Raw genomic sequence first — 115,343 nt, forward strand, 5'->3', positions numbered from 1 at the left:
AAAAGGGAACCCTGTGATTAATGACAAATTCGTCATCGTCTGCATTTTTAAGTTTTTGTTCAAGGTTCCAGGCTACAAACACAAATATCTCTTCATCGGCGTATCCAATCGCCGGGAAAAATGAGCCGGCGTTTTCAATGGATCCGCATTCAAACCCCGTTTCTTCTACCAGCTCCCGCTTTGCTGTTGTCATAGGAGGCTCTCCCTCATCGAGTTTACCGGCAGGTACTTCAATAAATATACGTCGTGGCGGATACCGGAATTGCTTGAGCAGCATAATAGTGCCGTCATTAAACACGGGTACAATAGCACTTGCCCCGGGATGTTTAATCCAGTCTCGTGTAGATTGTGAGTCATCGGGAAGCTGAACGTCGTCAACGTAGACCTGGAGAAGAGGTCCGTCATAAACGTGTCGGGACGATAACTTCTTTTCGGTTAGCTGGTTAGACTCTTTCTCTGAGGAGTTTAATTGATTATTCTTCATCTGCACATTACTCTGATAAAAAGTGTATTTTTTAAAAAAAACGGAAACAAACTTTCATTACATGAAGGACGTAGTACATGTTGATGGGAAAAAGGTTATGGTTCGTAATGACGTCTTTACTTGGTCGAACCTTATTTCTTTAACCCGGGTACTTGTAACTGTTCCTATAATCTACATCCATTATCAGAATAACAAGGAAGTTTCTCAGCTAGTAACACTTTTAATAGTTTACGGTGCAATTTCTGACTATCTGGATGGCCTGGTGGCCCGGTTGCGGAATGAAATTTCTGAATTGGGCAAAATGCTGGATCCTGTTGCTGATAAGTTCATGGCGTTTTTGCTGTTTTTTTATACGGTATGGCTGGGCTGGATTCCGCTGTGGTTTTTTCTGATTGGGGTGGTTCGGGATCTGCTGATAATGCTTGGATCTTGGTATATTAAGAAGGAACGCGGAAAAGTGGCAATGTCCACCATGTCGGGGAAAATTTCAGTTAACGTTCTGGCACTTTACTGGATGTCGGTCTTTTTCTTCCCCGAGGCAGCGAATGCCCATGTGATCCTGATGGTAAGTTCGCTGATCATTATGGCTATCTCTTTTGTTGATTATTTTTATAGGTACAAGAAAATTTTAGACGGCGCTGAATTTAATTAAAAACCCATGGGAATATTTGAAAAATTAGGACTCAAAAAAGAGGAGAAGCTCGATAAAGGTGTAGAGAAGAGCCGAGATGGACTTTTAGGTAAACTTGGAAAAGCATTTGTCGGGAAAGATAAAGTTGATGCGGCCACGCTGGATGAACTTGAGGATATTTTAATTACCTCTGATGTGGGCGTTAAAACAACGATTGAGATCATCAACCGGATTGAAGATCGTGTTGCCAGGGATAAGTTCATCACCCAGTCTGATCTTCAAAAGATACTACGCGAAGAGATTGCCGCACTGCTGATGGAATCCGGAGATGACCGCCCCGTAGAATTTGATGCCGAGTTCAAACAAAAACCCCACATTGTAATGGTGGTTGGCGTGAACGGGGTTGGAAAAACGACAAGTATTGGTAAACTGGCTTACATGTACAAAAAAGCAGGAAAAGACGTGATGTTGGGCGCAGCCGATACCTTCAGGGCAGCGGCTGTAGAACAGCTTGAAATCTGGAGTGAACGGGCGGGCGTTCCGCTTATTCAGCAAGGCCAGAATGCCGATCCGGCCGCAGTTGCTTATGATACAGTTTCATCAGCGAAGTCCAAGTCGGCAGATATCGCATTTGTAGATACGGCAGGACGATTACACAATAAGAAGTCCCTGATGAACGAACTTGGTAAAATCAAACGGGTAATGGGTAAGGTTGTAGACGATGCCCCTCACGAAATTTTGCTTGTTCTGGATGCTTCTACCGGCCAAAACGCTATGCAGCAGGCTCGGGCATTTACAGATGTGGTTGACGTGACCGGCCTAATCCTCACCAAACTCGATGGTACGGCAAAGGGCGGAATCGTCATTGGTATCTCCAATGAACTGAAGGTGCCGGTGAAATATATAGGTGTTGGAGAGAGTATAGAAGACCTCCAAGTATTTGATAAAAAAGCCTTTGTGGACGCACTTTTCGGAAAATCGCATACTTAGACTTTGTAAAGTCTTTTTGGTTGATTAACATAGGAATTCATCAAAAGGAATGGCCTGTGCTAACAAAAACCTGTCTTTCATATCATCATTTTGTCATTGTTCTGCTATTGGGAGCAGCACTCTGTTTCTGTGTTGTAAATAAGAGCTATTCTCAGGCGATATCCCATAATAAAGGAAGCTTAGAGCAGGCAAAAGACTATTATAATTCCGATCAGTTAGAAAAAGCAGAGACGCTATTCAGATTACTTGAAAAAGAGTTTTGCACAGAAGTTACCAAAGAGACCGCAGGTAACTGCGCCGATGCGAAAAGAGGCTTAATAGGCATTGAGAGGCGCGCCGGATCAAGAGAGAAAGCCATTTCGCTGGCCATGAGCATATTAGATCTTTTGGATCACTATGACATCCAAAATGAAGCCTATGAGAGAATGAGATTATACAGATACCTCACATTGGACAATCTCGGTCTTAGCCGATTAGAAAGGGCCGGGCACTGGGCTTCAACAATACGTGAGGAGGCAAAACATGCGAAAAACTGGCGTGTGCTTTTAACATCTAAACTTACATTAGGTGATTATGAAGATGCAATGGGCAACTATGATGAGGCAATTAACCTTTATAGTGCAGGTGTAGAATTAGCTGAAAATGCAGATTCTATAGAAATAGTTGGGTCGCAGCTCATCGATTTGCATAACAACCTGGGCGTTTCCTATAAGAAAAATGGCGAGCTGGATAAAGCGAAAGCCGAACTTGAAACGTCGCTTGATCTGATCCACAAGCTCTATGGTTATGAAAATTATAAAGAAGGGTCAGCCTATATAAACCTTGGAGGTAATGCTTATGCAAGGGGTGATTTAGGCCTGGCGGCGGAGTATTTTAAGCGCGCAGTAGAAATTTACAGATCCTTAATGGGGGATAACAGTGAATCACTTGGTGCTTCACTTAATAATCTGGCAGCTACCCAGTATATGCTTGGTAATTACGAGTTAGCAGCAGAATATTTTGAAGAAGCGCAGCGGCTGAAGGAGAAATCGCTGGGTATGGATCATCCCGACACAGCCATAGGTTATTCCAATCTTGCAGCAATCCATATAATTAACAAGGAGTATGAGTCTGCCCGTACAAACTATGAAAGGTCTATTGCTGTCAGAGAAAATGTTTATGGACCCAATCACCCCAATTTAATTGAACCAATCTTCAGTTTGGGGAATCTGTACAGCCAGCAGCTGAAACAGAATAAGCAGGCTCTTATGTATTACGAGTTGGCTTTGGCAATAGCTCTCAACCGGCTTGGTCCAACTCATCCGGTCGTCACAGATCTATATTTACAAATGGGATTTATATACCTGGAAGATGGTAATTACTCTAAAGCGGACGGTAATATAGATCGTGCTTTAAAAAACCTGTATGGCCCGTATTCTTTTGATGAGCCTTTAGATCCGGAGCGATCTCTTAACGACCCGGTTGCACTAATCAGAGCACTGGCTTTTAAATCGATCATATTGAGTAACAGGGCGGAAAAGGTATTTATAGAAGATAATAAACAGTCACTTATGGCGCTAAAGTGGGCTGCAGATCTTGTTGACCTGGTGCAGAGATCGTTTAAAAATGAAGCATCCAAGCTGCAGTTAATCGAGGACAACTATTCAATTTATACGGGGGCGGTGGAAATTCTTTCACTATTGTATCGTGAGACGGGTAATGAAAAGTATATGGATCAGATTTTTGAAACGATTGAGGAGAGCCGGTCACGGATTGCACTTGAGCAAATTCAAAAAGTAAACGCCAGTAAATATGCAGGTGTCCCTGCCCGCATTATCCATCAAGAAGAAAACCTTAAGAATAAGATTACGAAAATGCAGCAGGAGCTCCATCGAGAAGAAAACAAGGGCCTCGAAAAAGACACCCTGAGAATCAGCGCTTTGCGAGATTCTATTTTCTACTATAAACGCGACCACGATGATTTTACAGATCATCTGGAGGAGACGTACCCATCGTACTATCAGCTGAAATATGATCAGTCAGTAATAAGCCGTGCTGATGCCCAGTCTTTACTCCAGCAAGATGAAGTGGTGCTGAGCTACATCCTCGGGGAGGTGAGTGCGTATGTGATGGTGGTCACAAAAGAGAACGTGAATTTCGTTAGACTCGGATCATCAACGGTCATTACAGATCTTGTCATTAAACTGAAAGAATATGTGCTATCAGAAAAGTCTGAAGCTTACAGGCAAGCTGCTTATGAGCTGTATACATTACTTATTCAGCCTGCCGGACAGTATATCACCGGGGATAAAATTATCGTGATGGCCGATCAGGCGCTTCACTATCTTCCGTTTGAACTGCTGTTGACAGAGGTGCCGGATCACGTGAAGTTCAGCAGGTATCCGTATCTCGTTCACGATTATGTGTTCAGCTATGCTCCATCTCTTACCCTGCTGGACAAAATGCTCTCCGGCAAAGAAGACAACCCAAGGAATCTGCTTGCACTGGCACCGTTCAGCAGCGAAATCAGTCGGGAAGATAAAGTATTGATGGACCACCAGTATTCGGCCAGTGCAAACCCTTTGTACCTAACAACGTACGAAACGACATCTATTTCCTCGCAATTTCGCAGCCAGACATCACTGGGTGACTACCTTAACCCCCGAAAAGCAGAACTTCTGATGGGTGAAAATGCTACGTTCAGCGGTTTTTTTGAAAAGGATCTCAGGGAATATGACTTTATTCATTTTGCCACACATGCTTTCATAAACGAAGAACAACCGGAGTTTTCTGCAATTCTGCTTTACCCCGAAGAAGGCAACTCAGGAGCAGCATATGTGGGAGACATCTACAATCTGGAGCTCGATGCTAACCTTGTGGTTCTTGGTGCTTGCCAGACGGGATTAGGCTCAATTTACAAAGGAGAAGGGCTTATTGGGTTTACAAGGGCTTTTATTTATGCAGGCGCATCAAACCTTGCCGTTTCGATGTGGAGGGTCAGCGACCAGCCAACGGCCTATTTGATGATCGATTTTTACGATTTGATACGGCAGGGTTATGACTATAATGAGGCTCTGCGCCAAGCTAAACTTAACCTAATTTCAAAGCCTCAATTCGCTAACCCTGTCAACTGGGCAGCGTTTACGCTAACCGGGCGGTAATTTCCAAGTTACCTCGGCAGCTGTCGCGTGATGTCAATAAACTCTTCGTTATCAACCTGCGGGCGCCCATCAAAATTGGCCACTTTTACGGTAGATGCATAGATCATGCGTACGAGTCGTGAATATTTTTCAAACTCAATTTTATCTACTTCGTCACTTGGCCGGTGATAATCTTCATGAACACCAGTGAAGAAAAAGACAAACGGAACATTTAATCGCCCGAAATTCCAGTGGTCGCTGCGGCGGTAAAACTGGTTTGAGTCTGTAAGGTCGTTATATTTTCTGTCGATCCGCATTTGCACGGTTTCATCATTCGCGGCAGTTACGAGGCTATCCAGGCCGGAAGAAATGATTTCACCGCCAATCAGGTAAAAGTAATCGGTTGTACCTGCTTCAACATTTTCAGTATCACTGCGGCCGATCATATCCGTGTTAAACGCGGTTACTGTTTGTTCGATGGGGATAACAGGATGATCGGAGTAATAGCGTGACCCGAGTAAACCTTTTTCTTCAGCACTAACATGAAGAATGAGGACACTCCGATCGAGTCCCACGCCGTCGTTTTTTGCGTTCTGAAGAGCTTCAGCTATTGTCAGAAGCGCCATGCTGCCGCTTCCGTTATCGTCGGCTCCGTTGTTAATCATGTCGCCTGACTCATCCGGCATCGACAGGCCAATGTGGTCGTAATGACCCATCAACACAACAACTTCGTTCTTGAGAATTGGATCGCTGCCCTCAATGTAAGAGATCACGTTTTCTCCCTGAACTTCAACCGTACCGGAATAAGGAGTGTAGTTGAGATGATACCCTGTAGCTTCCGGTGTGAAATTGGAAATGTTATCTGCCAGATCTTTTCTGAGTGTAAAAAGATCGCGGGTAGAGTTAAGGCCCAGAATATCGGCAGCAAGTTTCGGACTCACTTGTGTATACGATTTCGGAAATCCGCCTTGGGATTCAGAGTTGTCAAGATACTTCAGCCGCATGTTTGAGGGCTGATCTATCAGCTGAGCGTTAACTTCGGCTGCACGGGTAAACTGGCTGTTTTCATCGGCCGATACAACAAGGACACCGCCGACATCAGCTATTCCGAAGAGATTCCCGATGCGGGCATTGTTGGTTATTTCGGGACTGATGAGCGTATCGCCATTCACAACTGTGGGAAAGTCAGCAAACAATAGCACCCATTTGCCTTTCATTTGCTCCGGATTTACATGATTGACACCGCGTTGTGGATCGTTCACTCCAAAGCCACCAAAGATTATTTCACTGTTGACCGGTGCTGTACCTCCAAAGAGACGAATAAATTCTCCGGGCGAACCATTGGCTACAAGCGACTTATGATGAGATAGGGTGTCGCTGTTTTCAACTGTGTACATATTGAAGACAAGACTGTCGGTTTGTTCAGCATTCAAAACAAAGGGCTGCAGGTATCCATCCGTGCCCATGGGTTCGATTCCCATTTCCCGGTAATGGCTGATTAGATACTGCGCGGCCATGGTTTCTCCCTCGGTGCCGGTGTTACGGCCCATGAGTGAATCGCTTGCAAAAATTTCAAGATGAGATCGCAGGTAATCAGGCGTGATTTGTTCGCTGTATGGCATATAATTGTCAAAAGACGGGGTTTCGCGATCAGCAAGTTCACCTGATCCGGCGCAACCGGTGACAATAAGAATAGCAGCAGTGCTTAGCAGGGATAGAAATCGAGTCATGTTAAGGTATTTTCTTCTTTTGCAGTTTCAGTTCCGAGGATCTCTTCCACGGGTTTCAAATCTATATAAAAATCGGTAGGATCGTCATTTTCAATAAACAGGTTAATTTCCTGCTCTTTCAGCATTTCGAGGACAGCCAGGAATGTGACCACGATAATAATCCGGGTTCCAATTTCTCGCCCGAGCTCCCTGAATGAGACCCGGCCTCGTTGCTGAAGGGTCGTTCTCACAAAGTCGGACTGATCCTCAATCGTTGTTTCAACCTTTTCAACACGGTGATATATATTCTGTTTTTTGATATCGGCCAGTACTTTCCGAAACGCCCCCATCAGGTCGAATATTGTTACGTCCTGGAGTGCTTCGCCCGTCGCCTGTTTTTCAACATCATCAGCTTCGTGATACCCTCGGAAGTATTTCTGCCGTGTCTCCTCATCAATAATGGTGAGCTTGCCGGCCATCTCCTTATAGCGTTTGTATTCGAGCAGTTTTTGGATGAGTTCATACCGGGGGTCGAATTCATCGAGCTCTTCGTCGTCTTCATCATCCGTGGGAAGCATCATCCGCGCCTTTATCGACATTAGCATGCTGGCCATGTAAATAAATTCACTGGCTACATCAAGGTCGAGCTGCTCCATGAGCTGTATATACTCTAAGAACTCGCGGGTGATGTGAGAGATAGGAATGTCATAGATATCAAGCTCATCCCTTTTGATGAAGAAGAGCAGGAGATCAAGTGGTCCTTCAAAATTTTTAAGCTGTACTTTATACATAGTTGCAAACAGGTTGTACAAAGATCGCAATTTGGCCATCCAATTGGAAACCGGAATTGATTTATTGAGAATTGTTTTGCTTATTTAAATTGCATGTACAAAATAAATCCTGTCTTCCATGAACAACTTTCACAGCTCTGTAAACTCTTTCTCGCGTACCCTTTCTTCTTATTTTGATGAGAAGCTCAGCCGGTTTAATCTCGCTACTTCATACATCGAACTGATGATCCTGATGAAGGAGAATAATGAGGTTTCTCAAAAAGAGATCGCGGAACAGCTCTCGCTGGCTCCGTCGACGATTACCCGTTTTGTCGATAAACTCAAAAAAGAAGGCTATCTCACAAAAAAGCGGGACGGCCGCAATATGACCATCGAGCTGACTCAAAATGGCCGGCAAGTCTCATCGGAAATGGAGCGCGAATATCAGGCTGCGGTTCAAGAGATCCGGGGGCTTATGGGCGATAAATATCTTGAAACAGTAGGTAAGTTGCTTGAATACGGTAATGAAGAGCTTGAAAAGGCAGCTGTGGATTCCTGAGGCTGTTTACAGTTGATGCCATCCCGCACCTGTTGCGGGATCTCCCGTCTGAGCCATGAAGAAAGGTTGTCAATCGATATAGTTTTCCAAACCGATCAAGAATGGGAGATCCCGGTTCGGAGACCGGGTTGACGCTCTTTCTGGATAGAATTTTCGAGAAAATGAATCACCGTCAGCTCAAATCTTCTTCACGACAAACCAAATGCCCGCAATTCCTACACCGAACGCCCCAAATCCAAAGAGCGCAGATTCAAAAAAGATCTGGCCCATTCCATACAGGAAGGCGATAATTGAAACCGCGCTGATGGCAGCGTAGCCCAGGCCGGGCAGCAATGAATATGTAATTTCTCCGCCCCTCATAAATCGTTTCCAGCCTGGGCCGCCGGGTTTCACGCGGTCGAAGAATGTTTGGAGAACTTCTTCATCATCCGGTTTTGTAATGAATGTAACAGCAACCCAGATGATCGTAGCAAAGATGGTTGTGAAGATCATTTTTGATGCGAAATCGTCAAACCCGATGGCCGGCGCAAGAAAGCTTCCTATTGCCGCAGCTGTCATGGCCGAAATTTCGCTCCACGCGTTGATTCGCCACCAGAACCATCGCAGCATGTATACCAGGCCCGTTCCGGCGCCAATGGACAGGATGGCTTCCCATCCCCCGCGAACCGTATCAAACAGAAGTGAGACGATGACCGCGGCGACCATCATCAGTAACGTGGTCCATCGCGATACCATGACGTAATGTTTCTGAGCCGCCGCTTTTGATTCAAAGTCAGACTCCGGTTTCAAAAACGGCTTATAGAAATCGTTCACAACATAGGAGGCGCCCCAGTTAAGATGGGTAGACACTGTAGATACAAATGCCGCGAGAAACGCCACGGCAAGAAGGCCCAGCAATCCAGCAGGTAGTAGTTTAAGCATCAAGAGCGGGTAGCCGGTTTCGGGATCGTCGAGGCCGGGATAGACCACGAGGGCAACAAGCGCTACCAGGATCCACGGCCAGGGGCGAAGAGCAAAGTGAGCCACGTTGAATAGCAACGTACCGCCTACGGCGTTGGTTTCATCCTTTGCAGAAAACATTCGCTGTGCTATATAACCGCCGCCGCCGGGTTCCGAACCGGGATACCATGAGGCCCACCACATCATGCCAACCCAAACAAGCGCTGTGGCAATGGCAATTTCAGGGCTGTTCAGCGGGTTGATGGAGAGCATGGTGTGCCCCTCGCCATACAATGCAGTTAGTTCCGCCTGAAGACCATCAAGTCCGCCAACAAAATCAACCGCATACCACGCCAGCATGATTGTGCCGAACATCGCTAAAATAAACTGGATAAAGTCGGTAACGATAACGCCCCAGAGTCCGGAAAAAGCAATGTAAACCCCAATCATCACGTACATAATTATAATAACTTCCCACTGGCCGGCGCCGGTGAGCACCGTCAGAATTTTTGCCATTCCCACTGTGACCCAGCCAAGAATAATACAGTTGATAGGGAATGCAAGGTAGAGCGAACGAAAGCCACGGAGTATCCTCGCTGGTTTGCCCGTATACCGGATTGAGATAAATTCCACATCTGTGATGACATCAGCCCGTTTCCAGAGTTTGGCATATAAAAAGACGGTGATGAGGCCGGAAAACATAAAATTCCACCAGATCCAGTTTCCCGCAATTCCTTCGGTTGCAATAATTCCGGTGACAGCTAGCGGTGTATCAGCGGCAAAGGTAGTGGCAACCATAGAGACTCCAATCAGCCACCAGGGCAGATTTTTGCCACCTGTGAAATAATCTTCGAGATCTTCCTGTCCGCGCTTTTGAGAGTAATAGCCCACAATCACCATAATGGCGACGTAGGCGGCAATAACGGTATAATCGAGCCAGTTAAACGGCATATATGAGTGAGGCGTTTAAGGTGGAAGCCCGAAATGGGCGATTGTATTTGCTAGATTGTATATTAAAAGATCCGACGCACGGAATATAGACGTAGATTTCATGAATGCAAATATGGAACCGCTTCCGTTTCGTAGATTAGTCGCCTGAGGTGAGTAATGGAAACGAACGGTGGTAGCACCACTTTTGATTGAATGTGCAATATTGAACTGATGTAAGAAGCTATGCCAATTAAAAAGTACAATATAGGGTTAACCCAATGGGGACTGAAAGAATGGAAAGGCAAGTTTTATACTGATGATGCTGCCCAGCATCAGTTTTTAAAGCAATATGCCACTGTCTTTAACAGCGTTGAGGGTAACACAACATTTTATCGCGCGCCATCACCTGAAACTGTACTCAAATGGGGGGCAGATGTGCCGGATGGATTTAAATTCTGTTTCAAGTTTCCGCAAGGCATTACGCATTATAAGCGGCTAAAAGATGTGGAGCGAGATGTGATGGATTTCCTTGATCTGTTCGAACCCATACGCGACAAACTTGGTCCATTTCATATTCAGCTCAGCTCCCAATTTTCGTATAATGAATTTCCAAAACTTGAAGAGATGCTGGAGTATTTGCCGCCTCATTATCATTACGCTGTGGAAGTTCGCCACCCTGATTTTTACGATCGCGGCCGGCAAGAGCGCCGATATTTTGAATTGCTGAAAGCGCACTCAGTCGACCGTGTGACGTTTGATACACGTAAACTACACTCAATAAAAGGCGGAAATGAAAGTATCCGGGCTGCACAAAAGAAAAAACCAAAAACGCCTGTGCGGTTTGATGCCACAGCTTCTCGGCCGTTTGTAAGGTTTGTGGGCGGGAACGATATTGTGCAGAATGAAGCCTACCTGAAAGAGTGGGCCATCATTACAGCAGACTGGATAAAAGAGGGGCATCATCCCTACATTTTTATGCATGCGCCAGATACTTTGTATGCGCCGCCACTTGCCAGGCATTTTCACAGGCTGCTGTCTGAATTTATTGAACTGGATTCTATGCCGGCATCACCAAAAGAGAGGCAAAACGAACAGCTTGGTCTTTTCTAAAGGGTTGAAAATTAAACATCATCGAAAGTGAAAGGCTCTACCCAGACCGCTATATTTTGACCTAATGTTCACCTTAAAATTTATACCAGCTATGCTGACCTGCCAGAAACATCTTTTCTTAATGCCAGACAACCATCACTACTTGAACTGCTCGTACCTCTCTCCACTTTTGAAACGTGTTGAACAGGCTGGAATTGAAGGAGTTCGGGGGAAATCGCGGCCTTGGGAAACAACGCCGGATAAATTTTTCCAAGACAGTGAGGCAGTTCGGTCTCTATTTGCAGGTCTCATCCATGCCGAAAACCCGGAACAGATCGCTATCATGCCGGCTGTATCATATGGGATGGGAACGGTGGTTAATAATCTGCCTAAAACCCCGGGTAGAGAAATTGTCATTGCCGGTGAACAGTTCCCGAGCAATGTGTATCCGTGGGAGGCGTTTGCACGAAGAACCGGGATGTCAATCAAACAAATTGACGCACCTGAAGGTGAGAATCGCGGAGAAAAGTGGAATGAGGCAATTTTAAACTCCATCAACAATAATACACTGCTGGTTGCACTTGGCAATGTGCATTGGACGGATGGGACCGTCTTCAGAATTCGTGAAATATCGGAAAAAGTACATTCAGTAGATGGTTTCTTTGTGATTGATGGCACGCAATCAGTGGGTGCGTTGCCTCTGAACGTACAGGACGTAAAGCCGGATGCTCTGATTTGTGCCGGTTACAAATGGCTGATGGGTCCGTACGGCATTGCCCTGGGCTATTTCGGACCGCGCCTCACAGGGGGCATTCCGCTCGAGGAAGGATGGATTGTGCGAAAAAACAGTGAAGATTTCACATCGTTGATTGATTATGAAGAGGATTATCAGCCCGGCGCAAAACGATACGATGTGGGGCAGCGCAGCAATTTCATCACGCTGCCAATGATGCGAGAAGCGCTCGCACAGGTCGAAGAATGGGGCATCGAAAATATTCAAGCCTACATCAGAAAATTAACAGATCAGATACTACCCGATTTGATTCAAGCCGGCTATAAAATTGAGGATGAAGCATTCAGGCCAGCACATATGTTTGGGGCAAGGGTTCCCGATGGAGCGGATATGAACAACGTGAAAGAAGAACTTCAAAGCAAGAATATCCATGTGTCAGTTCGGGGATCAGCCATTCGGATTTCACCTCATCTTTACAATGATGAAACAGATATTGAAGCGTTGAAGGAGTGCTTGTTGTCATCAGTTGAGGTGTAGAAATGATACATGAAAAGCTGTTTCTTGTAAACAGAGCAGCTTTATTTGTGAGATGTTCATATCTATTGATTGCCTTAAGTCATTTCGGTTATGATATTCACAAGGCTGTTTGACACTACACTGTCAACTTGGGTTATTTCAATATCAAGAACCAGTTCTGCTTCAGCACCTTGAATTTCATCCTGAAATAGATGGCCAATGAGTACCGTATATAGTTTATCTGAGTTTTGACTTAGTTCGTCAAGGTCTGTTCGTAGATTCAAATGTTTCGCCTTACGAGGTAATGAGAGGATTTGGTGAAGCTTTTTATGACGCATTTATTGGTTACAGACAGGGAATGGAAGTGAAAACCTCCACAAAAAATCGTATATTTAAAGGCTAAACTCAATTCTTAAGAAGTTATGTCTAAAGTAGAAACCGCCGCATCTCCGGCAGAGATTATAAAGGAAGCTCAGTCTCGCAGAACATTCGCAATTATTTCTCACCCCGATGCCGGGAAAACCACCCTCACTGAAAAGCTGCTGCTTTATGGGGGCGCTATTCATGAGGCAGGATCTATACGTCAGCGCAAGGCAAGCCGCCATGCCGCATCAGACTGGATGTCGATTGAAAAAGAGCGTGGAATATCGGTCACATCATCCGTTCTAAGGTTTGAAAAAGACGGCATACGCTACAACCTGCTCGACACACCTGGTCACAAAGATTTCTCTGAAGATACGCTTCGCACACTTGTAGCGGCTGATTCCGGCCTGATGGTGATTGACGTTGCAAAAGGGGTTGAGGAACAGACTGAAAAGTTGTTTGAAGTCTGTAAGATGCGCCGGGTTCCGGTCATCACGTTTGTTAACAAGTGCGACCGGCCGGGTATGGATCCGCTTGAGATTTTGAGCAACATCGAAAGTAAACTGGGAATCGAAGCTATTCCGGCTAGCTGGCCCATTGGATACGGTCAAAAGTTTCAGGGAATCTATGACCTGATCGGCAAAGAGATGCATCTCTATATAAAAGAGAAACACGGCGCCAAAAAAGCAACGACAGAGGTGTACGGCCTGGAAGAAGGTCTGGAAAAATGCAGGCTCTCTGATGCTGAAAAAGCAGATCTTGAAGAAGAGATTCTTTTAATTGAAGACATGTTTGATAACATGGATCAGGATGCCTTTAAAGTGGGTGAAGCCTCACCGGTGTTTTTTGGCTCTGCACTGCACAGTTTCGGCCTTGATGTGTTTCTGAACTATTTCGAGAATCTTGCACCAACTCCCCAGGAATACCAGGATGAAAACGGAAATAACCGAAAGCTGGAAGAACCATTCAGCGGGTTTATTTTCAAATTACAGGCCAATATGAATCCCGATCATCGCGACTGTGCTGCCTTTATCCGCATCACGTCAGGTAAATTCGAACGCGGCCTTGAAGTCACGCATGCCGGAACAGGAAAGAAAGTGAAGATGTCGACGCCCCACACGCTGATGGGTGACGAACGACACATTATGGAGGAGGCCTATCCGGGAGATATTGTGTCTCTGTTCAGCCCCGGCTTTTTTAGAATTGGCTCAACCATTCACGCTGAAGATCCCGTTACATTTAATGTGATACCGCTGTTTACGCCTGAGCATTTCATGAAAGTATCCACTAAGGATCCATTCAAACGGAAGCAGCTGAGAGAAGGATTGAAGCAGCTGTCTGAAGAGGGTGTGGTTCACGTGTTTGAGGTGCCAAAAGGTGTGGGTAACGAGCTGTTACTCGGTACCGTGGGCGCTCTTCAGTTTGAGGTTGTTGAGCACCGGATGAACGCCGAATATGGTGTAGAACTTCATCAGCAGGGCGTGACGTATCACTCGGCTCGATGGTTGTCGAGTAAAAATGCCGATGAGGTGATTAAGAAACTTGAGTCAAGTTACTCTACGCATATCACCAAGGATATGGAAGAAAATCCCATTGTATTGTTCGACAGTGCCTATGCACTTTCTCAGGCCGAAGAAAAGGTTGGGGCTGATAACCTGTTTAAATACAAACAGGATTAAGAACTTGAGACATAGCATGTCTCGTGGTAGAAACGGCGAGTTGCCTCATGATGGATTTAGATTTGGTAGCTTAGCTGTGGTATCGTTGTTCAGACATACCATGTCTCGGGTCTGACACGTCGTTTTGATTCGAAAAGACATAGCATGTCTCGTGGTGGAAACGGTGGCCAACTGAATAATTGGCTTATGGTTTAGATCTTCTTTATGCCTCCGCTGTTCAGACATGCCATGTCTGGTGCTGGGTTCTGGTGACCAAACTCGTAAAAAAATCGTGGATTCAATCATGTAGAGTGGTGGCTGGCCAAAGCCAAAGCTGATTCAGTTAATCTTATTGTTACCCGGACTGTCAGATGCTGAACTTTCAGTGCACTGCATAATCAGAACAGGGAATAACATCAAGAAGAGGAAGTGTTTCGGTAAACTTCTATTCGTTCTCACAACCCAGTAAACCGGATGCGGACCACAAGGTTCCGTATCATTACTATTGCAATCTTCGCAGATTTTATAGATAGTGATGAACCATTTTAATTTTCGGCAGAATAGCAGAAAGCTTTACCCGCTAACACCATTACACTGAATCCAATGAAAAAACTTGAAATCATAAGGGCTGATCTCTCAAACGTTAGTCACCAACAGGCAGTACTCGATATTACTGATATGTACGCCCGGGATCCGATGGGCATGAACAGGCCGCTGTCTGAAGAAACCAAGGCGAAACTGATTGACGAATTACGAAAATTTCCGTGCAATATGCACCTGATTGGATTTATGGATGATAAACCCGCCGGGATAGCAAACTGTGTTTTTAGCTTCTCTACCTTTTACGCCCAAAAAGTGCTGAACGTGCACGATCTTGCCGTCAACCCGGCGTATCGCGGTGAAGGACTGGGGCAGGCGTTGCTGGCGGCGGTAGAAAAAGAGGCTGTAAAAGAGGATTGCTGTAAAGTGACCCTTGAAGTTCGTGAAGATAACAGGGCCCGCAGCTTATACGAACGGTTCGGTTTTTCCGGAGGTGATCCTCGCATGTTTTTTATGGAGAAGAAGCTTGTGGAGTGAGTGGGGCGGGAAACTGATTTATTTGATTGTGAAGCCCTCTAACTAAGAATCAGGTTGTCCTATCCACAATTTCATTTGAAATATCCCACAACCGTTTACAGTCTTCATCAGATCGGGCAGAATTCGGCTTTTTTACAGGTTGTTTATCCCTGAAGTAACTTCCGGATAAATGCTCAATATCGGGTTCGAGACACAGGTAAACAGAAGTCTCCGCACCTTTTTCCGGCGATCGCATGAACAGCCGGCCAAGATTAAAGAACTTAGCAAACCAGGAATCAGAATCAGCCGCAAAATTAGTGTTCACTACGCCGGGGTGAAGGCTGAATGCCGATATATCTTTTCCCTCGATTTCTTTCGCCAGCTGTGAGGTGAACATTATATTGAACAGCTTCGAGTTTCCGTAAGCCTTGGAGGTACTGTAGCCGCGTTCAAGCTGAAGGTTATCCGGGTTGAACTCGCCATAGCGATGTGCATCGGACGCTACATTTACTACTCGGGCTGATGGGGTTTCTTCAAGGATCGGCATTAGCTCTTTTGTCAGTAAAAAATAGGCCATGTGGTTGACAGCAAACGTCAGTTCAAGTCCTTCCTCAGTTTCTTTTCGTTGTCCATCTGGTAAAATGCCGGCGTTATTCACCAAGCGATCGATCTGTGAATATGATTCGCGTACGGTATCCGCCGTTTTTTCAATTTGGTGCATCAGGCTGAGGTCACAGATCAAAATATCGATTTGGTCATTACCGGTTTCGGCAATGATTTCCCGGCGTGCACTATCTGCCTTTTCCCGGTTTCGGCAGATCATGACCACCCGGTACCCATTCTCTGCAAGTGATTTCGAAGTCTGTTTACCAATACCGGAATTTGCGCCGGTTACAATGGCTGTTTTCATAATGTGTTGCCCACTTTTTTATTGTTGTTGTATACACGCTTAATTGAAGCCGGTGAATAAGAGTTTCATTTTCAGTCGTTATGATTCAATTACCATCGAAAATCAAAGGCCAATTATTTAATAAGCGTCATTTTTTTCGTAATGGTTTTACTGTCTGTTTGAAGCCTGTAGAGATAAATACCACTTGATAAGCCGCCGCCGTCAAATGTAACATGATGAAAACCGGAAGGGACGGTTTTATCCATGAGTTTAGCAACCATCCGGCCGGTCATATCATAAACCGTGAGTGTAATGCGCCCCGTCTGTGAAACATCGAAGGAAATTTGAGTGGTAGGATTGAAAGGGTTGGGGTAGTTCTGATGCAGTTCAATACGATCAGCTAATTCAGGTGCAATTTCTTCGTTTGTGATAATTAGAGTTTGTTCAAAAGGTGCACTTTCAATGTAGTTCCGATTAAGAGAGGTGACTTCAATTGAAGCTCGTTCACCATCAGGCCATAATGTTATCGGTAGTTTTAAGGTTGTGGTTCCCGTAACGCTGAGACGTTGTCTTGTACGATCAGGGCCGCAGGCAGAACAATACACGGCAAATTTATTACGTGTAACAGGTTCATTTTGAATACCATCAGCTTCCCAGGAAATAGACAAACTGTCTTGTTGAATACTTAGTTCTACATTTTGAACCATTGGAGGCGGCGTTTGAGATTTACCTGCCATTGGAGAAATCAGTGAAATGTGATCGTACCGGCCTGAGTAATGATCAGATATCTCCGAAACGTGTGAATATCGATAGTGAACCTGCCCTGCAATATCGTGCGTCCGCGTCACATCAATTTGTAGGTGGAGTTCTTTAAAGACACTTTGCTTGTAGGGAGCGGCTCCCATATACACGGCGTAGTTTCCATTGGAGTGAGCGGCCCAGTCTTCGGCAATAAAATCAAACCGCGGGGGTGAAGAAATGTCCCAGTAGTTCATGGGCGAAAGGTAATCTACATATCCGCGTTCAGCCCATAGGCGGCTGTCTGCAAAGACCTCGCCGTATCCATAACGGGCGGGCCATCCATCGGATGAATCTTTGTTATAATGGCCGCTGACAGCCGCTCCAATTTTCACCCATGGTTTTAAATCTTGTATCCGTACTGATGCCTCCCGTACCAACTCAGTGACATTATGTCGCCGCCAGTCATCGATATCGGTGAGACCTTCGGGGTTGTACTGCTCAAACAGCTCGGAATCATTATCGTAACCCCCGGAAAAGTACCGGATCCGATCGAAGTGGACGGCGTCTACATCGTAATTTTCAACCATCTCCATTACGTTTTGGACCTGCCACTCCCTGGCTTCGGGAATTCCTGGGTTCAGCCACAGGTGTTCCACATCTTCATTAATCACGACTGAAGAGACCCACTCAGGGTGAGCATATCGAATGTTGGGTTGATTAGCATCGGGGGGGCTATCGGAATCGGTATTGTAGGCAATTGAAAACACATTAAACCAGGCGTGAAGTTCGAGCCCGCGTTTGTGTGATTCCCGAATGGCAAATGCCAGGGGATCCCAACCCGGGTCAACACCGGGCCGACCTGTGAGCACATAGGCCCAGGGAAGGGTTTTGCTTTTATAGAGAGCATCGCCTCGGGCTGAAACCTGGAAAATTACGGCGTTTAGTCCCTGTTCAACATGGCGGTCGAGAATTTCGAGCAGGGCCAGCTGCTGTTGTTTAGGCAAGTGTGAAGAGTTGGGCCAGTCAAGACCCCAGGTGGTGGTCAGCCATGTAGCGCGAAACTCACGGTCAGGAGCCAGTATTTGGGCAAAACTCTCCTCAGCAAGAATGGTGGTACAGGTTAGTAAAAGGAATAAAAGAAGATATTTTTTTAGCTTGGGATAGATCAAATCAGAAGAGTCATCTGTTGAAGAGGAATTTTTAAATGTATCTAAAGCAGAGCGTTATAAGCAATGTGAATAATATATCAGGAGAAATAATGTGAGAGCGTCCGTTATGGTCTATATCGATAAGCTTTTCATAAACTGAGCGGTGCCTTGTTCATCCATCCCGCTTAATATTATGGATAGCGTGCTTTGATTCGCATTTTTAAACCAGCTGGAGAGTGTCTTTGTCACGCCGGGTTAGTGGACATTTGCTGATAAAAAAGCCCACAATTCCCCAAAAGATAGAGCGGGCTTTTCATAAGCATCAAATAACGCTATTCCTCCATCCACGCATTATTATCGCGATTTATATCCGCCATTCTGCGCGACGGATCAATTTCAATCCGGGCGATGTCTTCCATCGGGCGATCGATAGTGAGCTCATATTCAGGAAAAACCCACGGCCAGTCTTCGGCCACGTGACGTTCTATATCCGGGTTTTCATTCTGTTTTTGGCCCCACATAATGCGCATCGGTATGTAATAGTGTTCAATACTGCCATCGGAATACTCCACTTCCAGGTCAATTGGCATCGGCATCAAATCAACCCGCTCAAGGGTAATGTTAGTCTGCCCGACAGTTTCACCCGTTTCTACAGCTGATATTCCGTAATCAATTGTTTTTGTGGTGGTGACCCAATATTCGTAGTACCAGTCGAGCACCATGCCGGACTCCTCTTCCATTGTTCGAATGAAATCCAGCCCTCTTGGGTGTTTGAATTTCCAATCTTCGTAAAAGCGATTCAGTCCGCTTTTCAATACATCGTCCCCTACAATATAGCCGAGCTGGTGAAGGAAAATGGCGCCTTTGGTGTAGGATGCCATGCCATAGGCGGCGTTTCTTTCATAATGATCTGCGTGGATATGCATCGGCTCTTCAATGCCAGCCTCAACAGTTCTGAAATACCCCTGGTGCCGGCCCACCATCGGGTCACCTTCTCCATCGTTGTAAAGCTCATTCATCGTCAGTGCCGACAGGTAAACAGTAAAGCCCTCATCTATCCACTGGTCGGTGGTTTCATCATTGGCGATGACTCCCTCATACCACGCGTGAATGAATTCATGGACGGTTACGCCAATCAGGCTCCCAAGTGACCGGTTGCCCGTAATCAATGTTCCCATAGAATACTCCATTCCTCCGTCACCGCCCTGAATGACGATATATTCGTCGTGAGGATACTCGCCATAATTATCATTCATAAATTGGAAAGCCTGTGAGGTTAACTCAGGTAGCTGCTCCCAGTAATCGATTAGATCATCTTGTCTTTCAGCATCAGCATTTTCAGCAACGGGATCTGTTTGATAGAAAAACCGGAGAAGTGGCCCGTCAGGTACCTGAAAGGTAGACTGGGTATAATCCGGATCGGCTGCCCACATCACATCGTGAACATCAAAAGCAGTAAAGTGCCAGGTTAACTTGTCGCCGTCAGGGCGGTTTACTTCAGTTCCGTCTTCTTCGTACCCGTACCCAACTTCCCGGGGATTCTGGAGATACGCTCCGGCGCCCACCACGTAATCGCGATCGATATGAATCGTGATATCAAATGTGCCAAACGGTGCAAAAAACTCCCGGCCAATATATGGATTGGGATGCCAGCCTCTTTCGCTGTAGGCTGCAATTTTAGGATACCATTGCGACATAGAATACCGAACCCCTTCGGCACTGTCGCGGCCCGACCGGCGGGTTTGAAGTGGTACCTGGGCTTCATATTCCATTTCAAATTCAACCACTTCCCCCGGCTCAATCGGCTCTGCAAGGTGGACTTCCATGATGGTTCCATCCACTGTATATTCAACCTCAGTACCATTTTGTTTGATCCAGTCGATCCGCTGATAGCCGATTTCAGTTTCATCATACCCTAAAATTTTATCTCCAATTCGGCTGTCGGGATCAGCAATTGTACGGGATCGCTTATCCATCATGCTTTCCGGCTGGAACGCGTTAAAAAAGAGATGGTAGAATACGCGGTTCAGGGTATCCGGAGAATTGTTTGTATAAGACAGTAGCTGATGACCATCGTAGCGGTTTGTCTCTACATTCATGTCAACTTCCATTTGGTAATCCACAGCTTGCTGCCAATAGCCGGGGCCGGGCTGTGCGGTCAGTGTGTTGTGAAAGGACATAGAGATGACAATGAGGAATAGTCCGTATAGGATGTGTTTAATGGGTTGCATAAAATGGTAATTATGGAGTAAATAGTTGAAAAGATCAGCCTTCAAGTTAACCAAAAAACGTCAATAGGAAAATGAGTCGATCTCAGACATGGTATTTCTGATCAGCGATTACAGTGCTCAGTTCAATTTTTTAGTAGATTGGTGAGAAGAAATGAGGTTCGACAAAGAGAAATGCAATGTCCTGATCGGGGCGTTGCGTGAAAAAGACATAGCATTTCTGGACAAACTCTGCAATGTTCAAATCAAACCCTCAGTTAATTGGCGAGTAGAAAAAGGTTTATAATCGAGAGAAATGCAATGTCTAACGCCATGTCTACAGTCTCCTCATTCCAATAATAGATTTCTGATCGCTTTGAATTCAGAGATATTTCTCTCATGAAAAGAAATAAACTCTTTTTTCCCAGAAAAGAGATCAAGGGTTTCATCCCTTTTTAGATCTGTGTTTTTATTGGATACAAGGCTTTGGTATGTGCTCCAGGGTTATGTTCTGAAATCATTTGAGTAACGGTGATGTACCGGGTTTCTGTGGAGGTAAAAAATAAGCCAGACCAAATACTCATCTGTGGTAACATGAACTCTCTTCAGGTGTCTTTCAAAAAGAGTTCCTCTTCTTGCGAAAAATTTATTGAATGCTTTGGAATAAGAGATAAGAAACTTTCGAAACTGTTCCGAAACCTCTTCAGCACTGAACTGATTTGATACCTTGATCAACAGGTGAAAATGATTTGGAAGCAGACAGTAAGAATATAAGCTGACATATGGATCCAGGAATCGAGAGAATTTTTCTAAGAAAAACAGGTAGTTTTCTCCTTCTCTAAAAAGTAACTCGGATCCAATGGCATGATTATAGACATGGGAAAAATTCCCCGGTTCAAATGGGGCATTATATTTTTTAACCTCTGAGTTAGTCAGCTTGTGGTATTATCTCTTGTTATTTTTCTATCAAAATCTCGATAATTAGGGAGTGATAATCAATCTCAGACATGGCGTTTCTGATCAGCGGCTGCATTGCCCAGTTTAATTCTTCAGTAGATTGGCGAGAAGAAATGAGGTTCGACAAAGAGAAATGCAATGTCTTGGTCTGGACGTTGAGTTAAAAAGACATAGCATTTCTGATGAATGGTATTTGTCAATGTTCAATCCCTCAGTTGATTGATGAGCAGAGAAAGGGTTGTAGTCGAGAGAAATGCCATGTCACTTGATCCCATCTAAAAACTCGCACGGCTGGCAAATGCGCGGCTAAGGGTGGCTTCGTCTATGAACTCAAGCTCGGTTCCCATCGGGATGCCGTATGCAATACGCGTGACATCCACATCGTAATTCAACAGGAGCTTGTTGATGTAGTACGATGTCGCTTCACCCTCCGCATCAGGGTTCAACGCTAAAATGACTTCCTCAATTTGCTCATCGCCGCTGCCGATTCGTTCAAGCAACTGCTTGATGCGGATGTCATCGGGGCCAATATTCTCAAGCGGAGAAATCACGCCGCCCAGCACGTGGTACCGGCCGCGGAATTCGTTTGTTTTCTCGATAATAAACACATCCTGGAACTCTTCAACGACGCAGACAACACCCGTCTGACGTTTTGCGTTGCTGCAGATAGCGCATGGGTCACGGTCGGTTATGGTGCCACAGACAGAACATCGCTGAACGGACTTTTTGAGCTGAACGAGGGCGTCTGCAAGTTTTAGAACGCGCTCATCAGATTGCTTTAGAAGATGGATTGCCATTCTCTGGGCCGACTTGCGTCCCGTTCCGGGGAGTCTCGCCAGCTCCTCAATGGCCCGCTCGAGCGCTTCAGAGGTTATTTGCATGAATTATAAAGAGTTGATATAAGATTTTTAAGTCGACTGGTGTGTAATACCAGTGACAGTTTAGAAAATACTGTTTTGGGTCATAATCATCGGTTTTTGCCATCACGAACAAACCCTGAATCCCCTCTCGAGAGGAGCCTTTTTACTGTTTCCTCTCAAATGGTGTTGTCCTAATTATTGCAAGATTAGGAGTTATCAATGACTCGAGACCGGTATTCTGCCAATTGGACTTATCGAAAAAAACTGCTACAATCCCAGTTTTCCAAGGTCCATACCACCGGGCATTCCACCTGGCATCATACCCTTGTAAACATCCTGCATTTTATCTTTCGCTGCATTTTCCGCTTTATCAAGAGCTTTGTTAACACCGGCCACAACAAGATCTTCGAGCATCTCTTTGTCATTTGGGTCAATCACATCGTCATCCAGATCGATGGATACAATTTTTCGGTTTCCGTTGGCTGTCACTTTTACCATGCCGCCGCCAGCCTCGGCATCTACATGTAGGTCGTCCAGCTGATCCTGAACTTCTTTCATCTTCGCTTGCATATCCTGAAATTTGCCGAACATGTCGGCCATGTTAAACTGACTCATAAGTTTTAAATATTAAATTAACGGTAAAATAAATTGAATGTCGCTGCAGGCAAAACTAGTCATTAGTAATCCAGTTCAGCACCAAACAGTTCTACAACGGTTTTTAAGTGGGGATCTTTCTTTTGTAGTTCTTTAAATCGTTCGTAGGGGCTCTTCGTTTCTTTTTTCTTTTCATTCCGCTCCACGATGCATTTTATCCTGATTCGAACCCCCACGGTGCGTTTCATCAGCTCGGATAGCAATGGCTGATTTGCATCAAACAGGTTGGTGGCAAATTCGGTATCTGCCGCAACAACAAGTTCTGTACCCCGAAGCTGCTTCAGTGTTACTCGCAGAACCTGCATATAAAGCATTCGGGGCGCATTGTTTTTTACTTTATCAACAAAAGAGCGCCAATACTGGTCAAGGTCGTCAACTGAGTTGAGGGTCACAGGTTCAGGATATTCCTGTTCAACGGCTGTTTCTGTATCGGCTTTTTGCTCGATCACTCCCTGTGGCGAACTAATTCCCTCAGCATATCCAAGGGTCGGTTTTATCATCAGGAAATCGTCGTCATCTTCTTCATCCTCGACCGCTTCCGAAACTTGTGACTCAGTAGCTTCTTTATTAGAGGCTTCGTCAGCGGGCTGCTCCGGTTCAGGCTCTTCAGAAAGTTGGTCCTCGGTCTTGTCGCGGTTGGATGGGGTTGATGGGGCCTCTTCACCCGGTTCTTCCCGCATCATAGACATCTGGTTTAGAGACCCATTTCCGGTATGAGGTGGTTCAGACTCAGGTTGATTGATTGAGGCAGTTTCCGAGTGATCAGCGCTATTTGGTGAGCCGGATTCTGATTCTGGCTCAGGTTCTGTTTCCCTCTGAGGTTCAGCTGATACTGAGGCTTCCGGTTCTTTTTCGACGCTGCCGGAAGATTCAGAAGACTTGTCAGTTAGCTGAATCCTGCCGTTTTTTTTTAACTGATTCAAATCCTCAATCAGGCTGTTCAGCTCACGGCTACGGTTCATGTGAATCAGCTTGAGGAGGAGAATTTCAAAATGGACGCGCGGCTGCTGAACATCACGGATTTTTAGCTGCGCATCGCTGACCAGGTGAAGCATTCTCATCAGGTCCTCTTCCTCAAATGCTTTCGCTGCTTCTTTGTAGCGTGCTTTTGTGTCTGGCGTAGCATCAACCAGATGCATTCGGCCTGAATTTAGGGCCACGTATAGATTACGCAGGTGCTCGGTCAGGGCTGACAGGAATTCCTGAATATCCACACCGGCTTTCATCATGTCGTCAACAAGCTGAAGCCCGGTACCTGAATCTTTATTTTCTACGGAGGAGATAAATGAGAAGAGCTGATCGACGCCTACAACGTTCAACGCCTCAATAAGTTCATTGTGGTGAATATCATCACCGCAAAACGCAATGGCTTGGTCCATCAGGCCAAGGGCATCGCGAAGAGCACCATCGGCTTTCTTGGCAATAACGTGCAGCGACTCATCGTCAATCGTAATTCCCTCTTTTTGGCAGATCGCTTTGAGGCGATCTACAATCTCGTCAACACTAATCCGCTTAAAATCGAATCGCTGTACACGAGATAAAATAGTAGGCAGAACTTTGTGCGGCTCCGTCGTGGCAAAGATAAAAATAGCGTGAGCGGGCGGTTCCTCAAGCGTTTTCAGCAGCGCGTTGAACGCGGCCTTACTGAGCATATGAACCTCATCAACAATAAATACCTTGTAGCGGCCATTTTGAGGAGGAATGCGAACGCTTTCCCGCAGATGGTGAATGTCATCAACTTTGTTATTGGAAGCCGCATCAATCTCAACCACGTTCAGGGTCTGGTTCAGTGATTCCGCATCTACATCAGCATCAATAGAATTGATAGTGCGTGCCAAAACCCGGGCCATCGTGGTTTTTCCCACGCCACGCGGACCGCAAAACATATAGGCGTGAGATAAGCGATCCTGCTTGATTGCGTTTATTAGTGTATTGCTCACATGCTCTTGTGAAACAATATCATCAAACGTTTGCGGGCGGTATGTACGGGTTAAGGCTCTGTAGTTTTGTGGCATAAATCTGATCTGTTTATTGCATAAAAGGTACTAAAATTAAACGTTCTTGTTGAGGTGAATTCTGTAAAAAACTACATCGATTTGTGGTTTCACTGTTCGTTTTAACTGGAAGATTGTATTTTGGAATGAATTAAAATCTGATGAGTTGCCATGTTATTATTTCGCTACTCTTTTTTAGTGGGTTTTGTCGTCGCCTGTTGGTTATCCGGTGCAGTAATGCTGCAGGCTCAGCAGCCATCTGCTTACCAACAGGGGTTGGAACAGCTGTACCGGGGTAATGTGGATGAAGCCCTGGCATATTGGGAAACCAATTATACTGAACAATCCCGCGTAGATGCTCGCATAGGATTTGAATATCTGCGAATTGTGACCGAGCAGAATTTTACAGAGAGGTTCGAAGAGGCAACCGAAATGTATTACCGTGCGCTCTTGAAAGGCGCGGGTGCGAACAGCAGGATTGCTGTCCGTCAGGAAATAGAGCGTTTGAAGCCTATTGTGGGTGATGGAATTTTTCGGCAGTGGACTGAATGGTGGGACGATGAAAAGGATAAGCTCGGTTCAGATATCAGGGGATACTGGATACAGCTCGACCCCACACCTGCTCATGTGGTCAACGAACGGCTTATTGAGCACTGGCAACGGATTGCAGAAGCTCGTGATCGCTTCACTAAGAACAGTTCAACAATTTATGGTACAGATGAACGGGCGCTCATATTTGTAAGGTACGGGGAGCCCGATCGTGTACAAAGCGGCCTGTTAACATTGCAGGACATGAATATAAAGCCCTGGCTGGAGCAGCAGATAATACGCCGGCAGCCCAGGAATCCAGACGAAGCCGACAACCTCGAATATGACGATGTGAGATTGCCGCAGCTTCGGGAACAGGCGCTAGAGTTTATACTTTATGAAAACCATCGGTACCCGGAATATGAGATTTGGTTTTACGATGATATTACCGTGAATTCCGAGAGCTCCGTTCCTTTTATTTTTGGTACAAACATCCGGAACGATCAGTTTGAAAAGCTGAGAACCATTGAAGAATTTATACCCGAGCGCGCCTACAGTTCCCAGCCATTCGAAGAGCGAGACATGCTGCAGTTTACGAGGTCTGGTATTACGCCCGCACTTATGCTTCAAATGCTCTACTATGAACAGCTGAGCAGCATCGACCCGTTTTTTGAACAGCGGTTAAACAGTCTGCGTGACAGGGTGCTGGAGCAAGAGCGGGAAGTATATAGTGGACTGGATACAGAGTTCAGAAAGGAATCGGCAGAGCTTATTCAGCAGCAGGTGCTTCATGCACCTCGCCAGCTTTCAACGATAGAGTCTAAAATTCCTTCCGTGCCGATTAATGTTTATCAATATCGTCTACTGGATGAAAGCCAGACACCGATATTGGTGACGTTTGTTGAGAGCGATCCCCGGGAGGCGTTTATGATTGACTTTACGAGAAACCGGATCGATACCGTATCTCTAACTATGATTCAGCAGGCTGAAGATATTTCTAATACCCTGCCGCAGTATCAGCTTCAGCACAGTCTTCAAACCTACAACGCGAACTGGGAACTTACGGGCCGAAAGACGGCGGAGCCAGGGTTCACTATTCAACGAAATCCATTCCGGGCAGGTGCGTCAACGGTCTTTTGGTCCGAACATACCCACAGGGCTCAGCGGTCGGCCTCGGCAGAACTTAAAAACACCGACGAATCGACCCAGGCACCGGCATTCGACACGCCGTATCCCGAAGCCATTCGCGGACTTGGAAGTGTTCATTACAGGGAGCCTGAGCCTTTATCGACCAACCCCGATTCACTGCAGGTGGCAGATCTTGTGCTTGGGTACGGCATTGACACAAATGAAATGTCCGAAGAGAAAATGTTTCCTTTTTTCGTGGCCAACAGCCAAACGATTCCATGGCAGGAAACACTTGCGCTCCATTTTGAAGTCTATAATCTAAGAGTTCAGCCCAACGGGTTTTCGAGGTTCGAGCTTACCTATCAAATACTTCCGGTTGATGAGAGTGGCAAAGTGCTAACGGATCAGACAGAATTTGTGCTCACACTGAATTTTACCAGTGAGGAGAACCGCCTCGTGGAAAATCTTGAAATTGAAACCGCCGATTTAATGCCGGGGCTCTACGAATTGCGTGTACAGATTACGGATGTAAACAGTGATCAGCAGGTTGATCGCCACACTCGTTTCGAAGTGCTGGATTAAGAAATCAGATAACCTCAGCCTCAACCTAAACCTGTTTTTCTAAATCCCTTCCCACTCAACCGGTCGTTTCTCTCCTGCGGGAATAGCAACATCAAGCCGGTTTTGTGATGGCGGTAGCTGGCACGTCGTAAAGGGATTGTATGCGCATGGAGGATTATAGGCTTTGTTGAAGTCCAGGATCAAAAATCCATCGTCTCCTGGTGGAGGCACAATCATATATCGGCCAGCCTGGTAGGTTTCAGTTTTACTGGTTGCATCAGAAAACATCAGGAAAAGTCCGCTTGATGATTCGAAAGCATCAAGCGAATAACGCTCCCCATTTATTTGAAACTCAACCCGTCCCGGGGAGTATCGATCCACAACTTCGCCCAGAACATTTACGATTTCAATGTTTGTCTCTTCCTCGTGTGGAACAAACAGCGCATTGTGATACCACTCCTGCTGGATCGGGTACATTGGAAACCCATCAAACCGGTCAGCTTTTGGCGTGTCCATACTGAAAACTTTTACGCCCCGCTGATCTCCGCGTTTATCTATAAACCACGTTAGCGGACCGTGTGTGGCATGAATTCGCTCTTCGATGTCGTCTCCCACCATTTTAAGGGTATCCACTGATTCGCCTTCGTGCCGGACATTGATACCATTATTTACCACCATAGTTACGCTGCCGTCATCAAGAATAAAAGTGCCTGCGTTTTCAGCAATTGACCCTTCAGGAAACTGTATATCCTGATTTTCTCCGCTCCCAAAACTATTTGGGCCTTCATCAAACCAGATGAGATTCTGCAGCCGCAGCCAGCCTGTGGTGTCTGTGAGAACACTGATTCGGTAATCGAGCCATTCCTGGTGTAGCTGTTCGTAATTATCCGGAAGTGGTTTTGGGCCGATATCAGAATCGTTGCAGCTTATAAACAGAAATAGAATTAAAAATGGGAGTAAATAAAAATGACGATTTATATACATATGATGATGATCTTAGTAAAGAGGTGTGAACCGTTTTAATATAGTAAAAACAAAAGAGTCCCTAACATTCTAATGGCGCCTTTCGCATTCAGAATACAATACATGCACAGGTAGGATTGTAACTTTATCGGAATAAATTGTTGTCCGGCCTGAATTATCAGGCATGTCGATGTTCAAATATCTGCTTGCTCATTACGTGAGCTGAAAACGGATGCGGGCTCCGGCTTTCCTCTCGAATTATCGCGTAAAGTGATGAGCAATTTAATTGACGTGAGCCAAAGTAACCATTCTGTAATATGTTACCCAGCCAGATCTATAACGGTTTGATAACAATTAGAATAATGATTAATCCGATAGTGTTTTGTCATTGATAAAATGTAGTGTAGTCATCCGTTGGGTTTTTCGAAAAATCGAGTGATTATGAATGAAATTATCATTCATGGTTTACCCATAAAGATGACTCTTAATGAGAGTTAACCATTGCCAAGACAGTAGTTGATCTTGGGTATGTAAGGGAAAGAGCTTAAAAAACTGCAAAAAGGATAGGGTATCGGCGTGCGGTAACTCTGTCAATAGCCACCTAACACAGCTTATTTACAGATAGAGAATTAAAAATTCGCGTGATTTGTATTTGTAGAAGATGGCCAGTTTTAGCACTGATTAAATAAGAGCACTGTTCAAAAGAGCGTTGAATTTGAAATTCATCCTAAATCCCATCACCGGTATCTTAACTCCTGCCGATACTAAAGCCTGGAAGTCACGCACCTTTCCCATCTGAGATGTAGAACGACGCTCTTTTTGAACAGCTTCAAATGAAATTGCTTGCAATTACGTGAATATGATTTCTGCACCGGCTGATTTTTCATAAAACTCGCCAACAGTTATGATGGAATCTACCTGCTCACAAAAATCACTCTCATCTATATGAAACATGTCAACGGTTGCTTTACATGCGTAGATTTCAGCGCCTGTATCGTGTATCATTTCAATGAATTCGCGAACCGGCGGAATATCCAGTTTCTCCATTTCATTTTTCATTTTTTTAGTAGCAAAAGCAGACATACCCGGCAAACTGCCAATCATTGTGGGAATATGCATAGCAGGGTTTCCTACCGTTGCCACTTTCAGTTTATCCATCCGTTTGTTTATGATAGCATCCAGGCCAAAAAAGGTAAAGAAGATCGTGGCTTCTATTCCTTCCATGCGGGCCCCGTTAGCCATAATTAATCCCGGGTAAACTTCTTCAAGTGAACCTTTGGAGATTACAATGGATACTTTTTTAATTGGCTCCGGAGCGGATTCCTTTCGTTCTTCGCCGTTTTTCTTATCCTGTGTTACAAACTTGGTCATAATAACCTCTTTAGTTTAAATACATCCTTTAGGTTTAGGTAAACCGGCTACTTTAGCAGCTTTCTTGGCCGGCCCTTTAGGGAATAATTTGTAAAGCTCTTTGGTTGATACACCGCTCTCCTTGGTAAGCTTACGTATTGACGGGGCATCGCCTTTTTTTTCATACTCATCTCGAATGTAATTAATTACATCCCAGTGGCGGTCTGTAAGTTCGCCAACACCTTCGTGGTCAGCAAGGTCCTGAGCTAACTCTTCGGTCCAGTCTTCACGGTTAGCCAGATGTCCATCCTGGTCTAATACAATGGTTTTTTCATTTGTTGTTTCTGTACTCATATCGAACCTCAATTTTAGTTTAAATTCAGTGTTTTAGTTTCTTGTTTTTCAGTTTCGGGAATTTCTTTACCTGCCATCGACATTTGGGGCTCAAGAGGTAATTCCCTTCCTTTAATTAGTGCATTCCAGTAAAGCCATTTGAATCCCATTTTGCCAAAGTGATTCATACGTGTTTCTTTCAGCAAGGTGAATGGACCAATACCGGGAATCGGAAATTTGCCCGGCAGTGGCTCAACATCATAATTGAAATCAATGAGTAAACCTTTTCCGCCGCCGGATTCAATAAAGCAGTTCGCATGGCCGTCGAAGCTGGCTTCCAGAGGTTCTCCTTTGATAGCAGACATCAGATTTTCGAACAAAATGTCCGACTCAAAATGGGCCACCGATCCGGCTTTTGAAGAGGGTAGGTTGGTCGCATCGCCGATTACAAAAATATTTTCATGAGCTTCTGATCGTAGGGTATGCTTATCGGTGGGTACGAAATTCAATTCGTCTCCCAGCCTGCTTCGTTCAATTGCCTTGCTGCCCATGTTCGTGGGAATGGAAACAAGGAGATCAAAATCTACTTCTCTCTCATCCCATGACACAATTTTCTTCTGCTCATTATCAACCCGGCCGATGTTAAACTCTGTGACCAGGTTAATATCTTTTTCATCCAGAAATCCTCCAAGTGATTTTGCTGCCACCGGCTTGGTAAAAGCAGCATCCAGAGGTGTTACCAGGGTAATGTCTACTTTGTCTCTCATGCCTTTCTTTTTAAAGTAATCATCGGCCAGGAAAACAAACTCTAGCGGCGCTACCGGACATTTAATAGGCATCTCTGCAATATTCAGCACCATCTTACCGCCCTCCCAATCTTTTAGATATTCCGCCAGGGCAACAGCACCTTCCACGGTGTAAAAATCAAAAATAGATGTATGCCACAACTCCTCTTTCATTCCCTCAATTTCTTCAGGAATAATCTCTGTTCCGGTCGCAATAATCAGATAGTCATAGTTGAGCGTCTGATCATTTTGGAGATAAACAGTGCTTTGGTCGGCATCTATTCTATCAATGGGTGAATAAATGACTTCTGCTCCTTTAGGGAAGAAATTACTTTTAGGCTTAATAACATCTTCTTTTTTATATAGACCAAAGGGAATAAATAGAAAACCCGGCTGGTAATAGTGGTCTTCTTCTTTATCAACAATGGTAAGCTTCCACTCTTTTGGGTCAAGAGCTTTGCTCAGTTTATTAAGCATCATGGTTCCCGCTGTTCCCGCTCCTAATATCACAATCCGTTTCATGGCTTCCTCTTTGATTTAAATAATATCAATCAATAAATCTCTTGAATGATATTACTACATAATTATGAAGGCGATATGAACGAGATTTGCTTAAGTTAAACTAAATGTGCCAATTAGCTTATACGTACGATAGGATAAAGGCCTATCGAATAGTGTGTAATCAATCCGACCCATTATTTTTATACTCCGAATTACTGACCAAAAATCCGTACTCCAGCCGTAAACCCAATCCAAACCCGAACGTCGCGGCTAGCCCGGGTAGCCTCAGAAATGGAGTACCAGGTGTAGTCGCTGTTTCCCGGTTGTTTGGAGACCTGAAGGTTGGCGGTCGGTCCAATGTAAAGCGCGGTTTTTGGTGTGATGTTTTTTCCCAGCAGGTATTTATAGCTTAGGATTGCGTTGGGCGTGCTGCTCCACGACCCATCAAAAATTCGCTGAAACGTAAAGTCATGGGTCGAGAAGTAATCTCTTAGTTTTGGCTGGTTCCATGCATCATCGAGTGTTCGGTAGGATCCGATCGACCAGCTTAAAGACCAAACGTCACGATTACCAATGAGCGGGTTAAACCCGATGGATACTTTATTGTATACCGGGTTTGTACCCAGAGTGAGACCCAAATGTGTAAAACCGCCATCTGAAAACCAAAGGTCCAGGTTCTTACGTCCGTTGCCATAATAGCTGACAATCCCTACAGGAACACCTTCAAATTCGCGGGCAAGATTAACTAACCCAATTTGAATACCCTGCCCTTGGTCAGCTACGTTTGCAATGCCAGCAAACTGAATGCCCTGGAAGTCCCGGCTTATGTTAATGATTCCCGCCCCGCCGATTCCCTGGAACTCACTTGATATGTTAGTGATTCCACTCATGACAATTCCCTGGGTTGACCTGCCGGAGATATTTGTAATCCCGGAAAAGAGGAGACCCTGTGCATCATCAGCAGTTGCATTGAAAATCCCGGCAAACTGTATGCCTTGCATATCGCTGCCAGACAAGTTTCCGATTCCCGCAAATTGAAGCCCCTGCATGTCGCGGGCAATGTTCATCAAGCCGGCCGCCTGCATGCCCTGCATGTCAGCGGAGCTGATGTTTCCAAACCCGGCAAACTGCATTCCCTGCATACCGCTGCCGGAAACATTTCCCATGCCGGAGATTTGAATTCCTTGCTGATGACCTGAGGAAAGATTGCCAGCACCCGCCAGCTGGATGCCGTTCATTTCGCCGCCTGATGCATTTAAAAGCCCGATCTGCAGACCTCGTGAAAAATACCTGTTGATGTTGACAAGGCCAAGCTCGTAGCCGTCGAGTCCGCCATGGTAACCGGCCAGCAAATTCAGTGAATATTTTGCATTGTATCGAGGCGCATCAATGCCATTCGTGCTTAGGCCGGGCACGAGTGTAATCCGAACTTTTCTGTACATAAGGTCATCTTCTGCATTTGTACCCGATTGCGATTGAGCAAAGCTGACAGAAGATGTAAAGATGAGGAGGAGGACTAAAACGCTGAGAGATTTATTGAACATCAGGATGGAATTGAGGTTAAAATTCTCGACTGATATACGGTATGACCAGCGAAAGGTTATTGGGACTACATGAAAGTTCGTAAGAACATGTAACAATCCATTGAACAGTCTCATCAACCCAGATGATTCATTCAGAAAGTAATACCAGTCATTAAATAGAACAAAACATGTTGCTTTTTCAGATTCTTTGCCCTGGGCATCCCTCACGGGGCGTAAAACGGAAAACCACCGTTTGATTTCCCCAGGGACTGGCAGAATGACAATGATTCAGCTGGGGCGCAGAGAGGGATCTGCAAAAGCAATGCACAATATTTTAGAAAATTTTGAATATGTTCTATGTGCTTATCCACATATTTTTCCATCCATCTACAAACTTCGGGTAGAGTCGGTTCTATAAAGATAGACTGGTAATTTGATAATTAATAAACACAAAAAAAGCGGAGCCGGCATTCCGCCAGCTCCGCTTTTAATTTAATTGAAAACGTCAGTTACCTGCGTTTACGATTTTTCTTGCCCTTGCCTTTTTTCTGCTTGAAATGCGAATAAAAAGGCTGGTCTTCCTCGTTTTTGCGCTGTTTCTTTGGCCTGCCACGATCTGTTCCTGATACCGGTCGCGACGGTTGTGCGGCTTGCCCGTTATCGCTGTTCGAATTTACCAATGGCTTTTTCGTCATCTTCAGCAGAGCGGCTGCAACTTCGATAGGTGTGAATTTGTCGGAAGCAAGAGATTCGACCTGCTCTATGTAGGGTCGCAAGCCTCCTGCTTCAAGTGTTTGTAAGACTTCATCGCGGAATGCATCCATCAATGAATCTTCCACATCTTTAATAGACGGAAGTGCAATTGTTTTAAGCTTGATCTTGAGGTTGTTCTCGATATATCGCAGATTTTTGTTTTTTCTGCCTGATGAGAATGTGTAAGCAACACCATCACGGCCGGCACGACCGGTTCGGCCAATCCGGTGAACGTAGTACTCGGGATCCTGCGGAACATCGTAGTTAAATACAACATCCACATCGTCTACATCCAGTCCGCGGGCAGCCACATCTGTAGCGATCAGCACTTCAATTTTACCGGTCCGGAATTTATCCATCACTTTATCACGGACATTCTGGCTCATATCGCCATGAAGCGCGTCACTTGAGTAGCCTCGGGACTGCATCTCGCCGACCAGTGAATCACATTTGCGTTTCGTGTTGCAAAATATGAGAGCGAGTTTATAATCGTTGATGTCGAGCAGGCGGCAGATACCTTCTGTTCGCATCGAGTCGCGGGCTTCAACAATAAACTGTTCAATCCCATCAGCGGCCGGCGCTTTGCCTTCTACCTTAATCATCTCAGGATTGGTAAAGAACTTGTTCATAATCCGCTTAATATCTTTCGACATCGTTGCGGAGAACATGATGGTTTGTTTGGGAGCATCTTCTGAAGAAAATCCCAGGATCGTTTCAATATCGTCCCGAAATCCCATATTCAGCATTTCATCGGCCTCATCAAGAATAACCATCTTGAGATGCTTCAGCTGCAACGTGCCCCGTTTCAGGTGGTCAATCACACGTCCGGGAGTTCCAACCACAATTTGAGTTCCTGATTTAATCTGTTTGATCTGCCGTGAAATCGGCTGACCGCCATATACAGGTGTAATTTTAACGCCGTTCATATGCTCGGCGAGTTTAATAAATTCGCCGGTGACCTGTACGGCAAGCTCCCGGGTCGGGCACATAACAATGGCCTGTACAGTTTTCGATTGAGGGTCAATCCGCTCCAGGACCGGAATGGCGAAAGCGGCTGTTTTCCCGGTTCCTGTTTGTGCTTGTCCGGCAACATCGCGGCCTGACATAATAATGGGTATTGCAGCTGCCTGAATTTTAGTGGCGGCTTCAAATCCCATGCCTGAGATTGCATTTAAAATAGGTGCACTGATTCCAAGATCAGTAAATGGTGTAGTGTTCACGTTCTGTAAATTTTTTGAGAATTAATTAACTGCTCGGCATTAACTGCAGGCAGGAAGACCATTCGATTTTCGGGTATGGTCGTTTCCCTTATATGGTTGCCTGAACTATACTCTCTTACTATTTAGCAGGGAAAGGATGCGAGCAATAATCATCTGAAGGGAATGTCCGTTGGATTTCAACGGGTAAATAACGAATTAATTTTTTAAGATACGGATTAAATCCGGATAGTTTAATCATGTTGAAAATAAATGAATGAGAATCATTCCATTGGCTGAACTTCTAAACAACATTAAAAAAGCGTTTTTTTGAGAAGTGCTGTAAGTAATTTTGAATTATATCAGGACAGTTATCAGGGCTGGGTTAATTTTAGTAAATATTAGAATTAAAATGTTGTGCGTGGATTTTGGTTTTTGATAATTCGGTTTAGTGAATAAATTATCTCGTAAGACATTGATTTATAATAGTATTGCAGATGATAAATTTCATTCTGAGTCAGCTACGGCCGCGTGTGCTGAAGATGAGTTAAAAATTTATAATTACATTGAGGGATGATTAATATGGAACCATATCTAAATATTAATCCATTGCATAACAATGCATTAGTTGCGCTCTCCAATAATTATTCCAGTGTAAATAAGGGTTTTACCAGTTTTGACAATTTAGTTTAGAATTCCTTAATTACCCGAAGCTAATAGTGGGAGCGGTTCCAAATTAAATTCAGGCATCACAGCTGCTTCTATTTAGCAAAAAAATGGCTTTTAGGTTCGTTATAAAAGAGAAAAAATAAATGAGTGACTATATGCGCACGCTGGCAGTTTTTAAACTGCCCGCCTTATTGGGAGGTATATTTTTACTGGTTACCGGCTCTTCTCTGAATAATTTTTCAGGGGACATTGCTGATTGTGATGAGGCATACCCTGTTTACACAATACAGCCGGGCGATAAGCTCTACGAAATCGGCATCCGGTACGGAGACTTTCGATTCTGGGAGGCTATCTATATTCTCAATGCAGACCTTATTGACGATCCGGATCTCATTTATGCCGGCCAGCAACTCGAGATTCCCCGAAGAGTTCACTCCTTTAAACATTCCGCCGAAACGCCCGAAGCAGTTCTTAGCAATCCTTTCTGTGATATAGAAAAGCTGCCTGTGGCATCCGTTGATGAGTCGAAGATAAGTCTTTACAGTCTGGAATATCTTAAAACAGAAGAGTACAAATCTATGGTCAATAACTTCGCAGCACAAAATGCACGAGCTGACTCAATGGAAAACGAGGATGATAAGCTAGCTGAATTTCGCAAAGTATTTAATGCGGTAATGGAAAGGCAGGATGATACGGCAACTACCGGGAATGATGAAATAGGTGATACGCTCAGCAACAGGGATGCCATTCAGCGACAGTCAGAACGCCGGATCATGATAGAAATCGACGGGATGGTACTGGATGAAACCCGGTCAAAGATAGGGCGTGATTTTTACGATGTATTTTACTCCGGGTGGCAATCGCCTGAAGGTGCCAGTAATTTTTCCATACGAATTGCAGAACAGCCGAGCCCATCGCTGGGAACTATTATTTACGTAGAGGTGAATGACACGGAAACATTCCGGATGAGACTGCAGCCGCGATACGATTTTATTCAGCAGGCCGGCCGATATGCGGTGAGGCAAACATACAGCTACCTGCAAAACAACGATCACCAATTGCAGATTTATTGAATGGACGAAATAGTCTCCCCTAAAAAGGGGAGAAACAGAGGGGTGTGTATGAAGTTTTAAACGTGTTGTTTAAACATCCCCCTGAATCCCACTTTGATAAGGGGGACTTTTCAAATTGAAATTTTTAAGAATAAGTCAAAAAGACATGTAAACAAGAACTTACAGATGAGATAAAAAAGCGCAAAGCAACGATGCGGGGCCTTACGATAAATCGTAAGGAGGCGGACAACCTAATCCACAACGCTGCTTTGCTAACCCGCAAAATAAACAATTGAGAGTTAGCAATCTACACCTGCGCTTTTTTCATCTCCTGTTATCAATCTCACACACAAGCGTGAGTCAATTCACTGCTGAATCATTCAGCTTGGGAATTGTTCATAAACCATAAATAAAACATAGGATACAACGATGAAAAAGCTAACAACACTACTCGTCATGCTGCTCTTTACGGCAGGAATGGCGATTGGGCAGAGTAATACATCTACTGTTACACAAAATGATGGCAGTAATAGTGCGACTGTAAATCAGGTTGGGGCTAACAATACCAATGATTTATTACAATCCACTGGTAACTCTTATACCCTTAATCAAACTGGTAATTCAAACCTTTCAAATTTACGCCAGGTTGCGAATGGTGGTAATACTGCCACTGTAGATCAGGTTGGTAACAGAAATACAATGAGTCGTTCAGGTGGAGCTCTTCAGGGAACAGACAATTACCTGGATGTATTACAAAACGGGAATGATAATTATATCTCATTGTATCAGGATTTTAAAGATCACATCGCAAATATTGTTCAGATGAGCAATCAAAATGACGCATTCGTAAAGCAGGATGCTGGTGGAGGATCAACAGCGGATCTATATCAAAATGGTGTAAATAACAGCGTAGATATTAATCAGGATGGGTCAGGCTACCACTATGTTTATTTTGATCAAATTGGTAATAATAACATTGGTGAAACGAGACAGGTTGGTGTAGATAATTACATTGAAGTTGAGCAAAATGGCAACTCTAACGTAGCTACAGTTGATCAAACGGTTGATGATAATACCTTCTGGTTAACTCAAAATGGAAGTGGAAACGCTGTTGGCGAAGCCGGAAATGCTTTTCAACAAGATGGAAGCAACAACCGTTTTGTAGGTGTTCGTGGAAATAATAATAATATAGTATTACGTACAGATCTTTCAGCTCTTCAAACAGGTGGAGCAACGTTAGATCCCCTGAGTGAGCAAATTGGTAACGACCATACTATTGGACTTTATCAGGGAGCTAATGATGTTGCTCTGATTCAGCAGTTTGGCGGTGATAATAATACTGCACTTCTCTTTCAAGATGGTGGTGGTCACTCATCGGATATCGTTCAGAATGGAAGTAATAACACAACTCATATTAACCAGAGACAGTAAAGGTTAATACTGAAGTATAAATTTTAGTTCACTTCGCATCAGTTTATTAATTACTGTAAGGCGAAGTGAACACTTTTATTTCCGATTGGCAATACGGAAAAAGCAATTTCCAAATTAATACAGTCTGTCTGATTATGTAGCCCATGGTAGGGTTGTATGATTTACTACTAAAAGCTAACAATCAAATTATTTAAATAATGAAGAATATATTCACGTTAATCGCTGCGATGATTCTCACTATGGGGATAGCACATGCCCAAAACAGTGTAGAAAACATTCAAAATGGTAACCAAAATGATGTTATTATCAACCAAATAGGTAATAATGACGCATTCATTTGGCAAGGTGATGGATTTACTTTCTACCCGGCTGCTGATGAGGAAGGAACTGCGACAAATAATTCAGTAATTATTGATCAAACAGGTAGCTCCTTGCTTTATGTGGGGCAGGGAATAAACGAAGGGGCATCTGTTAATTCCGAGATAATTGTCTCTCAAAACGGAAATAGTTATGCAGACATATTCCAGGGTGTTTTGAGAGATGCTGAAAATGCTTATGCAAATGTATCACAAGACGGTTCAAATAATACTGCCTCTGTGAGACAAGCTCAGGCAGGTTTTGTGTATGACGTAGATGCAGCAATTTCCCAAAATGGATCCGGAAATTATGTTTCTATTTTACAGGGATTTGGTGGAAATTCAACCTCTGAAGATAATTCGGCAAGTGTAACTCAGGAAGGAAATAACAATGCATCGACAACGATACTGCAAGGTTCCAATGTTGCCGCGGCTGGACCGGGCTCAGGTGCAGGAACAGCAGAAGGCAATACGTCAAATATTCTCATAATTGGAAATAGTAATGGTACTAATGGCGGAGTACGGATTAATCAGGGGATTAACGGGGGAACTGCGCTAAATAACATAGGATATATTCTGCAGGAAGGTAACTTTAATAATTCTATTATAAACCAAGGTGTAGGCAATGGCATGCAGTCTATTGGAAGTGAAGCCAATACATTTCAATACTCAAACAATAATATGTCTACTGTAAATCAAAATGGGGAGAATAATCTGGCAAATGTAACTCAAGACTAAATTAGTATTAATAGTCCGGGATAATAGCCCGGGCTATAAATATTGTTGTAAAAATATTGTAGGTTACCAATAATGTGATTGAAGAGGTTACTTTTTTTATGAAAAAATTAATTACAGCAACACTATTACTATTGTCTGGATTGGGTAATCTATCCGCCCAAAACCCATCCGAAGTCTTCATTCAACAGGCAAACGTAGAGCATAACGAGGCAGTACTACAGTTTACCGGTGATTTTACCACGGCTTTTTCTAATCAAACGGGTCTGGAGTCGTTTGACCAATACGACAGCGACACCAACGTGGCCATTGTGAACCAGTTTGGCGATAATAATATCTCCACGCTGATTCAGAACGGCATCGGTAATATGGCGCGGTTTAATATTTTCGGAAATAGCAACACAACAGGTCTGGAGCAGGATGGATCGGGCAACCAGTTTATTCTGAATCTTGAGGGGAGCAACAACCTGATCGAGGGAGCCCAGGTTGGGACAGAAAACCAGGTGCGTATAGATTTAACCGGCAGCGGCTTTCCAAATCAAACGTTTTCCCAAACAGGTAGCAACCTGTCGCTCCAGTTTTTCGATAACGGCACCGGCGTCGGAGTTCCTTTGCAGATCGAACAGACCGGAAACGGCGGGTCAGTCATCATTGAAAACTACTAGCCTGTATTGATTCGCTTTCTCCGCAGGTCATATGAAGCGGGGCAGATTCTCTATCTTTCTCTCTCTTTCTTTTCTTTTATCTATCTTCAGATTCCATCTTTGCTGTCACTTTAGACAATCTCATCTCTGTAGCAGCACGGTCCGTTGCTATTCCACTGTTTTGTATTTACAGCCTATCCACCTCCTTTAACTTTTAAATTTCAATCAGTTAGGAAAGCCTAACCGATGCAATTGACGGTCATCACTCATCGGGTTTTAATGTTTTTAATTCAATGGTAGTCAATGGTTTAAAGGTATTATAAAATATTTAAGAGTCCTACCATAAAGAATCCCTAATTTTGAGGTATGAGGAAATCTCCATTACTTCTAAGCGAATCAAATGAACACGGTTCAACTGGTAATATAAAGTTGGACTGTACAGTAAATATGATGTTCGGGTTAAAAGAGAAAAGAATATGCAGATGTCAATTAATAAAATAGTACATATAGCACTTTTTACAATACTGCTGGGAAGCTCTGTCGCAACTACTGCAGATCCTGATGAGGCGATCTCCCACTGCAGTGATCAGGACATTATACATACCGTCAAGGATGGAGACAGCCTGTACGACATCAGCAAGCGGTTTGGAAGTACGCTTTTCTGGGAGTCGCTTTACGTTGCAAATGCAGATATTGTTAATAACCCGGACATGATATACCCTGGCCAAAAGATTAAGGTGCCGTTCAATGTGGCTAATTACCGGGGAAGTGAGATTGAGCTGGACCAGGTCGTTCAAAATCCGTTTTGCAGAATTTCAGAATTGCCCTATCGAGAGGTTGAAGAGAAATATTTATCTCAATACACGGTTCCCTTTTTAGAGTCCGTAGCAAACACAGAGAGAAGCAGAGACAGAAAAGACCTGGAGAGAAAAGCACAGAGAGAAAGTGTGGCAGATGCAGTCGGTGAAAAAACCGGCGCAGAGACAAATCAAGCAGAGCAAAATAACAGAGGAACGATTCAGAGAGAATCAGAGAGACAACTTATGATCGAGATAGACGGTATGGTACACGATGATACACGCTCCAAAGTGGGCCGTGATTTCTATAACGTGTTCTATAGCTACTGGCAGTCGCCGGAAAATGCCCATAACTTCAACATCCGCGTATCTGAGCAGCCGAGCCCAAACCTTGGCACAACCATTTACGTGACGGTGAATTATACCGAGACATTTAGAATGCGGCTGCAACCGCGCTATGAAATGATCGAGGAGGCGGGCAAATATGCGGTGCGCCAGACGTTCGCATACTTACAAAATAACTATCAAGAGACCATCATCTACTAATATGAGAGAGATGAATAAAACAGATAAAATCAACACTGAAGCAAATGTGCGTGGGGACTCTCTTGGCAGGTGTGTCATCCATTTTGAAGCAAATGAATTAAAAACAGAATTTAAACTAAGACCTTACATGAGGTAAGAAAGGAGCTATAAAAGCGCAAAGCAACGCTGCGGAACCTTATCGAGAAACCGGTAAGGGGTGACCACCACAACGCTGCCTTGCAGTCAGAAATATACACTTTTCTGTCTGGCAAGCAAATCGGCGCTTTTTCACTCCTGTAACAATAGATCCGGACTTGGGTTTACCCGAGCCGGAACGCAATGTACAATCAAAAACAAACACAGGATAAACCAATGAAAAAGTTAAGTACACTCACATTAGGACTGCTCTTCGCGGCAGGTTCAGCTTTCGCACAAAGCAACGATGCAACGGTTGATCAATCTGGAGACTATAATACATCGACAGTTGATCAGTCTGGTAATGGTAATGAAACACTTATTAATCAAGTAGTTGATGCAGGTGTTTCAGACCCAGTTAAATTCAATGAAGCTACTGTTGAACAGACAGGCAGTGAAAATTTTGCTGACATTGATCAGCGAAACAGAGGCCAGCATTCATCACGTGGTCTTTTTAATGATGCCGATTTAATACAGGATGGAACTTTGAACTATGCAATTATTGATCAGGCCGGAATAGGGCGTGGAAACGATGTGAAACTGTCTCAGCTTGGCATTGAAAACCGTGCTGAAGTGTCACAAAGACAAGGTGGAAGACTCTCTGGGTATGGCTCTGAGTCAAGAGCGGTTCAAAGTGGAGAACGTAATGAACTGTATTTAACTATGGGCAATTTTAATGATGCAGGAATTACTCAGGATGGCAACGATAACTATGCTGATATTTCTCAATTAAGCTTTAGCAACGATTATGTGGAGCTTAAGCAAACAGGAGACGAGAACGAAGTTCTTCTGAATCAAAGTGGTGGAACCGCTGACGTGCAGCAGATTGGAGTTGGCGGAAATATTCTGAATGGTTTGGCCGGTATCGGAAGCTATGCAAGTCAGTCAGGCGGCGCCAGCATGACTATCGTGCAAAATGGACTGAGCAATGAACTGTTTGTTGGCCAAAACGGGGCAAGTACAGTTACTGTAACACAGTCAGGCGATATGAACACAGGTTCTGTGGATCAGTCAGGCGCCCATAGCGGTACTTTGACTCAAACAGGAAGCCTAAACTCCGGTTCAATCACACAAAGTAATTAATTTTTAAAACTAACGATTCCTGTGCGGCCTGACCGCCGCCAGGTTTTTCTTTCGAATACAGTGATAAACCGAATCAATAGTAAAACAATGAAGACTTTAATATCAGCAATTAGCCTAATGTTACTTTCAGCGGGATTGGCAGTAGCACAGGATAACAGTGCAGCGTCTGTCCAGAAAGGGACGGGAAACGAGGTGATTGTTTCTCAAACTGGATCTGACAATGAGGCCGCTTCGGACCAGGACGGAACTGACAACTATGTGATCATGAACCAGAAAGGGGCAGGAAATCTCGCAGATATCACACAAATCAATTTTGCCGGCTTTCAACGGGATCATGAAGCAATTATTAATCAGCAAGGCTCAGGGAATGAAGTTGATTCACGGCAGCAGGGAGGATTTCAGGATCTGTTGATTTCACAGACAGGTGAGGATAACTATGCAGTTACGGTTCAAATCTCATCATCAAATAGTTACGAGATTTCTCAGGAAGGAAATAGAAACAACGCAGATGTCCGCAACCACAATCTGCGAAATGATGATGAAGTGACGGTCAATCAGCTTGGCGATGAAAACTCCATAACCGTTCGCCAGCGTGGCAATGGGTCGGATTACAGCGCATCTGCTCGTCAGGGTGGAAACGGAAACAGCGGCACCATCACACAAGAAGACGGCAGCAGTAATTCAGCCGGATTTTGGATTTCGGGAGATGATAATTCGACTGCCCAGGAGCAGGTTGGATCAGGAAACCGGCAGCGTGCTGAAATCACGGGAGAAAGTAATACATATTCAGTGAACCAGACAGGTGAGAGTAACAGGCTTTACATCAACTCGCGCGGAACAGGGGCCGGTGGAAACAGCAGCCGGTCGAATAGTTCAGAGTTTACCGCAGAACAGGTTGGCTCAGGGAACCTTGCATCAGGGTCGATGGGCGGTTTTGGAAATGATTTCTCGCTGTTTCAGGTAGGAGATGATAACCTTGTATCTGGCGGAGCGGGTCTTTGGGATGCATCCGGATTTACAATTGAAGGTGATGGAAACACCGTCACAATTTCGCAAATGAGCGACGGCAATTCGGCCACGCTGAGTATTTCAGGGAATAGCAACAGTTCTGTTATCTCGCAAGATTAGGTTTAAGGAAAAAGACATAGATAACATGAGCTTAAGTTTGAATAAAATACGCTTGATAGGTGAGAGGATAAACCAACAGACTGCATCTTAAGACAGTAATGATAGAAAGTTAATAGGAGTGAACAGGTGACGGTGACCGAGAGCAGATAAATCACCTGAACGTTAGAGAATAAATTAACAATAGGAGTGACAATGAAACGATTACTTTTACTATTAATAATAGCGCTGGCCGGATTTTACCGAGTTGATGCCCAAACCTCTAAAAATCCGGGAGAGGTATTTATTCAGCAGGCATCATTTGATCATAATGACGCTGTTAAACAGTTTACAGGTGATTTTGTCACAATGTTTGAAATGGATTTTGATGCATTTGCCGAAAGCGGCGAGAATTCAAACACGGCAATTGTTAACCAATACGGAAATAATAACACGACCGGTATCACACAAAATGGCTGGGGAAATAAGGCACTCGTCAATCTGTTGGGAGACAATAATACGACCGGTCTTCTGCAGCAGGGATCAGATAACCAGTTTATTCTTAACCTTGAGGGGAATGATAACACGCTGACCGGTACGCAGCAGGGATCGCAAAATAAGCTGCGGATGGATCTTATTGGGTCGGGCACCAATCAAACCTTTACTCAGATGGGTAATAATCTCACGATCGAGCTGATTGATAACGGTACCGGTGGTGTACCCCTTCAGATTGAACAAAGGGGAGATGGCGCTTCTGTTACGGTTGAAAATTACTGATTCGTTTATGAGATTAGTCAACTTGATTCGCCAAACAAAGAAACTATAAGCCATAGTTTGGTTATTAATACTTAGTCATCCCGGCCCTCGAGCCGCTCATTTTTTGAACGCGTCAGCGAAATCACCCATTCTTGCTCGATTTTTGAATTTTACTGATGGCAATCTTTTGGTCATGACGTAGGATGACGCCCTTTTACTTATAGGTTATCAGACTACAAATAGTCTTCGACGGCATCATAGAGCGTGTCATATGGCGTGATTCCGTGATTACTTAACCACTCCTTATCCTGATTCGGCTCGTGTCGTGACTTGATAAAGATTGGTGTCATGCCCAGTTCAATAGCAGGTTTCAGGTCTGATATTTTATCACCCGCCATAAATGACTCACTAAAGTTAATGCCGAGTTTCTTGTCTGATTTTCGAAACATTCCAAGACCCGGTTTTCTGTCCTCGGGCAGATAGTCGCCGGACGCTTCAACAAACTCGGGGTGGAAGGGCGCAATATTCCACATATCAACAGAGATGCCTTCCTTTTTTAACTGCACGTCTACCCAGTTGTGAAGCTCCTCCACCTGTTGTTCTGTATATCGCCCCTTCACAATTCCGGATTGATTCGTGACGACCACGATCTTAAACCCCTGTGATTGAATGACCTTCAGCGCCTCAATAGCACCATCACACCATGTCCACTCCTCTTTGGTGTGAACGTAATTATAGTCCACATTCAGTGTGCCGTCGCGATCAAGAAAAAAAGCCTTTTGGTTCATGGGGTGTTGGTAAAAGTTGTTGATCTGTTTGAAAATGCAAAGATACAAAAAATGCGAGGATCTGAGTTAACTTCAGTATTACGTTCAGGAGCTTCGATTTACGCAGGCCGAACGTCCCCGTTCGACATGGCATGATGCGATTTGAAGTTTTTTTGTAAAATTGGAGCAAAAAGGCTGTATCGATGAATGATGCTGAGACTGGGATATGGCTGGTAGCATAATAATCGAAGCGGGAGCTTCGATTTACGTAAAATCACACAACACCTCTTGAACCCGCTTTCCATCCCGACCAAAGCTTCAAACCGCTAAAAACAAGCAGAAGACCAAGTGGGATTGTCCAGATCTGTGTGAGGTCGAACACAGCTCCGAAAAGGGCCGGGCCTGTTGCGGCCATCGTGTAGCCAACGGACTGGGATATACCGGAAAGTTCATTGGCGGAATCGGAATTAGCGGTTCGCAATACGATAAACAGAAGCGCCATTCCAAAACTGCCGCCCATGCTAAAACCAAGCATTGAAACAATCACGCCGGTGAATGCTGTTCCGGGAATCATCAGGAATAAAAGGCTCACGACTTCAAGAATGATTAACAGCATGACCGGGATTTTCTGATTTTCAAGACGTTCTGCCAGGGCTGGAATAAGAAACGTCCCAAAAACGCCTACACCCTGGCAAAGTGATAGCAGCCACCCGGCTTCGACGGCCCCGATTCCGCGATCCTGTAAAATTTCCGGCAGCCACGTGATTATGATGTAAAACGTGAAAGATTGAAATCCCATAAAAAAAGCAACGTTCCACGCCAGTCCGGACTTACTGAGCTGTTTAAGCGAACTCCCGAGAGACCGGCGGGCTACAACCTGGAAGTTTTGTTTAAGCTGAGGAAGCCATATTAAAAGAGCTATGAATGAAAAGATAGCCCAGAATCCAAGAGCCCATCGCCAGCCCAGGCCCAGGTTCTCGCTGAGGGGGACACTCAATCCTGATGAGAGAGCCGCTCCCGTTCCAAGCATACCGGAGTAAATTCCTGTAACCAGCCCGGTTTTGGTTGGAAACTGTTTTTTGACGATACCAGGCAGTATAACGTTGCCAAATGCAATCCCAGCGCCCGCAATGATAGTGCCGGCAAAAAGAGGAAAAACTCCCGGCACAACCCGGAGAAGTGTTCCGGCTGTCAAAATACTAAGTGCCATAGCCATGGTACCTTCAGTACCGAGTCGTTTTGTAAACAGAGGAGTAAACACGGAAAGCAGGCCGAACGATAAAATTGGCAGGGTGGTCAACATGCCAAGAAGCGTATTGGATAGCCCTGTGTCCGAGCGAATTTCTGAGATCAGCGGCCCCACAGAGGAAATGGGCGGGCGCAGGTTAAATGCGATTGCCGCAATGGCAATCATCAGAAATAGTTTTCGGCTTTTTTCAGGTGACATTGGGCTTATTATGTTGAGGTCACATAAGATACGAATACTGTCGTCGCCTGATGAAGAATGTTCAATAGAGTTTATCGATGAGTAATGTAGATTTGATAGAGTCTGATCGGGCGTCTAGTGAAGCACCCATACCGTTTATGTAGAAACATCACTCATTTGACGAGTCATCACGGACCCCCGATCTGCGATCTTCCATTCTCGTTGAAAAAGGAATTTGTTTTTGGCGGAGTGTCACGCTCGAGCATAGACAGGAGACCCCGTATCAGGTGGGGTGAGTTACATGCCAATTCATATTTTTCCTTGGTAAAATGGTGTAGGTAATGATGCTTTTTTGGGTTCTACAAGACAGTTTAATCATTCAGTGAGAATCACTAATCATTTGTGTCACTCAAATGGACAAAATGTGTTGCTTTTACAGATTCTTCATAAACCGGAAAATCACCGTTTTATTTCCCAAAGGGACAGGCAGAATGACAATGATTCTGCTTGGGAGTAGGGCGGCGTTAAGACAAGGCGAAATTGTAAAACGACTACAGCACATACGCCGCCCATGTGTCAACCAATGTGGGCGTCATCCTGATCAAGCCATTGTAGTTAATGGCGCAGAGAAGGATCTGCAAAAGCAATCGGCCTATATTTTGAACATGTTCTAAGCGTTTCTTGACAAATTATTCCTGAATAAGCCTTTTTTCAAAGCTCCCCTCCCTATCAAGTCCCGTTAGGGCGCGATAGGGAGGGGACGGGGGAGGGTAAAACTCTTTCAGAATCTCAATTGTAAACCACTCCATCTATCCCTAATTTTGTAGCCAAAAACAGGACGCGAGGTGTTTCATTGAAACAGACCAAAATCATGACAGCCGAGGATCTGAACCGCACCTACATGCGGTTCGCTCACCAGTTTCTTGAGCCTTATGATGACCCATCCACACTTGCGATCATCGGAATGCAAACGCGCGGTGTCCATATGGGACGGCGGATCATGGAGATCATACGTGATCAGTTTAGTACTGAGCCCGACTTTGGGGTTTTGGACGTGACGTTTTACAGGGATGATTTCCGGTCAAAATTAAAGATGCCCCAGGTTAAAGTGACAGAAATTCCCTTCGATCTCTATAATCGTGATGTTGTCCTGGTTGATGATGTGCTTTACACCGGCCGTACAGTTCGGTCTGCCCTGGACGCCCTGATGGCATACGGCCGGCCGCATAGCATCAAATTTTGTTGCATGATTGATCGCGGACACCGTGAACTGCCCGTTGCTGCAGACTATGTGGGAAATACAGTACCTACATTTGCCAATGAAGAGGTAATGGTAAAAGTAAATGAGCTGGATGGCGAAGATGCTGTTTATCTTGTGGAAAAAGATAGAGAGGAACCCACAAAATGAGTCCTCAGCAGCCCGATCTTTTTACTTTCAACCAGAAACATCTGCTGGGCCTTGCCGATTATTCGGCAGATGAAATTCGCTATGTACTTGAACAGGCAAAAACGTTTCGCGAAGTCCTTGACCGGCCGGTGCCCAAAGTGCCGACACTGCGGGATAAAACCATTGTAAATCTCTTCTACGAAAGCAGCACGCGCACCCGCCTCTCATTTGAGCTGGCACAAAAGCGTATGGGAGCCGATGTTGTAAACTTTTCGGCCAGCACATCGAGTACCAAAAAAGGGGAGTCGCTGAAAGATACCATTCGCAACATCAGCTCAATGAAAATTGATATGGTGGTGTCGCGTCACGAAAGCCCGGGCGTGCCCCACTTTTTGACTCGCTGTGTGGATGCAGCGATCATCAACGCGGGTGATGGCGCTCATGAACATCCCACACAGGCACTGCTCGACATGTTTACCATGCAGCAAATTTACCCGGACCTGAAGGGCAAAAAAATTGCGATTATCGGCGATATTTCCCACAGCCGCGTGGTTCGGTCGAACCTGATTGGCCTGAAAAAGCTTGGGGCCGATATTGTTGTTTGCGGACCCAAATCGCTGATGCCTATCTTTGTTGAAAATCTTGGCGTATCGGTGTCGCATAACCTGGAGGAGACACTTGCGTGGTGTGATATTGCCATGGCGCTGCGGATCCAGATGGAGCGGATTGGTGGTGGAACGGATCTTTTTCCAAGCCTTAGAGAGTACCATGAAACATTTGGTATCAAGATGAGCCATCTCGAGAAATACCCCGATTTTACCATTATGCACCCCGGGCCCATCAACCGCGGCGTAGAGATGGAGAGTGATGTGGCCGACAGTGACCGCGCGGTGATCCTCGACCAGGTGACCAACGGCGTGGCTGTTCGGATGGCTGTTCTATATTTGCTTAGTGGTGGCGCGAGGGTTTAGGACCCTCGTCTGACGATTGTTTTATGGAAATAATTTCGACACCTTGTTACAAGCCTGTATGATTAGTTCTGATTATGCCATGCCGTATACTGATCTTTCAAAAAATACCTATTCAAAAACCTGCCCTCCCTGTCCCTGTCTACAATAAAAAAGTTTGACTCGTTAATTGGATCAGCGATGATGTAAACAAAATTCTGTGACCCATATTTCATGTCATCACTAAAGTGGTATGAGCCATTCTAGATTGATTTAGATACAGGCCAAAAATTTGACTATGACAGCTATTACTTGGACCCAGCTGATGGTATATCCTGTATTACAGTTGATAGTCGCATTTTACTTTCTGGTTTGGATAAATAATTGCCACGATGATTTTTTCTTTATTGCCATGAGCTGAAAATGGAATTAAATGAAAATCAAAATGTACCCATTTGCAATCTGCATTTCCTCACTTTACTGTTCACAAATTATTCTTACCTTTTTAGACTTTAGATCCATTGCAAAATAGCACATAAATGAATAGACTCGATCGGGAAAAAGAATTTCATAACGAAGCATTTGCTACGGACAAACGCAAAAAAGTGAAGAAATATTACAAAACTACCGACCGGAGCAAAAAATTCTATCGGGATAAAATCCATGAAAATATTGCCGGGCTATCTGTCCTCGAATATGGCTGTGGTCCGGGAAGCCAGGCCTTCTCCCTGGCAAAAGCCGGCGCAAAGGTAACGGCAATTGATATTTCGGATGTGGCGATTGAACAGACCAAAGAAGAGGCAGTTCGGCAGGGCGTTGAGGTTGCATGCCATGTGATGGACGCGGAAGACCTCACATTTGATGATAGTAGCTTTGACAGAGTATGTGGCAGCGGCATCCTTCATCATCTGGATCTTGAAAGGTGCTACAAGGAGCTCTCCCGCGTGTTGAAGCCGGGTGGTTTGGGAATCTTTTTTGAGCCGCTGGGATACAACCCGGTGATTAACCTCTACCGACAAATGACACCCGACTTGCGTACGGATGATGAACACCCGCTGCTGAATGAGGATTTTGAGCTGGCCAAAACCTACTTTGATGAAGTAACTCCCCACTTTTTCCATCTTACCTCGATCGCTGCATCGTTCATCCCAGCTGCCTCGGCACAGTCTGCTCTCGCACGGCCGCTGAACGGATTAGACTCGATTCTTTTTGAAACTTTGCCTTTTATGAAGAAGTATGCCTGGATTACTGTATTGGAGCTTCGGTCGTTATAGTCTTACTCTGCATCTCATCAAAATATCATATAGTAGGATGAATATGCCACTTCTTGCCAATTTACTATATAAAGCCAGTTCTCTTCATTGCTGAGATTGTTTTCATCGGCAAAATCAGTTAACAACTGGCCAGCTTGACGAAAATCTTCACTGGAATCATAAAGATAATATCGTATAGGTGCACTATACTCAAAGTTCATTCCTTTTTCAGTTTCAGGGTATGGAATCTTTCCATCATCAGGGAACTGAAACTCTTGTAAATTTGCCTCGTCTTTCATAAGCTCGTGCAACTCCTGGCACATATGTTTTTTAGTATCTAAAGTACTACATGAATAATAGATTGAATTGGGAGGTCTGCGATAATATCGATTATACGGAACATCAGTGAAGTTTGTTTGGAGAGAGATTATATCAACTTTTTCTTCTGTTATATTAACCTTTAAAGAGTCGGTAGAAGATCCATCTGTTATTAAAAGATTCAGTTCTCCTTCTATTCTTGTAAAAGAAATATGAGCACTTGCTACATCTGGTGTTGACGAAGGTAATTCCGGCCGCGTAAGAATTCCTTTTATAACTACTTCTCTTGTGAATTCTGAGTCAATATTCCGGTCAAAAACTTCAAAGTCAATTGAGTAATGGTTAAATTCACCATTGGTTCTCATCATTAACCTAAGGTCGGGGGTATTTGAAATCTCAAAAAAATAGATAGTCAAACCATCTTCAAAAATTTCAGATGGTTCTAATAAATCATCATCACTTTTCGACTCAAAAATATTACACCCTGAAAAAAAAATTAACGAAACTATAGTAATGCTAATAACTAATTTAATAGGAAAGTGATGTAGCATTATGTGCCTGTATAATTATTAAAGTTTATCCGTCACCTTATTATTGACACTACACTGATACCGACTTGCATAATTAACATACATATTCAACTACTTTGATTCGAGGAGTAATTTTAAAGTTTGAGAAATATAATTCTGTTCAACTACAGTAATTGGGTACTATTTTTTTAAAATGAATCGAAAAAGGCCACTTGTCAGCATCATCATTCCAACATACAACAGGCCCGAGTTGCTTCGTCGGGCTATTAAATCAGCGTTGGATCAGACCTATCCGAATATCGAGGTGATCGTTGTTGATGACCATTCTGATAACGACTTGGAGCAATTGCAGAAGGAGTTTCCAACAGTCAGTTTTTTTCGCAACAGTGAGAACCGGGGAGGGTGCTTCTCCAGAAACAGGGGAATTGAAAAGTCGACCGGTGAATTCATCAACTTACTGGATGATGACGATGAGCTCATGTCTGAAAAAATCGAACTGCAGGTGATGAAGTTTGATGATAGTTCAGTAGCTAACCTAGGCTTCGTCACGGCACACGTAGATGATGTCAGATCCGGAAAGAAGTTAATCAAGAGGAATGAGGTCAAAGGAGATATCCACAGGCAGCTTCTCGCAGGTTATGCAGTATCTGGCATTGAATCGCTTCTGATAAAAAAAGACGCATTGCTTGAGATCGAGGGATTCGATAACAAGCTGCAATCGAGTCAGGAGTATGATCTTATGATTCGGCTATCGGAAAAGTATAATGTTGACTACGTCGACCAAATACTAAGTCGTGAAAATAGATCCACAGATCAAATTAGCCTCAATTTTGACAAGAAAATTCAGGGAGCCAAATACCTCTTTAAGAAGCACGATAAACGATACCGCGAAATCGGGCCCTTATTTAGGGCAAAAATGCGATTGAAGTTATACGGGCTCATCTGCCGGTTTCTGGTTGGGAAAGTATTAGGTGAAAAAGCATACCGATATACAATTAAGTACTGAATTGAAATAAATGGAATGAACGTAAACTACATTATCCTTTTGAAAAATGTAGTTTGTAGGCCAATACAGCAGTTATAGCGGTAAATTTACCTCTTGATTTAAAATTAGTAAACACATTGGAAGCGTTTGTTTTAAGCCAAGGTTCTGAAACGTATTCCAGATTGTATCTGAAAACGTTATTTATCTCTAGAGTGAATTGATCGTTCGACTCCATCCAGAAATCAAATGGGTTCATGGGGCTGGAATCTTTGCCCAAAATCAACCGGGAGAAATGTTTATTTAGCCTTGATACCTGTATTGCAATTTTTGTTAGTATTCTGTTTCGGGGAACAATTCCCGCACTGTCCCATCGATACTCAAACATTTTGGGATGTTTTCGGCGAATCCATTCCATATAAAGCTTTTTATTAAGCTTAAATTCCATGGGCAGGGATAAACAAAAACTGATCAACTCCTTATTGTAAAAAGGTGACTGCAGATCAATTAAATGAGAGCACATTCGATCTCCATTAATGGTCCCATTTACCTGTCTCTGTTCGTATGAAAACAATTCGGTAGAGTCTTTATACTTATCAATAATATTGGGAAGCACCGAGATTTGAGAAAGTATGTCAGGGGCATTCACAGAACCCATTTTTCCAATATTATTTCTCATATTAAAGGCCGGCCGGGTGTAGGAACCAAACAAGACATCACCTATCTGACCCGAATGGATAGCGCCATACTTTTCTAGAGGCAGACTTTTCAAAGCTTGGTACATGTGGGAGGCACCACTGACAGTCACCATGCCATCGTTGGCAGCAACTAATTCTTCAAACGAATTTATAAAATATTGTCCGCCATCCAGGGGAAAAAACTGGTAGTCTAATGATTCACCATCTGCGATCTCTTTAGCTATAAGGTGATCAGGGGCACCGGTTTGAGAAAAATTCAAAGCACTAATGTCGGTGAAACCCAATTCTTTTGCAATAAACAGGTTTACTCTGGCATCTAAACCGCCACTAATAAAACTCAAAAATAATTGAGTCTCTGAACGATCTTTTTCCCACTCCCTGGCAATGGATTGGGTTATGAGTGAATCCAATCGAGAAATTGCAACATCGAGAGATATTTGTTCCTCAGTTGTATCGAAGTCAAAATACTTCTGTTGCGAAATTTTACCATCATTCAAGTCGCAGGTTAAGATCGTTGCCTGGCTGAGTCTTTTTACATCTTCAATAAGAGTAATGTCATCAAGCATATACCCAAAGCTAAGCAGGCAATTAAATCCGTCACGATCCGGTGTGTAGGTTATATTCAGATCGTTGAGCAGGCTGGACAACACTTTTAATTCGGAGGAAAAAAAGAATGCACCGAGATCTGGGTTAGAGTAGTAAAAGATAGAACGTGTAGCCATGACGTCCGTAAACAGATGTATTTTATTTTCTGACTTGTCAAAAATAAAACCGGAATAATTCCCGTCTAAATCTTTAATAAACGACAGTCCCGATTTTTTATAGGCAGAAACGATCTCTTCCTGAGGGTTTTGATAAGAGTAAACGATTCCCTCGATACCGATAATTAAATCCTCCTCTTCGTAAAGAAATCGGTCTTTGGCAAACTTTTTAAGAACACTTCTACCGTAAATAAAATTATTGGATATGAACTCTTCATTTTGAGTTTGTGAAAGATCGGCGCTGAAAAATCTGTTGTAATTATGTCTGTAGTCAAGGGGAGAAGTGCTGTAAAATCCGTAAATACCAGACATTATCGTGTTGATTTAGTGAGAGAAAGAATCCAAAAAAGTAAATAGATCTGAACAAGAACGCCAACGGCACTAAATGCAATGATAGCTATGATTACACTACCGAGCCAGAGTCCTGCCCCAAGAGCAAGAACTCGCAATACGAGATAAATAATATCTATTAAAAAAGCTTTTCTCTGGCGGTTTAAAAGCAGCGGTACATATGTGAGTGGAGAAATCACGAATACAAGAAAGAGGAAAGGAGTAAGAATTTGTGAGTATACGCCTGCTTCTCTCCAGTTCTCACCAAAAATAAGTTCAAACAGATCCGGAGCGAATATCAGTAATATTCCAAAAGGGATGATGCCGATTATGGCCAATTGTTTAAAAACTGAAACAGTAAATGTGTGTATGTTTTTTTCATCGTTGTGTTTCTCGGTCAGAGATCGGCTGTATACCTGCTGCACTGAACTTGAAATCAACGTGATGGGGGCAAAACAGACCCGATGGCTTAAACTATAGAAACCTGCAATTGCGGGGGAGAAAAAAGCAGCTAACAAAATATTCGGAAGATTGCTCGATGAGGTATTAGTTAATGCGTGCGGTGCATTAACTTTTGGAAACTCACGATACATCCAGGACTCTTTTTTCATATCCAGCCAAATTAACGGAATACGTTTTAGACGTTCAGCCTTTTGAGTTAACCACCATCCATAGATTGTACTGAGTACATCACCGATCAGTTTGCCAATAATGAGTCCATAGGTCGTTAAACCAGTGTAGCCAAACAAAAGCTGAAAACCAGACCCACCAAAAGAACGGGTGATTTTTGCAGTCGCAATTCCTTTGTAATTTTTGATTCGGTTTAATAAATAGATGAAAACCTGGAAGGATGCGATAAGCAGAATCCCTGCCGGGATTAAAAATGACAAGAGAGTAAATTCACCAAAGCCGAGGAAATCCAATATTATATTTCCAAATAGTGCTAATATAATGAAGCTGAGTGCAGCAACGACACCAACAATTAGAAAGGAAAAGGCGGCCAGATTTTTGGCTTTTCTGAGGCTGTCTGGTATTAAAATGGCCATCTCATAACGGCCGGTAGCAACCACCCCAATGATAGCGACAAACGAAGCGTAAAAGGCAAGTAAACCAAATTCATCCGGCGAATAAATGCGAGTCAAAACAGGGGAAATAGCGATAGGTATAATTTGAGCCACACCTGTTCCCCCAATGAGAGTAACTACATTTTTATAGAAATCTGATTTTATAAATTCAGGTATCATTTATAAGTAAAGGGTGACGCGTGGACGATTTGAGTAAAGTGCTCAAGAATTTTTCCTCATCAATACATTTTTACATGCAACAATTTTCAACATTGGCTTTAGGTCGGTTTCATAACACTCCGATAAATATTATCCAGGGCTTTACTTTTTGATTCGAGGCTAAAGTTCGTATTTATATGGTTTTGAAGAGTTTCAGGCCTGTATTTTGAAAGTCTAGAAACCATCTCTTGAATTCCCATATTTATGGCTTCAATATTATCTGATTGCACAATTTTTCCGGTTTCTTCTGTTACAATTTCCTCTGGTCCACCTGACTTTGTTGCCAGTACAGGGGTACCGCATGCAATAGCTTCTGCTACAACCAGCCCGAAGCCTTCTTTTCGACTGGGTGAAACCAATAAATCTGCAGATCTGTAAAAACCTGCAAGTTGTTCATGAGGTTGAGATCTATAAAAAGTGACCAAGCCTTGTAAGGAGAGATTGTTTATTAGAATATCCAGTTCAGATTTAATTCTGGGATTACCCCCTGCTGAAACTATGTGAAGGTGATAGTGCTCTTTATCCGGTATTTCGGAAAATGCCTTAATTAATAAATCAATTCCTTTTTCCCGGTAGAAATTGGCCACGCAAAGTAAGTTTGTTTTTTCAAAATTCCAGCCGGGGGCAGGTGGCTCATATTTGTTTTGCAGGGATGGTTGAAATCGATTGGAATCGATGCCGTGCGGAATGTGGATAAGTTTATTTTTTATCATTGGTGCAAAGCAGGAGATGTCTTCTTTAAGCTGTTTTCCGACGCAAATTATTTTATCACAAGCATATAGACATTTTTCAAGTAGACGGATCATACGATTGTTGCCCACATTTGAGTACCAATCACCTCCGTGTATAGTTAACAGAACTGGATAGCCACTTTTCTTTATTGAAGGAGCTGCTAATCCTGAGGGATAAAGCCAGTTAAGGTGAACGAGGTCGGGTTTTTGTATTTCGAGTGACCGTAGTAGGTTTTTTGAGAGAGATAATTGTGTGATTGAGGCAAGCCGTCTGCGTGGAAATGAGAGGTATGAAAAATGATGTATAGGCAGATTTTCTTCAAGAGGATTTCGAGATCGAAAGTATTGCTTTTGAAAAGGAAGAGCGAAAACAGAAGGAAGATGAATTTCTACGGAATGAGACTGGGAAATTAAATGCGCTTCCCTTTTTATAAAAGATGCTTGTGCCGGAGATTGTAGAGTTGGATATGAATGGCTAACAAAGGCAATATTACTCATTCTTTCCGTATATGTTATATGCATGAGGGTTCATGGCAAAAAATATTCCCAGCAAAATCATCCAGTAATCTATAAACTGAATTTCGTGAAACAATGGATTGGTTATATTACCGACTAAAAATACAATTATAGAAACCAAAATTATCTGACCCATAACTCCAGCTATGCCTTCTTTGGCTTGAAAAAGATAAGCTCTGTAAAGAGGTATAAGGTATATAAACAGGTAAATCGTAAAACCAACAATACCATAGCGTCTAAGGGTTAAGAAATATTCGCTGTCCACAATTGTCGTGTGAATCATTTTAGCCGGTCCCCATCCGAAAAGCATCGACTCAGAGAAAATCGAGAGGTTTAGGTACCAAGCGAATAATCGCATTTGCCAGCTCTTGTCCTCACTTATGTTCGAAAGAGTTGATAACCTTGTTAGCACGTCCTCTGACAGTAAGTCTAAAAACATAAATACAGTTAATGATATGCCAGTAAAAATTAGAGCGACTTTTTTAAAAGAGAGTTTGCCAGTGTATCCATTTAATCCAATAACTGAGATAAGTGCAAGAGTAAGAACTATAATAGCAGTTCTGGATTGGGTTAAAGCAATTATGAAAGAAAAGAAGACAACAAGGAAAACGAGAGATATTTTCCGGGCAAAATCTTTTTCATAAAATGCCAAGACGCATGTTACTACCGCTCCAAGGGTAATGACAGTTCCATATGTATTAGGGTTCAAAAACGTACCCATCATGCGGTGATGAACATCATGCAGGCGATTGGCGAAGTAGTATGGAGCCGTTATTTGCTCGAACCCGAGGATACCGTAGTACTGCATCAGACCAATTATCGATGAAACGAAAAAAGAAAATACAATTACATATAAAAGTTTATAGATGTCACTCTCCTTTAAATTGAAACGGCTGATGGCAACTACGACAATTAGGATCTTAAAAACTTTAAGCAACTCGAAAAAATCCCGTCCTGCAACCGGTACACCAAGTATGTAGCGTCCATAAAACGTTGAAAACAGAATGGCGGTACCAAATAAGATTACCGCTAAAACAAAATAATTGTACAGCCGGTCTTTTTTGACAGGCTCTCTTTTTAGTATCAGCAAGGGGAAAATTAATAAAAAAAGTAGCTCTTCAAATCTTATGGAAGGAAGTCCGGGCAGAGATGATAAAGGTGGGAGGACGATCGCTGAAAATATTGCAGCGCTTAATATTTGAACGTCACTTATATTCAGTTCAGTTCTTGCAATTACCCATACTGAGATGGAAACGACGAGTACTACCGGAAGAAGAAGAGGTTGTTGAATTACAAATATTGCAACTACCAAAAGAGCGAAGGCTGCAGACATCCAGAGATGACTGAATGGCGAGGTGTTTAAATTTTTTGCATCCGGATTCAAAAGATTAGTCTGATTTTGCTTCGCTCAATGAGTCCTCAATTATTCGCTTATACTTGGTCTGATATAGCTCGTAAGAAATTAAATAGGCTATACCGGCAACCGCACCAATTACACAAAGGAAAATGACGAGAATTGATCTCGTAGGGCTGCTTCTTTTAGTTGGCACAGCTGGTTTATCGATATATTGAAGAGTAGGAGTTTGTCTGGCTTCCTGTAGCTTTAGCTGTTCATATTGACGAACAAGAAATCCATATAGTGTGCTTTGAACTTCCCTTTCCCTCTCAAGTTCTACAAATTCCATCAAAAGGTCAGGCGCAGCCTGAAATGATGGGAATAAGCGAAGGGAATCTTCTGTAGATCCAAACAGCTTAATCTCTTCTAATCGTTTTTTGGCCTGCTCAATCGTGATTTGTTTCTGTTTTACTTCGGGTCGCTCACTGCCGAATGTCTGCCTCAGGGATGCTAATTCTATCTGATTGGTAATGATCTGAGCTTCAAGATTGGCTGCTGTTTCGACAGCTGCTTCAATTTGCCTTGGTAACGCAATGAGTGAATTTTTAAGAGAAAAATCCCTTAGAGCCTCTTCTGCATCCTCTAAATCTTCTTTGTTTTGTTCAAATCGTTCTTCGACAAGCTGCCTTTCAAAACTTGCTTTCTCAACAGATAAGTCGGTGTAACGCTCATCGAGCCGATCAGCAATATAGGTTGCCACGTCGTGAGCAAATTCACTCGCTTCTTGATCTTCTTCATCAGAACTAAAAAATCCTGTCTTCGCATTTACATTGATGCGGATCATTAATTCATCATCAATTGTAACAAATACCATCTCTCGAAATCCCGAAATTGCATCCTCAATAGTAACGGCGTCGAATCTCTCCATCAATTCAAATTCTTCCACTGCATCTGTTGCCAGCTCACGACTTTTTAAAAGTGACATAATCTTATTGGTTTCATCGCCCCCACTTCCGGTAAGCGAACCAATTGCACTGCCCAAGCCTTCAGTCATTTCAGCTGGTAAAATCGCACTTGCTATACTACCACCACCCTCTGGTAGTATGGTAGCTGAGGAGCTGAATGTCTTAGGTATAATAAGTGCAATTACTACAGCAACTATAGCAACTATAAGAAAGTGGAGAAATAAAAATTTTCTCCATCTGTACACGAGCTTAACGTAATAAGATGTGGTACTGCTTTTCTTACTTGTATCTTCCATTGAATTTTAAATAACCTATTAGGTAAACTGACTTTTCAATTCAGATGATAAATATGTTGCCAGTCTTTTCCTTGAGTACTGACTATTTACAAATTGTCGTCCGGAGCCCGATAGATCATCGTGTTTTTCGGGATTGGTTTTCAACATCTGAACAATTTCCGCCAGCTTTTCCGGATTTTTCGGTTCAACTGTTATGGCTGCACCGCTCAGGTCCCCGATCTCTTTCATCAATCCTTTCCCGCACGTTATAACGGGTACTTCACAGGCCAGGTATTCATAAAATTTAACCGTGACGATTGACTCGAACGCTTTGGATGGATTAATTGGGTTTACAGCCACATCAAAACTGGAGATATAATAAGGAACCTGGTCGTGTTTTTTCAGCCCAACCCAATCAAGATTTTTAGGCTTGAATTCATCCAGAATATCTTTTAACTGGTTGTTTCGGCCGCCATCCCCTACAATCACAAACTGTATATCGGGATCTTCTTCGCAGATCTTAGCGGCTTCAACGAATGTTCTCAGGTCGTGAATCACTCCAAGCGACCCCACGTAACCCACGCGGAATTTAGAGGCATCGTAGGGCTCATCCATGCCTTCCTCTGGGTTTGATTTCTTCTCAAACAGGTCTACATCTACTCCGTTTGGTATAACAGACGTAGGTGTACCGTTACTGCGTCCGCGTATGATGGCTTCAGCCGCGTCAGTTACAGGCACAATCAGGTCTGCACTGTGGTAGAGCCAGTTTTCAAGCTTCTTACCAAGTCGGAGAAAGACCGGCTCGCCGTCGAGCTCCGTTTGATTAACGGCAGAATCGGGCCAGATATCGCGCACCTCAAATACAAACTTTGCCCCAAATATTTTACTGAGCAGGTAGCCGGAAACACCTGTAAAAATGGGAGGAGACGTTACGTACACAATGTCGTATCGTTTGGGGTTGCTAAGCATGTATATAAAGCTGGAAGCCATGAAGGATAGAAAGAATAGGAGCTGCTGTATAACATTTTTCCGCTCATTGGCAACCGACCAAATTCGATGTACGGTTAAATTATCACCAACAATCTCTTTATAGACCCATCTGTCCCGATAGTTTTCATCAATCACTCCTGTAGGATAGTTGGGTTTTTCGCAGACTACATCAACATCCCAGCCGTCTTGTGCAAGGTGCCGGCTCATGATGTTACTGCGAACCGCTCCTGCCCCAACTTCCGGTGGATAGTACTGTGTGATGTAAAGTAATTTTGAATCTGCTGCCATCAAATCATCGGGTTATAGCCACATACGTTGTTATAGCTGCAGCGACTGTAGAAATAGCTGTAAGAACAAGCTGAGCATTATTTCTTCTCGCGTTTCGCAGCTGAATCTCGTACTGTCGCTGGGCGTTCAGCTCATCAAATGGGGTTCGGTCTACAAAAATCATATCCCCTGATTCAAGATCGGTTTCCCCCGGCTGCTTCCAGGCACGGCTTCCGGCTTTAATAACAAAAATACGGTCGGGGTTTGCGGCTAAACTCAAGCCCCCAGCCTGACTGATGTAGTCGCGGACAGTGTAGGACGTGTTAAACGGATAGTTGCCCGGGTTGTTTAATTGGCCGTATAAAACAATATTCTGATAGTCGGTTGGGATGTAGACCCGGTCCCCATCTGTGATCCGAATTCGGCTGAGTTGTTGCTCGTCTTCCAGATCAATAAACATTCGCTGGTCCGAATTGAGATCCCTCTCCATTTCGAGATATTCAAAACCCTGCAGAACCTGGTCGGATGTGCGCATCAGCTGTGCCGTATTTAGTGTTGTAGCAGACTGTACGCCGCGGTTACTCATATTAGCACGTATCAAATAAGCACCATTCGTGAGCGCCCGGTCAGATAGACCGCCCGCAAGCTTTATGAGTTCACCCAGAGTTGTATCATCATTATCAATCGGAAAATTACCGGGAATTTCAGCTTCTCCGTAAACCCATGCAGAGGAGTTTTGACGGGAGCCATCGCTATAAGGAACCACGAGCCGGTCGTTTTCCTGAAGAGGTTGTCGAACTGCGGTTTGGTTGTTTAGAGACAGAGTCTCAGAAGAGAGTTCACCATCACGGTATCTGTATAAAATAATGTGAGTGGTGTCGGCGCCGTCTGTATAGCCACCGGCAATTTTAAGTAAGCTTTGGATCGTGTCGTCGGACCTGTATTCGTACTCATTGGGTGAGTCAACCGCCCCCGAAATACTGATCCGCGGTGAGCGTTCATTGAGTTTACGGAGATAAATTTGATCTCCATCATATAGAAATGGATTCGATTCGCGTGATCCGGTTTTGTAATAAGTGGTCAAGTCCGCATCGGTTGAATAACTCTTCCACCGGTGATCAATTTGTATATTTCGAAGTGAATATCGGGTATTCTCATCCAAACCGGGATTTACTACTGTGCTGTCGCGCGAGATGAGCTCAGAGTTTGCCCGAAATGAATAGTTGAAGGAGGGGCTGATATTTTCGGTTGATGTATTATCCATCATCTTCAACGCGTTCCCGTTGCGCGGTTGTGCAGATAGCGCTCTGGTAATGGCAGCATCAAGTCGGGTTCCTGCGGGTAGCAGATAACGCCCGGGGTTAGGAACGTCCCCAATAACCTGAATTTGAACCGGGCGGGGTTTTTGAATGTGAAACGTTAGCTCAAAATCCACAAGTTCTTTTGCTACAGCATTTTCAACAGACCGGGTTGCCTCATCAATTGTTAAGCCTGCAACATCAACATTACCTCCGTACGGGATATAAAGGTAGCCGCTGGAGTTTACTACGAGAGCCTGTGCATAGAGTGAAACAGGACCTGTGATGTTTATATTTATGACATCCTGGGGGCCTATCACGTAGCTTTCGCGGTCGAAGTATTCGGCATCGGGCACAGTTTCACCTAAAAACTCTAATCCTACCTGATCAATAAAGTAAAGAGTCTGACCAATTAGGCTCGGGGTTTCGAACGACCCGCCTGAAATTCGTGATCCTGAGCGGTTTTGATCAGAATTACTGATATCCTGGCTCAGTGATTTAAAAGGAGAAATCAGAATAAAAAGGACAATGTATGCCGGAATAAAGCGTCTGCTCATACCTAATGCTCAATAATAGATTGGTTAAAAGATAAAGATTTCTGAATTCCAATACGAACCAAATAATTCATGACACTTCAACTCTGATAACCCATTGATATTGTAAAATCAATAGGCCATTCAGGATTTACTCCCCCTCACTTACTACCTGCCCGCCGATAATTACCCGATCGGCCGTTGTTGTATATTCGAACGGATCGCCGTTGAACAGAACAACGTCAGCCTGCTTTCCCCGTTCGAGTGAGCCGGTTTGATTGTCGATACCAAGTACACGCGCCGCATCAATTGTGAGAGCATTCATGGCTTGATTGTAATCCATGCCGTTCGCTACGGCGATGGCTGCTTCAAAATGGACCACACGTGTTTTTGGAACGTACCCTTCATAGCCGCTTTGAAACAGAACGGTAATACCGGCATCAGATAGTTTACCTGCGGTTTCAAAGGACGCATTTTCTCCGTCTCCGCCAAGGCGCATCATCGTTGGATGGATAGTCACCGGAACACCGGCTTCCTTGATTTCATCCATCACCATGTACGCTTCAGCGGCACCATCAAGCAGAAGTTTAAAGCCGAATTCTTCCTGCAGGCGCAGGGCCGTCATGATATCGTAGGATCTATGCGCCGTAATAACTGCAAAAATCTCACCATTCAGGAGTTGTGCCAGCGCCTCTTTACCAAGATCCCTGGAGCGGTCTTCATCACCATCCATGTACTCTTGTGCAGAGATAAGCTGCTGGCGCAGCATGGCAATAGCTTTGGATCGCGTGCCGGGACTGTCGAAATTGCTTCGGACGCCGGACCCGATGGTCATCGCCAGGGCCGTTGTTGAATCAATGAGCGCTTCGCCTACAGTGGTTCCTGTTGTTTTCACAATCATGGTCTGTCCGCTGATAACCGCGCCGGGGCCATGGCCGGTGTGCACTGTTGTAATGCCTCTGTCGCGCAGGACTTTGATAAGCTCTTCACGCGCGTTGTATGCGTCAAATGCGCGAAGTTCAGGTTGCAGAGCGCTTGACAGCTCAAGCTGATCCTGGTCGGAATCTACATTGTAAATTCCGGCAAGGCCCACTACGGAGTGCGCGTCAATAAAACCCGGAGTAACCACTGCGGCTTCGTGCACCTCGTAGGCCGACGGTATGCGTAAAGACGATTGAGAACCAACCTGCTCAATGATGCCGTCACTAATCAAAACAACACCGTTTGTAATGGGAGCTCCCGCTGAGGTGTGAACCAATTCTCCTTTAATTGCAATCTGCTGGGCAAATGCTGGCAGAACAGCAAAAAGAATCATGAAAAAAGATACCATCAATCGAGTTGTCAGTGAGACCATAGCAGTGCTAGTAATATTTTTTGCAGCAGAGTGTGTGTTGAATGATTTCATATCAGTTTCCTCCGGAATGATCATGAACGTGATTATTTGAGCCTGAAAATACATCTTCTCCGCCCACACCGTATTTTTTGTCTTCTGGGTCTGAACGGTCCCACTCTTTTCGCCCGTCAATCCATGTTTGCTGCACTTGAGTGTACACGCTGAACGGATCACCGTTCAGGATAATAAAATCGGCATCCTTGCCTTCTTCCAGGGACCCAACGCGATGGTCGAGGTCCATCATCCGTGCATTAGCGATTGTCAGCGCTTCAAGCGCTTTCTGGCGGCTCATGCCGGCCCGTATTCCAAAGCCTCCCGAGCGCAGAAACAGGCGCGAATCGGTAATGGGATCGTCTGTGTGATAGGCAAAGTCGGCGCCTGCTTCTTCCAGCTCACGTCCTACTTCGTAGTCTATATTTACAGCTTCGTGCTTGCCACCGGGAGAATCAAGTACAATAATAGATGCCGGGTAACCAGATTCCGCTATTTCATTGGCCACCTCGCCGCCTTCGCTTACGTGGTGCAGCACCAACCGGTAACCAAACTCATCAGCCAGCCGTATGGCTGTTAAAATATCGTCATGCCGGTGGGTGTGGTTGTGAACAATACGTTTTCCATCAAGTACCTCAAGTAGCGTTTCCATTTGAAGATCGCGGGAAGGCATTTCATCGGGATTGCCATCGGCAGCCTCTACTTTCGACCGGTATTCCCGGGCTTTTATGTACACGTTTCGAACAAGTGCTGCGGAACGCGCACGCGTACCCGGAAATGGACTGCCGCCTGATCGGATAGAGTTGGTGCCGTTTGCCATTTTCAGCCCCCCATATATGTTATTTTCCTCATCAGAATAAACAAGCATATCCTCAATGGTGTTGGCTTCCTTTGTTTTTACGTAAACGGTTTGACCGCTCATCAGGTGGCCGGACCCGGGCATAATATTGACCGTGGTTATTCCGCCGGAAAGGGCACGTTTAAACGAGTCGCTTGTTGGGTTGATGGTATCCATAATGCGCACATCCGGATGAAGGGCCGATGACCGATCGCCCCCGTCCCCCTCGCCAATGTGGGAGTGGCTATCTACCAATCCCGGCATAATCACCTGTCCTGCTACATCGATGGTTTGGGCATTACGAGGAATAGCAACAGATGAGGCAGATCCAACAGCGGATATTTTGCCATCTTGAATCACAAGAACGCCATTACTGATAGGGTCGCCGGTCACGGATATGATGTCGGCACCGGTAAAGACGATGGGTCGATCCTGGGCTTCAGACTGGACAGGAAGCGCCAGGGTGAAGAACAGGACAAGTAATAAAGGTGAGTAAAGGGAACAATAATTGTTCATAAAAAGAGCCCATTTGGTTTAAATTTCAGGCTCCATTGTACCATAAATTTTACCGATTTGAAAGGGCTGTACGCAAGCGGCCCTTTCTTACTGTGGTTTACTTTACTGCATTGGAAATCTCATCCACGTAATCGAGTTTTTCCCAGGTGAACTCATTTCGGCCAAAGTGGCCATAAGCGGCCGTGTTTTTGAAGATCGGCTCTTTGAGATTAAGTCGTTCGATAATTCCTGCCGGCGTGAGATCAAAGATTTTATTTACCGCTTTTGCAAGCTCAATATCACTCACTTTTCCTGTGCCGTATGTATGCACGCTAATGGAAACAGGATCTGCAACGCCAATAGCATATGCAACCTGTACAAGGCACTCCTCGGCCAGTTCAGCGGCAACAATATTTTTCGCAACGTGACGAGTGGCGTATGCTGCACTGCGATCTACTTTTGAAGCATCTTTACCACTAAAGGCACCACCACCGTGAGCTCCGCGTCCGCCGTAGGTATCAACGATAATTTTACGTCCTGTAAGGCCGGTATCGCCATGAGGCCCTCCAATGACAAATTTGCCGGTTGGATTAACATGAAGAATGGTGTTAACATCCATTAAATGGTCCGGAATTACGGCCGAGATAAGGTTTTTCTTTATATCATTTTTGATATCTGCCTGATTAATTCCCTCATCATGCTGGGTGGATATGACAATTGTATCAACCCGGGCTGGCTTATTATTGTCGTCATATTCCACCGTTACCTGGCTTTTACTATCCGGGCCGAGATATGGCATTAAAGCTGTTTCTTTTCTGATGTGTGCCAGTGTTTTCAATAGCTGATGCGAATACTGCAGTGTCATCGGCATGTATGCTTCAGTTTCGGTTGATGCATATCCAAACATCATTCCCTGGTCGCCGGCGCCCTGTTTTTTCTCTTCGCTTGAGTCTACTCCCTGTGCAATATCAGGGCTTTGCTGGTGGATGGATGACAATATTCCACAAGACTCAGAATCAAACCGGTAGCTGGGTTTCGTGTATCCGATCCTCTTGATGACATCACGGACAATTTCCTGAACATCTACATAGGCTTCAGTCGTGACTTCGCCCGACACTATGGCCAGGCCTGTGGTTACCATCGTCTCAACCGCAACTCTTGAGTCGGGATCATCGGTAAGCATTGCATCAAGAATAGCGTCGGAAATCTGGTCGGCAATTTTATCGGGGTGTCCTTCTGATACTGATTCGGAGGTAAAGAGATTTTTCATTCAATACAAAATTCGTGGTTCAGATAATTAAGGCACCAAAAGTACAAAATATTCTTGATTAAGACATGGGGATGAGGTGATAGATAGGAGATAATAGATTAAAGATGATGGATTAGACAGAAGTGTCGGCTCTTTATGAGTTACTCCCGAACAGGTCCGATTCCTCCCCACCTGGTTTCAGCCCCAGGTACTGATATGCTTTAGCGGTAGCAACGCGTCCTTTTGGGGTTCTTTGCATAAATCCTTCTTTGATGAGAAATGGTTCGTATACCTCTTCGATGGTTCCTTTGTCTTCACCTACGGCCACGCCAAGCGTACCCAGGCCTACAGGTCCGCCTTTATAGTTTTCTATAATAGCTTTTAAAATTCTGACATCCATATCATCCAGGCCGTTTTGATCGACATCCAGGGCGTTCAGAGCCTTATCAGCAATTGCTTCATCGATTTTACTCAACCCGTCAACCTGTGCAAAATCGCGTGTCCGGCGGAGAAGTTTGTTGACGATTCTTGGTGTACCCCGGCTACGGCGGGCTATTTCATGGGCTCCGGATTCGGTGATGCCAAACTCCAGGATATGAGCCGTTCGCAGCGCTATTCTTTGCAGGAGCTCCACGTCATAGTAATCGAGCCGCATGTCGATGCCAAAACGTGCGCGCAGCGGAGCCGTGAGCATTCCTTTGCGTGTGGTGGCTCCAACAAGTGTAAAGCGGTTGAGTTCAATTTGAACGCTGCGAGCATTTGGCCCGGAGTCGATGACAATATCCAGTTTATAGTCTTCCATTGCCGAGTAAAGGTATTCCTCAACAACGGGATTGAGCCGGTGGATCTCATCAATAAAAAGGACGTCACCATCTTCAAGGTTGGTAAGCATGCCTGCCAGGTCGCCGGGTTTTTCGAGCACCGGCCCGGTAGTGGGTTTGATTTGAACCCCCATCTCGCGGGAAATAATGTAAGCAAGAGTTGTTTTTCCAAGCCCGGGCGGTCCTGATAAGATCACGTGATCGAGCGCTTCACCGCGTTTTTTGGCGGCCTGGATGAACACACTTAAATTTCGAATCACTTTTTTCTGACCAACAAATTCCTGAATGGATGAGGGCCGAAGTGTTTCCTCAACAATAGGTTCTTCGTTTTCAGGGTCTAAAAGCGGATTTTGCACAATAATTGATGCTCTTTAAACTGTTTATAATTTGTTAATTAATAATAGGTAAATTCCGTTGAAATTTCAGACCCAGAAAAAAACCTTCACATGAATTCCGTAAACGAAAATAAAAATAAGCAGCCTGCCCGGGATAAATCTGTTTCAAATCCTGCGCCGAAAGATATCGGAAAACAGAAGCATAGTGAAACCGTGCACACATCGAATGATGAGCTGGCCAAAAAAGGGCCGGAATACTTCATGAATTATGAGTTGAGTTGGCTCAAATTTAATTGGCGGGTTCTTGCACAGGCAGAAGATCCTGACATGCCACTTTTGGAGCGGATAAAATTTATTGGGATTGTTTGCTCTAATCTGGATGAGTTTTTTCAAAAAAGAATCGGGGGATTAAAACGTCAGATCCACGCGGGAGTAACGGAGCTCTCAGTGGACGGCAGAACGCCTGAACAACAGCTTAAGGAAATTAGAAAAGATGTATTAAAGATGATCAGGGCATACCGGCGCTGCTATTTTGATAAACTGATACCGCTGCTGGAAAAAGAAGGAGTTGAAATAGTTCTGTTTAATGAACTGCCGGATAAGCTCAGGCGAGAGGCCGTCGATTATTTCGAATCACAGTTATATCCCATCATTACGCCACTTGCCGTAGATGAGGCACACCCGTTTCCATTCATTTCCAATAAAAGTCGATCGCTTGCAGTAAAACTGAAAAGTCCGGGGACGAATGAAATTCATTTTGCACGGATTAAAATACCAACAAACAGGCCGCGATGGATCAGGTTGAAAGGAGCCAAAAACAGAGTAGTGCTTGTTTCGGTCAGTGATATTATAACGCAAATGATTGAGAGATTTTTCTCAGGAATGGAAATTGTATCTGCTAATCTTTTTAGGGTGACCAGGAGCGCCGAACTCGGACGGCATGATGAAGAAGCCGATGACCTGCTTGAGATGATTGAAGATGAACTCAGAGAGCGACGATTTGCAGAAATTGTTAGGTTGGAAATTGACAAGGATATGCCACAGGATATGAAACAATATCTGATGGATAACCTGAATGTTAAAAAGAAAGACCTTATCGAGATGTCCGGGCCAATTGGCCTGGCAGATTGCACACAACTATATGACCTTGATGGTTTGAATCATCTTCGCTTTGATAAATGGGTACCGGCACTACATCCCGTACTGCGCCATGAGATGGAACAGGATGCGCCGAATATCTTTGATGTTATTGAAAAAGGGGATTTTATGGTCCATCATCCTTACCACAGCTTTGAAACGTCCACTCAACGGTTTGTTGAAGAAGCTGCGTCTGATCCTGACGTGCTGGCCATTAAACAAACTATGTATCGCACATCGAGCGATTCCCCGTTGATGCACGCATTGATGAGAGCGGCTGAAGAGGGTAAGCAGGTAGCTGTGCTTGTTGAGCTGAAAGCCCGCTTTGATGAAGAGCGAAACATAACATGGGCCCAAAAACTTGAGAAAGCAGGTGTTCATGTATCATATGGGATTGCAGGTCTGAAAATCCACTCAAAACTGACCATTGTTGTCCGTGAGCAGCAAGGAGTTTTACAGCGGTATGTGCACATAGGGACGGGTAATTACCATCCGCATACGGCACAGCTTTATGAGGACCTCGGTATTTTCACCTCAGATAAAAATATAGCCTCGGATGTAACAGATGTGTTTAACCTGCTTACAGGGTATGCTCCCAATCAGTCATATAAAAAGCTTCTGGTGGCTCCGCGGTATATGCGCAATGGAATAAAGGAGATGATTGTGCGGGAAATTAAGGAGGCAAAAGCCGGCCGGAAGGCCCGCATCATTGCAAAAATGAACAGCCTCGAAGATCCGCGAACTATTCAGCTGCTGTATAAGGCATCGGAGGCAGGGGTTAAAATTGATATGATTGTACGGGGTGTGTGCAGGCTTATTCCCGGCAAAAAGGGAATGAGTGAAAATATAAGAGTGCACAGTATAATAGGCCGTTTCCTGGAGCATTCACGGTGCTATTATTTTTACAGTGGCGGCCAGGAGGCCTTCTGGATCGGATCAGCCGATTGGATGCACCGCAATCTGGATGCAAGAGTTGAAATATTGACGCCAATAGAAAGAGCCGGATTAAAAGATTACCTTCGGTTTATGCTGAGTCTTTACCTGACCGATAATCGTCAGCGTTGGGTCATGCGGCCTGATGGCGAGTATTTGAGAGCGGAAAGGAAGAAAGGGGAGGAGACAAGGTCAACACATCAAATTCTTATGAACCATGTGAAAAGCAACCAAACCCCGATACCAAAATCATCCAACTAATTCGTCCGGGCTCAAAATATTTTTGTTGTAACAACAAGGAATTTGTGCCTTGGAGATCGATACCTGAGATATCGTATCTATTGAAAGATCAAATATTTATCAGGTGGTATACATCGTGAATAAATGTTTTTCGTGTTTTTCAACAGGTTCTCTATATCAATCTCTTATAGACTTAGATTTGATTCAGTATACTTTTAAGGGTATTTTTTAGTTACAAAAAACGGGATGCATTAAAATTTAATGACAAGTTTCAGTTGTGATGCGACAGTCATGTTCTGTGATATTCGCAATTTTACGGTGCTATTCGAGAAGAAAGATCCGATTAAAGCCATAGCTTTTGCAAATGAAGTTCTGGCTGTTCTTGGAAAGGAAGTTGAAAATAACAACGGTGTTGTCGATCGTTTTACAGGTGATGGGTTTCTCGCACATTTTGGTCTGAATCAGTCAGATCTCAATCATGCTGAAATGGCTTGCCGGTCCGTCATTGGTCTGCGGACCAAATTGAGCAATATTAACTCCGAAAGGTACCTGAGGGAAGAAAGCGTGCTTAATATTGGAGTTGGTATTCATTCAGGCATTGTTGCTGTCGGCGATATTACTACCGGAAATATCACGCAGCGAACCATTCTTGGCGATACGGTTAATACTGCATCGAGAATAGAATCGTTGACTAAATATTTTTCCGTAGATGCCCTGATTTCAGAATCTACAAAAGATCGGCTGAAGGGCGATTTGAAGCTTCAAAAAATGCCGCTGAAAGAATTAAAAGGGAAGAAACGCAATGTGCAGACCTACTGGCTGCTTCCGATGAATTAAACAAACAAATTACTCATGAATATTACAGTTAAAGACGGAAATCAAATCAGCGAAGAAGCGGCAAAAGAACTCCAGAAACATGCCGACATGATCGAATGTCAGTGCCCTAATAAGCTAATAGACATTTTAAGAACTGTAAGAGATTTTATTGATTACACTGATGATTGCATTGAAAAATATCCCGAAGACCGCGATACCCATAAGTGGCTCAAGTCATCGGCAATTAACATTGATCAGCTTCTCTCAACAACGATTATTCAATTAGCCCGCTTAGAGGGTTTTATTGATGAAGACAATAGATTCGTTAACCGGGGCGAGGGACACAAATAAATAAACGGGTGCCGGGTTATTGAATCCATTGAGCGGGTATGCCTTGTTATGTACGAACCTTAAAAAACAAGCCCTCAATGATTGGTGCTGATGATGATGTACCATGGAATACTATTCCAGCCTGGAAAGCACCATTTCAGCATCCGTGGCGTGCAGGCCGGAGCCAGATGCAAGTCGGTTGAGCGTTTGAACTGCTTTATCAACTAATCTCTGTTTAAGATAAATGTTAGCGATATACCACTGACTTTTTTCATAAATAAAGTCCGGCGTTTCGGGTGTATTCAGTTCAATCACATGAGAGAAATGATTTAGGCTTTTCTCAAACCTTTTATCATTGTAGGCTAAAATTCCAAGATTGTAGAGAATTCGAATTTCCTGAAGATCAGTAATTGAACCTGTCAATAGATCACTTAGTATCTCAGATGATTGTTGTGTATCACCGTTTAGGGCTAAAGAAAGGGATCGGTTAATTTGCTGATCGAGTTGGACAACATCCGGGCTTTCATCACGGTAAATATCGCTTCCGAGCATTTGAGTGAGTTCAATTTCTGAGATTGCAAAGGACTCAGGCTCACCGTTGGTTTGAGAGGAGAATATATAGAGCATAGCTGATAACAGCAGAACTGCCGCAACAGAAAAGGCCCAGGTGGTGTACGGCCGATTTGGTTCATTCACTTGGTTTTGGTCATCAGGTCCGTCAATCCTGAAGTTTTTGTTCCGGTAAAGATCCGTAAGGTTGAGCTCGGTTTCAAAAAGCTCGTAGTTTTTGGGGTTTTTAAGGAACTCTATCCAAAGCTGGTCTTCCTCGTGGTCGCTTAATTCGCCGTTAATATAACGGGTAATTTGTCTGCTGATCTCTTTTTCTGTCATCCTTTTTATGATCTTGACAATACTCAGTGTGGGTCTTGCAAAGCCGAGCTCTTACGGGATAACCCCCGCTTTAATGAGGTTAATCCTTTACAGTCCCTATAAGTTAGCTCCATTTTATAAATTGTTTGGCAGTATACCTGGCAATGCAAGGCCTTTTATACAGGTATGATCCAATTTTAGTGGATCCCTTACACATTTTTTATTTTTATTTATAATTGTGTTTCTACGCACTTATTTAACTTGTTAATAACTCTGTGTTTCCGAGTCCAGGCATTGTTAATTGAGATATCAAAATGATCGGCCACATCTTCTGTTGATGCATTCGGAAAACTGAAAAAGTAGTTTATGAATTCTTTATATCCTTCGCGTAGCTTTTCGGTGCAGTACCTGAGAATCTCCTGATTTTCCTCGTTTACAAGCTCCCAAATTTGAACAGGTTCATGGAATGGCTGATTCACAAGGTTTTCTATGTCCTGCCGGTTTTTTTCCCTGGCCATTTTAATGTAATTATGACGGCAGGTTTTAAGCATGTAGGAGAGCAGGCCGTTTGGATTCTCAATTTCATCGGCCAGAATTTTGGTGATGATATACTCAAACATTCGTTGAATCGCGTCATCAGCATCTGCAGGGTCCGCCCCGCATTTCTTCCTCAGATATCGTTTGAGAATGATAGCAGCCTCAGAACAAAGCCTGCTTGTAGTTAATTGGTCGCCGTTTTTTACTGCCGTTACTAACCCCGAATAGTCCATGATGTTTAAGTATTTAACTCCCGATGCCGTGATCAATATAAAAGAACGCTGTAATTGCACAAATTAAAGATTGAAGGTCTCGGTAATTTTTTCACAAAAGGCCTTTGTTTCTAAAACTAACAAAGGAATCGCCCGCAATAATAATGTGGTCGTCTACCGGAATACCCATTTCCTTTGCAACTCCCGAAATTCGTTTGGTTAATTTCACATCTGCGGCTGATTCTTTCGCTGTACCTGATGGGTGGTTGTGTACAAGGAGCAAGCTATTAGCATTATTAAGAACAGCCTGTCGCATCACCTCAGCAGGCTCAACGATAGTTGCCGTGCTGCCACCGGAGCTTATCTGCCTGTACCCAACCAGTTGCTTTGAATTGTTCAGGAATCCCACAATAAATTGTTCATTATGAAGGTCACGGAGTAAAGGGCTAAAATAGGCAGCAGCGTCGTTTGGGCTGGTTATGGAAACGCGTTCTCCCATTGATGCTATTTGAATCCGCCTTGAAAGTTCAAACATCGCTTCAAGGGTGATCGCTTTAACTTTTGCAATGCCCGGGATCACCTTCACTGATTGCCAGTTCTGCTTTGATAGGTTTCGAAGGCCTCCAAAATGATCAATGAGCGCGTGCGATGTCTGAATAACATTCATCCGACGGCTGCCGGTTCTTAATAAAATAGCCAGGAGTTCTGCGTCGGCCAGGCTTCCGGCCCCGTATCGTGTAAGCTTTTCGCGGGGCTGTTCATCAGGTGACATCTCCTTCACACTTCGGCTCAAAAACTGATCTGCATCAAATTGTTCCTCACTCATAGCAATATCTATTTTTAATAGTATGAGTGAAAAAGTGAGAATACCTTACAGAAAAAGATTAATTATTTTGACTTGAGTGCTTCGATTTTAGAAAAAAGTCAAAAGTGAGAGGTGAAAAGTGATAAGACCTGTCAGCATCTACCGGATCTGACAGCGTCGTTTTAGTGTTCGTCCAAACATATCGAAATGTATGGAAAGGGAGAAGTGAGAAACGTGGATGAAAGGACCTGGCAGAGTTCGCATGCTTTTTATGCGATCCTGCAAGAGTCCGGCGCCTCTAATTTCTGGGGGGGTAACATTGAGTAAATTAGTCTTCTTCACTGAATTCCAGAATATCCCCCGGCTGGCAGTCGAGCGCCTCACAAATGGCCTCGAGTGTAGAAAAGCGAATGGCTTTAGCCTTTCCAGTTTTGAGAATTGACAGGTTCGAGATGGTGACCCCGACCTCCTCCGAAAGCTCGGTGAGGCTCATCTTTCGTTTGGCCAGCATTACGTCGAGGTTTACGATGATTGCCATGTTACATCTTGAGCTTTTGTTTGATTTTTTAAGACTACCTGATTTTTTGAGTTCACTTTCCAAATGCTCTCATATCGTCAGCTCCTGTTCTTGTTGAAGTTTCACGCCCTGATCGAAACACCAGGCAATGACCAGCAGAATCACGCCGAAAAAGAGCAGCGCCAGAGAAATATCAGGTGTAAAATTAACAGGTGATGCTCCCTCAAACCGATATTCAGAAAACAAATCAGGACGTAAAAATGCCGACCAAACCCAGATAAAAAAGGGTGCGATGAGCGTCAGCGCCGCGGTGCAATAGAGATAGATCGCATTTATTCGGGTGAAGAACACTGGTGATCGCAATCCCGCAATAAATTGCCTCAGCAGCCCTAAAATCAGGATGGCTAAAAGGAGCACGATTAGAAAATAAAGCACATTCGAACGCGCCAGCTCAATATACCGCTCTTTTTCCAGTGGCAGCGCGGGAGCTGCAAACCGAACGGGGAGAGGATCGGTTTGCTCGGATACGGTGATGCTTTTTGTGACAATTCCACCCAATCGGCTGCTCTCTGAGCTGAGATCCCGGTTGATTTTTTGGGCTGGCAGGGCCAATGAATCGGATATAGGGATTAGGTATAGATTTCTTAACGAGGAAAAATAATATCTCGATGTATCAATTCCGGCCTCTTTGTCAATAACCCGTTCAAACATAAAATTATCTGATAGAAGACTGTGAGATATGCGATAGGTAGACTTTTTGACTCCGGCCGAATCAATATCGGCATCGATAATTCCGGGTAATATGCTGTAATAGTAGACACTGGCAATTAAGCCGATCATCAAAACGGATATGATAATGTTGCAGGCCCATACGAGGATTGAAAATTTGTTTAGCAATTTCATAGCGATCTTTTTTATTCAGTTCATTCCGAATATCAACAAAAGTTTATTGATAAACAATGAATAATTATTGAATAAAGGGGAGGTACCGCAGAATTTTGATTGGAGAAGTAAGAATGTTGAAGTGTATGGAGGGAACCACAGAATATAGATTGACGAAGTAAGATTGATGAAGTGGAGGCTTATTTATGCAATTGGAATCAAAACTACATCAACAACCGTGAATCATAATTCACTAATCTGCGGTTCAAAGAGAAAAAACGATCTTGCCACCTCAAAGACCGGACGCTTCAAGGAGCTCACGCACGCTTGAAGGTCCTAACTTCTTAAATTGTCATTCCTTGTTCGGTAATATACGGTTCACTCACGACCCGCCCATCAGCGGTTCGTTAATGGCGCGAATACTCGCGTTAGGCAATCCTTCGGGGTACATCTCTTTGCTTAAGTTAATTGCATCAATGACCATCTTGAGATGCATATTTTTGGAGTTTTGGTAAAATGTCTGAGCTTCACCACTCAGTTTTGGCTTGCCATGAAGCGGTTTATCGCTTACGCACAAAAGGGTCGCAAACGGTATGCGATAACGATAGCCGTTGGTTGCCACCGTAGCCGACTCCATGTCGATGGCCACACTCCGGCTCACGTGAATCTGCTCTACTGTCCGGCGCTTGATAAACTCCCAATTTCTATTGGCCGTGGTGTAAACCGTGCCCAGCCGGTAGTTTCGCTCACGCTGGTCGAGCTGGTCTTTCAGGTAAACGTTCAGCAGGTGGTTTGGTGTGATGGGAATATTGAGCGGCAGAATTTTGTCGAGCACGCCATCTTCACGCATGAAGCCGGTAGCCAGTACAAAATCACCTATATCCTGGTGGTTTCGCAGCCCCCCGCAATGACCCACCATAACCATGGCATCCGGCCGCAGCACAGCCACGTGATCGGAAATGGTTTTTGCATTCGACGGCCCAACGCCAATATTAACGAGGCTGAAGCCTTTGTTATCCGGCATTTTGTGGTGGTAGGCCGGCATCTGAACTGCATGTTCAGGCTCCTCGCAATCCGGGAACAGATCTTTAAACACCTCCACGTGCATATCGTAATTGGTAAATAGAATGTAGCGCTGAAAATCACTGGGTTTGGTGCCGGTATAATGCTTCAGGCGGTCAAGTGAGATATCAATCCGTTCCGGGCTAAACAGGAAGAGTTTCTTTTGGGTGATATCCCACTCGTCTTCGTCAGCGTTATCAAAAATCGACGGATCGTTAGATTTAAGCCGCGGCCGGGATGGAAATATTTTTACTTCAGCCCCTTTTTCTACCAGCCTTTTCAATTCACGCGTCAGGTACCAGCGGTAGGCACTGGGTACAGCCAGTTCGCCGGTTATGATAGGGTTGTGTTCCGACCATGTCCGCTTTACGGTAACCTTAGGATAATCACCCTCCTCATAAATCTGCTCCATCATGTCGCAGGCATCTTCAATGAGATTTATGAGTTCCTCTTCGTTACTGAATGCATCTTTTGTAAATTCAATCCGTTTTTTCATGTTCAGTCAAAAAATATTCTATGTTTAAATTTACTAAGCCAAAATGGGACGTCATTAAAGATAAGAAAGTCTATGAAACTCCCATTTTTTCTCTTCATGAAAAAAAGGTGCAGCCGGATGATGGCACAGACGCAGCCAACTTTTACGTTCTGAATGCGCCGGAGTGGATCAACGTAATTGCGCTGACAGACGATAACGATGTAGTATTGGTTGAGCAGTACCGCCACGGCGTTGATGAAACAACACTCGAAATTCCCGGCGGAATGGTTGATGAAGGTGAAGAGCCAATTGATGCGGCAAAGCGGGAGCTGTTGGAAGAAACGGGCTTCGAATCGGGGAGTTGGGAGAATTTGGGGAAGGTGAGTTCGAACCCGGCTATTCTGTCAAATTTCACGCACATATTTCTGGCAACACATTGTGAAAAAACGTCTCCTCAGCAAACTGACGGGCATGAAGACATCAAAGTGCACTCGATGCCGCTGAAGGAATTTCTGAACTTTGCTAATGAAGACGTCGTACATCATTCGATTGTACTGGCCGGCGTCGCTAAATTTTTGCTGAAATACCCGAATATGGCCTGATCAAAAAGCGGGTAAAACAGTTGTTGCTCAAACATTGCGAGAATGATTATACTATACAGCTCTAATGCTGTAGAACGAAACCGGCCGTAAATTGGGTTGGATCACTTCCCATGAAAACTTAAACACAACCGTATGGTAGAGATCGGCGATAAGATAAACACAGATTTCACACTGAAGGTGGTTCAGGGTGGCGAAGAGAAAGAGGTGTCATTTGGAGACCTGCTCGATCGCCCGACAATTGTTTCCGTCTATATGCGAAACAATACAGGCGGCTGTGATAAGCAAAACCGCAGCCTGGCTGATGAGGCTGATTGGTTTGAAGAGAGGGGATACAATCTTGTGGCGCTCAGCAAAGATACCTGTGGATCGCACAAGAATTACGCAGAGAAACTTGGAATAAGCTACACGCTTGCATCCGATCCCGATTATAAATTTGCCGAGGCAACGGATTCCGTTGTTGAGAAGAAGATGTACGGAAAAACATTCGATGCCCCAACCCGTTCGGCATATGTGATTGATACCGACGGAACGGTTCTTGGCATCATCGAGAAAGTGGACACAAAAGCTCACGCTGACGAACTGAAAGAGCTTGTTGAATCATTATAAATCATTGTTATGAAAACCTTAGTTATAGTAGAGTCACCGACAAAAACGAAAACCATCAAGAAATACCTTCCAAAAGGGTATACAGTTGACTCATCGATGGGGCACATTCGTGATCTGCCATCTTCTGCAAAAGAGATTCCGAAGAAATATAAAAAAGAGTCATGGTCGAATCTTGGCATTAACGTTGATGAGGACTTTGAACCGCTTTACGTTACCCCATCAAGTAAAAAGAAAATAGTAACACGTCTGAAAAAAGCACTCAAAGAGTCGGATGAGCTGATCCTTGCGACTGATGAAGACCGTGAGGGGGAGGCGATTAGCTGGCATCTTGTAGAACTGTTGAAGCCAAAAATACCGGTGAAACGCATGGTGTTTCGTGAGATCACGAAGGAGGCGATTCAGAACGCACTCGAGAATTTTCGTGACATCGATATGAACCTGGTACACGCCCAGGAAACACGCCGTATTCTTGACAGGCTTGCCGGATACACGATTTCCCCGCTGCTCTGGAAAAAAATATCACCGGGTTTATCGGCCGGTCGCGTGCAGTCAGTTGCCGTGGAATTCCTTGTGGATCGCGAGCGCGAACGGATGCGCTTCAAGAGCGGTACCTACTACGATTTGAAGGCGGAGCTGTCGAAGCAGAAAGACAAAGCCAAATTTGAGGCAGATCTTTCACATCTGAATGACAAGCGACTGGCCAGCGGTAAAGATTTTGATGAGAATACCGGAAAGCTAAAGAAGCCGAAAAGCGTGGTGCTTCTTGATGAGGAGAAAGCTGCAAAGCTTCGCGATGAGCTTCATGAGGCAAACTGGACCGTGAGTAACGTGGACGTCAAAGAGCAGAAGCGAAATCCGTCGCCTGCGTTTATCACATCAACCCTTCAGCAGGAAGCCAACCGAAAGCTTGGCTTCAGGGCACGCGACACGATGAGTATCGCGCAGAAGCTGTATGAGCGCGGTTTGATCACGTACATGCGTACGGATTCTGCTAATCTATCAAGCCAGGCGATAAGTGCTGCACGAAATGCGGTCGAAGAAGAGTATGGTAAAGACTACCTGTTTGAACGCGTCAGAAACTTTGGTAAAAAATCGAAAGGTGCCCAGGAAGCGCACGAGGCAATTCGTCCGGCGGGCTCAAGTTTTGTGAAGCCTGAAAATGCCAAACTGAGCGGACGCGAATTTAAGCTGTACGACCTGATCTGGAAGCGTACCATTGCAACCCAGATGGCAGAAGCGCGTCTTGAGTTTACCAACGTCACCATCACCGCAGAACACAGCGATACGAAAGCCGATTTCAGAACAAGCGGTAAAAAGATACTCTTTCCGGGATTTTTCCGTGCCTATGTTGAAGGGAGTGATGATCCGGAAGCAGCACTGGAAAACCAGGAGAACTTCCTGCCTGCAATGGAAGAGGGTGAATCAATTGATATGCATGGACTGGAATCTATCAGCCACGAAACGAAACCACCGGCGCGATATACGGAAGCAACGCTGGTTAAAGAGCTGGAAAAAAGAGGCGTTGGCCGTCCAAGTACGTATGCTTCTATTATCAGTACAATACAGGATCGCGGGTATGCCAAAAGCGACGGCAAGACGCTGATTCCAACCTTTACAGCCTTTGCTGTGACGGGTCTGCTGGAAGAGCATTTCCCGGAACTGGTTGACAGCGCCTTTACCTCGGAGCTTGAGGAGAAGCTCGATCTTATCGCCAAAGGGGAGTTCGATCCGGTAAAATATCTCACCGATTACTATCACGGCGAAGACGGCCTCAAAAACAAGGTGGATACCCGGGAAGACAAAATTGATGCACAGAAAGCGCGCATGCTTGATCTGCCGCTTGATAATCTGAACGGCATGAATGTGTTTGTTGGCAAGTTCGGACCCTATGTGAAATCTCAATCTGATGGCGAAGAGATTACCACATCTCTGCCGAATGACATGGATCCGGCTGACATCTCACCGGAAAAACTGCAGGAATTGCTGAAAGCGGAAAAAGAGGGGCCGAAATCTCTTGGAAAGGACTCCGAGACCGGCGAAGATATTTATGTATTGACCGGCCGTTATGGGCCGTATGTGCAGCGCGGCGAGGTGACCGACGATAATAAAAAACCAAAGCGTGTGTCACTACTCAAAGGCATGAAGCCAGAGGATGTGGACCTTGAACTTGCGCTTAAACTTCTTGAATTACCAAGGCCGCTCGGCGAGCACCCTGAGACCGGAAAAGTTGTGAAGGCAGGCGTAGGCCGATACGGTCCGTTTGTGCTTCATGATGGTACCTTCAAGTCTTTGAAGAAAACGGATGATGTGCTGGAGATTGGCCTCGATCGGGCAGTTGAGCTACTCAAGGAGAAAAAGGGCAAAGGCCGCGGAAGTAACGCCATTGCCGATCTTGGAAAGCATCCGGAAACCGATCAGCCGATCAAAGTAATGACCGGCCGGTATGGACCGTATTTGAAATATGGCAAGAAGAACGTGTCTCTGGACAACGATGTAGATCCGGAAAAAGTAACGATGGCGGATGCTGTTCGAGTTATTGATGAAAAAGGCAAAAAATAGGGGCGGCTCGGCTTAAACGCCGCCGGCTCTCGTTCCATGAACCTGTACATTTGTGGAGATATGATGGAAAAGAAATCGGATCACATATTCAGTTATCCGCCAAACCTGCAGGAGCTGGATCTCGCTACGCTTGTAAATCTGTACCGGGAACGGGGCGAGATATTGAAAGCACGGGCCGGTAACTACGTGGCGTGTGCCATTACGAAAAAACTGCTGAAAGAGGCCAAATCGTGGTTCGGCCTCTTTTACAGCCAGGGCGCCTGGGATTCTCTCCTAACAAAAAGTTCGGATGGCTACCCGCTCACAGAAGCCGAAATGAATGCACTTGGCCTGGTTTATTCAAACCGCAATGAGCCGCCGCACCGTGAATTCGTTGAGAAAAATATTGGCGTGTTGCCCAAACTCGCCTACCTGATTATTAACGACATCAAACAGTTTGGGTTCATCAAAGAGGACGAAAACGGTTTTCTGATGATTGCTCCATCCGGCGAAAAAGCCCTGCAAGGCATTGCCAAGCATATGTATGGAAAACCATTTACCGAAGAAATGCTCATATCCTTTCAGCAGGCACATGATGTAGAGGTTCAGCCCAAGGGAAAAAGAAAATCCGCTGCCCGCCAAAAAGATGCCGATCAGACAAGTTTGTTTTGATTAGAGTCTGATAAGCTTTACAACCGATGGAGAGTGTTCCATTTGACGAACCAGAATCTCAGATCCGCAATGTCTCAAAAAGACATTGCGGATCTTGGTACTGGCAAGCAAGACATGGTATTTCTCGGTCTAATTCCATTGTTCATCAACACATACACATTTCTCGTCAAAATCTTCACTTAACAGTGGTAATATAAATACCATGTCTCTCCGCACCGAGACAATAATTGCATTACCCAGACAAGTAGCCCACAATCAGACGCTGGGAGGAGCGCCATAAAGCGGCGCACGCTGCCAGGTCTTGGCCTTGGGTTTAGAATGGAGTCCATTAAGCTAGACGCTGACAGGAACTCACTCCGTTCGCACGCTGTCAGGTCTTTTGAGAACTAAAATCTCAGATCCGCAATGTCTCAAAAAGACATTGCGGATCTTTAATGGTTTTGGCATGAACTCCCTGTGGTCTTGCCACAGGGATGAAATGTCGTTGCGCGGAGCGCAAAAAAGGGATAGGTTTGGGATGTGGTTGATACAACAGGGGACATATGGAGATGGCATCATAACGTTTCGGAATGCTATTATCATCTTCAGATGACGGTAAAATATCGAAGAAATTTATTTACTGAAGAGATTGAGCAGGTGATTTTGGAGGTGATGGAAGGATTCAAGGAGCGCTATGAAATTGAGGTGCACACAGTGGGTTTTGATAAGAATCATGTGCATGTGTTGTGTAGATTTTTGCCAAAGTATTCAGGCGGGCAAGTAGTGAGATTGATGAAGAGTATCACCGCGCGGGAGGTGTTCCGGCGAGTCCCGAGTGTCAAGCAGTGGTTGTGGGGCGGGGAGTTTTGGTCCGACGGGTATTATATAGCGACGGTGGGTGGCAGGGGAGACAAGAAAGTGATTGAGGAGTATATCAAAAACCAGGGCAGGCAGGAAGAGGTGGAACAACTGAAGCTCTTTAAATTTGAACCTTAATCGGTCACTTAGACATAGCATTTCTCTCAATTGTATCTTGATCTCTCCGTCTTACTATTTTAAATGCTGCAGTGAAGCTCATCAACAGCAATAGAAATGCCATGTCTTCTACTAAAAAGGCACAACGGCTTTTACTCTGTAGTAAAGATCATAGTCTGCATCCGTAAACAGCTCCTGAGCTGGCTGGGCGATGCCTAGGGCGTGCGTGAAGCCAACCCCAAAGACCGAGATTCTGTTTTTGATTTCGGCGCCGGCGCCCCAGCGGGTTTCGGTTCCGGTGGAGCCGTCAGACCGACGCGCGTCCCAAACAGCGCCGGCATCTGTGAACAGAGCCAAGGCTGTGGAACCAAGGGAGACCAATCCTAGTAACTCAGTTTGCAGTGATGGGAGAAAAGGCATGCGGTACTCCAGGCTGCCAAACGCCACCTGCTTCCCGGCCACGAACTCGCGATAGCCGCGCACCCGCTCCGCCTCGTTGAACAGCACAAACGGCACTTCGCCCGGTAGGTTCAGGTCGATGTTATCGTACTTCGAAAACCCGATGTAGTTTTGCGGCAGCGGATCGCCCCACTGCGCCTGCAGACGAACATGCGTATATATCCGATGCAGCCCAATTGCCGGAAATACACTGTATGAATTGAGATCGGCGGTGAGGTATCGAACATCGGAGCCCAGGATTTTTTCAGATCCCGTCAGGCTCATGCTCACTCCTGACCCGTCAAGCGGATGGATAGCATTGTTTCGCCATGGGCGCTGCTGCTTGAGGTTCCAGCCAATCCTGAGGTCAGTTTGACGCCCTCTCTGAGGTGTGGGCAGGGCAAACGACCCATCAAACTCATCTCTGTCGTATGGTTTGATCAGGACGTGGCGCAATCGGGCAAAGATGTTACCCGACTGGTAAGGCGCTTCGAGTGCATCGAGCGGCCAGCGCGCGTTGATCTCGCCACCAATCGCCTGCTCAACCAAAAACCGATCACCATAAAACCGGGCGCTTTCAGGCAGCTTGTATAGTGTGAGTCCCAGGAATGGGTAAAAATGGTTGTTCAAATAGGCAAGTGACCCGTAGGAATCACTTCCGGGATCAGCAGCCGAGAGCCATCCCAGCGCAGAAATCGTATGTTTTCCAAGCGGCTCCACCCAATTGGTTGTGGCAAACAGACCGTAGTCATCAGGACCAGCGTAATAAGGCAGTGCCAGGCTTCCGGCATGGGTGATGTTGTCGAACGAGTTGTAGGAGTAGCGGCTTTCTACCAGTGAAGCATTAGGCTCGATCATCGAGGGTATCTCTGACGGCGGCTGATGATCGGTCCATTCCGTGTAATTCTCTGGCACGCTGATGTCTGTGACAAATGGCGTTCTATCAGCATCAATCCACCATGCGTTATCGCGACGTTTGGTTTCGCTGGCGTTGATCAGAAGCTTTTCGGTCTGAAGGGAATCGTCCTTGGTGATCCATCCATACACGTCGCCGCCCGTGAACAGGTTCGTGACCCGCCGTTCTTCACCCGTCGCCAAGTTATAGCGATACACATTCGGGACATCATCGCGCAGGGAGGTATAGGCAATCGATTTGCCATCCGGGCTCAAGACCGGTTTCCGGTTGTCAATATCACCATCACCCAAAACAGTCTCCTCACCTGTTTCCTGATTAATCAGAACCAGGTTTCGGTTGCCGTCCGCATCAAACCGGTGGACCAGCCAGCTGTTCTCCGACGGCACTTTCATCAGCCAGAGGAGCTGAACATCGTCGGTGTAGTCTGTGATTCTTGTTTCTTCTCCTGTTTCCAGATCCATCAAAACAAGGTTGCCGGTCCCGTTTTCGTTGACGATATAGGCAAGCGTGCCGCCCTCAAATCCCTCAACCGGAAAACGCGCGCGACGGCTATTTGTGAGCCGGCGCTCCTGTTTTGTATTCACATTCAGCGCGTGGATATCATTAATGATTGACGAGTAGTCACCACGCACTTTCCGTGAATAGTACAGCGTGTTTCCATCGTCACTCCAGCTCAGGTCGGTGTTGATGGCACCCTCTGCCATAATAGTTGACTGACGGATTGAATCGTTTGCCACCTTGTAAAGGCGCCGAACGGGACGTGCGAGTGATGTGAGCGACAGTACCGCGATCTGGTCTCCATCAGGGCTGACGGCCATATCGTAATACACTTGCCCCGGAAGAGAAAATGGATCGGTATCGAGTGAATCGGTTCGCTCCATCTGGCCGGCAATCGTATTATAGTAAACGTTCATATGCTTGCGCCATTCGTCCTGAAACGAGCTGTATCCCCCGTCTACAACCTCATCAAATGCATTATAAAAATCGTGCCGCTCCCAAAATTTAAGGAAAGGCTCGCGATAGCTGAGGAGCTCTGCAAGCGTGCTGTCGCCATGTGTTTCGGTGAAATACCGAAGTTCGGAGTTGCCTACTGCGTACATGAGCCGGCCGTTTTCTGCTGACCGGCCGTCGTTAAAGTTGGGGCTGCTATCGAAGATTGCCTTTCGGAGGTAGCGATCACCGCGCTGACTATCCCATTTCTCTGTTTCGTATTGGGCAATGCCCTCAGTCCAGGCTCGCGTGAGTGGAGTACCCACCGCAAAATTCCAGATCCCGAGGTTGGTCCAGATAGCGTTATAGTGAAAGATATGGCCCAGCTCGTGTGCAACCACCTTTCGCAGCCATTTTTCATTCCCGGTCCAGATCTCGCTGTAGTCGTTCGTATTCACCCAGATGTTAGTGTATCCACGGTCGATGGGAACCGCAAACCCGTTGTTGATCTCATCTTCATCAGACAAGTAGATCCGTATTTTATCCTCGAACTCGACGTTGAGATTGCTGCTTAATGCCGCATATGACTCTTCTGCGATGGGGGCAACTTCGTTTTCGATTCCAGACAATCGCTCCGGATACATAATCTTGAAATGCTCCGTTTCGGCGACCTGCCAGTTGAGCTCAGGGTGATTGCGACCATTGTTGGCATTAAAACCTTGGGCAGACAGATCAGAAATGAAAAGGCAGAACAGGCAGGCGGTTAAAATCGTCTGTTTCATGAGTAGCTTTATAGTGATGAAATCGTAGTGTGGGGTTTGTAAGCAGTACTAATTATGACCGGTCGCGATTGCGAGACCTGGCTGAATTTGATTCACGATCAGTTTCATTCTCTGCATCTTCTATTTCAATATCACCCAGAGAAGCTGACGATGTTTCTTTTTCTGATGCAGCCTCAGCTTGCGATTTCTTCTGAGGCTGGCCGATCAGACCGGCGAGATCACGGGCGACTGATTCAACTTCAGTGCGGTACTTTTCCTCGGTGTTCGATTTCGAATCTGAAAATTTCTTCTTAATCCAATCCGAGTTTTTTGAAATCAGAATTTTAGTACCAAAAAAGACAGCTACCGCAACTATGGAATTGACAAAATAGTTTATGGGCAGTGCAAATAGAGTAACGAATGCCGCGATAAAGGGGATGTAGGGCAAAAATCCGGTAATGGAATCTGTGTTTCCAAAGCTTGTGCCATATATGTTTTTTTTGGCTACCCGAATCCTGATTTTATCGTCTCTAGGCTGAATAAGCACCCGAATATCTTCAGTTCCCATTTCACTTAGCTTTTGCCATTCAAAACTTTTACCGGTTCGCTTCACTTTACTTTGCTGGTCGGTATCGAGCGAGGCATCGTTCATGATGTTGTCCATCCAGTTCACTTTTTCGTGAGTGGCGTTATAGCGATGGTTCAAGTCGGCGATTACCAGGTCGGCAAGATCATCTGTAAAATCTCCATCAACCCACTGCTCAGCAATGACCTCATTATCCTTAACCGTTGATATGGAATTATTTAGTTGAGGATCCCCGGAGAGTTCACCAGCAGCTCTGCGGACATTTTCCGGGTCGAGACCGGCATCTATCGCGATCTGGGAGAGTTCATCAAGATTGAGTCCCGGGGCGCCATCAATAGATTCAAACTCTTGCGACTGCTTCGATTCAAGCTCGGCCGCCCGCTTGAAAATCTTGGCAACTTCTTTCTCACTATAATTCTCTTTGGGCATTTCTTGGTGGTGTTGGATCAGGAATAAAGCGTGAAGTATAAAAGTAATAAGCTACGGGAAAAATCCAACATGGTTGCGGATATAATTTGTGCAGTCATCCCGGCCAACGAGCCGGGATCTCCTAATTATGGTCTAAATATAATTTTACCAAAGGCATAATTTACATTTGTAGAAAAAAATGGGAGATGCCGGATCAGTGTCCGGCATGACGTTGGAAATCAAAGATAACAACCCAAACCCACCCCTGACAGCAAAAGTATTGCGTTGCAATCTTTTGCTGGCCTGTCCCCTCCCGAGAGGGGAGGGTTTATGGAGCCAGATTAGAAAAGTTGTTCCTATACTAAGATATTTGCGGAAATGGGAGATGCCACGCTAAAACGTGGTATGATGTTCCATCCAATAAGCAAAATCATGTCATCGCGGGCTCAGTCCCGCGATCTACCATCTTTACAAAAGGGAAAATGGAGTGCCAGTGGCGGGTATTTGCATCGGGCGGGATTGGAAGATGCCGGATCAGGGTCCGGCATGACTTCTGAGATTAACGGAACCCAGCCTTTACACCCATCGCCTTCGCTCCGCTACGGCACTTCCCTGAAGGGAAGACTTCCATTCCGAATAAACGAATCACCTAATAAACGAATCCACGAATTCCCTAATCAACCAAAAACCAACTTAATGGATATTCCCCATCAGCTTCTTGATTGGCTTGTTGAATAGCAGAAGTACCAATCCTCCACCCACGGTTGTCATTACGATGAGCCAGAAGAGATCTGGCAGGAGGGATGGGTCGGCCTGGATGGCTTCATCATTGAACTGGCCGGCAATTCGGCCCGCGATGAGGTTTCCGAATGCAATGGACATAAACCAGATACCCATCATCTGACCCACAAGCTTTTTGGGAGAGAGTTTGGTGACGGCACTTAGGCCAACAGGGCTCAGGCAGAGCTCACCACAGGTGTGGAGCAGGTAGGTCATGATCAGCCAGGTGGGGAGCACTTCATTTCCGCCAACCACGTAGTAGGACGCAAACATCATCACAAGAAATCCTAAACCGAGAAGAATCAGGCCAAACGCAAACTTAACCGGTGTAGCAGGCTCAAGGTTCTTTTTGGCCAACCAGACCCAAAGCCATCCAAAGACCGGCGCTAGTGTAATGATGAAAAACGCGTTTACAGACTGAAGCCAGCTCGCGGGCATCAGCCATCCAAAAATGTCACGGTCGGTGTAGCGCTCGGCAAATAGGTTTAGCGATGATCCGGCCTGCTCGAAACCTGACCAGAAAATGGCTGAGAAAATAAACAGAGCGGCAATTACACCAATTTTTTTCTGTTCGTCAGTAGTCAGGTCTTCAGCGATGTATACATAGGCGAAGTAGGCGAGGACAAGCAGAAAGATGATAAAACCGGAGGCATCTGCAATGGCAACCGGATTAATGGTAATCCAGCCGGAGCTGATGGCAACAAATGCAGCAACGCAAAATAGCCCGAGTCCCCAAAGGCCTGCTTTGATCCGGCCAAAGAGTTTTTGCTGTTCTTCGGGCGTTCCGGTCATTTCAGGTTTTGCGCCTATGTCACCCAAATATTTTTCGGTGGCTTTATACTGAATCAGTCCAAGAAGCATCCCAACACCCGCAGCGCCGAATCCATAGTGCCAGCTGATTCCCTCACCGAGATACCCGGTAATCAGCGGTGCCAGAAACGCCCCGATATTAATTCCCATGTAGAAAATTGAAAAGCCGGCATCGCGTCGTGCCTGCTCGTCATCGCCATAAAGGCCGCCCACGATGCTGCTGATGTTTGGCTTGAGCAGCCCGGTTCCGATTACAATCAGCACCAGCCCGAGATAAAAGGTGGTGTTGCCCGGAATGGCCATGCTGAAGTGACCCGCCGTGATAATGATTCCGCCATACCAGATAGCTTTTTGCAGGCCAAAAAACTTATCGGCCAGCCAGCCGCCTGGAAGCGCCAGCAGGTAGACAAACATCGTGTAAAGGCCGTAAATGGCGGTGGCGGTTGTGTCATCAAGCCCGAGGCCGCCGCGATTGATCGCATCAACCATAAACAGGACGAGAATGGCGCGCATACCGTAGTAGCTGAACCGCTCCCACATCTCGGTAAAGAAAAGCGTTGCGAGTCCGCGAGGGTGACCAAAAAAGGAGTATTTATACTGATCGGTACTGTTTGAGTCACCTGTGTTATTCATAATGCAGAGGCCGTTAATTTCCGTTCAACAATTCGTTGATATGATAATGATTGGAAACCCTGCAAGCAACTGGTGTTGCAGGGCTGGGGCGTGCTTTTACAGTCTTTTGCGCAATCTACGACTGGTTGACCTATTTCTTGCTTATGAAAATCAGGGCGCTGTCGGTTTGTTCGGCCAGGGTAAGGGGAATTTTCCCGAACGCTTTCTCGTGTACGCCCGGCTTTCCAAGCCCCATAATTACCAAGTCGTGATCGAGCGAGAGCTGAACAAGTTCCCGGGTGACATCACCGGAAGGAATAATACGAACATTCGTTTTACCCGGGATGATACGGCTTGCAAAACGGCCCAGGCGAAGCTGATTCTTTTTAATGGTTTCTTCGGGCGTATTTTCCGGCAGAATCTGCACGAACGTGATCTCCGGCTGAGACGCACGCCAAAGGCTGGCGGCCATCCGCGCACGCAGCGGGTCATTACTATCGAGACCAGCGACGGGGATAAGTATTTTGCGGGCGTCCGTAATCTTCCATCCGCTGTGGGGCTGACGAAACACAACCACATCGGATTTTACGTGATGTACCAGCTTCTCAAGGTTTTCATTTGTTTGAATATCATTGAGGTCGCTTAGGCCCAGCAGCAGGCTTCGGCAGTTGTGCACTTTTGCAACCCGCTCGATCTCCTCCCATGGGTGCTCAGCGATTGTTGTGAGCGTATCAGGGCGAAGGCCGGCCTGGAAGGATGCTTTCAGCGCATACTGAGTCACATCCCGGCTTGATGTGAGCCTCTTGTCGATATCATCTTCTTCTGTGCTTGGAATCACGATCGAAAGCAAGAGCACGCGACCAACAACGGGCGGTGCCAGCGAATTGGCTACAAATACCATCGACTCGGCATTGGCAGGGTTTGAGATAGGAAGCAGTACAAGCGGACTCAGCCCTCTGAGCCGAACCAGGTTGGGATCGAGTGCCTGTTCGGATGCCTCTATAGCCTGGGCTTTTCGCACAAAGAATGATACAAAAAGCACGCCGCCGATGATAAGCCAAAAAAGCGATATGAGTCCGGCGGCCGGCACAACAATCGCCTGGAAAATAGCAAGACCCAGACAGGCAACCATGCCGGCTATTGGGAGGGCAGGAAAGAAGGGCGCGCGAAACGTGTCGCTCTCTTTATAACCACGGTTACGCATCAAAATCATGATGAGGTGGGCGAGGGCAAACGTAATGAGGAAAATCAAACTGGATGCGGCACCCGCTGCGGCTACATCGGGCAGTATTAAAACCAGTAGCGCTACAATTCCGCATGTTGTCCAGATGGAGATCGTAGGTGTGCCGTACGTTTCATCAATTGTTGAAAGCTGATGGTTGAGGGTGCGATCATTTGCCATCCGCAAAGATATTCGTGACGCCGCAAAGAGGTTGGCCTGAAGCGCGGACAGCATTGAAAAGATACCGGCAACCAGCACCAGCCAGAATCCAAATGCACCCAAGTAGTTCTGAGCGGCAATGGCGAGCACGGTTTCCGGGTTGCGGTCGCTCAAGCCGGCAATAGACCCGCCCGGTTCAACGCCAACGGTTGACATCACAAAAAGCAGCGGCAGGTAAACAGCCAGGCCAACAACCAGCGTCCCGATCATCGCTTTGGGAATATTCTTTTCGGGATCCTTTATCTCACCGGCTGCTGAACCTATCAGGTCAAACCCCTGAAGGGCGATAAACGTGTAGCCCATAGCCGCAATCACGCCGCTGAAGCCGCCTGAGAAGAACGGGTCGAGACTTTGGGTAATTTGAGAAAACGGCGTCTGCACAAAAACAGCGAGTCCGCCGGCAATGAGAATGGCAAAGACCAGAAGCTTGCCAATGTTGATAAATGCCCCGCCTTCGCCTGTGCCCCTCGACAATGTAAAGGAAAAATAGCCGATGGCAGCAAGAGCCAGTATCACAGGCAGCAACGTAGAGTTCTGGATGGTTTCGAACCCGCTAAGTGGAATTTGCTGCAGGGCAAATACGGCAAATGCGCCAAATCCCAGTGCGTAAAGTACGGCAGCTACGAGTGAGGCAAACCAGACAATCCATCCCACACCAAAAGCTACCTGCAGAGAAAGAGCTTTTTTAGCATACGTATAAGTGCCGCCTGATTGCGGATTAGCAGATGCCATTTCTGCAAAGCTGAGAGCAGTGATAAAAGCAATAAGGCCATTCAGGGCAAATGCGACAATAGCAGATGGCCCGCTAACAGCAAACGCTACACCAGCCAGGGCGAGGATTCCTCCTCCTACCATGGCGCCAACGCCGATACTGAGAGCACCGAAGAAGCCAATACGTCTGGCTGATGATGAAGAAGATTGTTGGGTATTCAACGTGTTAAGAAGTGATTTTAGGGGTTTATGTTATGATGTCGTGTTACAGTCAGGTTTTACGCATCCGACAACTTAGAATGGGTTACCTGCCAATGGTTACGCGGACACCGGCTTCCTCAAGTTTGCGAATGGATTCGTGTGACACGCCCTCATCTGTAATTATGTGCTGGATCTTGTCGAGCGTGCAAATTCTGCTAAAACCACGCTTGCCAAATTTTGTACTGTCTGCTACTACAACTGTGTACTGTGCAACATCAATGCATCGCTGGTTCAGGCTAGCTTCGAGCAGATTGGTGGTTGTGATACCGAAATCAAGGTCGATTCCATCTACGCCCAGGAAGAGTATACCACAGGTAATGTTATCCAGGAACTGTTCGGAGTATTTGCCTACCACCGAGTTTGAGCTGGACCTCAGTTGGCCGCCGAGCTGCGTAATTTCAACATTTTCATGATCGGCAAGTTCAAGGGAAACATTAAGGGCGGAGGTAATGACATTCAGGCGGCTGTTTGGATTAATCTCCCGGGCCAGCGCGAGAATAGTGGTTCCTGACGCAAGGATGATGGAGTCGTTGTCTCCAATAAGTTTGACGGCTTCCCTGGCAATAGCCGCTTTCTCTTTGGCCTGAATCTTGGCTTTCTCCTCTACATGGCGGTCGCTGGTGTATGGATTTGATTGTGTTGCTCCGCCATGTGTGCGAAACAGCAGGTTCTTGTCTTCGAGCATCTGGAGGTCTTTTCGGATGGTAACTTCCGAAACTGAAAGCTCATCACTTAAGTTTTGAACCGAAACCTTACCTGAGTCCTTCAATTTTCTCAGAATTTCTTCATGTCGTTCTGATATGGTCATAAATTACCAGACTTTTCTTTTAAAGATACTTTCATATTTCACCTGATACAATTATTTCATTAAAACGAAAGAATACGTAATAAATTGATTTACGGATCGGAATCGGGAATAGGCTTACAGGCGTTAATGCCAGTAAAGCGACATATTTGATATTTCGTAATATTTTATTTTGATTTCATTTCATTTTGTTTATTTTATAATTGAAACATTTAAGTCAAGTAATAATCAATAACAATTGTCCCACACAGATATGAAAAGAGAAAAAAGCTTACAAATGATTGAAAGCGGTTCCAGTACAGACTGGGACATGATTGTAATAGGGGGCGGAGCCACCGGTTTGGGCGTTGCGCTCGATGGTGTCAGCCGGGGATTCAAGGTTCTCGTACTTGAGCAGGCAGATTTTGCAAAAGGCACATCAAGCCGCAGTACGAAACTGGTGCATGGCGGGGTTAGGTATCTTGCCCAGGGAAATATTGACCTTGTGAGAGAAGCTCTGCGTGAACGTGGTTTGCTGCAAAAGAATGCATCACACCTTGTGCAAAATGAAATTTTTGTCATTCCAAATTACTCATGGTGGGACAAATTTTTCTATTCGGTAGGTTTAAAGGTGTATGACCTTCTCTCAGGAAAGCTGAGCCTTGGTAAGTCGAAGGGGATATCTAAAAATGAGGCTATTTCCAGAATTCCGACAATCAAACAGGATGGGTTGAAAGGGGGTGTAATTTATCACGATGGTCAGTTCGATGATTCAAGACTCTCGGTGAATGTTGCACAAACGGTAGTGGAGAATGGCGGCGCCGTTATTAACTATTGTGAAGTAACCGGGTTGACGAAAGAGAACGGAAAAGTGTCCGGGGTGAATGCTGTTGACCGCGAATCGGGCAAAGAGTATACCATTAAAGGCACTACCGTAGTTAATGCTACCGGAGTTTTCGTGGATGAGATTCTCACGATGGATAAGCCCGAGCACAGAAAGATCGTGCGGCCAAGCCAGGGCGTTCACCTCGTGTTCGATAAAAGTTTTCTGCCCGGTACAGATGCCATCATGATTCCGAAAACAGACGACGGCCGTGTTCTGTTTGCCGTGCCGTGGCACGACAAGGTGGTTGTTGGAACAACCGACACTCCGCTGGATGAGCATAGTCTTGAACCGACGGCGCTTGAAGAGGAGATTGAGTTCATACTTAAAACAGCGGACCGGTACATGACCAAATCACCCACCCGAAAAGATGTGAAGAGCGTATTTGCAGGGTTACGGCCACTTGCAGCTCCACAGGAAGGATCAACGAAAACCAAAGAGATTTCCCGAAGCCATAAAGTGATGGTTTCGGATACGGGGCTCATCACTATTACCGGCGGAAAATGGACGACATTCCGGAAGATGGGAGAAGATACAGTTGATAAAGCGATTACCACCAGTACATTGCCAAATAAAAAAAGCACTTCTGAAGATATGCGTGTGCATGGTTCAGTTCCCCCCGAGGAGGTAGACTTTAGCAATCCTTACTACTTCTATGGGGCCGATGAAGAGAAGATCCAGGGCTTAATTAATGATGATGACTCATTAGGGGATCAGATTCACACCGACTATCCTTATCGTAAAGCTGAAGTAGTATGGGCGGCGCGCAATGAGATGGCACGAACCATTGAGGACTTTTTAGCCCGGCGAATTCGAATTCTGTTCCTCGATGCACGAGCCGCAATAGATATGGCTCCGGCGGTTGCGAAATTAATGGCGAAAGAGATGGATAAAACTGCCGATTGGGAAAAAAATCAGATCAGCGATTTTGTTGAGCTTGCTAACCGCTACTTGTTGGAGCGCTACGAGCCATCAAAAAATTGAAATACAATTAACCTGAACTCGATCCTAAATCAGGAAAAATGCACTCCCCTCTTGTGTAAGGAGGGGCAGGGGGGGTAGTCTTAGGCTTTTGAATTCAAATTTAACAAAGAAACCTATTTCAACCACCCCTAAATCCCCTCCTTGAGAAGGAGGGGGCTTTTTACCACCAAAAAAGTACAAGAATAAACTGAATCCAGGCAACTAACAAACAACAATTAAACCGGAAAGACTCATGAAACAATACATATTAGCATTTGATCAGGGAACCACTAGCTCAAGGGCAATGCTATTCGATGAGAATGGCTCCATCGTGTCAGTTGCTCAAAAAGAGTTCCGCCAAATATACCCAAAGGCGGGATGGGTTGAGCATGACGCCCAGGAAATTTGGTCGACCCAGGCCGGGGTAGCCGCTGAGGCAGTAGCACAAGCGGGAGTAAACGGAAAGGCACTGGCAGGAATTGGTATCACCAATCAGCGAGAAACCACTGTAATATGGGACCGAAAAACAGGTAAACCCATCTATAACGCTATCGTTTGGCAGGATAGGCGAACATCGGAATACTGTGATGAGCTTAAAGAGAAAGGTCACGCCAGTATGATCCAGGAAAAGACCGGTCTCGTACTGGATGCATATTTTTCCGGCACCAAAGTAAAGTGGATACTCGACAATGTAGAAGGCGCTCGTGAAAGGGCCGGAAAAGGAGAGCTTGCGTTTGGAACGATCGATTCATGGCTAATATGGAACCTTACGCAGGGCGAAGTGCACGTCACAGACGTGACGAATGCGTCCCGTACCCTTCTTTTTAATATCAATAAAATGGAGTGGGATGATGAAATCCTCGATATGATGGATATTCCCAGGAGTTTGCTGCCCGAGGTAAAACAGTCCAGCGAAGTTTACGGACACTCTAAAACAACTATTTTTGCAAGTAAAGTACCGATTGCAGGAATTGCAGGTGATCAGCAGGCTGCGCTTTTCGGCCAGATGTGTACCGAACCGGGCATGGTTAAAAATACCTATGGAACAGGCTGTTTTATGTTGATGAACGTGGGCGATAAGCCCATTAAATCCAAAAATAACCTGCTAACAACCGTTGCCTGGAAGATAAATGGCAAAACTGAATACGCTCTTGAAGGCTCCGTTTTTATTGCGGGTGCTGTGGTGCAATGGCTGCGCGATGAGCTGGGAATTATCCGCGAATCAAAAGACGTGGAGTACTTTGCAAACAAAGTGGAAGACTCTGATGGCGTGTACCTGGTTCCTGCGTTTGCTGGTCTTGGAGCGCCTCACTGGAATCAATACGCCAGGGGTATGATGGTTGGAATGACCCGTGGTACAACATCTGCACATCTTGCGCGTGCGGCCCAGGATTCCATCGCCTACCAAACGCTGGACATTCTGAACGCGATGAATGCCGATTCGGGCATTGATATTAAAGAGTTGCGGGTTGATGGTGGAGCAACTGTGAATGATACACTACTGCAGTTCCAGAGCGATCTGCTGCAAGTGCCGGTCATTCGACCCAAAATCACAGAAACGACGGCACTTGGCGCTGCTTACCTGGCCGGGCTTGCTGTAGGATACTGGGATGATATAGAAGATATCCGCAAGCAGTGGATGGTAGACAAGAAGTTTGAGCCGGCAATGGATGCCGGAAAAGTGGCTGAGCTGACCAAAGGCTGGAAGCGAGCCGTAAATGCCGCTATTACATGGGCTGATGATAAATAGAACAGTAATAAACAAGGGCATCAGGGATATTGCTTCCTTGGTGCACTTTTTCTGTAATCAAACAATGAATTAAAAGGAGATATATATTATGAGTCCATATGTAGCAGAAATTATTGGAACAGCAATACTTATGCTTTTGGGTAACGGAGTTGTGGCCAATGTTTTATTAAGCGATAGTAAAGGAAATGGTGGCGGCTGGATTGTCATTACCTGGGGCTGGGGAATTGCTGTTTTTACAGCCGTGTTTGTCGTCGGGCAATTCAGCGGTGCGCATATTAATCCGGCCGTTACTATTGGTCTTGCGGCAGGAGGGCTTTTTGAGTGGGCAGAAGTGCCATTTTATATTGGTGCGCAAATGATTGGGGCTGCCATTGGAGCGCTTTTTGTCTGGCTTGCATACAAAGACCATTTTGCGAAAGAAGATAATGCAGATCTTATTCTTGCTGTTCACTGTACTGCACCCGCTATTCGAAAATATCCAAACAATGTGATGACGGAAGCTATCGGCACGCTGATGCTAGTGTTTGGAGTATTTTACATTGTAGCTCCGGGATTTATCAGTACTAATGGTGAACTCCTGTCTACCATTGTTATAGATGGACAGGAAGTAGGATTTGGTCTTGGCTCTCTGGCTGCTCTTCCGGTAGGCCTTCTGGTTTTTGGAATAGGTTTATCTCTTGGCGGGCCAACGGGATATGCCATTAATCCGGCACGTGATTTAGGGCCGCGAATTATGCATGCGATACTTCCCATACCGGGCAAGCGCGATAATGACTGGGCATATTCGTGGGTACCTGTGGTAGGGCCGGTTATCGGTGCATTTTTGGCAGCCGGACTTTTTCTCCTGCTGCAGTAAAATTATGAGCAAAAAAAGGATGATGGGATTGCGCCCCATCATCCAGATTGCTCACCTAATGACAATTTCTATTTCGGGTTTGTCCTCTGGCTCTTTACACGAGGGACTTTCCGATTTCTATAGATGAAATACAGAAACATCAAATGATTGGTGAACAAAGTTATGAAATGTACAAAAAAACAAGTCCTATATCTATTTAGCTTGGTCCTGATTGGGGGCTTAATCCTGGGACCTGAAAAGGGATCAGCACAAAGTATCTCTTTTGAATCTGACGAGGGCTGGATCTTTAATGTAACGGGTCAGCTTCCGGTATTCCTGGTTGCGTCGAACCATGACGGGTATAGCGCTGATGGAAGCGATCAGTTTGCTACACGTGTAATGTCGGGCTTTAACCCGGGCAGCATCAACTTTAATGTGGTTGCCCCGGAATACAATGGAATTACCGTTGAGGGAATATTTCGAATCAATCACCACCTACAAGGTCCCAGCATTCAGAATGCAGGTCTTTTTGAAGGCCGTGTTGCCGATATTATAGTCTCCGGGAATTTCGGCACAATCAACATGGGTAAGGGTTTCGGTGTGTTTAACAGCAGCTCAATAGCTGATGCGGGGAGCGGAATGGGTGTCGGTCGGTTTGCAGGCCCTGATGCTGCTGACGCAACACTTGGCCGGATTGGCTCCGGGTACACCTACGCAAACTTTAATCCGCGCCTCATCTATACAACACCTTCATTAGGCGGCTTCTCGTTGAAGGTGGGTCTCATCAACCCGGAAAAACCGGGCGGCCCGTCTCAAACGGTCGAAACAGCAACACCGAGAGTTGAGGCACAAGCTAACTACCTAATCGACCTCGATTACGGAACACTTGACTTGTGGGCCGGAAGTATGTATCAAAACGTAAATGTTGTAAGTGTGGATTTTGACTATGCCATGTCAGGCTGGGATGTAGGTGCGCGTCTTGATGCAGCCGGCTTTAGAATTACGGGAGCCTATTCAGGAACCAAAGGCGTGGGAGCCGATGGCTTGATTGGCATTAACCTGAACGGAAGTGGTCTCGCAGAAGCTGAGGTAGATGCCACCCAGTGGTACGCCGAAGGAATGTATACCGCTGGTAAACTCTCTGTCGGAATCAGCTATGGTGAAGGATCCCAGGATGCCGTTTCAACTGTGCTGGGCAGCTCACCTGAAATAACAAATCAGCTTCTGATGGGCTTTACTCGTTATAAATTAACAGATAACCTGACGTGGATTGGTGAGCTTCAGAACTTTGAATCGGAAGCCCAGGCCAACTATCAGGCACTTGTCCTCGGTATGCAGCTTAATTTTTAAAAGCCATGTACCTGTGGTAAACCGGCGCCGGTATGTTGTGGGACTGCCGGAGTCCGGTTTACTTTTTTATAACAAATCACCCAATAAACAATCCAGATATAAACTAATACACTTATTAATATTAATACAGAATTCGTGTTCTGATGGTGTGCTTCACAGCGCTCATCTCTTCAAGCACTTTATCGTCATGCTTCTTGTCGATATCGAGAACCACGTATCCAATTTGTTCGTTGGTTTTCAGATATTGGCCTAAAACGTTGATATCCATATCAGACAGCCGCCTGTTGATTTCAGACAATACGCCCGGCTTATTTTCATGTATATGCAGTATGCGGTGCGCATCATTCTGAACGGGAAGGTTGAGCGGAGGTACGGAAAAGGATCCTACCGTGGTCCCGTTATCGATCAGCTGAATCAGCTTCGTAGACACATCTCGGCCGATGTTATATTGTGCTTCAATAGTGGATCCACCAATATGAGGTGTGAGAATAACGTTCGGCGCATGCTGAAGCTCTGTGGAAAATGACTCGCCTTTTGATTCGGGCTCTTCAGGATATACATCAATGCCAGCTCCCGACAGGTGGCCGGAGTCGATAGCCTCACGGAGTGCTTTGATATCAACAACAGACCCGCGCGAAAGGTTGAGTAAAATGCTTCCTTCTTTCATCGACGCCAGTTTTTCGGCATCCATCATTAAGTTGGTCTGATCGGTAGCGGGAACATGAAGCGTTACGATATCTGAAATACTAAGAAGCTCATCGAGTGAATTAACGCGTGTGGCGTTGCCCATAGGCAGTTTCGGTTCGATGTCGTAATAATGAACATCGAACCCAAGATTTTCTGCCAGAACAGACACCTGGGACCCGATGTGTCCGTAGCCGATGATGCCCATTTTTTTACCGCGGACTTCGTAACTGTTTTTAGCGTCTTTCAGCCAGACGCCTTCGTGGGCTTTTTTGTCGCGAAGGGGAATCCGGCGCATTAACATGATGGATTCCGCAATGACCAGTTCAGCAACAGACCGTGTATTTGAATATGGAGAGTTGAAAACGGTGATTCCAGCTTTCGTTGCCGCATCAAGATCCACCTGGTTTGTGCCAATACAAAAGCAGCCAATCGCCTTTAATTTATTAGCCTTTTCAATGACAGCTTCAGTGATGTGCGTTTTTGACCGAACTCCAATTATATGAACATCCTCAATATGGTTAAGAAGTTCCTCTTCGCTCCAGCCCACATCGTGGGTTTCTATATTGGTGTAGTTATGTTCATTGAAGTTTTCCACCGCAGTGGGGTGGATACCTTCAAGCAACAAAATTTTAATATTTTCTTTCGGGTAGGAAAGCTTCTCTTTTACTTCCTTCATGGACGGGTCTGTTTCGGTTGAGTGCAAAATCATCTCCAAAGGTAATAAAGATTTTTGTTTTGATAAGAAGGTTTTCGGATTAGCATTTGGAAAACCAGTGGAAACGGTACCAATTCTGTAAGGAAATTTAATTCAATATTTTTAAACCATCTATTGTATATGCAATAAACTATCAGAAATTATGCGGCACAGGTTTCCCCAGTGCTGGCCACTATCAAAAAAGTGACGCTGATTTACCTCAAGCTCAATACCAAGATAGTGGTCGCCAAGCCGGCGCCTGAGATAAGTAGTAAACCCATCTGATTTACCTTGGTAAGGCTGATTCATCTTTATCTTTAAACTGGTATTCTCCCGAACGAGGGATTGCTTCCACCGCTTGCAAAACTCTTTTTCAGCAGATCTGGACGGGTCGTATAACAGCCCGATATCAAAATTCCTGACCGTTTCGTTTAGAGTTGGCGTGAACGTATGGATCCCGAGGTGGATCACTTGTTGGGTCGGAGTGAAGGTAGCAGCAATTATTTCTTCAGCACGTTTACGATATGGCAGGTAATACGTATTAATTAAATTCTCTTTCTCGGGATTCGACAAATGCTTTGAAAACTCTGAAAAGAGCCGCGGATGATGCAGTGAACGGTTGGGCTCAATAAGAAGTCTTGAAATTGGATGCGATAATATTGGAGCTCGAACTGCCTTGTAAATTGTATATGCAAGTACTATCGCGCCCGGGTCCCAGCCTCTGTGAGACGACAATACTTCTTTTGCATCAGTAAACAGATGAGCATATTTGTCGGGCACGCGATTGGAAGCGTGCTCACAGGTAATGATGAACTTATGGGACGAATAGCTTTCCATCTCGCAAACAATCACAGAGTTGTTCATACACAGCGTACAGCTGTTTTTGATTGATGGGTTCCGGAAACGCATTCAGAATTCTCCGGCCGAGCGGACCCTCATCAAAAATCAGTTGCAGAGCATCGGCAGATTCAGAGCTAAATGTATACTCAGTTTGCAACTCCTCGAAAATGTACATACACAGTTGTCCCGCCGTCATCTTCTTTTTTTTAATTCCAAACATGCGAATGTATTCAGGGTTATTGATTAGTGCTTGCCCGCCGTTTTTCATAGTACCGAGCAGCAGGTCATAAAGATCCCGCTCATGCCATGACTTTTGTTCATCAAGTGAACAAAATCCGCCTGACACCAAATGTTTTGCCAGGTTTACAATCCATTCCAGGATGGCAATATCGGCTCCCGGGTGTTCCTGGATATCCATCACCCGAACTTCAATCGCACCGCGGTCCCAGCGCGACATAGCCCCCCTGGAGTTGAGCCACTCGTCCTGCAGAATCCTGTCTGGGTCAAACGGGGCAATATCATGGTACATAGTGTCGAAAATCTTTGTTTGATAGTCATCGTGGCTAAACACCTGTTCGGGGATAATCAGCCCGGTGATTGATGGAATCTTCAGGGAATTTGTGCGATACATTTCCATCCGGTAGTCCAGCAACGGCTTTATCTCTCCATCAGCAATGGGTGAACTTGCGGCCATGGCAGGAATGAGCGGCAGAATGAGCCGGAGGGCAGCATGCAGCTTTTCAAATTCGTCATCTCCATGAAAGGGTAGATTCAAATGTGTGCTTTGAAGGTTGGCCCAGCCATGACCGCGACAGACGAAAATACGATTATAGGCTTCGTAAATAGGATTGTATTCATGCGGCCAGAGTTTGACCTCCGTAAACGGATCCATCCACGGATGAATAGCGCCGGGCATCAACCTCAGATTCATGCTGTCAAGGCGCGTTTCTATATCGGTAATCTGCCGCTGAAATTCAGCTCCCAGTCCATGAAGATCAGAAACCGGCCCGTTGGTTTTTACTTCAATCACGTGAAGGACCAGCTCGTTACTCCAGGCCATAGCGCCTTTTAATACTTCATTCACGATTTGACCGTTAGCTTCCGTTAAAATACGATCCGAGGCAGGGGCAAGATCCAGCGTTGTTTGGTCAACGATCATATATTCCATCTCTACGCCATAGCCATCAAACAGATGAAGCGGCCGTTTATCAATAATGTTGATACTCATGATGTCCGTTTCTCTTTTTTCAGTTCAATGCGGCGCAGGATCTCCTTCATGATTGCTTCGTAAAGGTCGTCTTTTAAATATTCATCCTCGATACCGGAGTCAATATTCGGATTGTCATTGACCTCGATTACAAAAGCGTCTCCGTCAATCTCTTTCAGGTCCACGCCGTAAAGTCCGTCCCCGATCAATTGTGCCGCCTTTAGAGCATTCTTTAGAACTTGTGAAGGCACGGCATCAACCGGTATGGTATCGGCATTTCCTTCATGTGTTTTTCCATCACCGGTCCGCTCGTAGATCTGCCAGTGTTTACGCGCCATGTGGTAGCGGCAGGCATAGAGAGGCGTTCCATTCAGGATTCCAATTCGCCAGTCGAACGGGGTCGGAATAAACTTCTGGGCAATCAGCAGGTCCGACTTTTCAAAAAGATTGTCCGTTTCGGTAATGTACTCTTCCATGGAATCTACCTTGAGAACTCCCTGGGAGAATGAGCTGTCGGGCTGCTTCAGGATCAGCGGAAAGCCGAGTGTTTTGGGCGGTTCCTTAATGTTATCGCGGTTTAAAATAACGGTATCCGGCACGGGCACACGGTTCTTTGTCAGGAGTTCAGCCAGGTACACCTTGTTAGTGCAGGTTAGGATTGATTCAGGATCGTCGATCACAATAAGTCCTTCTGCGGCTGCCCGGCGGGCCATCCGGTAGGTGTGATGGTTCACGCTGGTGGTTTCACGGATGAACAGCGCATCAAATTCGTTGATTCGGGAAATATCCTCTTTGGTGATCCGCTCGGTATAAAAGTCGAGTAATTCTGCCGCTTTGATGAATTTCCGGATCGCCTTTTCATCGGACGGCGGGAGATCTTCGTCGGGATTTACAAGAATGGCGAGATCGTAACGCGTTTCCTTCTTAGGACGATTTATAGTTCGCTTGTTAAAAAACTCCCCGGCCATGTCCGACACAAATGGTTTATGATCATCGGGCACATCGTTCGATGCAATTGGCTGAAGAGAACGAAGAATCCACACGGAATCTTTTTTGATGAATTCAGCCCGGAGTAGCGGTGCCTGGAACTGGGCAAATAGCCGTTGCGAGAGCTGATTATGCCGTTTGGCAAGATTCTTTCCAAAATAGATACTCAGGGTAAATGTGTTGCCCTGGATAGGTTTCAGGCTTTTCTGAATGAGCGAGTCGAGTTCAGACGAAGCAATCCTGATGATCGCCTGCGATTTGAGGTCCTGGATGGCCAGGATATTGGGCACAGGTTTGTGTCCGCGGGCCGAGGCGAGCAGCGACACATAATAACCAAGCGACTGGTATCGATAGCTTCTGCACAGGTTAAAGACTTTCACGTTTCTCATTGCACTGTAAGAAGTATCGCTCAGGTACGATTTAGCTGAAATGACATCAACATTAGGAATGTTCAGTGTCCATTTTTTAGGATTATCAACCACAATCAAATGTTTCATGTTACGCCTTCTCGTTTTTTCGGAGTCATGATAATTAGGTTGGCATCATACGTTACAATACCCAGGAGAATGGCGTTAATCACTCGGTCGATCGACATCCTGTAAAACGTGCCATTACCCGTGGGATTTGTTTTGATGGGATCCGCAATATACACTTCCCGGGTTTCCCTGTCGTATCCATGCAGCACTACAAAATGCCCGGAAGGTTCGCCCCGGAGATCATCATAATCAAGGTTAGCACCAAATTCCCGCATGCTCTTATATAAGTAAGTAGCACTCAGGCCGGCAATCACGGGCTGATCTTTTTTCAGATATCTGCGGATGATTGCAGATTTCAGATCCTCAAACTTAAGACGGCCGCCAAGCTCCAAAAAACGGATGTAGGCTTCTGATGCAACTTTTAGCTTTGCGCTCTGTTTGTGTTCCAGCTGAGCTTTCAGCTTATCAATCATCTCTTTTCGGTTAAGGCCAAACCAGGTGGGATCGAAAATTTGGAGATTGAAAGAATAAATGGTCACTCTAAAACCTTTCGTGAGGGCATCGTTTGCCAAGAGAACACCGATGGTTCCTCCCTCTTCAAACTGATCCACATCATCAATGACAGAGTCGAGCGAGTACGGCTTCTCATAATACTGATAGATCGAGTGCAGGCATGTAGGCCCGCAAGTTGTTTCGTCCGGCTGTTGGAATATAGGTACTGAAAGCATATAGGTGAGATAAAGTAACTGTGTCGATATTCAGATCAGGTAAGCTAAATCTGTAGCGAAGAAAATTACGAAGAAATCTTCTGACTTTGATCGGTGCTCAAAAATAAAGTTTGAGCCAATTAAAGAAATTAGATTAGGTGAGACGGTCACATAACATCGATAAACATAGTGTTCAGGATCATCAATTTTTTAGGGCATGTAACCAACAACTTTGCGTTATTCGATAATATATATTTTTTTTGCAACGATTATTTTCGGTCTACTTCAATATTAAAATTCAATATATCAGTGGCATGACGGTGTCAATTGGCAGTAATTTCATACCAAGAGGGTTTTTTAAATATAGGTTTTTATACCTAATAAGGCCGGTTTATCAACAATTAGAGTGATTTGCCAAATAGGAGAAAAGACTTTCTACAATTTTACTTCAGATTGAAGTAATCGTGACCGATAAATAAGAAACCCTAAATTTTTTGATAGTTACGTTTATACGAAAATCGCAGGTTACCTAAAAAAACAATCGCTGCACCGCTTTTTTTCTTAAGGTGTGCGGGATATGGCAAGAATGAAAAACAGAGCAAGAATTTTGTTGGTAGATGATGATGACTCGATACACGAAGATATCGAGTCGGTTCTATCAATCAATAAATACAGATCAGATAAAGAGTTACGTCAGATGGAAGACGAGCTGTTCGGGTCATCCACCTTGAAGGAGCCGGGGATACTATCTGAAACATTCTACGATATTGACCATGCTTATCAAGGCGAAGACGCCATTCGGATGGTGAATGACGCTCACGAAATAGGAGATCCCTATTCGCTGGTGTTCATGGACGTGAGGATGCCGCCGGGAATGGACGGTATAGAAACCATTCAAAAAATTTGGGAAAACCATCCTTTTACGGAAATGGTGATTTGTACTGCCTTTACTGACTATTCCTGGGATCAGATTGTTGTAAACCTTGGTAATACAGATAATCTTTTGTTTTTGAAGAAGCCGTTTGATATTACAGCTTTCAAGCAAACAGCCCTTACTCTTACGACGAAGTGGAATCTGCGTCAGGAAAAAATGGCCTACACCGACAACCTCGAGATTGAGGTGAAGGAAAGAACACAGGAGCTTGAGAGCCTCGTGAAAGAATACAAGCGAATGAAAGACAAGGCCGAAAGAGCAACGGCTATAAAAAGCGCGTTTTTGGCTACAATGAGTCACGAAATCAGAACCCCGATGAATGGGGTGATGGGAATGAATTCACTTCTGTTGGAAACCGAGCTTGATGGAAAACAACGAAAGTTGTCTGAAATGGTGAAAAAAAGCGCGGATTCCTTACTCCGTGTAGTAAATGATATTCTCGATTTTTCAAAAATGGAAGCGGGTAAAATGGACATTGAAATCGTCCCTTTTAAACCTGAAGAAATTGTATCTGATGTAATTCAAACGATCTCCTTTCAATCTAAAGCGAAAGGATTAAACATAGATTATTCCATAGACAATGGCGTTCCTGACTCTTTGATGGGCGATCCGACACGTTTGAAACAGCTGCTTTTAAACTTTGGCAGCAATGCGGTAAAATTCACGGAAGAGGGTAGTGTAATTATTCACGTAAGCCTTATGGGAAAAAGGGGTAAGGAAAATCTCGTGAAATTTTCAGTGGAAGATACCGGAACGGGGATTCCCAAAGATAAAATTGACGGTATTTTTGACCCATTTAAACAAGCAGATGCCTCTACCACCCGAAAGTTCGGGGGAACCGGTCTGGGACTTACAATCTGCAGGCAGCTGGTAGATTTGATGAAAGGGACGGTGGGCGTGGAAAGTGAACCCGGTAAAGGGTCAAATTTTTGGTTTGAAGTTCCTCTTGAAATGGAGGCAAACGAATCGCATGCTGAAAGCCATTCCGAATCGGATGCAATTGATGGTAAGGAGTTTCCACTAAAAGAAATGAAAGTTTTGGTTGCAGATGATGACAAAATGAGCCAGCTCGTGGTTCAAAAGTTTCTTGAAAAAGAGGGGATTTCAGCAGAGGTAGTAGAAACAGGTGCAGAAGCCATCGAAGCGCTCAAACAAAGATCGTATAGCGTTGTGCTTATGGATGTTCAAATGCCCGATATGGGTGGCTTAGAGGCTACTGAAATCATTCGGGAAATGGAAGAAAAGACCGGGCAACGCATCCCCATAATAATTCTTACAGCTTCCGCAATGGTAGAAGATCGCGATAATAGTATTGATGCGGGGGCTGATGATTTTATTACCAAACCTATTGATAAATCCAGATTGATTAACGCTCTGAATAAATATTCTGATACAAATAACAGTCGCATTAATAAGAAGTTGGTGGAAAAGCATGATAGTTAGATTTAGTTATTGCATCGCACTGTTGCTTCTTGTCTGCATAAATGCGGGAAATATTTTGCAGTCAAACGGTCATGCTCAGAATGAGGTGGCAGAATTGAGTTATCAACCGGCAGATGATGATCACCGTGTTTTGGATCAAAGTAAAGCCGATGAAAGACAGTCGGTACTGTATGCCGGATTTATGCCCGGCAATTTGGGACTTGTCACGCTTATGCAGGCCTCGGGTGGAGCTCCGTTTTGGTGGTCGGCCTGGTTTTACATCCTGTTTACCATTGTAGTTGGCAGCATTTTAATCTACGGCTACATCGAGTATGGTAAAAAAGTAGTGTCTGTTCGTGAAGAAAATGAGAGGCTAAAAGAGGAGTTAGCTGCAAGGATGAGCGAAATTGAATCTATCGTCAAACGGTTGAAGATAGCCGAGGCCGAACTGGAAGAAAAATCGGGTAAAGCAGGAATGGCTGAAATTGCTGCGGGCGTGTTACATAATGTAGCTAATGTACTGAGCAGTGTTAATAGTTCTAACACATTTATACAGGATACCGCTAAAAACTCTAAGATTGATGGGCTGATTCAAGCCAATAAAATGCTGCGAGAGCATATCGATAATATTGACCAGTTCATTTTTGAAGATCCAAATGGCAAAAAACTGTTGAATTATTACCTGAAACTGGAGGAACCTCTCAGGAAGGAGCGCGAGGATATCGTGTCGCAATCTGCAAGGCTTGACGAGAAGATAACTATCATAAATGATGTTATTACAGCTCAGCAAACTCATACCATATCAGGCAAAAATACCAGTGAAACAGATATTTCAGAAATAGTTGATGTTACATTATCATTGCAGGATGATTTAATTAAGCAAGATGACATAAAAATTATAAAAGATCTGAACGCCAGAACTCCTGTAATTGCACAGCGCTCGAAGTTAATTCACGTAATGGTGAATTTCATAAAGAATGCAACAGAGTCAATGGAAGAAAAAGATCCCGATAACAAGACCCTGATCATTAAAAGCTGGGAAGACAATTACAAAGTCTATCTGTCAGTTTCAGACAACGGGACGGGTATTAAGGTCGAAAACCTGGATAAGATTTTTGAATATACATACACAACTAAAAAGAAAGGGCACGGATTTGGTCTTCACAGCAGTGCCAACTATATGAAAGAAATGGGTGGTAATATTTTGGTTAACAGTGAGGGCCGAGGAAAAGGGACCACTTTTACATTGGTGTTTCCTGTTCTGAGGGAGAAAAAAGCTCCGCAAAATTATTATAGTGAGAAACGGAGTTAATAACCTGAGTTCGATTCTTAAATTTATTGGATATCAACAAAAACAGACGAAATGAGCCCTAGTTAAGTTAATTCGTCATCACCTATGTCATGCCACGCCTCGGCGTGGCATCTCCTGCCTTTGTTAAGGACAGTAGATCACGGATCCCCCGGGATCCCTGAGGGAAAGTGCGAGATGACGCCCGTTTTGGACTGGTTTTGTCATTTTTTTAAATTTAATTCAGGTAATAGTAAATCGACATGCACCTCTTTGTCGGTGTCATATTATAGTGTGTAAGGAATTGAAATTTAACACTGAAAAGAGTGTGCCCTGCCAAAGAGAGGCGATACCAAAATAAGTACAATTAACCCGTCCTAAAGTTCAATCCTATCTCCGCCTTTTTGGGATGATTCCATAATTGCCTGGACGATTCGAATATCGGCCAGTCCATCTTCTCCCGGCACAATAGGATTGCGGTTCTCTTTGATGGCCAGCGCATCGTTATTCATTTGCCTTGCCTGCTGATGGTTAGGGTTGGGCGGAAGCTGTGTGCCGTCACTCGTTTCACCCTGAACGCCGCTGTATGATTGCATCGGTTCAAGTCTGTACCACCCATCGGTGCATTCAACATTGAGGTAGTTCATAGATTTCCCGAAACTAGTTTCACCCTTCACAATAATCCCATCCGGAAACTCAAGTTCAAACTCCGTAAACTCATCGACATCGCTATACATGTCTGTCCGTTCTGACCATTGGCGCCCCGAGACCGCAACAGGTTCCATACCTGTAGAGTAGCGCGCAGCATTAATAGGGTAGACACCCATGTCGTAGAGAGCTCCGCCACCCATTCGCCCAATACGCCGCCAGTTTTCAGGGTTAGGGTGAGCTCCGTTGTAGCCGGCCGCGGTTTGGACACCGGTGATTGCGCCATAGGCCTGTTGCTCGCCATACTGTATGATGGTCTGTGTATTCGGTTCGTGCTGCATCCGATAACCTATAGTTAGCTGCACACCGTTTTTGTTGGCCGCATCTATAATGGCGAGACACTCTGCCTCATTCATGGCCATTGGTTTTTCGCACCATACATGCTTTCCTGCCTCGGCTGCGCGGATGGCGTCCCTGGCATGAATGGCCGGTGGCGTTACGATATAGAGAATATCGATATCGTCGTTGTTTGCTATATCAGGGAGGTTTTCGTAGTTGTACACATTTCTATCGGGTATATCATATTCCTGCTGCCATCGTGGAATTTTTGATGGCGTACCTGTAACAATGCCTCTCAGTTCGCAATGTTCGGTAAGCTGGAGACCCGGGGCAAGCCTGCCTGTTGCATAACCGCCAAGCCCGACCAGGGCAACTCCCAGTTTATTTCGTCTGCGCGGCAGAATAATTGATGGAAATCCCGCAGTGGCAAGTCCCAGTACGGTTCCGGTCTGTTTCAAAAATCGTTTGCGCGAGATATTTTTTTTGCCATGCCTTATGAATATAAGTTGGTTGGTTTAGTGACTGCAGGTTGATAGACTCTGATAAAAACTATTCAGAAATTAGAAAAAAATTGTTTCAAAGACCTGACTTAATATAGCAGGGCAATCATAAAGTGCAAGAGGATGTAATCGGCACGAAATATGAGAAGTAACGAGAAGTGGAGAGGAAAGAAATAGTAAAATGTGTCGCCTACTTTATAAAGCAGTCCGCCCCAGTCACGTATTACGATGCCGTCATTTTTAGAGGGAATTTTTTCCCACTGACCAAACTCAGGTTCATAGCGAATGAGAAAATTTCGCATCTCCCAGTACCCATATCCTCCTATGGCGTAAATGTAGTTGTCACCCGACAGAAAAGGGGCGTGCCTGAACATGGTCCTGTGCTGGTGAGATGTGTCTTCCCGTATCATATTGCCGGTTGCAACATCGTAGCGATGAACTCTGCCGATGCCGTTTTCCCAAAAATAAATGGATTCACCTGAGAGGGTGATGTCCATTTTATCCAGCCCGTCGAAAGCTCCTGATAACGTACCCAGGGTATCAACCTAACCCGACTCAGAGATAGTAATCAGGGTGCGGTCCTGGTTGTTGAAAAGATAGATATCTCCGTTTGAGGGATCGAATGTTGCCTTAAAATCCAGGTTCGAAAGTTCGTATTCGAGATTTTGGTAAGGCTCAGTTTGGTTCGATGTTAAATCAATGGCTGATTGAAGAGCCATCACAACCAATAAATAGATAACCATGATCTGTCGAGCCTTTCTTTTTAAACCCCAAAGCAATTTGTATCAAAGAGTACAAAAAAATTAGGAGACGTACCCGATTAAATACCCTAAACCTCTACCATAGATTAGATTAGCTTGGTGCCTCCCGTGGGAATTCAGTGCATTATAAAACGAACTCAACCTGCCAGGAACAAAAAAAGCCTGGTCCGGATGTCCGGGCCAGGCTTTTAATTTCAATTGTTTAACTAACTACTCTTCCAGCAGGTCTTTTACGTATTCATTGCCGGGGTCCATCTTCAGGGCCTGCTCATAGTAAGTTTTAGCCTTCTCGTCGTGCCCGCCTTTCTTCATCAGGTCTCCCATCAAAATCCAGTTTTCAACGTCTTTTGGCGAGCTTTTGATCCTGTCGAGTAGATATTGGATGGCTTGCTGGCCTTCGCCGACCATTAATTTATAAAGTACCAGATTCCGGTGAGCTGCCGGAAGGTCGTCGAGCGCAATAGCTCGTTCCAAATCTTCTTTTGCTTTATCAGGGGCATCAAGATTTAGGTAGCTGTAACCTCGCAGGTTAAACAGGCGGCCGTTATCCTCGTCTTTTTCAATGGCGTCGGTAAACGACTTAACGCTTGAGTCCCATTGGTTCAATTTCTGCATTACTTCACCTTCGAGCGTGTACCCCTCAGGAGCGTCAGGATTTATACGCTGAAGCTCACGGGCAACATCCAGGCTCTCATCCAGATCTTTCTCGTGAAGTAATTCATATCCTTTCTTGTGGCGTTCTTCAAAACTCATAAACTATATTATTTCTTCTCTTTTTCGGTTATATCTTCGTATTCAGCATCCTCAATCTGATCCAGATTTTTCTTGCGGCTGCTACGGTTTGTCTCAGTTCCGTTGCTGCTCGGGTCAAACTGGGGACGTTGTCTCGCGCTACCGGCTGTTCGTCCTTTTGCCAGCAAACGCGTGACAAACCGGTAGATCATGTAAATTAGTATTGCGGTAAAAATCCAGCGTAAAAGCATTAATCAGGTATAATGTGAATATGTGTGTTGCTTCGGATCGGTTGATTAAAAATCTGTTCTTCAAGATACGATAAATGATCCGGATTATGTACAAAATCAATCTCTGATGCATTAATGATAATAAGGGGTGATTTATTGTACCGATAAAAAAACTGATTGTACGATTCAGACAGATCTTTCAGGTACTCTTCGGTAATATGTTTCTCATAATCACGTCCCCGTGTGTCGATGTTCTGCATGAGCCGCTCCACGGAATTCTGAAGGTAAATCACAAGGTCGGGTTTCGCGGATATGCCGGTCATAATGCTATATATGTTATCGTAAAGCGATAATTCATCATCATCGAGATTTAATCGTGCGAAAATCCTGTCTTTTTCAAATATGTAATCGGAGATCACAAAATCATCAAACAGCTCCCGGTTGGTCATCTTTTGCTGCTGTTTAAAGCGGCTGGCTAAAAATGCGAGCTGTGTTTGAAATCCATAGCGTTCTTTATCCTCGTAAAATTTTGGCAGAAATGGATTCTCCTCAAACTGTTCCAGCACCAGCCGGGCATTATGCCGTCCGGCCAGCAGTTTTGCAAGTGATGTCTTTCCGGCGCCAATCACGCCCTCAATAGCCACAAAATCAAATTGGTTAGACATTCTACCAGGTCAGGTTTGTTTTTTTTATCTGCATCTGATCTGTTTCATTAATCAGTGTATCTATATGTTTGCCGGTTTCCGGATCTCTCCAGTCAGGCGCAACTTCCCTTAATGGCAACAAAACAAAAAGTCGTTTCGTGTATTCGGGGTGGGGGATAATAAGAGTATCGGTTTTAATCACCAAGTTGCCGTAGGTAATGATATCGAGGTCGAGCAGGCGCGGCCCCCATTTAACGTGCTGATTCTTTCTGCCTGCTTTTCTCTCATAGCTTTTCAGGCCGGACAAGAGATCTGCGGGTTTCGCTGACACGCCGATACGCGCGGCAGCATTCAAAAATGTGTGTTCCGACGGTCCGATAGGTTCTGATTCCCAAATGGATGATTTTTGTACCTCCGTTTCGGAAATGCGTTCCAGGAAAGTTCCGGCTTGCTGAAGCATCCCGTGGCGGTCTCCCAGGTTCGAACCGACGGCAACAACTACCTGTTCCATTCAAGGGTAATTTCGGCGTAGGCCGCATCGGTTTGAACGGGAGGGGAAAGTTTTCGGACAGACACGTTCAGGGATCGCGCAATAGGAAATTCACCAAAAATACGGTCACCTATTTCTTTACAAAGTGTTTCGATTAGTTTCCTTGAGATGCCATGCATAACACTACGTGCAATCTCTTCCGCTTTAGCATAGTCGAAGGTTTGATGAAGTCCTTCATCCTGCTTGGCAACATGCCTGAAGTCACCAAAGGCCACAATGTCGACCTCAAAGTGGTTGCCGTCGATGCGTTCCTGCTCATTGTGGCCGTGTTTAGCATGGAATGATAGAGATTTAATCGTAATACGATCCAAGGTAAGCCGGGATTTTATATGGTTGCTACTTCAAGTTTCTGCTCAAGCTCTTTAAGCATCCGCTTATGTTTCGGGCTTGTAGAGAGGCGGCCTTCTATCGTGGAAATAGCGTGAATGACGGTTGAGTGATCGCGTCCACCAAACTGCAGCCCAATAGTTTTCAGGCTTGACTTGGTATATTTTTTAGACAGGTACATAGCAACCTGGCGAGCCTCAACAATTTCCTGTTTCCGCGTTTTTTCCCGGACTTTATTGGTGTCGATATTGAAGTATTCGCACACGCAATTTTGAATCACATCAATTGAGATCTGCGCATGCGTATTTTTGACCATATCTTTGAGCACAGTCTTTGCCATCCGGAGGTCAATTTCATCTACATGCTTCAGCGACGCCGTGGCCAGCAATTTAATGATAGCCCCTTCAAGATCACGGACGTTAGACTTAAAATTGTAGGCTATAAATTCAATAATCTGCGGGTCAATGCTAATGCCGTTATCGTTGGCTTTCCGCTCAAGGATAGCATAACGGGTTTCATATTCCGGGATCTGAAGATCTGCACTGAGGCCCCAGCTAAATCTTGAAATGAGACGTTCTTCAATATCAGGAACATCTTTGGGTGCACGGTCACTGCTTAAAATAATTTGTTTTCCTTCCTGGTGCAGTGCATTAAAAATATGGAAAAACTCCTCCTGGGTTTTCTCCTTACCGCTGAAAAACTGAATATCGTCTACAATTAAAACATCGATATTCCTGTAAAACATGGAGAATTCGCTGGCACGATTGTTTCGAATCGCCTGCACAAATTCGTTGGTAAACGTTTCAGACGATACGTAGAGCACGGAAAACTGATCACCAAAATCCTGTTTGATCTTATTGCCGATACTCTGAACCAAATGGGTTTTTCCCAGCCCCGTTGTGCCATACACAAACAGCGGGTTAAAGGAATTCTTGCCCGGGTTTTCAGCAATAGCCATTGCCGCCGAGCGTGCAAGCCGGTTGCAATCTCCTTCAATATAACGTTCAAACACGTAGTTGTCGTTTAGGTTTGAATCGATATTTGTTTTACGAATACCCGGAATCACAAACGGGTTCTCGATTTTTCCGGGATGGTAATCGCTATACGTATTCATTTCCTGGGGGCGTGAAGGCGGCGAGGCACGCTGCGGAAGATTGATGGACCGGTTGTCTTCCAGGCGATCTGCTTTTTCTACAAGTACCGAATATTCAAGTTTCCCCTCATTGCCCAACACTTTTGCTATCGTTGAGCGAAGCATATTATAATAGTGTTCTTCCAGCCACTCGTACCAGAACTGGCTGGGCACCTGAATCGTGAGCGTACCTTCATCAAGCTTTACGGGCTTGATCGGTTCAAACCACGACTTAAATTTCTGATAGCTAATGTTATCCTGAATGATTTCCAGACATTCATTCCAGGCGTTTTCTGCAGTAACCGTATCCAAGCGTCTTGGCCTCCAAAATAATTAAGATGTTTCTCAAATCCCTTAAGTTATCCACACGGGGCTTTTTAATTTCTTTTTGTGCGGCGATAAGAAAATCACAATTTATTTACCTGAAATCAAACAAATAAAACGGCCGAATGATAAAGTTATCCACAATGCACTTAACACCATAAAATAATGTGGCGCAACAACTTAAGTATTTTTTAGCTAAACACCCACATTTCACTTGACAGTCCGTAACAATTCCTTAACAATGATTTTACACAAGAAGTACACCAGTTGAAGGCAGGAAAAAAACTTTTCCACAAGTTATCCACACTCAATCTGTAAATGCGCTTTGCCTCTAAAACAAATCTTGTGAAACGCTAAAAAAGACTGAAGGAGTTAGGTTTAGGTCGTTAAACCGGCAAGTAGGAACCGGGGATTCTTATCGAGATCAGCCTTAAGTTTCGCAGCAGGGAAATAACCAGTAGATAATTTTAATATTTGATCTGCCAGTTGATCATTAAGCTCCAGGAAAAGAGAGGCGTTCTCCTGTTGTGCGTAAGAGAGGATTGGCCGGTAAACATCGAGCGGATTGTCATGAAAAAGTGCCAGGCCCGGTTCATAGTCTGTAACCTGTTTTTCAAGCGACGGTTTTTCTTCAGGTCCAATATAGGGTGGATTGGATATGATGATGTCCCAGCCGCGGCTTGGCTTGCTAACCTGGTCGAGGTTAAACAAATCACCTTTATCAAATTGGATGTCCACATCGTTGGCAGCAGCATTCTTTTCTGAAAGACTTAATGCATCGCCGGAAATATCAATTCCATGGCAAGTCCATGCGGGCCTGAATTTTTTGATGGCGATTGGGATGCATCCGCTGCCACTCCCGATATCGAGCAGGGTAACAGGACTATGTTCCAGGTCGCTGGTAGACTCGAGCAGAAGTTCCACCAGCTGTTCGGTTTCAATTCTTGGAATAAGAACGGATGGATTTACTTCGATGTGGCACCCCATAAAATTGGTGGAGCCTGTAATGTACTGCAACGGTTCGTGATCTGCCCTCCGCTTAACAAGAGGGCGGATCCGGTCAAGTTCATCGGGCGATAGCGGCCGCTCGTACTGCAGGTAGAGATCTAACCGTTTACAGCCTAATACGTCGGCAAGCAGCCATTCGATGCTGTGCCTTGGATCGGGAACATGCTTTTTCTTGAAGTACTCTGTTGCCCACTCCAGCATTCGGAGCACGCTCCAATAGTCGTCATCGTGTTTTTGAGGCATTCAAACGGTTGAAAACTTAATAAACAGTGCTATTCGTCTTCATCTTCAACTGCAGGTTTGTCTACTTCTTCCTGCAGGGAAAGTCCAAAGCGTTTCGAGAAGTCCATGATAAAGTTCACTACATCAGCTTCGATGTTGTGTTCCTCGGAAAGGGAACTTCCCCGGAATCCCATGCGACCACCAGCTTTTTTTAGTTCCACGCGATTTTGGTTTGCCGTACACTCCACAACACACGTGAGTGTGATGGTTGCGTTGATCTGTTTTTCATACTGCTCATAAACAGCCACGTACACCTCATCATTATTTTCCGGTGAGTTGTATTGGTACAGGTATTTTGGTTCTACACTTTCAAAAAGTTTCGGAGTCATCCGCCGCAGTGTAGACTGCGGTCCATAAACAATGTATTTCGTAACTGAACTCATAAACTAACCCAGTTGATTTGTATAATATATAGGGCAAATTTTCTGCATGAATAAAAGCCTAAATCAAACAATAATCAAATAGAGTCTGAAAAGATTTACAATAACATTTTTATATTGTAGATAATTTATGCAATGCTAAGGCGCTAAGTAACGTTTGAAAAGAAAATTCAACAACATTTTTTATATGAAAATATTTAAGACATTTTTGCTCATTATAGCTTTTTCAACTATTCTGGGCACTTTTCAATATGTTAGTGCGCAGACTCAAATTAGTGAACCCGATCTCATAATGGAGGAAAGAGTCAGCACTCCACTTAACAGGCACTATCAATCTGGCCTGACTTTCGATTTTGTTGTCAATAATTTTGGATTCGGGATAGGCGGTCAATATCGGCGGGTGCTGGCACCGCAGATGGAAGGAGTTTTTAATATGAGAATTACAGGATTGAGGGATGCCTCAGAGCAAACCTTTACGGACGTGTTCTTTGGCCAGCAGGTTGTTCCGAATAAATATCAGCGGGCATTTGCCTTTCCTGCTATGATTGGTTTGAGGAAGAGACTCTTTGCTGATAAGGTTCAGGATCAGTATCGCTTTTTTGTGTCAGCGTCTGTGGGTGGAGTTGCCGCATTTTCATATCCATACTTTAATGACCGCAATAATAACGGCTATCGTGAGCAGTTTAACGATAACTTCGAGCAGGTCAACGATATATTTACCGGCTGGAGTGAAGGCGACTGGCATTTCGGCGGCGCAGGCGAATTTAAAATCGGCGTAGACGTGGGGCGGAATTTCAGCAAAGTTACCAGCATAGAGTTTGGGTACTATATGAACTATTACCCTGACGGCATTCAGATGATGACCCCCACACAGCCTGATTTACGTGAAGGAGTGCCGCCAGGCGAGAGTCCATTTCAAGAAGACCCCAATAATCCGGGTGAAATATTATTAGAACCATACTTTGACGCCCAGAAGTTCTTTGGTACACCGCAGATTACCGTTACGTTCGGAAGTCTTTGGTAAAATAACGTTAGCTGAAATTTTTAAATCCAAGTTCTTTCAGCCAGCCCTTGGGATTGTGCAGCGACGAGATCACTAAGTCTGGTTTATGAGTGGCCAGCTCTTTTTCTGAGAATCCCCCGGTAGTTACGGCTACTGATTTAGCACCAAAGTGCTTTGCACATCGAATATCGTTGGGCGTATCGCCAATAATAACATATCGTCCGGGCTCGGGGCGGTCACTAAAAAGAGATTTATACTCGCGATCGGCTTCCCCCGGGAGCTCATTGCGATCCTCCGACACCTCACCAAAACCGCCAAACTTAAACGTATCCGGGAATCCCGCGGTTTTAACCTTCTCCATAGCCACAGCCCGGACATTTCCAGTACAGAGCCCCACGGGAATGTCCAGAGAAACAGCTTCTTCCACAGATTCAAAAGCACCGTTGTGCAGCTGAATAAATTCCCGGGTAAGGTGCCGCGCCATCGCCTCTGCATATTTATCCATTAATGTGTTCAGGAGTTCCTGAGCATTTGGCACATCGCCGATCAGTTCCATAAAAATCCCACGGTCTGTTCGTCCGGCAAATGAACGTGTATTTGCATCGGGTTTTTCGATATTATAACGAGATAGCTCCCTTTCAATAATTCCCAGGATAAACTCGCGGTGGACATTCAGCAGGGTACCATCAATATCGTAAAGCAAAATGGGAGTTTGTTGCATCGTCTTGTATTTTATAGAGATGAATTTATACTGTACATTGTAATTTCAAACAACCTAAACAACACAGAGATTAAAAATATGAGTTTAATAGAAGATATTTCTGCACGACAAATACTGGACTCACGAGGCAATCCAACCGTTGAAGTTGATGTAATTCTTGAAAGCGGAATTTTGGGAAGGGCTGCCGTTCCATCAGGAGCCTCCACTGGAGAATTTGAGGCAGTTGAACTGCGTGATGGTGACGCTGATTACTACCTTGGTAAAAGTGTTAAAAATGCGGTCGATAATGTTAATAATGTAATTGCCGATGAACTTCTCGGGTATCCGTCCACTATGCAGGTAGATATTGATCAAATGCTGATTGATCTTGATGGTACACCAAATAAAAGTAAACTGGGTGCCAATGCACTTCTGGGCGTATCCATGGCAGTTTC

96 protein-coding genes (2 of these 96 running past the window's edge) are annotated in these 115,343 nt (G+C 44.9%); 37 read left to right on the top strand and 59 right to left on the bottom strand.

Annotated features, from left to right (window positions below):
• Positions 1 to 484, bottom strand: the 5' portion of a protein-coding gene (locus tag AABW11_RS06505) for an NUDIX hydrolase (protein WP_340103985.1). Its footprint begins 119 nt before the window's first position; only the first 484 of its 603 coding nucleotides appear in the window; its start codon is at positions 482 to 484; its stop codon lies beyond the left edge, outside the window.
• Positions 485 to 545: 61 nt separating this feature from the next.
• Here AABW11_RS06505 and AABW11_RS06510 point away from each other — a divergent pair, with 61 nt between their 5' ends.
• Genes AABW11_RS06510 through AABW11_RS06520 form a run of 3 tightly spaced genes read left to right on the top strand, consistent with a single transcriptional unit; the run spans position 546 to position 5,245 of the window.
• Entirely contained in the window at positions 546 to 1,136 is a 591-nt protein-coding gene (locus AABW11_RS06510) for a CDP-alcohol phosphatidyltransferase family protein (RefSeq protein WP_340103986.1), read from the top strand.
• A gap of 6 nt (positions 1,137 to 1,142) precedes the next feature.
• Positions 1,143 to 2,105, top strand: a complete 963-nt coding sequence (gene ftsY, locus AABW11_RS06515) for a signal recognition particle-docking protein FtsY (protein WP_340103987.1) — start codon at positions 1,143 to 1,145, stop codon at positions 2,103 to 2,105.
• A 56-nt stretch (positions 2,106 to 2,161) separates the two neighbouring features.
• Positions 2,162 to 5,245, top strand: a complete 3,084-nt coding sequence (locus AABW11_RS06520) for a CHAT domain-containing protein (protein ID WP_340103988.1) — start codon at positions 2,162 to 2,164, stop codon at positions 5,243 to 5,245.
• An 8-nt stretch (positions 5,246 to 5,253) separates the two neighbouring features.
• Here the strand turns inward: AABW11_RS06520 and AABW11_RS06525 are convergent, their stop codons facing one another.
• Together AABW11_RS06525 and AABW11_RS06530 are read right to left on the bottom strand one after the other, a co-directional pair.
• Positions 5,254 to 6,954, bottom strand: coding sequence for a M28 family peptidase (locus AABW11_RS06525; RefSeq protein WP_340103989.1), 1,701 nt, complete (start codon positions 6,952 to 6,954; stop codon positions 5,254 to 5,256).
• Positions 6,951 to 7,724: a segregation and condensation protein A gene (locus AABW11_RS06530; protein WP_340103990.1), complete on the bottom strand. Its 774-nt coding sequence runs from the start codon at positions 7,722 to 7,724 to the stop codon at positions 6,951 to 6,953. The genes AABW11_RS06525 and AABW11_RS06530 overlap by 4 nt, the downstream gene beginning before the upstream one ends.
• Before the next feature lie 118 nt (positions 7,725 to 7,842).
• Here AABW11_RS06530 and AABW11_RS06535 point away from each other — a divergent pair, with 118 nt between their 5' ends.
• On the top strand, positions 7,843 to 8,262 hold the full coding sequence (locus AABW11_RS06535) for a MarR family winged helix-turn-helix transcriptional regulator (protein ID WP_340103991.1): 420 nt from the start codon (positions 7,843 to 7,845) through the stop codon (positions 8,260 to 8,262).
• Positions 8,263 to 8,439: 177 nt separating this feature from the next.
• On the opposite strand, the gene AABW11_RS06540 is transcribed toward AABW11_RS06535, so the two are convergent.
• Entirely contained in the window at positions 8,440 to 10,152 is a 1,713-nt protein-coding gene (locus AABW11_RS06540; RefSeq protein ID WP_340103992.1) for a sodium:solute symporter family protein, read from the bottom strand.
• A 222-nt stretch (positions 10,153 to 10,374) separates the two neighbouring features.
• Between AABW11_RS06540 and AABW11_RS06545 the strand changes: the two genes are divergently transcribed.
• A complete protein-coding gene (locus AABW11_RS06545) occupies positions 10,375 to 11,241 on the top strand; it encodes a DUF72 domain-containing protein (RefSeq protein ID WP_340103993.1) in 867 nt (288 codons plus the stop codon).
• A gap of 121 nt (positions 11,242 to 11,362) precedes the next feature.
• Positions 11,363 to 12,490 carry an aminotransferase class V-fold PLP-dependent enzyme gene (locus AABW11_RS06550; protein ID WP_340103994.1) on the top strand — a complete coding sequence of 376 codons (1,128 nt, stop codon included), beginning with the start codon at positions 11,363 to 11,365 and terminating at the stop codon, positions 12,488 to 12,490.
• Between the two features lie 74 nt (positions 12,491 to 12,564).
• Here AABW11_RS06550 and AABW11_RS06555 read toward each other — a convergent pair whose 3' ends face one another.
• The gene (locus AABW11_RS06555) at positions 12,565 to 12,753 is read right to left on the bottom strand and encodes a hypothetical protein (protein WP_340103995.1); all 189 of its coding nucleotides are present in this window, start codon (positions 12,751 to 12,753) and stop codon (positions 12,565 to 12,567) included.
• A 138-nt stretch (positions 12,754 to 12,891) separates the two neighbouring features.
• On the opposite strand from AABW11_RS06555, the gene AABW11_RS06560 reads away from it, so the two are divergent.
• Together AABW11_RS06560 and AABW11_RS06565 are read left to right on the top strand one after the other, a co-directional pair.
• Complete coding sequence (locus AABW11_RS06560) at positions 12,892 to 14,511, top strand: peptide chain release factor 3 (protein WP_340103996.1); 1,620 nt, start codon at positions 12,892 to 12,894, stop codon at positions 14,509 to 14,511.
• Positions 14,512 to 15,093: 582 nt separating this feature from the next.
• Positions 15,094 to 15,567 carry a GNAT family N-acetyltransferase gene (locus AABW11_RS06565; RefSeq protein ID WP_340103997.1) on the top strand — a complete coding sequence of 158 codons (474 nt, stop codon included), beginning with the start codon at positions 15,094 to 15,096 and terminating at the stop codon, positions 15,565 to 15,567.
• Positions 15,568 to 15,616: 49 nt separating this feature from the next.
• Here the strand turns inward: AABW11_RS06565 and AABW11_RS06570 are convergent, their stop codons facing one another.
• From AABW11_RS06570 to dnaX, 6 genes are all read right to left on the bottom strand, one after another.
• Positions 15,617 to 16,456: an SDR family oxidoreductase gene (locus tag AABW11_RS06570; RefSeq protein WP_340103998.1), complete on the bottom strand. Its 840-nt coding sequence runs from the start codon at positions 16,454 to 16,456 to the stop codon at positions 15,617 to 15,619.
• 113 nt (positions 16,457 to 16,569) lie between these two features.
• Complete coding sequence (locus tag AABW11_RS06575; RefSeq protein WP_340103999.1) at positions 16,570 to 18,345, bottom strand: family 10 glycosylhydrolase; 1,776 nt, start codon at positions 18,343 to 18,345, stop codon at positions 16,570 to 16,572.
• Positions 18,346 to 18,656: 311 nt separating this feature from the next.
• Entirely contained in the window at positions 18,657 to 20,555 is a 1,899-nt protein-coding gene (locus AABW11_RS06580) for a M1 family metallopeptidase (protein ID WP_340104000.1), read from the bottom strand.
• 1,208 nt (positions 20,556 to 21,763) lie between these two features.
• Complete coding sequence (gene recR, locus AABW11_RS06585) at positions 21,764 to 22,369, bottom strand: recombination mediator RecR (protein ID WP_340104001.1); 606 nt, start codon at positions 22,367 to 22,369, stop codon at positions 21,764 to 21,766.
• A gap of 246 nt (positions 22,370 to 22,615) precedes the next feature.
• On the bottom strand, positions 22,616 to 22,963 hold the full coding sequence (locus tag AABW11_RS06590) for a YbaB/EbfC family nucleoid-associated protein (RefSeq protein WP_340104002.1): 348 nt from the start codon (positions 22,961 to 22,963) through the stop codon (positions 22,616 to 22,618).
• A gap of 62 nt (positions 22,964 to 23,025) precedes the next feature.
• Complete coding sequence (dnaX, locus tag AABW11_RS06595; RefSeq protein WP_340104003.1) at positions 23,026 to 25,017, bottom strand: DNA polymerase III subunit gamma/tau; 1,992 nt, start codon at positions 25,015 to 25,017, stop codon at positions 23,026 to 23,028.
• Between the two features lie 150 nt (positions 25,018 to 25,167).
• On the opposite strand from dnaX, the gene AABW11_RS06600 reads away from it, so the two are divergent.
• Complete coding sequence (locus AABW11_RS06600; protein WP_340104004.1) at positions 25,168 to 27,234, top strand: GWxTD domain-containing protein; 2,067 nt, start codon at positions 25,168 to 25,170, stop codon at positions 27,232 to 27,234.
• A 39-nt stretch (positions 27,235 to 27,273) separates the two neighbouring features.
• Here AABW11_RS06600 and AABW11_RS06605 read toward each other — a convergent pair whose 3' ends face one another.
• The 6 genes from AABW11_RS06605 to AABW11_RS06630 form a co-directional block, all read right to left on the bottom strand.
• Entirely contained in the window at positions 27,274 to 28,197 is a 924-nt protein-coding gene (locus tag AABW11_RS06605) for a DUF1684 domain-containing protein (RefSeq protein WP_340104005.1), read from the bottom strand.
• 828 nt (positions 28,198 to 29,025) lie between these two features.
• Positions 29,026 to 29,547 (bottom strand): DsrE/DsrF/DrsH-like family protein, encoded by a 522-nt coding sequence (locus tag AABW11_RS06610; RefSeq protein ID WP_340104006.1) that lies wholly within the window; start codon positions 29,545 to 29,547, stop codon positions 29,026 to 29,028.
• Positions 29,548 to 29,562: 15 nt separating this feature from the next.
• The gene (locus tag AABW11_RS06615) at positions 29,563 to 29,880 is read right to left on the bottom strand and encodes a TusE/DsrC/DsvC family sulfur relay protein (RefSeq protein WP_340104007.1); all 318 of its coding nucleotides are present in this window, start codon (positions 29,878 to 29,880) and stop codon (positions 29,563 to 29,565) included.
• 14 nt (positions 29,881 to 29,894) lie between these two features.
• The gene (sqr, locus tag AABW11_RS06620) at positions 29,895 to 31,166 is read right to left on the bottom strand and encodes a type III sulfide quinone reductase, selenoprotein subtype (RefSeq protein WP_340104008.1); all 1,272 of its coding nucleotides are present in this window, start codon (positions 31,164 to 31,166) and stop codon (positions 29,895 to 29,897) included.
• 191 nt (positions 31,167 to 31,357) lie between these two features.
• Positions 31,358 to 32,587 (bottom strand): hypothetical protein, encoded by a 1,230-nt coding sequence (locus AABW11_RS06625; protein ID WP_340104009.1) that lies wholly within the window; start codon positions 32,585 to 32,587, stop codon positions 31,358 to 31,360.
• Between the two features lie 590 nt (positions 32,588 to 33,177).
• The gene (locus AABW11_RS06630; protein ID WP_340104010.1) at positions 33,178 to 34,641 is read right to left on the bottom strand and encodes a DEAD/DEAH box helicase; all 1,464 of its coding nucleotides are present in this window, start codon (positions 34,639 to 34,641) and stop codon (positions 33,178 to 33,180) included.
• Between the two features lie 788 nt (positions 34,642 to 35,429).
• Between AABW11_RS06630 and AABW11_RS06635 the strand changes: the two genes are divergently transcribed.
• From AABW11_RS06635 to AABW11_RS06670, 8 genes are all read left to right on the top strand, one after another.
• On the top strand, positions 35,430 to 36,359 hold the full coding sequence (locus AABW11_RS06635; protein WP_340104011.1) for a CsgE family curli-type amyloid fiber assembly protein: 930 nt from the start codon (positions 35,430 to 35,432) through the stop codon (positions 36,357 to 36,359).
• Positions 36,360 to 36,767: 408 nt separating this feature from the next.
• Positions 36,768 to 37,769: a hypothetical protein gene (locus tag AABW11_RS06640; RefSeq protein ID WP_340104012.1), complete on the top strand. Its 1,002-nt coding sequence runs from the start codon at positions 36,768 to 36,770 to the stop codon at positions 37,767 to 37,769.
• 197 nt (positions 37,770 to 37,966) lie between these two features.
• Positions 37,967 to 38,863, top strand: a complete 897-nt coding sequence (locus AABW11_RS06645; protein WP_340104013.1) for a hypothetical protein — start codon at positions 37,967 to 37,969, stop codon at positions 38,861 to 38,863.
• 98 nt (positions 38,864 to 38,961) lie between these two features.
• The gene (locus tag AABW11_RS06650; protein WP_340104014.1) at positions 38,962 to 39,525 is read left to right on the top strand and encodes a hypothetical protein; all 564 of its coding nucleotides are present in this window, start codon (positions 38,962 to 38,964) and stop codon (positions 39,523 to 39,525) included.
• Positions 39,526 to 39,986: 461 nt separating this feature from the next.
• A complete protein-coding gene (locus AABW11_RS06655; RefSeq protein ID WP_340104015.1) occupies positions 39,987 to 40,847 on the top strand; it encodes a CsgE family curli-type amyloid fiber assembly protein in 861 nt (286 codons plus the stop codon).
• A 351-nt stretch (positions 40,848 to 41,198) separates the two neighbouring features.
• Complete coding sequence (locus AABW11_RS06660; RefSeq protein WP_340104016.1) at positions 41,199 to 42,104, top strand: hypothetical protein; 906 nt, start codon at positions 41,199 to 41,201, stop codon at positions 42,102 to 42,104.
• 87 nt (positions 42,105 to 42,191) lie between these two features.
• The gene (locus AABW11_RS06665) at positions 42,192 to 43,232 is read left to right on the top strand and encodes a hypothetical protein (RefSeq protein ID WP_340104017.1); all 1,041 of its coding nucleotides are present in this window, start codon (positions 42,192 to 42,194) and stop codon (positions 43,230 to 43,232) included.
• Positions 43,233 to 43,424: 192 nt separating this feature from the next.
• On the top strand, positions 43,425 to 43,985 hold the full coding sequence (locus tag AABW11_RS06670; protein WP_340104018.1) for a hypothetical protein: 561 nt from the start codon (positions 43,425 to 43,427) through the stop codon (positions 43,983 to 43,985).
• Between the two features lie 212 nt (positions 43,986 to 44,197).
• Here AABW11_RS06670 and AABW11_RS06675 read toward each other — a convergent pair whose 3' ends face one another.
• Positions 44,198 to 44,752, bottom strand: a complete 555-nt coding sequence (locus tag AABW11_RS06675; protein WP_340104019.1) for a D-glycero-alpha-D-manno-heptose-1,7-bisphosphate 7-phosphatase — start codon at positions 44,750 to 44,752, stop codon at positions 44,198 to 44,200.
• A 253-nt stretch (positions 44,753 to 45,005) separates the two neighbouring features.
• Entirely contained in the window at positions 45,006 to 46,178 is a 1,173-nt protein-coding gene (locus AABW11_RS06680; protein ID WP_340104020.1) for a CynX/NimT family MFS transporter, read from the bottom strand.
• A gap of 832 nt (positions 46,179 to 47,010) precedes the next feature.
• Here AABW11_RS06680 and pyrR point away from each other — a divergent pair.
• From pyrR to AABW11_RS06695, 3 genes are all read left to right on the top strand, one after another.
• Positions 47,011 to 47,565 (top strand): bifunctional pyr operon transcriptional regulator/uracil phosphoribosyltransferase PyrR, encoded by a 555-nt coding sequence (pyrR, locus tag AABW11_RS06685; RefSeq protein ID WP_340104021.1) that lies wholly within the window; start codon positions 47,011 to 47,013, stop codon positions 47,563 to 47,565.
• Positions 47,562 to 48,515 (top strand): aspartate carbamoyltransferase catalytic subunit, encoded by a 954-nt coding sequence (locus AABW11_RS06690; protein ID WP_340104022.1) that lies wholly within the window; start codon positions 47,562 to 47,564, stop codon positions 48,513 to 48,515. Before pyrR ends, AABW11_RS06690 begins: the two co-directional genes overlap by 4 nt.
• 515 nt (positions 48,516 to 49,030) lie before the next feature.
• On the top strand, positions 49,031 to 49,765 hold the full coding sequence (locus AABW11_RS06695; protein ID WP_340104023.1) for a class I SAM-dependent methyltransferase: 735 nt from the start codon (positions 49,031 to 49,033) through the stop codon (positions 49,763 to 49,765).
• A 17-nt stretch (positions 49,766 to 49,782) separates the two neighbouring features.
• Here AABW11_RS06695 and AABW11_RS06700 read toward each other — a convergent pair whose 3' ends face one another.
• Positions 49,783 to 50,613 (bottom strand): hypothetical protein, encoded by an 831-nt coding sequence (locus tag AABW11_RS06700; RefSeq protein ID WP_340104024.1) that lies wholly within the window; start codon positions 50,611 to 50,613, stop codon positions 49,783 to 49,785.
• A gap of 172 nt (positions 50,614 to 50,785) precedes the next feature.
• On the opposite strand from AABW11_RS06700, the gene AABW11_RS06705 reads away from it, so the two are divergent.
• Positions 50,786 to 51,598, top strand: a complete 813-nt coding sequence (locus AABW11_RS06705) for a glycosyltransferase family 2 protein (protein ID WP_340104025.1) — start codon at positions 50,786 to 50,788, stop codon at positions 51,596 to 51,598.
• Positions 51,599 to 51,629: 31 nt separating this feature from the next.
• Here AABW11_RS06705 and AABW11_RS06710 read toward each other — a convergent pair whose 3' ends face one another.
• The 11 genes from AABW11_RS06710 to ruvB form a co-directional block, all read right to left on the bottom strand.
• Positions 51,630 to 53,345 (bottom strand): asparagine synthase-related protein, encoded by a 1,716-nt coding sequence (locus AABW11_RS06710; RefSeq protein ID WP_340104026.1) that lies wholly within the window; start codon positions 53,343 to 53,345, stop codon positions 51,630 to 51,632.
• Positions 53,345 to 54,607 carry an oligosaccharide flippase family protein gene (locus tag AABW11_RS06715; RefSeq protein WP_340104027.1) on the bottom strand — a complete coding sequence of 421 codons (1,263 nt, stop codon included), beginning with the start codon at positions 54,605 to 54,607 and terminating at the stop codon, positions 53,345 to 53,347. Before AABW11_RS06715 ends, AABW11_RS06710 begins: the two co-directional genes overlap by 1 nt.
• A gap of 98 nt (positions 54,608 to 54,705) precedes the next feature.
• Positions 54,706 to 55,875 carry a glycosyltransferase gene (locus AABW11_RS06720; protein ID WP_340104028.1) on the bottom strand — a complete coding sequence of 390 codons (1,170 nt, stop codon included), beginning with the start codon at positions 55,873 to 55,875 and terminating at the stop codon, positions 54,706 to 54,708.
• The gene (locus AABW11_RS06725) at positions 55,868 to 57,277 is read right to left on the bottom strand and encodes an O-antigen ligase family protein (protein WP_340104029.1); all 1,410 of its coding nucleotides are present in this window, start codon (positions 57,275 to 57,277) and stop codon (positions 55,868 to 55,870) included. The genes AABW11_RS06720 and AABW11_RS06725 overlap by 8 nt, the downstream gene beginning before the upstream one ends.
• Before the next feature lie 4 nt (positions 57,278 to 57,281).
• Positions 57,282 to 58,490, bottom strand: a complete 1,209-nt coding sequence (locus tag AABW11_RS06730) for a GNVR domain-containing protein (RefSeq protein ID WP_340104030.1) — start codon at positions 58,488 to 58,490, stop codon at positions 57,282 to 57,284.
• Positions 58,491 to 58,508: 18 nt separating this feature from the next.
• Positions 58,509 to 59,747, bottom strand: a complete 1,239-nt coding sequence (locus AABW11_RS06735) for a glycosyltransferase family 4 protein (RefSeq protein WP_340104031.1) — start codon at positions 59,745 to 59,747, stop codon at positions 58,509 to 58,511.
• A 4-nt stretch (positions 59,748 to 59,751) separates the two neighbouring features.
• Positions 59,752 to 61,581 carry an SLBB domain-containing protein gene (locus tag AABW11_RS06740; RefSeq protein ID WP_340104032.1) on the bottom strand — a complete coding sequence of 610 codons (1,830 nt, stop codon included), beginning with the start codon at positions 61,579 to 61,581 and terminating at the stop codon, positions 59,752 to 59,754.
• Positions 61,582 to 61,708: 127 nt separating this feature from the next.
• Positions 61,709 to 62,962 carry an amidohydrolase family protein gene (locus AABW11_RS06745; RefSeq protein ID WP_340104033.1) on the bottom strand — a complete coding sequence of 418 codons (1,254 nt, stop codon included), beginning with the start codon at positions 62,960 to 62,962 and terminating at the stop codon, positions 61,709 to 61,711.
• A 1-nt stretch (position 62,963) separates the two neighbouring features.
• On the bottom strand, positions 62,964 to 64,295 hold the full coding sequence (locus AABW11_RS06750; RefSeq protein ID WP_340104034.1) for an amidohydrolase family protein: 1,332 nt from the start codon (positions 64,293 to 64,295) through the stop codon (positions 62,964 to 62,966).
• Positions 64,296 to 64,392: 97 nt separating this feature from the next.
• The gene (metK, locus tag AABW11_RS06755) at positions 64,393 to 65,544 is read right to left on the bottom strand and encodes a methionine adenosyltransferase (RefSeq protein WP_340104035.1); all 1,152 of its coding nucleotides are present in this window, start codon (positions 65,542 to 65,544) and stop codon (positions 64,393 to 64,395) included.
• 133 nt (positions 65,545 to 65,677) lie between these two features.
• Positions 65,678 to 66,700: a Holliday junction branch migration DNA helicase RuvB gene (gene ruvB, locus AABW11_RS06760; RefSeq protein WP_340104036.1), complete on the bottom strand. Its 1,023-nt coding sequence runs from the start codon at positions 66,698 to 66,700 to the stop codon at positions 65,678 to 65,680.
• 90 nt (positions 66,701 to 66,790) lie between these two features.
• Here ruvB and ppk1 point away from each other — a divergent pair, with 90 nt between their 5' ends.
• From ppk1 to AABW11_RS06775, 3 genes are all read left to right on the top strand, one after another.
• Positions 66,791 to 69,010, top strand: coding sequence for a polyphosphate kinase 1 (ppk1, locus tag AABW11_RS06765; protein WP_340104037.1), 2,220 nt, complete (start codon positions 66,791 to 66,793; stop codon positions 69,008 to 69,010).
• 240 nt (positions 69,011 to 69,250) lie between these two features.
• A complete protein-coding gene (locus AABW11_RS06770) occupies positions 69,251 to 69,826 on the top strand; it encodes an adenylate/guanylate cyclase domain-containing protein (RefSeq protein WP_340104038.1) in 576 nt (191 codons plus the stop codon).
• A 15-nt stretch (positions 69,827 to 69,841) separates the two neighbouring features.
• Positions 69,842 to 70,156, top strand: coding sequence for a hypothetical protein (locus tag AABW11_RS06775; RefSeq protein WP_340104039.1), 315 nt, complete (start codon positions 69,842 to 69,844; stop codon positions 70,154 to 70,156).
• A 111-nt stretch (positions 70,157 to 70,267) separates the two neighbouring features.
• Here the strand turns inward: AABW11_RS06775 and AABW11_RS06780 are convergent, their stop codons facing one another.
• The 6 genes from AABW11_RS06780 to AABW11_RS06805 form a co-directional block, all read right to left on the bottom strand.
• Positions 70,268 to 71,026, bottom strand: a complete 759-nt coding sequence (locus tag AABW11_RS06780; protein ID WP_340104040.1) for a tetratricopeptide repeat protein — start codon at positions 71,024 to 71,026, stop codon at positions 70,268 to 70,270.
• A 209-nt stretch (positions 71,027 to 71,235) separates the two neighbouring features.
• The gene (locus AABW11_RS06785; protein ID WP_340104041.1) at positions 71,236 to 71,775 is read right to left on the bottom strand and encodes an RNA polymerase sigma factor; all 540 of its coding nucleotides are present in this window, start codon (positions 71,773 to 71,775) and stop codon (positions 71,236 to 71,238) included.
• Positions 71,776 to 71,866: 91 nt separating this feature from the next.
• Positions 71,867 to 72,580 carry a RadC family protein gene (gene radC / locus AABW11_RS06790; RefSeq protein ID WP_340104042.1) on the bottom strand — a complete coding sequence of 238 codons (714 nt, stop codon included), beginning with the start codon at positions 72,578 to 72,580 and terminating at the stop codon, positions 71,867 to 71,869.
• A gap of 307 nt (positions 72,581 to 72,887) precedes the next feature.
• Positions 72,888 to 73,097, bottom strand: a complete 210-nt coding sequence (locus AABW11_RS06795) for a helix-turn-helix domain-containing protein (protein ID WP_340104043.1) — start codon at positions 73,095 to 73,097, stop codon at positions 72,888 to 72,890.
• A gap of 69 nt (positions 73,098 to 73,166) precedes the next feature.
• The gene (locus tag AABW11_RS06800; protein WP_340104044.1) at positions 73,167 to 73,979 is read right to left on the bottom strand and encodes a DUF2975 domain-containing protein; all 813 of its coding nucleotides are present in this window, start codon (positions 73,977 to 73,979) and stop codon (positions 73,167 to 73,169) included.
• Positions 73,980 to 74,340: 361 nt separating this feature from the next.
• Positions 74,341 to 75,516, bottom strand: coding sequence for a phosphorylase family protein (locus AABW11_RS06805; protein WP_340104045.1), 1,176 nt, complete (start codon positions 75,514 to 75,516; stop codon positions 74,341 to 74,343).
• 20 nt (positions 75,517 to 75,536) lie between these two features.
• Between AABW11_RS06805 and AABW11_RS06810 the strand changes: the two genes are divergently transcribed.
• The 5 genes from AABW11_RS06810 to tnpA all read left to right on the top strand — a co-directional run bounded on the left by AABW11_RS06810 (position 75,537) and on the right by tnpA (position 80,888).
• On the top strand, positions 75,537 to 76,097 hold the full coding sequence (locus AABW11_RS06810) for an NUDIX hydrolase (protein ID WP_340104046.1): 561 nt from the start codon (positions 75,537 to 75,539) through the stop codon (positions 76,095 to 76,097).
• A 132-nt stretch (positions 76,098 to 76,229) separates the two neighbouring features.
• On the top strand, positions 76,230 to 76,703 hold the full coding sequence (locus tag AABW11_RS06815; protein ID WP_340104047.1) for a peroxiredoxin: 474 nt from the start codon (positions 76,230 to 76,232) through the stop codon (positions 76,701 to 76,703).
• 9 nt (positions 76,704 to 76,712) lie between these two features.
• Positions 76,713 to 79,262 carry a type I DNA topoisomerase gene (gene topA / locus AABW11_RS06820; protein WP_340104048.1) on the top strand — a complete coding sequence of 850 codons (2,550 nt, stop codon included), beginning with the start codon at positions 76,713 to 76,715 and terminating at the stop codon, positions 79,260 to 79,262.
• A 36-nt stretch (positions 79,263 to 79,298) separates the two neighbouring features.
• Positions 79,299 to 79,913 carry a hypothetical protein gene (locus AABW11_RS06825; protein WP_340104049.1) on the top strand — a complete coding sequence of 205 codons (615 nt, stop codon included), beginning with the start codon at positions 79,299 to 79,301 and terminating at the stop codon, positions 79,911 to 79,913.
• A gap of 519 nt (positions 79,914 to 80,432) precedes the next feature.
• Complete coding sequence (gene tnpA, locus AABW11_RS06830; protein ID WP_340104050.1) at positions 80,433 to 80,888, top strand: IS200/IS605 family transposase; 456 nt, start codon at positions 80,433 to 80,435, stop codon at positions 80,886 to 80,888.
• A gap of 111 nt (positions 80,889 to 80,999) precedes the next feature.
• Here the strand turns inward: tnpA and AABW11_RS06835 are convergent, their stop codons facing one another.
• The 5 genes from AABW11_RS06835 to AABW11_RS06855 form a co-directional block, all read right to left on the bottom strand.
• Positions 81,000 to 83,933, bottom strand: a complete 2,934-nt coding sequence (locus AABW11_RS06835; RefSeq protein WP_340104051.1) for a BamA/TamA family outer membrane protein — start codon at positions 83,931 to 83,933, stop codon at positions 81,000 to 81,002.
• 52 nt (positions 83,934 to 83,985) lie between these two features.
• The gene (locus AABW11_RS06840; RefSeq protein WP_340104052.1) at positions 83,986 to 84,927 is read right to left on the bottom strand and encodes a hypothetical protein; all 942 of its coding nucleotides are present in this window, start codon (positions 84,925 to 84,927) and stop codon (positions 83,986 to 83,988) included.
• 672 nt (positions 84,928 to 85,599) lie between these two features.
• Complete coding sequence (locus AABW11_RS06845; RefSeq protein ID WP_340104053.1) at positions 85,600 to 87,129, bottom strand: peptide MFS transporter; 1,530 nt, start codon at positions 87,127 to 87,129, stop codon at positions 85,600 to 85,602.
• A gap of 130 nt (positions 87,130 to 87,259) precedes the next feature.
• Positions 87,260 to 89,482, bottom strand: a complete 2,223-nt coding sequence (locus AABW11_RS06850; protein ID WP_340104054.1) for an amino acid permease — start codon at positions 89,480 to 89,482, stop codon at positions 87,260 to 87,262.
• A gap of 82 nt (positions 89,483 to 89,564) precedes the next feature.
• On the bottom strand, positions 89,565 to 90,329 hold the full coding sequence (locus AABW11_RS06855; RefSeq protein ID WP_340104055.1) for a DeoR/GlpR family DNA-binding transcription regulator: 765 nt from the start codon (positions 90,327 to 90,329) through the stop codon (positions 89,565 to 89,567).
• A gap of 250 nt (positions 90,330 to 90,579) precedes the next feature.
• Here AABW11_RS06855 and AABW11_RS06860 point away from each other — a divergent pair, with 250 nt between their 5' ends.
• The 4 genes from AABW11_RS06860 to AABW11_RS06875 all read left to right on the top strand — a co-directional run bounded on the left by AABW11_RS06860 (position 90,580) and on the right by AABW11_RS06875 (position 96,086).
• Complete coding sequence (locus AABW11_RS06860) at positions 90,580 to 92,172, top strand: glycerol-3-phosphate dehydrogenase/oxidase (protein WP_340104056.1); 1,593 nt, start codon at positions 90,580 to 90,582, stop codon at positions 92,170 to 92,172.
• Between the two features lie 232 nt (positions 92,173 to 92,404).
• Positions 92,405 to 93,901, top strand: a complete 1,497-nt coding sequence (gene glpK, locus AABW11_RS06865; RefSeq protein WP_340104057.1) for a glycerol kinase GlpK — start codon at positions 92,405 to 92,407, stop codon at positions 93,899 to 93,901.
• 88 nt (positions 93,902 to 93,989) lie between these two features.
• Positions 93,990 to 94,757, top strand: a complete 768-nt coding sequence (locus tag AABW11_RS06870; RefSeq protein ID WP_340104058.1) for an MIP/aquaporin family protein — start codon at positions 93,990 to 93,992, stop codon at positions 94,755 to 94,757.
• Positions 94,758 to 94,919: 162 nt separating this feature from the next.
• The gene (locus AABW11_RS06875; RefSeq protein WP_340104059.1) at positions 94,920 to 96,086 is read left to right on the top strand and encodes a porin; all 1,167 of its coding nucleotides are present in this window, start codon (positions 94,920 to 94,922) and stop codon (positions 96,084 to 96,086) included.
• A gap of 121 nt (positions 96,087 to 96,207) precedes the next feature.
• On the opposite strand, the gene serA is transcribed toward AABW11_RS06875, so the two are convergent.
• The 5 genes from serA to AABW11_RS06900 form a co-directional block, all read right to left on the bottom strand.
• A complete protein-coding gene (gene serA / locus AABW11_RS06880; RefSeq protein ID WP_340104060.1) occupies positions 96,208 to 97,449 on the bottom strand; it encodes a phosphoglycerate dehydrogenase in 1,242 nt (413 codons plus the stop codon).
• 150 nt (positions 97,450 to 97,599) lie between these two features.
• On the bottom strand, positions 97,600 to 98,331 hold the full coding sequence (locus AABW11_RS06885; RefSeq protein WP_340104061.1) for an N-formylglutamate amidohydrolase: 732 nt from the start codon (positions 98,329 to 98,331) through the stop codon (positions 97,600 to 97,602).
• Positions 98,282 to 99,535 carry a carboxylate-amine ligase gene (locus tag AABW11_RS06890; protein ID WP_340104062.1) on the bottom strand — a complete coding sequence of 418 codons (1,254 nt, stop codon included), beginning with the start codon at positions 99,533 to 99,535 and terminating at the stop codon, positions 98,282 to 98,284. The genes AABW11_RS06885 and AABW11_RS06890 overlap by 50 nt, the downstream gene beginning before the upstream one ends.
• Entirely contained in the window at positions 99,532 to 100,998 is a 1,467-nt protein-coding gene (locus AABW11_RS06895; protein ID WP_340104063.1) for a RimK family protein, read from the bottom strand. The genes AABW11_RS06890 and AABW11_RS06895 overlap by 4 nt, the downstream gene beginning before the upstream one ends.
• Entirely contained in the window at positions 100,995 to 101,705 is a 711-nt protein-coding gene (locus tag AABW11_RS06900; protein WP_340104064.1) for a C39 family peptidase, read from the bottom strand. The genes AABW11_RS06895 and AABW11_RS06900 overlap by 4 nt, the downstream gene beginning before the upstream one ends.
• Positions 101,706 to 102,270: 565 nt before the next feature.
• On the opposite strand from AABW11_RS06900, the gene AABW11_RS06905 reads away from it, so the two are divergent.
• Together AABW11_RS06905 and AABW11_RS06910 are read left to right on the top strand one after the other, a co-directional pair.
• Complete coding sequence (locus tag AABW11_RS06905) at positions 102,271 to 104,061, top strand: response regulator (protein WP_340104065.1); 1,791 nt, start codon at positions 102,271 to 102,273, stop codon at positions 104,059 to 104,061.
• Positions 104,051 to 105,352, top strand: a complete 1,302-nt coding sequence (locus AABW11_RS06910) for a sensor histidine kinase (RefSeq protein WP_340104066.1) — start codon at positions 104,051 to 104,053, stop codon at positions 105,350 to 105,352. The genes AABW11_RS06905 and AABW11_RS06910 overlap by 11 nt, the downstream gene beginning before the upstream one ends.
• A 353-nt stretch (positions 105,353 to 105,705) precedes the next feature.
• Here the strand turns inward: AABW11_RS06910 and AABW11_RS06915 are convergent, their stop codons facing one another.
• The 11 genes from AABW11_RS06915 to AABW11_RS06965 all read right to left on the bottom strand — a co-directional run bounded on the left by AABW11_RS06915 (position 105,706) and on the right by AABW11_RS06965 (position 113,188).
• Positions 105,706 to 106,773: a Gfo/Idh/MocA family protein gene (locus AABW11_RS06915; RefSeq protein WP_340104067.1), complete on the bottom strand. Its 1,068-nt coding sequence runs from the start codon at positions 106,771 to 106,773 to the stop codon at positions 105,706 to 105,708.
• A 131-nt stretch (positions 106,774 to 106,904) separates the two neighbouring features.
• Entirely contained in the window at positions 106,905 to 107,312 is a 408-nt protein-coding gene (locus tag AABW11_RS06920; RefSeq protein WP_340104068.1) for a kelch repeat-containing protein, read from the bottom strand.
• Positions 107,313 to 107,360: 48 nt separating this feature from the next.
• Complete coding sequence (locus AABW11_RS06925) at positions 107,361 to 107,558, bottom strand: hypothetical protein (RefSeq protein WP_340104069.1); 198 nt, start codon at positions 107,556 to 107,558, stop codon at positions 107,361 to 107,363.
• Positions 107,559 to 107,786: 228 nt separating this feature from the next.
• The gene (locus AABW11_RS06930) at positions 107,787 to 108,329 is read right to left on the bottom strand and encodes a tetratricopeptide repeat protein (protein ID WP_340104070.1); all 543 of its coding nucleotides are present in this window, start codon (positions 108,327 to 108,329) and stop codon (positions 107,787 to 107,789) included.
• A gap of 8 nt (positions 108,330 to 108,337) precedes the next feature.
• Positions 108,338 to 108,520 carry a hypothetical protein gene (locus AABW11_RS06935; protein WP_340104071.1) on the bottom strand — a complete coding sequence of 61 codons (183 nt, stop codon included), beginning with the start codon at positions 108,518 to 108,520 and terminating at the stop codon, positions 108,338 to 108,340.
• A 38-nt stretch (positions 108,521 to 108,558) separates the two neighbouring features.
• Positions 108,559 to 109,203: a deoxynucleoside kinase gene (locus AABW11_RS06940; RefSeq protein WP_340104072.1), complete on the bottom strand. Its 645-nt coding sequence runs from the start codon at positions 109,201 to 109,203 to the stop codon at positions 108,559 to 108,561.
• A gap of 1 nt (position 109,204) precedes the next feature.
• On the bottom strand, positions 109,205 to 109,693 hold the full coding sequence (folK, locus tag AABW11_RS06945; protein WP_340104073.1) for a 2-amino-4-hydroxy-6-hydroxymethyldihydropteridine diphosphokinase: 489 nt from the start codon (positions 109,691 to 109,693) through the stop codon (positions 109,205 to 109,207).
• Positions 109,681 to 110,043, bottom strand: a complete 363-nt coding sequence (folB, locus tag AABW11_RS06950) for a dihydroneopterin aldolase (protein WP_340104074.1) — start codon at positions 110,041 to 110,043, stop codon at positions 109,681 to 109,683. Before folB ends, folK begins: the two co-directional genes overlap by 13 nt.
• Positions 110,044 to 110,057: 14 nt before the next feature.
• Entirely contained in the window at positions 110,058 to 111,503 is a 1,446-nt protein-coding gene (gene dnaA / locus AABW11_RS06955) for a chromosomal replication initiator protein DnaA (protein ID WP_340104075.1), read from the bottom strand.
• A 390-nt stretch (positions 111,504 to 111,893) separates the two neighbouring features.
• On the bottom strand, positions 111,894 to 112,766 hold the full coding sequence (gene prmC, locus AABW11_RS06960; protein WP_340104076.1) for a peptide chain release factor N(5)-glutamine methyltransferase: 873 nt from the start codon (positions 112,764 to 112,766) through the stop codon (positions 111,894 to 111,896).
• Between the two features lie 29 nt (positions 112,767 to 112,795).
• Positions 112,796 to 113,188, bottom strand: a complete 393-nt coding sequence (locus AABW11_RS06965; protein ID WP_340104077.1) for a hypothetical protein — start codon at positions 113,186 to 113,188, stop codon at positions 112,796 to 112,798.
• Between the two features lie 184 nt (positions 113,189 to 113,372).
• Here AABW11_RS06965 and AABW11_RS06970 point away from each other — a divergent pair, with 184 nt between their 5' ends.
• The gene (locus tag AABW11_RS06970; RefSeq protein ID WP_340104078.1) at positions 113,373 to 114,209 is read left to right on the top strand and encodes a hypothetical protein; all 837 of its coding nucleotides are present in this window, start codon (positions 113,373 to 113,375) and stop codon (positions 114,207 to 114,209) included.
• A 7-nt stretch (positions 114,210 to 114,216) separates the two neighbouring features.
• On the opposite strand, the gene AABW11_RS06975 is transcribed toward AABW11_RS06970, so the two are convergent.
• On the bottom strand, positions 114,217 to 114,909 hold the full coding sequence (locus AABW11_RS06975) for an HAD family hydrolase (protein WP_340104079.1): 693 nt from the start codon (positions 114,907 to 114,909) through the stop codon (positions 114,217 to 114,219).
• A gap of 78 nt (positions 114,910 to 114,987) precedes the next feature.
• Between AABW11_RS06975 and eno the strand changes: the two genes are divergently transcribed.
• Positions 114,988 to 115,343, top strand: the 5' end (the start) of a protein-coding gene (eno, locus tag AABW11_RS06980; protein ID WP_340104080.1) for a phosphopyruvate hydratase. 931 nt of this gene lie beyond the right edge of the window; 356 of the gene's 1,287 nt are visible here — the first part of the coding sequence; the start codon lies at positions 114,988 to 114,990; its stop codon lies off the right edge, out of view.

Origin of the sequence: Rhodohalobacter sp. 8-1, from assembly GCF_038150125.1 — a bacterium.
Taxonomy (GTDB): Bacteria; Bacteroidota; Rhodothermia; order Balneolales; family Balneolaceae; genus SW132.

What these genes read in the sequence shown, in the direction of transcription:
- AABW11_RS06800 (WP_340104044.1), bottom strand. Translation starts at nt 73,979, where the DNA reads ATGAAATTGCTAAACAAATTTTCAATCCTCGTATGGGCCTGCAACATT.
- sqr (WP_340104008.1), bottom strand. Translation starts at nt 31,166, where the DNA reads ATGAAACGGATTGTGATATTAGGAGCGGGAACAGCGGGAACCATGATG.
- AABW11_RS06795 (WP_340104043.1), bottom strand. Translation starts at nt 73,097, where the DNA reads ATGGCAATCATCGTAAACCTCGACGTAATGCTGGCCAAACGAAAGATG.
- prmC (WP_340104076.1), bottom strand. Translation starts at nt 112,766, where the DNA reads ATGCCTCAAAAACACGATGACGACTATTGGAGCGTGCTCCGAATGCTG.
- AABW11_RS06720 (WP_340104028.1), bottom strand. Translation starts at nt 55,875, where the DNA reads ATGAGTAATATTGCCTTTGTTAGCCATTCATATCCAACTCTACAATCT.
- AABW11_RS06870 (WP_340104058.1), top strand. Translation starts at nt 93,990, where the DNA reads ATGAGTCCATATGTAGCAGAAATTATTGGAACAGCAATACTTATGCTT.
- recR (WP_340104001.1), bottom strand. Translation starts at nt 22,369, where the DNA reads ATGCAAATAACCTCTGAAGCGCTCGAGCGGGCCATTGAGGAGCTGGCG.
- serA (WP_340104060.1), bottom strand. Translation starts at nt 97,449, where the DNA reads ATGAAGGAAGTAAAAGAGAAGCTTTCCTACCCGAAAGAAAATATTAAA.
- AABW11_RS06660 (WP_340104016.1), top strand. Translation starts at nt 41,199, where the DNA reads ATGAAAAAGTTAAGTACACTCACATTAGGACTGCTCTTCGCGGCAGGT.
- AABW11_RS06615 (WP_340104007.1), bottom strand. Translation starts at nt 29,880, where the DNA reads ATGAGTACAGAAACAACAAATGAAAAAACCATTGTATTAGACCAGGAT.
- folK (WP_340104073.1), bottom strand. Translation starts at nt 109,693, where the DNA reads ATGGAACAGGTAGTTGTTGCCGTCGGTTCGAACCTGGGAGACCGCCAC.
- AABW11_RS06970 (WP_340104078.1), top strand. Translation starts at nt 113,373, where the DNA reads ATGAAAATATTTAAGACATTTTTGCTCATTATAGCTTTTTCAACTATT.
- AABW11_RS06635 (WP_340104011.1), top strand. Translation starts at nt 35,430, where the DNA reads ATGAGTGACTATATGCGCACGCTGGCAGTTTTTAAACTGCCCGCCTTA.
- AABW11_RS06775 (WP_340104039.1), top strand. Translation starts at nt 69,842, where the DNA reads ATGAATATTACAGTTAAAGACGGAAATCAAATCAGCGAAGAAGCGGCA.
- AABW11_RS06695 (WP_340104023.1), top strand. Translation starts at nt 49,031, where the DNA reads ATGAATAGACTCGATCGGGAAAAAGAATTTCATAACGAAGCATTTGCT.
- AABW11_RS06745 (WP_340104033.1), bottom strand. Translation starts at nt 62,962, where the DNA reads ATGAAATCATTCAACACACACTCTGCTGCAAAAAATATTACTAGCACT.
- AABW11_RS06875 (WP_340104059.1), top strand. Translation starts at nt 94,920, where the DNA reads ATGAAATGTACAAAAAAACAAGTCCTATATCTATTTAGCTTGGTCCTG.
- AABW11_RS06525 (WP_340103989.1), bottom strand. Translation starts at nt 6,954, where the DNA reads ATGACTCGATTTCTATCCCTGCTAAGCACTGCTGCTATTCTTATTGTC.
- AABW11_RS06910 (WP_340104066.1), top strand. Translation starts at nt 104,051, where the DNA reads ATGATAGTTAGATTTAGTTATTGCATCGCACTGTTGCTTCTTGTCTGC.
- AABW11_RS06700 (WP_340104024.1), bottom strand. Translation starts at nt 50,613, where the DNA reads ATGCTACATCACTTTCCTATTAAATTAGTTATTAGCATTACTATAGTT.
- AABW11_RS06890 (WP_340104062.1), bottom strand. Translation starts at nt 99,535, where the DNA reads ATGAGTATCAACATTATTGATAAACGGCCGCTTCATCTGTTTGATGGC.
- AABW11_RS06710 (WP_340104026.1), bottom strand. Translation starts at nt 53,345, where the DNA reads ATGTCTGGTATTTACGGATTTTACAGCACTTCTCCCCTTGACTACAGA.
- dnaX (WP_340104003.1), bottom strand. Translation starts at nt 25,017, where the DNA reads ATGCCACAAAACTACAGAGCCTTAACCCGTACATACCGCCCGCAAACG.
- AABW11_RS06540 (WP_340103992.1), bottom strand. Translation starts at nt 10,152, where the DNA reads ATGCCGTTTAACTGGCTCGATTATACCGTTATTGCCGCCTACGTCGCC.
- AABW11_RS06705 (WP_340104025.1), top strand. Translation starts at nt 50,786, where the DNA reads ATGAATCGAAAAAGGCCACTTGTCAGCATCATCATTCCAACATACAAC.
- AABW11_RS06560 (WP_340103996.1), top strand. Translation starts at nt 12,892, where the DNA reads ATGTCTAAAGTAGAAACCGCCGCATCTCCGGCAGAGATTATAAAGGAA.
- AABW11_RS06605 (WP_340104005.1), bottom strand. Translation starts at nt 28,197, where the DNA reads ATGTATATAAATCGTCATTTTTATTTACTCCCATTTTTAATTCTATTT.
- AABW11_RS06670 (WP_340104018.1), top strand. Translation starts at nt 43,425, where the DNA reads ATGAAACGATTACTTTTACTATTAATAATAGCGCTGGCCGGATTTTAC.
- AABW11_RS06640 (WP_340104012.1), top strand. Translation starts at nt 36,768, where the DNA reads ATGAAAAAGCTAACAACACTACTCGTCATGCTGCTCTTTACGGCAGGA.
- AABW11_RS06625 (WP_340104009.1), bottom strand. Translation starts at nt 32,587, where the DNA reads ATGTACAGAAAAGTTCGGATTACACTCGTGCCCGGCCTAAGCACGAAT.
- AABW11_RS06920 (WP_340104068.1), bottom strand. Translation starts at nt 107,312, where the DNA reads ATGGACATCACCCTCTCAGGTGAATCCATTTATTTTTGGGAAAACGGC.
- AABW11_RS06845 (WP_340104053.1), bottom strand. Translation starts at nt 87,129, where the DNA reads ATGAATAACACAGGTGACTCAAACAGTACCGATCAGTATAAATACTCC.
- AABW11_RS06925 (WP_340104069.1), bottom strand. Translation starts at nt 107,558, where the DNA reads ATGGTTATCTATTTATTGGTTGTGATGGCTCTTCAATCAGCCATTGAT.
- AABW11_RS06930 (WP_340104070.1), bottom strand. Translation starts at nt 108,329, where the DNA reads ATGAGTTTTGAAGAACGCCACAAGAAAGGATATGAATTACTTCACGAG.
- AABW11_RS06665 (WP_340104017.1), top strand. Translation starts at nt 42,192, where the DNA reads ATGAAGACTTTAATATCAGCAATTAGCCTAATGTTACTTTCAGCGGGA.
- AABW11_RS06535 (WP_340103991.1), top strand. Translation starts at nt 7,843, where the DNA reads ATGAACAACTTTCACAGCTCTGTAAACTCTTTCTCGCGTACCCTTTCT.
- AABW11_RS06965 (WP_340104077.1), bottom strand. Translation starts at nt 113,188, where the DNA reads ATGAGTTCAGTTACGAAATACATTGTTTATGGACCGCAGTCTACACTG.
- AABW11_RS06590 (WP_340104002.1), bottom strand. Translation starts at nt 22,963, where the DNA reads ATGAGTCAGTTTAACATGGCCGACATGTTCGGCAAATTTCAGGATATG.
- ppk1 (WP_340104037.1), top strand. Translation starts at nt 66,791, where the DNA reads ATGAATTCCGTAAACGAAAATAAAAATAAGCAGCCTGCCCGGGATAAA.
- AABW11_RS06805 (WP_340104045.1), bottom strand. Translation starts at nt 75,516, where the DNA reads ATGAAAAAACGGATTGAATTTACAAAAGATGCATTCAGTAACGAAGAG.
- AABW11_RS06835 (WP_340104051.1), bottom strand. Translation starts at nt 83,933, where the DNA reads ATGAAACAGACGATTTTAACCGCCTGCCTGTTCTGCCTTTTCATTTCT.
- AABW11_RS06770 (WP_340104038.1), top strand. Translation starts at nt 69,251, where the DNA reads ATGACAAGTTTCAGTTGTGATGCGACAGTCATGTTCTGTGATATTCGC.
- AABW11_RS06935 (WP_340104071.1), bottom strand. Translation starts at nt 108,520, where the DNA reads ATGATCTACCGGTTTGTCACGCGTTTGCTGGCAAAAGGACGAACAGCC.
- AABW11_RS06730 (WP_340104030.1), bottom strand. Translation starts at nt 58,490, where the DNA reads ATGGAAGATACAAGTAAGAAAAGCAGTACCACATCTTATTACGTTAAG.
- AABW11_RS06565 (WP_340103997.1), top strand. Translation starts at nt 15,094, where the DNA reads ATGAAAAAACTTGAAATCATAAGGGCTGATCTCTCAAACGTTAGTCAC.
- metK (WP_340104035.1), bottom strand. Translation starts at nt 65,544, where the DNA reads ATGAAAAATCTCTTTACCTCCGAATCAGTATCAGAAGGACACCCCGAT.
- AABW11_RS06750 (WP_340104034.1), bottom strand. Translation starts at nt 64,295, where the DNA reads ATGAACAATTATTGTTCCCTTTACTCACCTTTATTACTTGTCCTGTTC.
- AABW11_RS06860 (WP_340104056.1), top strand. Translation starts at nt 90,580, where the DNA reads ATGAAAAGAGAAAAAAGCTTACAAATGATTGAAAGCGGTTCCAGTACA.
- topA (WP_340104048.1), top strand. Translation starts at nt 76,713, where the DNA reads ATGAAAACCTTAGTTATAGTAGAGTCACCGACAAAAACGAAAACCATC.
- AABW11_RS06610 (WP_340104006.1), bottom strand. Translation starts at nt 29,547, where the DNA reads ATGACCAAGTTTGTAACACAGGATAAGAAAAACGGCGAAGAACGAAAG.
- AABW11_RS06840 (WP_340104052.1), bottom strand. Translation starts at nt 84,927, where the DNA reads ATGCCCAAAGAGAATTATAGTGAGAAAGAAGTTGCCAAGATTTTCAAG.
- AABW11_RS06580 (WP_340104000.1), bottom strand. Translation starts at nt 20,555, where the DNA reads ATGCAACCCATTAAACACATCCTATACGGACTATTCCTCATTGTCATC.
- AABW11_RS06690 (WP_340104022.1), top strand. Translation starts at nt 47,562, where the DNA reads ATGAGTCCTCAGCAGCCCGATCTTTTTACTTTCAACCAGAAACATCTG.
- AABW11_RS06645 (WP_340104013.1), top strand. Translation starts at nt 37,967, where the DNA reads ATGAAGAATATATTCACGTTAATCGCTGCGATGATTCTCACTATGGGG.
- radC (WP_340104042.1), bottom strand. Translation starts at nt 72,580, where the DNA reads ATGAGTGAGGAACAATTTGATGCAGATCAGTTTTTGAGCCGAAGTGTG.
- AABW11_RS06825 (WP_340104049.1), top strand. Translation starts at nt 79,299, where the DNA reads ATGAACCTGTACATTTGTGGAGATATGATGGAAAAGAAATCGGATCAC.
- AABW11_RS06780 (WP_340104040.1), bottom strand. Translation starts at nt 71,026, where the DNA reads ATGACAGAAAAAGAGATCAGCAGACAAATTACCCGTTATATTAACGGC.
- AABW11_RS06570 (WP_340103998.1), bottom strand. Translation starts at nt 16,456, where the DNA reads ATGAAAACAGCCATTGTAACCGGCGCAAATTCCGGTATTGGTAAACAG.
- AABW11_RS06675 (WP_340104019.1), bottom strand. Translation starts at nt 44,752, where the DNA reads ATGAACCAAAAGGCTTTTTTTCTTGATCGCGACGGCACACTGAATGTG.
- AABW11_RS06885 (WP_340104061.1), bottom strand. Translation starts at nt 98,331, where the DNA reads ATGAACAACTCTGTGATTGTTTGCGAGATGGAAAGCTATTCGTCCCAT.
- AABW11_RS06815 (WP_340104047.1), top strand. Translation starts at nt 76,230, where the DNA reads ATGGTAGAGATCGGCGATAAGATAAACACAGATTTCACACTGAAGGTG.
- AABW11_RS06530 (WP_340103990.1), bottom strand. Translation starts at nt 7,724, where the DNA reads ATGTATAAAGTACAGCTTAAAAATTTTGAAGGACCACTTGATCTCCTG.
- AABW11_RS06600 (WP_340104004.1), top strand. Translation starts at nt 25,168, where the DNA reads ATGTTATTATTTCGCTACTCTTTTTTAGTGGGTTTTGTCGTCGCCTGT.
- AABW11_RS06895 (WP_340104063.1), bottom strand. Translation starts at nt 100,998, where the DNA reads ATGAAACATTTGATTGTGGTTGATAATCCTAAAAAATGGACACTGAAC.
- AABW11_RS06510 (WP_340103986.1), top strand. Translation starts at nt 546, where the DNA reads ATGAAGGACGTAGTACATGTTGATGGGAAAAAGGTTATGGTTCGTAAT.
- AABW11_RS06975 (WP_340104079.1), bottom strand. Translation starts at nt 114,909, where the DNA reads ATGCAACAAACTCCCATTTTGCTTTACGATATTGATGGTACCCTGCTG.
- AABW11_RS06715 (WP_340104027.1), bottom strand. Translation starts at nt 54,607, where the DNA reads ATGATACCTGAATTTATAAAATCAGATTTCTATAAAAATGTAGTTACT.
- AABW11_RS06810 (WP_340104046.1), top strand. Translation starts at nt 75,537, where the DNA reads ATGTTTAAATTTACTAAGCCAAAATGGGACGTCATTAAAGATAAGAAA.
- AABW11_RS06740 (WP_340104032.1), bottom strand. Translation starts at nt 61,581, where the DNA reads ATGAGCAGACGCTTTATTCCGGCATACATTGTCCTTTTTATTCTGATT.
- glpK (WP_340104057.1), top strand. Translation starts at nt 92,405, where the DNA reads ATGAAACAATACATATTAGCATTTGATCAGGGAACCACTAGCTCAAGG.
- AABW11_RS06905 (WP_340104065.1), top strand. Translation starts at nt 102,271, where the DNA reads ATGAAAAACAGAGCAAGAATTTTGTTGGTAGATGATGATGACTCGATA.
- AABW11_RS06735 (WP_340104031.1), bottom strand. Translation starts at nt 59,747, where the DNA reads ATGGCAGCAGATTCAAAATTACTTTACATCACACAGTACTATCCACCG.
- AABW11_RS06940 (WP_340104072.1), bottom strand. Translation starts at nt 109,203, where the DNA reads ATGTCTAACCAATTTGATTTTGTGGCTATTGAGGGCGTGATTGGCGCC.
- AABW11_RS06785 (WP_340104041.1), bottom strand. Translation starts at nt 71,775, where the DNA reads ATGGACTATTCGGGGTTAGTAACGGCAGTAAAAAACGGCGACCAATTA.
- AABW11_RS06545 (WP_340103993.1), top strand. Translation starts at nt 10,375, where the DNA reads ATGCCAATTAAAAAGTACAATATAGGGTTAACCCAATGGGGACTGAAA.
- AABW11_RS06655 (WP_340104015.1), top strand. Translation starts at nt 39,987, where the DNA reads ATGTCAATTAATAAAATAGTACATATAGCACTTTTTACAATACTGCTG.
- AABW11_RS06680 (WP_340104020.1), bottom strand. Translation starts at nt 46,178, where the DNA reads ATGTCACCTGAAAAAAGCCGAAAACTATTTCTGATGATTGCCATTGCG.
- ftsY (WP_340103987.1), top strand. Translation starts at nt 1,143, where the DNA reads ATGGGAATATTTGAAAAATTAGGACTCAAAAAAGAGGAGAAGCTCGAT.
- AABW11_RS06855 (WP_340104055.1), bottom strand. Translation starts at nt 90,329, where the DNA reads ATGACCATATCAGAACGACATGAAGAAATTCTGAGAAAATTGAAGGAC.
- AABW11_RS06550 (WP_340103994.1), top strand. Translation starts at nt 11,363, where the DNA reads ATGCCAGACAACCATCACTACTTGAACTGCTCGTACCTCTCTCCACTT.
- AABW11_RS06650 (WP_340104014.1), top strand. Translation starts at nt 38,962, where the DNA reads ATGAAAAAATTAATTACAGCAACACTATTACTATTGTCTGGATTGGGT.
- AABW11_RS06900 (WP_340104064.1), bottom strand. Translation starts at nt 101,705, where the DNA reads ATGCTTTCAGTACCTATATTCCAACAGCCGGACGAAACAACTTGCGGG.